The sequence below is a fragment of the Williamsia sp. genome, from assembly GCF_016462415.1.
Classification (GTDB): Bacteria; Actinomycetota; Actinomycetes; order Mycobacteriales; family Mycobacteriaceae; genus Williamsia_A.
Genome location: NZ_JAEMTF010000008.1, coordinates 1 through 89,484, shown reverse-complemented (window position 1 = coordinate 89,484; position 89,484 = coordinate 1). Strand labels below are relative to the sequence as shown.

Annotated in this window: 87 protein-coding genes and 1 tRNA gene; 42 read left to right on the top strand and 46 right to left on the bottom strand. The window is 65.3% G+C overall.

Annotated elements, in window-relative coordinates; all coding sequences use genetic code 11:
* Positions 1–233 precede the first annotated feature (233 nt).
* The 3 genes from JHC79_RS03725 to JHC79_RS03715 all read left to right on the top strand — a co-directional run bounded on the left by JHC79_RS03725 (position 234) and on the right by JHC79_RS03715 (position 2,862).
* On the top strand, positions 234–1,013 hold the full coding sequence (locus JHC79_RS03725) for a glycosyltransferase (RefSeq protein ID WP_296388520.1): 780 nt from the start codon (positions 234–236) through the stop codon (positions 1,011–1,013).
* A 47-nt stretch (positions 1,014–1,060) separates the two neighbouring features.
* Positions 1,061–1,879: a glycosyltransferase family 2 protein gene (locus JHC79_RS03720; protein ID WP_296388519.1), complete on the top strand. Its 819-nt coding sequence runs from the start codon at positions 1,061–1,063 to the stop codon at positions 1,877–1,879.
* Between the two features lie 245 nt (positions 1,880–2,124).
* Complete coding sequence (locus JHC79_RS03715) at positions 2,125–2,862, top strand: hypothetical protein (RefSeq protein ID WP_296388518.1); 738 nt, start codon at positions 2,125–2,127, stop codon at positions 2,860–2,862.
* A 338-nt stretch (positions 2,863–3,200) separates the two neighbouring features.
* Here the strand turns inward: JHC79_RS03715 and JHC79_RS03710 are convergent, their stop codons facing one another.
* A complete protein-coding gene (locus tag JHC79_RS03710; RefSeq protein WP_296388517.1) occupies positions 3,201–3,956 on the bottom strand; it encodes an HNH endonuclease signature motif containing protein in 756 nt (251 codons plus the stop codon).
* 131 nt (positions 3,957–4,087) lie between these two features.
* On the opposite strand from JHC79_RS03710, the gene JHC79_RS03705 reads away from it, so the two are divergent.
* Positions 4,088–5,029, top strand: a complete 942-nt coding sequence (locus JHC79_RS03705; protein WP_296388516.1) for a DNA cytosine methyltransferase — start codon at positions 4,088–4,090, stop codon at positions 5,027–5,029.
* Complete coding sequence (locus JHC79_RS03700) at positions 5,026–5,886, top strand: NgoMIV family type II restriction endonuclease (RefSeq protein ID WP_296388515.1); 861 nt, start codon at positions 5,026–5,028, stop codon at positions 5,884–5,886. Before JHC79_RS03705 ends, JHC79_RS03700 begins: the two co-directional genes overlap by 4 nt.
* A 117-nt stretch (positions 5,887–6,003) precedes the next feature.
* On the opposite strand, the gene JHC79_RS03695 is transcribed toward JHC79_RS03700, so the two are convergent.
* From JHC79_RS03695 to JHC79_RS03670, 6 genes are all read right to left on the bottom strand, one after another.
* A complete protein-coding gene (locus JHC79_RS03695; protein WP_296388514.1) occupies positions 6,004–6,261 on the bottom strand; it encodes a hypothetical protein in 258 nt (85 codons plus the stop codon).
* A gap of 437 nt (positions 6,262–6,698) precedes the next feature.
* Positions 6,699–7,532: a hypothetical protein gene (locus JHC79_RS03690; RefSeq protein WP_296388513.1), complete on the bottom strand. Its 834-nt coding sequence runs from the start codon at positions 7,530–7,532 to the stop codon at positions 6,699–6,701.
* A 358-nt stretch (positions 7,533–7,890) separates the two neighbouring features.
* Positions 7,891–8,484, bottom strand: a complete 594-nt coding sequence (locus tag JHC79_RS03685; RefSeq protein ID WP_296388512.1) for a hypothetical protein — start codon at positions 8,482–8,484, stop codon at positions 7,891–7,893.
* An 898-nt stretch (positions 8,485–9,382) separates the two neighbouring features.
* Positions 9,383–9,853 (bottom strand): hypothetical protein, encoded by a 471-nt coding sequence (locus JHC79_RS03680; protein ID WP_296388511.1) that lies wholly within the window; start codon positions 9,851–9,853, stop codon positions 9,383–9,385.
* Positions 9,853–10,998 (bottom strand): hypothetical protein, encoded by a 1,146-nt coding sequence (locus JHC79_RS03675; protein ID WP_296388510.1) that lies wholly within the window; start codon positions 10,996–10,998, stop codon positions 9,853–9,855. Before JHC79_RS03675 ends, JHC79_RS03680 begins: the two co-directional genes overlap by 1 nt.
* Before the next feature lie 2,129 nt (positions 10,999–13,127).
* A complete protein-coding gene (locus JHC79_RS03670; RefSeq protein ID WP_296388509.1) occupies positions 13,128–13,334 on the bottom strand; it encodes a hypothetical protein in 207 nt (68 codons plus the stop codon).
* Positions 13,335–13,736: 402 nt separating this feature from the next.
* Between JHC79_RS03670 and JHC79_RS03665 the strand changes: the two genes are divergently transcribed.
* Positions 13,737–14,033: a hypothetical protein gene (locus tag JHC79_RS03665; RefSeq protein ID WP_296388508.1), complete on the top strand. Its 297-nt coding sequence runs from the start codon at positions 13,737–13,739 to the stop codon at positions 14,031–14,033.
* On the opposite strand, the gene JHC79_RS23790 is transcribed toward JHC79_RS03665, so the two are convergent.
* Entirely contained in the window at positions 13,917–14,324 is a 408-nt protein-coding gene (locus JHC79_RS23790; RefSeq protein WP_366782217.1) for a recombinase family protein, read from the bottom strand. The two genes, JHC79_RS03665 and JHC79_RS23790, sit on opposite strands and share 117 nt — an antisense overlap.
* 28 nt (positions 14,325–14,352) lie before the next feature.
* Positions 14,353–15,030: a septum site-determining protein Ssd gene (gene ssd, locus JHC79_RS03660; protein WP_296388507.1), complete on the bottom strand. Its 678-nt coding sequence runs from the start codon at positions 15,028–15,030 to the stop codon at positions 14,353–14,355.
* Positions 15,031–15,543: 513 nt separating this feature from the next.
* Here ssd and JHC79_RS03655 point away from each other — a divergent pair.
* Positions 15,544–16,332, top strand: coding sequence for an HAD family phosphatase (locus JHC79_RS03655; protein ID WP_296388506.1), 789 nt, complete (start codon positions 15,544–15,546; stop codon positions 16,330–16,332).
* 454 nt (positions 16,333–16,786) lie between these two features.
* On the opposite strand, the gene JHC79_RS03650 is transcribed toward JHC79_RS03655, so the two are convergent.
* From JHC79_RS03650 to JHC79_RS03630, 5 genes are all read right to left on the bottom strand, one after another.
* A complete protein-coding gene (locus tag JHC79_RS03650) occupies positions 16,787–17,536 on the bottom strand; it encodes an oxidoreductase (protein ID WP_296388505.1) in 750 nt (249 codons plus the stop codon).
* Positions 17,537–17,581: 45 nt separating this feature from the next.
* Positions 17,582–19,261 (bottom strand): ABC transporter ATP-binding protein, encoded by a 1,680-nt coding sequence (locus JHC79_RS03645; RefSeq protein WP_296388504.1) that lies wholly within the window; start codon positions 19,259–19,261, stop codon positions 17,582–17,584.
* On the bottom strand, positions 19,258–20,229 hold the full coding sequence (locus tag JHC79_RS03640) for an ABC transporter permease (protein ID WP_296388503.1): 972 nt from the start codon (positions 20,227–20,229) through the stop codon (positions 19,258–19,260). The genes JHC79_RS03645 and JHC79_RS03640 overlap by 4 nt, the downstream gene beginning before the upstream one ends.
* Positions 20,222–21,148, bottom strand: coding sequence for an ABC transporter permease (locus tag JHC79_RS03635; RefSeq protein WP_296388502.1), 927 nt, complete (start codon positions 21,146–21,148; stop codon positions 20,222–20,224). The genes JHC79_RS03640 and JHC79_RS03635 overlap by 8 nt, the downstream gene beginning before the upstream one ends.
* An 85-nt stretch (positions 21,149–21,233) precedes the next feature.
* Positions 21,234–22,802, bottom strand: a complete 1,569-nt coding sequence (locus tag JHC79_RS03630; RefSeq protein WP_296388529.1) for an ABC transporter substrate-binding protein — start codon at positions 22,800–22,802, stop codon at positions 21,234–21,236.
* Between the two features lie 465 nt (positions 22,803–23,267).
* Here JHC79_RS03630 and acs point away from each other — a divergent pair, with 465 nt between their 5' ends.
* Positions 23,268–25,241: an acetate--CoA ligase gene (acs, locus tag JHC79_RS03625; protein ID WP_296388501.1), complete on the top strand. Its 1,974-nt coding sequence runs from the start codon at positions 23,268–23,270 to the stop codon at positions 25,239–25,241.
* Between the two features lie 322 nt (positions 25,242–25,563).
* Here acs and JHC79_RS03620 read toward each other — a convergent pair whose 3' ends face one another.
* Positions 25,564–26,331, bottom strand: a complete 768-nt coding sequence (locus JHC79_RS03620) for a glucose 1-dehydrogenase (protein ID WP_296388500.1) — start codon at positions 26,329–26,331, stop codon at positions 25,564–25,566.
* Between the two features lie 100 nt (positions 26,332–26,431).
* Between JHC79_RS03620 and JHC79_RS03615 the strand changes: the two genes are divergently transcribed.
* A complete protein-coding gene (locus tag JHC79_RS03615) occupies positions 26,432–27,325 on the top strand; it encodes a helix-turn-helix domain-containing protein (protein WP_296388499.1) in 894 nt (297 codons plus the stop codon).
* A 2-nt stretch (positions 27,326–27,327) separates the two neighbouring features.
* Here the strand turns inward: JHC79_RS03615 and JHC79_RS03610 are convergent, their stop codons facing one another.
* Positions 27,328–27,744, bottom strand: a complete 417-nt coding sequence (locus JHC79_RS03610) for a MerR family transcriptional regulator (RefSeq protein WP_296388498.1) — start codon at positions 27,742–27,744, stop codon at positions 27,328–27,330.
* Entirely contained in the window at positions 27,731–29,242 is a 1,512-nt protein-coding gene (locus JHC79_RS03605) for a SulP family inorganic anion transporter (protein WP_296388497.1), read from the bottom strand. Before JHC79_RS03605 ends, JHC79_RS03610 begins: the two co-directional genes overlap by 14 nt.
* A 153-nt stretch (positions 29,243–29,395) precedes the next feature.
* Between JHC79_RS03605 and nhaA the strand changes: the two genes are divergently transcribed.
* Positions 29,396–30,583 carry a Na+/H+ antiporter NhaA gene (nhaA, locus tag JHC79_RS03600; protein ID WP_296388528.1) on the top strand — a complete coding sequence of 396 codons (1,188 nt, stop codon included), beginning with the start codon at positions 29,396–29,398 and terminating at the stop codon, positions 30,581–30,583.
* 10 nt (positions 30,584–30,593) lie between these two features.
* On the opposite strand, the gene JHC79_RS03595 is transcribed toward nhaA, so the two are convergent.
* Positions 30,594–31,097: an SRPBCC family protein gene (locus JHC79_RS03595; protein ID WP_296388496.1), complete on the bottom strand. Its 504-nt coding sequence runs from the start codon at positions 31,095–31,097 to the stop codon at positions 30,594–30,596.
* Between the two features lie 44 nt (positions 31,098–31,141).
* Entirely contained in the window at positions 31,142–32,368 is a 1,227-nt protein-coding gene (locus tag JHC79_RS03590) for a benzoate/H(+) symporter BenE family transporter (RefSeq protein ID WP_296388527.1), read from the bottom strand.
* 105 nt (positions 32,369–32,473) lie between these two features.
* On the opposite strand from JHC79_RS03590, the gene JHC79_RS03585 reads away from it, so the two are divergent.
* From JHC79_RS03585 to JHC79_RS03575, 3 genes are read left to right on the top strand one after another with little or no spacing between them, the layout of a single operon-like run.
* A complete protein-coding gene (locus JHC79_RS03585; RefSeq protein WP_296388495.1) occupies positions 32,474–33,013 on the top strand; it encodes an XRE family transcriptional regulator in 540 nt (179 codons plus the stop codon).
* A 21-nt stretch (positions 33,014–33,034) separates the two neighbouring features.
* On the top strand, positions 33,035–33,535 hold the full coding sequence (locus tag JHC79_RS03580) for a phage holin family protein (protein ID WP_296388494.1): 501 nt from the start codon (positions 33,035–33,037) through the stop codon (positions 33,533–33,535).
* Positions 33,536–33,547: 12 nt separating this feature from the next.
* Positions 33,548–34,480, top strand: coding sequence for an alpha/beta hydrolase (locus tag JHC79_RS03575; RefSeq protein WP_296388493.1), 933 nt, complete (start codon positions 33,548–33,550; stop codon positions 34,478–34,480).
* A gap of 10 nt (positions 34,481–34,490) precedes the next feature.
* On the opposite strand, the gene JHC79_RS03570 is transcribed toward JHC79_RS03575, so the two are convergent.
* Together JHC79_RS03570 and JHC79_RS03565 are read right to left on the bottom strand one after the other, a co-directional pair.
* Positions 34,491–34,994 (bottom strand): cupin domain-containing protein, encoded by a 504-nt coding sequence (locus JHC79_RS03570; RefSeq protein WP_296388492.1) that lies wholly within the window; start codon positions 34,992–34,994, stop codon positions 34,491–34,493.
* Between the two features lie 67 nt (positions 34,995–35,061).
* Positions 35,062–35,955 carry an alpha/beta hydrolase gene (locus JHC79_RS03565; protein WP_296388491.1) on the bottom strand — a complete coding sequence of 298 codons (894 nt, stop codon included), beginning with the start codon at positions 35,953–35,955 and terminating at the stop codon, positions 35,062–35,064.
* Between the two features lie 89 nt (positions 35,956–36,044).
* Here JHC79_RS03565 and JHC79_RS03560 point away from each other — a divergent pair, with 89 nt between their 5' ends.
* A complete protein-coding gene (locus tag JHC79_RS03560; protein WP_296388490.1) occupies positions 36,045–36,524 on the top strand; it encodes a MarR family winged helix-turn-helix transcriptional regulator in 480 nt (159 codons plus the stop codon).
* An 18-nt stretch (positions 36,525–36,542) separates the two neighbouring features.
* Here JHC79_RS03560 and JHC79_RS03555 read toward each other — a convergent pair whose 3' ends face one another.
* Genes JHC79_RS03555 through nth form a run of 4 tightly spaced genes read right to left on the bottom strand, consistent with a single transcriptional unit; the run spans position 36,543 to position 39,881 of the window.
* Positions 36,543–37,739, bottom strand: a complete 1,197-nt coding sequence (locus tag JHC79_RS03555) for a MarP family serine protease (RefSeq protein ID WP_296388489.1) — start codon at positions 37,737–37,739, stop codon at positions 36,543–36,545.
* Complete coding sequence (locus JHC79_RS03550) at positions 37,736–38,506, bottom strand: CoA pyrophosphatase (protein WP_296388488.1); 771 nt, start codon at positions 38,504–38,506, stop codon at positions 37,736–37,738. Before JHC79_RS03550 ends, JHC79_RS03555 begins: the two co-directional genes overlap by 4 nt.
* Positions 38,503–39,198: a TlpA disulfide reductase family protein gene (locus JHC79_RS03545; RefSeq protein ID WP_296388487.1), complete on the bottom strand. Its 696-nt coding sequence runs from the start codon at positions 39,196–39,198 to the stop codon at positions 38,503–38,505. The genes JHC79_RS03550 and JHC79_RS03545 overlap by 4 nt, the downstream gene beginning before the upstream one ends.
* Entirely contained in the window at positions 39,195–39,881 is a 687-nt protein-coding gene (nth, locus tag JHC79_RS03540; RefSeq protein WP_296388526.1) for an endonuclease III, read from the bottom strand. The genes JHC79_RS03545 and nth overlap by 4 nt, the downstream gene beginning before the upstream one ends.
* A 258-nt stretch (positions 39,882–40,139) precedes the next feature.
* Here nth and JHC79_RS03535 point away from each other — a divergent pair, with 258 nt between their 5' ends.
* The 5 genes from JHC79_RS03535 (at position 40,140) to JHC79_RS03515 (ending at position 44,540) form a co-directional block, all read left to right on the top strand.
* The gene (locus JHC79_RS03535; protein WP_296388486.1) at positions 40,140–40,400 is read left to right on the top strand and encodes a hypothetical protein; all 261 of its coding nucleotides are present in this window, start codon (positions 40,140–40,142) and stop codon (positions 40,398–40,400) included.
* A gap of 172 nt (positions 40,401–40,572) precedes the next feature.
* Positions 40,573–41,247 (top strand): Crp/Fnr family transcriptional regulator, encoded by a 675-nt coding sequence (locus JHC79_RS03530; protein WP_188486371.1) that lies wholly within the window; start codon positions 40,573–40,575, stop codon positions 41,245–41,247.
* Between the two features lie 125 nt (positions 41,248–41,372).
* Complete coding sequence (locus tag JHC79_RS03525) at positions 41,373–42,860, top strand: amidase (protein WP_296388485.1); 1,488 nt, start codon at positions 41,373–41,375, stop codon at positions 42,858–42,860.
* A gap of 14 nt (positions 42,861–42,874) precedes the next feature.
* A complete protein-coding gene (gene hypB / locus JHC79_RS03520) occupies positions 42,875–43,636 on the top strand; it encodes a hydrogenase nickel incorporation protein HypB (RefSeq protein WP_296388484.1) in 762 nt (253 codons plus the stop codon).
* Between the two features lie 28 nt (positions 43,637–43,664).
* Positions 43,665–44,540, top strand: a complete 876-nt coding sequence (locus tag JHC79_RS03515; protein WP_296388483.1) for a Gfo/Idh/MocA family oxidoreductase — start codon at positions 43,665–43,667, stop codon at positions 44,538–44,540.
* Between the two features lie 74 nt (positions 44,541–44,614).
* Here JHC79_RS03515 and JHC79_RS03510 read toward each other — a convergent pair whose 3' ends face one another.
* Positions 44,615–44,914: a hypothetical protein gene (locus tag JHC79_RS03510; protein ID WP_296388482.1), complete on the bottom strand. Its 300-nt coding sequence runs from the start codon at positions 44,912–44,914 to the stop codon at positions 44,615–44,617.
* 152 nt (positions 44,915–45,066) lie between these two features.
* Between JHC79_RS03510 and JHC79_RS03505 the strand changes: the two genes are divergently transcribed.
* The gene (locus tag JHC79_RS03505; RefSeq protein ID WP_296388481.1) at positions 45,067–45,921 is read left to right on the top strand and encodes an MBL fold metallo-hydrolase; all 855 of its coding nucleotides are present in this window, start codon (positions 45,067–45,069) and stop codon (positions 45,919–45,921) included.
* Between the two features lie 24 nt (positions 45,922–45,945).
* Here JHC79_RS03505 and JHC79_RS03500 read toward each other — a convergent pair whose 3' ends face one another.
* Positions 45,946–46,428: a RidA family protein gene (locus tag JHC79_RS03500; RefSeq protein WP_296388480.1), complete on the bottom strand. Its 483-nt coding sequence runs from the start codon at positions 46,426–46,428 to the stop codon at positions 45,946–45,948.
* 5 nt (positions 46,429–46,433) lie between these two features.
* Positions 46,434–46,598 (bottom strand): hypothetical protein, encoded by a 165-nt coding sequence (locus tag JHC79_RS03495; RefSeq protein ID WP_188486393.1) that lies wholly within the window; start codon positions 46,596–46,598, stop codon positions 46,434–46,436.
* Between the two features lie 225 nt (positions 46,599–46,823).
* On the opposite strand from JHC79_RS03495, the gene JHC79_RS03490 reads away from it, so the two are divergent.
* Positions 46,824–47,777 (top strand): ArsA-related P-loop ATPase, encoded by a 954-nt coding sequence (locus JHC79_RS03490; RefSeq protein WP_296388525.1) that lies wholly within the window; start codon positions 46,824–46,826, stop codon positions 47,775–47,777.
* Entirely contained in the window at positions 47,777–48,874 is a 1,098-nt protein-coding gene (locus JHC79_RS03485; protein WP_296388479.1) for an ArsA family ATPase, read from the top strand. Before JHC79_RS03490 ends, JHC79_RS03485 begins: the two co-directional genes overlap by 1 nt.
* A gap of 10 nt (positions 48,875–48,884) precedes the next feature.
* Here JHC79_RS03485 and JHC79_RS03480 read toward each other — a convergent pair whose 3' ends face one another.
* Positions 48,885–49,211, bottom strand: coding sequence for a WhiB family transcriptional regulator (locus JHC79_RS03480; protein ID WP_296388478.1), 327 nt, complete (start codon positions 49,209–49,211; stop codon positions 48,885–48,887).
* A gap of 311 nt (positions 49,212–49,522) precedes the next feature.
* On the opposite strand from JHC79_RS03480, the gene JHC79_RS03475 reads away from it, so the two are divergent.
* Positions 49,523–51,958: a transglycosylase domain-containing protein gene (locus tag JHC79_RS03475; protein WP_296388524.1), complete on the top strand. Its 2,436-nt coding sequence runs from the start codon at positions 49,523–49,525 to the stop codon at positions 51,956–51,958.
* 9 nt (positions 51,959–51,967) lie between these two features.
* Here the strand turns inward: JHC79_RS03475 and JHC79_RS03470 are convergent, their stop codons facing one another.
* On the bottom strand, positions 51,968–52,444 hold the full coding sequence (locus JHC79_RS03470; RefSeq protein WP_296388477.1) for a GatB/YqeY domain-containing protein: 477 nt from the start codon (positions 52,442–52,444) through the stop codon (positions 51,968–51,970).
* 105 nt (positions 52,445–52,549) lie between these two features.
* Between JHC79_RS03470 and JHC79_RS03465 the strand changes: the two genes are divergently transcribed.
* Positions 52,550–53,569 carry a metallophosphoesterase gene (locus tag JHC79_RS03465; RefSeq protein WP_296388476.1) on the top strand — a complete coding sequence of 340 codons (1,020 nt, stop codon included), beginning with the start codon at positions 52,550–52,552 and terminating at the stop codon, positions 53,567–53,569.
* Between the two features lie 10 nt (positions 53,570–53,579).
* Here JHC79_RS03465 and JHC79_RS03460 read toward each other — a convergent pair whose 3' ends face one another.
* Positions 53,580–54,638 (bottom strand): ABC transporter permease, encoded by a 1,059-nt coding sequence (locus JHC79_RS03460; protein ID WP_296388475.1) that lies wholly within the window; start codon positions 54,636–54,638, stop codon positions 53,580–53,582.
* Positions 54,639–54,735: 97 nt separating this feature from the next.
* On the opposite strand from JHC79_RS03460, the gene JHC79_RS03455 reads away from it, so the two are divergent.
* From JHC79_RS03455 to JHC79_RS03430, 6 genes are all read left to right on the top strand, one after another.
* Positions 54,736–55,326: a TetR/AcrR family transcriptional regulator gene (locus tag JHC79_RS03455; protein ID WP_296388474.1), complete on the top strand. Its 591-nt coding sequence runs from the start codon at positions 54,736–54,738 to the stop codon at positions 55,324–55,326.
* A 69-nt stretch (positions 55,327–55,395) separates the two neighbouring features.
* Positions 55,396–55,469, top strand: a tRNA-Pro gene (locus JHC79_RS03450).
* A 1,606-nt stretch (positions 55,470–57,075) separates the two neighbouring features.
* The gene (locus tag JHC79_RS03445) at positions 57,076–57,240 is read left to right on the top strand and encodes a hypothetical protein (protein WP_296388473.1); all 165 of its coding nucleotides are present in this window, start codon (positions 57,076–57,078) and stop codon (positions 57,238–57,240) included.
* 377 nt (positions 57,241–57,617) lie between these two features.
* Positions 57,618–58,421 carry a GAF and ANTAR domain-containing protein gene (locus JHC79_RS03440; protein WP_296388472.1) on the top strand — a complete coding sequence of 268 codons (804 nt, stop codon included), beginning with the start codon at positions 57,618–57,620 and terminating at the stop codon, positions 58,419–58,421.
* A 178-nt stretch (positions 58,422–58,599) separates the two neighbouring features.
* Positions 58,600–59,199 (top strand): hypothetical protein, encoded by a 600-nt coding sequence (locus JHC79_RS03435; protein ID WP_296388471.1) that lies wholly within the window; start codon positions 58,600–58,602, stop codon positions 59,197–59,199.
* A gap of 242 nt (positions 59,200–59,441) precedes the next feature.
* On the top strand, positions 59,442–60,119 hold the full coding sequence (locus JHC79_RS03430) for a GAF and ANTAR domain-containing protein (RefSeq protein ID WP_296388470.1): 678 nt from the start codon (positions 59,442–59,444) through the stop codon (positions 60,117–60,119).
* 79 nt (positions 60,120–60,198) lie between these two features.
* Here JHC79_RS03430 and JHC79_RS03425 read toward each other — a convergent pair whose 3' ends face one another.
* The 4 genes from JHC79_RS03425 to JHC79_RS03410 all read right to left on the bottom strand — a co-directional run bounded on the left by JHC79_RS03425 (position 60,199) and on the right by JHC79_RS03410 (position 64,332).
* The gene (locus JHC79_RS03425; RefSeq protein ID WP_296388469.1) at positions 60,199–61,401 is read right to left on the bottom strand and encodes a N(5)-(carboxyethyl)ornithine synthase; all 1,203 of its coding nucleotides are present in this window, start codon (positions 61,399–61,401) and stop codon (positions 60,199–60,201) included.
* Positions 61,402–61,640: 239 nt separating this feature from the next.
* Positions 61,641–62,033, bottom strand: a complete 393-nt coding sequence (locus JHC79_RS03420; protein ID WP_296388523.1) for a DUF5313 domain-containing protein — start codon at positions 62,031–62,033, stop codon at positions 61,641–61,643.
* Positions 62,034–62,897: 864 nt separating this feature from the next.
* Complete coding sequence (locus JHC79_RS03415) at positions 62,898–63,356, bottom strand: DUF1003 domain-containing protein (RefSeq protein WP_296388468.1); 459 nt, start codon at positions 63,354–63,356, stop codon at positions 62,898–62,900.
* Positions 63,357–63,447: 91 nt separating this feature from the next.
* Positions 63,448–64,332, bottom strand: coding sequence for a universal stress protein (locus JHC79_RS03410; protein ID WP_296388467.1), 885 nt, complete (start codon positions 64,330–64,332; stop codon positions 63,448–63,450).
* A gap of 143 nt (positions 64,333–64,475) precedes the next feature.
* Here JHC79_RS03410 and JHC79_RS03405 point away from each other — a divergent pair, with 143 nt between their 5' ends.
* Complete coding sequence (locus JHC79_RS03405) at positions 64,476–65,141, top strand: response regulator transcription factor (protein WP_296388466.1); 666 nt, start codon at positions 64,476–64,478, stop codon at positions 65,139–65,141.
* 236 nt (positions 65,142–65,377) lie between these two features.
* Positions 65,378–67,048, top strand: coding sequence for a GAF domain-containing protein (locus JHC79_RS03400; RefSeq protein WP_296388465.1), 1,671 nt, complete (start codon positions 65,378–65,380; stop codon positions 67,046–67,048).
* 57 nt (positions 67,049–67,105) lie between these two features.
* Here JHC79_RS03400 and JHC79_RS03395 read toward each other — a convergent pair whose 3' ends face one another.
* On the bottom strand, positions 67,106–67,780 hold the full coding sequence (locus JHC79_RS03395; RefSeq protein WP_296388464.1) for a BON domain-containing protein: 675 nt from the start codon (positions 67,778–67,780) through the stop codon (positions 67,106–67,108).
* A 356-nt stretch (positions 67,781–68,136) separates the two neighbouring features.
* Between JHC79_RS03395 and JHC79_RS03390 the strand changes: the two genes are divergently transcribed.
* From JHC79_RS03390 to JHC79_RS03380, 3 genes are read left to right on the top strand one after another with little or no spacing between them, the layout of a single operon-like run.
* Positions 68,137–68,991 carry a hypothetical protein gene (locus tag JHC79_RS03390; RefSeq protein WP_296388463.1) on the top strand — a complete coding sequence of 285 codons (855 nt, stop codon included), beginning with the start codon at positions 68,137–68,139 and terminating at the stop codon, positions 68,989–68,991.
* Positions 68,988–70,001: an NAD(P)H nitroreductase gene (locus JHC79_RS03385; RefSeq protein WP_296388462.1), complete on the top strand. Its 1,014-nt coding sequence runs from the start codon at positions 68,988–68,990 to the stop codon at positions 69,999–70,001. Before JHC79_RS03390 ends, JHC79_RS03385 begins: the two co-directional genes overlap by 4 nt.
* The gene (locus tag JHC79_RS03380) at positions 69,998–70,483 is read left to right on the top strand and encodes a general stress protein (RefSeq protein WP_296388461.1); all 486 of its coding nucleotides are present in this window, start codon (positions 69,998–70,000) and stop codon (positions 70,481–70,483) included. The genes JHC79_RS03385 and JHC79_RS03380 overlap by 4 nt, the downstream gene beginning before the upstream one ends.
* Here the strand turns inward: JHC79_RS03380 and JHC79_RS03375 are convergent, their stop codons facing one another.
* Positions 70,484–71,272, bottom strand: coding sequence for a hypothetical protein (locus JHC79_RS03375; RefSeq protein WP_296388460.1), 789 nt, complete (start codon positions 71,270–71,272; stop codon positions 70,484–70,486). It abuts the gene before it with no gap.
* A 253-nt stretch (positions 71,273–71,525) separates the two neighbouring features.
* Here JHC79_RS03375 and JHC79_RS03370 point away from each other — a divergent pair, with 253 nt between their 5' ends.
* Positions 71,526–73,022, top strand: coding sequence for a bifunctional aminoglycoside phosphotransferase/ATP-binding protein (locus JHC79_RS03370; protein ID WP_296388459.1), 1,497 nt, complete (start codon positions 71,526–71,528; stop codon positions 73,020–73,022).
* 99 nt (positions 73,023–73,121) lie between these two features.
* On the opposite strand, the gene JHC79_RS03365 is transcribed toward JHC79_RS03370, so the two are convergent.
* Genes JHC79_RS03365 through adhP form a run of 5 tightly spaced genes read right to left on the bottom strand, consistent with a single transcriptional unit; the run spans position 73,122 to position 78,398 of the window.
* Positions 73,122–74,513, bottom strand: a complete 1,392-nt coding sequence (locus JHC79_RS03365) for an NAD-dependent succinate-semialdehyde dehydrogenase (RefSeq protein WP_296388458.1) — start codon at positions 74,511–74,513, stop codon at positions 73,122–73,124.
* Between the two features lie 36 nt (positions 74,514–74,549).
* Positions 74,550–75,959: an NAD(P)(+) transhydrogenase (Re/Si-specific) subunit beta gene (locus JHC79_RS03360; RefSeq protein ID WP_296388457.1), complete on the bottom strand. Its 1,410-nt coding sequence runs from the start codon at positions 75,957–75,959 to the stop codon at positions 74,550–74,552.
* A complete protein-coding gene (locus JHC79_RS03355; RefSeq protein WP_296388456.1) occupies positions 75,956–76,249 on the bottom strand; it encodes an NAD(P) transhydrogenase subunit alpha in 294 nt (97 codons plus the stop codon). Before JHC79_RS03355 ends, JHC79_RS03360 begins: the two co-directional genes overlap by 4 nt.
* Complete coding sequence (locus tag JHC79_RS03350; RefSeq protein WP_296388455.1) at positions 76,246–77,385, bottom strand: NAD(P) transhydrogenase subunit alpha; 1,140 nt, start codon at positions 77,383–77,385, stop codon at positions 76,246–76,248. The genes JHC79_RS03355 and JHC79_RS03350 overlap by 4 nt, the downstream gene beginning before the upstream one ends.
* A gap of 2 nt (positions 77,386–77,387) precedes the next feature.
* Positions 77,388–78,398 carry an alcohol dehydrogenase AdhP gene (gene adhP / locus JHC79_RS03345; RefSeq protein WP_296388454.1) on the bottom strand — a complete coding sequence of 337 codons (1,011 nt, stop codon included), beginning with the start codon at positions 78,396–78,398 and terminating at the stop codon, positions 77,388–77,390.
* A 213-nt stretch (positions 78,399–78,611) separates the two neighbouring features.
* Here adhP and JHC79_RS03340 point away from each other — a divergent pair, with 213 nt between their 5' ends.
* The 5 genes from JHC79_RS03340 to JHC79_RS03320 all read left to right on the top strand — a co-directional run bounded on the left by JHC79_RS03340 (position 78,612) and on the right by JHC79_RS03320 (position 86,079).
* Positions 78,612–80,030, top strand: coding sequence for an amino acid permease (locus tag JHC79_RS03340; protein ID WP_296388453.1), 1,419 nt, complete (start codon positions 78,612–78,614; stop codon positions 80,028–80,030).
* Positions 80,027–82,765: a cation-transporting P-type ATPase gene (locus tag JHC79_RS03335; RefSeq protein WP_296388452.1), complete on the top strand. Its 2,739-nt coding sequence runs from the start codon at positions 80,027–80,029 to the stop codon at positions 82,763–82,765. Before JHC79_RS03340 ends, JHC79_RS03335 begins: the two co-directional genes overlap by 4 nt.
* Before the next feature lie 108 nt (positions 82,766–82,873).
* Positions 82,874–84,130, top strand: coding sequence for an arginine deiminase (locus tag JHC79_RS03330; protein ID WP_296388451.1), 1,257 nt, complete (start codon positions 82,874–82,876; stop codon positions 84,128–84,130).
* Positions 84,120–85,133 (top strand): ornithine carbamoyltransferase, encoded by a 1,014-nt coding sequence (gene argF, locus JHC79_RS03325; protein WP_296388450.1) that lies wholly within the window; start codon positions 84,120–84,122, stop codon positions 85,131–85,133. The genes JHC79_RS03330 and argF overlap by 11 nt, the downstream gene beginning before the upstream one ends.
* Positions 85,117–86,079 carry a carbamate kinase gene (locus JHC79_RS03320; RefSeq protein WP_296388449.1) on the top strand — a complete coding sequence of 321 codons (963 nt, stop codon included), beginning with the start codon at positions 85,117–85,119 and terminating at the stop codon, positions 86,077–86,079. The genes argF and JHC79_RS03320 overlap by 17 nt, the downstream gene beginning before the upstream one ends.
* Before the next feature lie 174 nt (positions 86,080–86,253).
* Here the strand turns inward: JHC79_RS03320 and JHC79_RS03315 are convergent, their stop codons facing one another.
* The 3 genes from JHC79_RS03315 to JHC79_RS03305 all read right to left on the bottom strand — a co-directional run bounded on the left by JHC79_RS03315 (position 86,254) and on the right by JHC79_RS03305 (position 88,332).
* The gene (locus JHC79_RS03315; protein ID WP_296388522.1) at positions 86,254–87,258 is read right to left on the bottom strand and encodes a zinc-binding alcohol dehydrogenase family protein; all 1,005 of its coding nucleotides are present in this window, start codon (positions 87,256–87,258) and stop codon (positions 86,254–86,256) included.
* 114 nt (positions 87,259–87,372) lie between these two features.
* A complete protein-coding gene (locus tag JHC79_RS03310) occupies positions 87,373–88,047 on the bottom strand; it encodes a BON domain-containing protein (RefSeq protein WP_296388448.1) in 675 nt (224 codons plus the stop codon).
* A 153-nt stretch (positions 88,048–88,200) separates the two neighbouring features.
* Complete coding sequence (locus JHC79_RS03305) at positions 88,201–88,332, bottom strand: hypothetical protein (RefSeq protein ID WP_296388447.1); 132 nt, start codon at positions 88,330–88,332, stop codon at positions 88,201–88,203.
* Positions 88,333–88,364: 32 nt separating this feature from the next.
* Between JHC79_RS03305 and JHC79_RS03300 the strand changes: the two genes are divergently transcribed.
* Positions 88,365–88,730 carry a VIT1/CCC1 transporter family protein gene (locus JHC79_RS03300; RefSeq protein ID WP_296388521.1) on the top strand — a complete coding sequence of 122 codons (366 nt, stop codon included), beginning with the start codon at positions 88,365–88,367 and terminating at the stop codon, positions 88,728–88,730.
* Between the two features lie 10 nt (positions 88,731–88,740).
* On the opposite strand, the gene JHC79_RS03295 is transcribed toward JHC79_RS03300, so the two are convergent.
* Positions 88,741–89,118, bottom strand: a complete 378-nt coding sequence (locus tag JHC79_RS03295) for a hypothetical protein (protein WP_296388446.1) — start codon at positions 89,116–89,118, stop codon at positions 88,741–88,743.
* Positions 89,119–89,484 lie beyond the last annotated feature (366 nt).

Sequence of the window (89,484 nt, the reverse complement as noted above, 5' to 3'; positions counted from 1 at the left end):
AGACGATCGCCGCGATGGCAAAGGCCGCCTCGACCGACACCATGCCGCTCTCGTCACCCCACCGACGGGCGACCGTCGCCCCGCCTCGCGAGCCCTTCTGCGCGTCTACGAACACCGTGTTCCGACGCGCGCGGGGGACCGCTGGTTCCGCTCGGCCGAACGGTCGACACGGGTCGCCCATGGCCGCCAGACCGTGTTTACTCGTACGCATGGGTAGCGCCGAGAGACCCGCAGTGGCCGTGATCGTACCGATGTACAACGAGAAACACCTGGTCCTGGACACGTTGCGCGCTCTGGAGGCCCAGCGTTTCGACAAGCCGGTCCATCGCGACGTGCTCGGTGGATTCCGGGTGATCCTGGTCGACAACAACAGCACCGACGACACCGCAGCGATAGTGAGCGACTTCATATCGGCCGGTACGAAGGTCCCCTTCGAGATGATCACCGAACTCGAGAAGGGCACCGGGTCGGCCGCCGATGCCGGTGCACGTCGGGCCATCGAACTCGGCGCGACCTACATCGCCCGCACCGACGCCGACACGCTTCCGGCCCCGGACTGGCTCGCCTCGATCATCGCGCCGCTGCTCGGCGGCAAGCGACTGGTGGGTGGTCGGGTGCGGGCGCGCAGCGGCGACGGGATGCAGTCGACGGTGTTCAACGCCGTCGGGCGGCTCTGGCGCGTAGGACATCTCGTGGAGTGGATCCGCACCCGCGACCACGAACCGGACAAGCGACGCAGCTTCGCCGTCGTCGGCAACAATCTGGCGATCGACGCCGAGATGTACGAGAAGTCCGGCGGATTCCCCCGCACGTCCATCGAGGAGGCCGACGAGGACCAGGTGCTGCAGCAGAGTGTCCGCGCGATCACCGGACCCGAGGGAATCGCATTGGCGCCCAGGGCGATCGTCTACACATCGCTGCGACGTCTCGACGAGTACGGCACGCAGGGCTTCGTGTCCTGGTACGCATCATCCGACCGCACCGCCACGGAGCAGAACACCGACATTCGCTGACGCACGACGAAACGATCCCTCGGGGGGAACGCTAGGAGTGAGTAACGATGACAACGCAAGAACTCGACAAGATCGATGTCCACTCGGTGGCAGTGATCGTCGCTGCCTACAACGAGGAGAAGTTCATCCTCGACACGCTGCGCGCACTCGACCGGCAGCACTGGGACGACGTCATCCACCGCGACGTGCTGGGCAGTCCGCGAATCATCGTCGTGGACAACAACAGCACCGATCGCACCGCGCAGATCGTCGCAGAGCACATCGAGTCGAATCCGCGCTTCCCTGTCGAGTTGATCACCGAGACCCAGAAGGGCGTCGGGTACGCGATCGACACCGCCACGCGCCACGCCATCGACACGGGTGCGACCTTGGTCGCGCGGACCGACGCCGACACCATCCCGGACGCCGAGTGGCTCTCGCAGCTGATCCGACCGTTGCTCGACGGTAAGCGCCTCGTCGGCGGCCGACTGCGTGCGCGCACCGACGAGGGCTTCACCAACGTGGTGTTCAACGCGATCGGCGTGGCCTGGCGCCTCGGCCACGGCGTCGAGTGGTGGCGCACCCGCAAGGAGCCCGACGCCCGCCGGCGCAGCTTCGCCGTGTGCGGGCCGAACATGGCGTTCGACGCCGAGATCTACCGCGAGAGCGGCGGTTTCCCACGGGTGTCGATGGATGACGCCGACGAGGACATCATCCTGCAGCGCCGTGTCCGCGCCATCACCGGCTCGGCGGGTATCGCGCTGGCACAGAAGGCCGTCGTCTACATCTCACTGCGGCGTCTGCATGCGTTCGGCATCAAGGACTTCGTGACCTGGTACAGCACCAAGGACCGCGACACCACGGGCAAGCAGGTCGACGTCCGCTGACGAGGTTCGGACGCGACCGGTTCCGGGGCGCCTGATCCCCGAACCGGTCCGCCCGGCTCACCCCCACCGCGGTTACGAGTAGAGCAGCAGAGGTTGAAATGGTGGCGCCTCGCACGGAGTTAGAGCGCAAGGTCTAACCTCCGGTTTCGGCGGCGAGATGGTTGCGAACAGCTGGTGGACCTCGGCCATCGGCGCGATCGGTCGACCGCAAGCAAGACTTGAGCAGTGGTGGTCATAATCGCGGGGTGACAACCCCGATGCGTCTCGGCCCGCCCACACCTCCCACTCCCCCGCAGGCAACCACCCTTAGCCCACCTCAAACGGTCGAAATCCATCTTCCGAGGGATGTTGTCGACAAGTTAGCGCCGAAGCAATCCCCTGACATCTGGCTTGGGTTGACGCAGCCCTGGGCGACCATTCTTGCGGCCTGCATTGCTCTTATAGCGGCCTTGATCGCTTTTGGGGGTGTGTGGTGGCAAATACGGTCGAATGGGCGGAATCTACATAAGCAACTCGACGAACAAGATAGGTTACATTCGCTCACGCGAAGTGCCGAATGGTTGCGGATGCAACGTGGCGAGCGCATGACAGCCCTTCTTGACAGTGCCGAGAAGGCGGCCTCGATGGCCCCCCTGGCGGTCGAGTATCAGTGGCACGACGAGCTTTCCGATCCAGACTGGGACTCAGACTTGACGGACTATCCAGTCCTGGAACGTATCCGTAAACTATTCGACCCGATCTACATAGGGACGGTACCGCACGGGGTACGTCTTGAAATCCTTGGACTACCAGCGGCAGCGGCAGCCTTTAATGATTTTAGACGTGCAACTTACCAAGTGGTTCATCGGAAAAGTAATTCCTTTGCCAAGGTGAATGTCTCGGCATTACACGACATCATGCTCGAACAGTTTAGGATCGCGCTCGACACAGAGGTCACGGATGGTCAAAACGCAGAAACTGCGTTGGGTAGTGAAGGGAATTGAGCGGCTTGTGGGCGTTTAGACGCACGATGGGTTCACCGACACCAAGCCCCTTTGGGGCCGTGTAGCCACTGCTGGATTCAGTTCCGCCGCACGAGTCTCTTCGACCCGCGACGAGTGCTCGTGATGCTACAGGGCACCACCTACAGACGAAGGCCACCTCAATCCCGAGATCGATTGTCTCAGAGCGCGAGCTGCTCCTCATCCTTCGTCCCGGTCCTCGACGATCACGAGCCACAGCGCAGGCAGCAATAGGAGGAGAGTCGTAAGCGCGGTATCGGTCACCGCGCTTAGACGTAGCTTGTGGCCAGGCGGTTCCGGTGCGGGCTCGACCCGAGTAATCAGCCCCTACGCGTGGCCTCCCGCAGTCGTTGCACAACGGCCTCGCGTTCCGTCGTGGAGAGCCGCCGGATCCTGTCGTAGGCAACGTCCACCTTGTTACGTATTCGCCGGCCAGCGGTCAGCCAATCGAGCAGCGCGGTCTTGTCCTTCACGCCCAGCCGACTTACGACCGACATGACCTCATCGAGACGCTCGGGGTTCGGCGGCGTGTCCCCGGCGGGCTCATTGCATCGCGAACATTCGGTTTGGAGATTGTCGGGACTGGCGCTTGCAAGCCGCGCGCCCGCAACACGGTGACCGACTGTCATTCGCGCTTTCGAGTCGGGTTCCCGGTCGTACGGTTCCCCAGCACCGACGCCACAGACAACGCAGCGGTTGAGGTCGCGTTCGATGACCTCGCGCCTGACCGCCTGCGAGGGCTTGTCCAAACGGTTGCGTTCTCCCAGCCAGATTCGCTTTCCCTTAGCTTTGAGGACGTAGGCGTCGACGTCCTGTCCAGCGAGGTCTTTGTAGGAATCGAACCGCCAATCTTGGTCACGAAGCTGCCGAAGTCTGCGGTTCAGGTGTTCGTCATCGGCGGGTGCATCGTCACCAAGCGCACGGCGGAGTTCCTTCATCCGGAACGTATTGCCCACCTCGTAGTTGAAATACAGGTACGCGGCCAGCTTCGGCCGACCCCCGAACTTGACATTCTTGCCCGGCCACTTCTTCAGCTCCCACCACGGAACGCCCTCGTAAAACGCCTCATCGTCCACGCTCGTCAGCTAACCAGCAAGCCGGTGGCATGTCGCGGACCCAGGAGCAGTCCGCGCGGCGATACAGTCACTGTCAGTGAGGGGCTCTACGGTCTCCGTGATCCTCAACGAACACCAGGAACGGAACCACTGTGGCATTGACATCCGTCGAAATCTGCACCGGAGCGGGCGGCCAGGCTCTCGGTCTGGAACAGGCCGGTTTCAAGCATCGTGTCGTGATCGAGAACGACCACCATGCCTGCAACACCCTTCGTGCCAACCGCCCGCGCTGGAACGTAGTCGAGGAGGACCTCCGGGAATGGGACCCTACCGGCTATGAGGGCGTCGACCTTCTCGCGGGCGGCGTGCCTTGCCCGCCCTTCTCTAAGGCTGGACGTCAACTCGGGGCAGAAGACGACCGCGACCTGTTTCCACGCGCAATCGAACTTGTAGACGCTCTACGCCCGAAGGCCGTGATGCTGGAGAACGTGCGCGGCCTCATGGATATCGTCTTCCAGACCTACCGTTCGGAGGTCGAACAACAACTGGTCGAACTGGGTTACCGACCGGATTGGCGACTCCTGAACGCATCCGACTACGGAGTTCCGCAGTTGCGACCGAGGGTTGTGTTCGTAGCTATGCGTAACGACATGGGCGACTTCGAGTGGCCAACACCCGCGTCACGCAAGTCCACCCCGACAGTGGGAGAAGCACTCAAAGACCTGATGGCCGCCAACGGTTGGTCAGGAGCCGACGACTGGGCCGCACGCGCGAACACGATTGCCCCCACATTGGTTGGCGGATCGAAGAAGCACGGTGGACCGGACCTCGGGCCAACACGAGCGCGTCGCGCCTGGGAGATGCTCGGAGTCAACGGCAAAACTATTGCCGAGGAGGCGCCTGGCCCTGACCATGAGGAGATGCCCCGGCTGACCGTTCGGATGGCGGCACGCGTGCAGGGGTTCCCCGACAGTTGGGAGATCACCGGGCGTAAGACCAACGCGTACCGCCAGATCGGGAACGCGTTCCCTCCACCGGTCGCTAAGGCAGTGGGTCTTCAAATAAAAAGAGCCATTAACACCGCACAGTCGTGATCGGCGCAATCACGCGAGAGCGCGACATGTTCTACCGAGAGCTGATCTCCAACGGAACGCTTTCTATTACGGATGGCGTTGCGTCGAACGCGGACTCCAGCCAGGCCACTAGCAAGAAGATCGGGCTGTATGTGGCCAGGGCGTTGGGAGCCCAGGAAGCGCAGCGGAAGCTCATGGGACAGCGTGCGGGAACTCAATTCGAGTTGGCCGTGAAACACTTCCTGGATAGGACCTTCCCTCTCATGGCGCCAGTGCGGCCGGGCAGTTGGCAGGTGGAACACGTCGGCGGTTCCCGCAAGACCTATCAAATCGCGGTCTACGAGCCCTACACACATCTCGACGACCTCGCTCGCGCGATCGAAGCTGACCCAACGCTAGCGTCGGTGTTGGGCAACTCATATGAGGTCAGTCCTGATGTACTGATCACGCGTCGTCCCGAACCCGACCTCGTGTTCAACGACGACGAGGTCGTGGTCGATGACCACAGCGGCCTCTTCGCCGTCCTGCGAGAAGCGAACCAGGACCGCGCAATTGTCCATGCCGTTGTGTCCTGCAAGTGGACGCTGCGCTCAGACCGTGCGCAGAACGCCCGATCCGAGGCCCTCAATGTAATTCGCAACCGCAAGGGGCGCACCCCTCATATCGCGGTTGTTACGGGTGAGCCCACCCCGTCCCGGCTTGCCTCGTTGGCGCTTGGCACCGGCGACATCGACACCGTCTACCATTTCGCCCTGAACGAACTCATCGAGGCCGTTGACCTCACAAAAAACGACGAGGCGATCAGCATGTTAGGCATCCTGATCGAGGGGAAGCGTCTGCGAGATATCTCCGATCTACCCCTCGATCTCGCTGTATAACTAGCTATCTGAGGAACGGGTCGTACCGTCGGTCCACATCGCCGCCTGTTTTAGAGTCCTGCCCCTCGGCCCTCGACACTCAGCACACGTACCCACCGACCTGTCAGGTGACGGAAATCACAACGGCCAACCGCGCAAATGCGAAGCCTCACTCCGCCACATTTCCAGGGCATGAGCGACCACGGTGAAGGGGTCAGAACCGGCCGGATACGAAACCTCGATTCCCTCCTTCCGGTAGCCCGCGCCATCCTCGAATGGCTCTACGTGATCCGACAGTGCGATCTCGCCCCGGAACACGCCACCGCCCGCACGCCCCTCGAAAGCGCCAACCGTTACGCCGCCAACACTGATCTCGAAGAAGATGTCTGGGTTCATGGATCGATCACTACATCTACGTCGGCCTCGAACTACTAAAGCAATTCGCAGCGGAACCCAACAATCTCAATCACGCACACCCCGCCCCGTGCGCATCGTCACGCACCTGGATCACGTAGCAAAGCACCCCCACCATTTACCGGGTAGGGGTGCTTAGTCATATCCGAAATGTGATGGTGTCGAACTCATTCGGCGCTGTGTCGCGCGTACGCCACCCACTCCGCGGCAGTCTCGTGTCCGTTCTCATCGAAGCACACCCCCGACTCATCCATCACAGCCACACGAAACGCTCCCCCGTGGATATAGCGGCCTATCACCACCGTGCACCCGTTGTGCTGAACGGTGAACTGTTCGCAATGTCGATAGGCAGACTCTCGACCACGATGGCGCTCATGTGTCGCGGGGTGTCGTCGCTCGTGCGTGACAGCCGCCTACCGTCAGCGACGAGGCTGTGGGTCTAGTGTCCAATCGAGTTCAACGTGGTTCGACAGATCGTTGACCCCGGCGCGAACGTAATCGACACCGGAGGCGAGCTCCTCCCAAGTCGCCGTTATAGCGCCGCTCTCGCCTACGGCTGCGGCCACCACGTCGTCTAGGTCCAGCTGCCATAGCTGGCACAGCCCCACAGCGGCGGCGACGCCGGCGTCTATCGCACACTGCATGTTCCGTAGCGTCGCGCACCGTGTGTAGTTGGTCCCCTTCTGCTCCTGGATAACCGCGGTTGTGAGCCACACAGCGTTGCCGTGCGCCGGACGACTCAATTCGTCGTAGGCGAGAACGTGCGGGATGTACGTCTCGACCAGCTTGCTGTTGCTCTTGGCTGTCTGTCTCGGCACTCCGGAAAAAAGCTCACCGGTCCGGTTCCGCCACCGTTCCCAGCTGCCGATCATCTCCCGAGCCCCGGTTTCGTTCGAGGACTTGTATTCGGAGGAGGCCGCAGTGAACAACGCTTGAGCGCGAAGGACACGGACTTTCCATCCCGCGTAGGGGTCGGAGAGATACATCGCTTTGCTCGCATGCTCAGCTGTCGTTCGCGCCAGCGCCGCGGAGCCTACATGCATCGGGTATTCGCGCCCGACCAGCTCGCAGCAGGACTTGAGCGCGTCGCCAGCTGAGATGACGTAGAACTTCGCAAGCCGGTGCGCGGTTAGCAGCGGGTCGGGTACATCGTCTTCGCTACCGATCAGGGAGTCGATGTCGTCGATCGACTCCCCCGGTTCTACGTAATTCGAGGACACATACGCCGACGCCAGCGCGAAATGTGCCACCAACTCGCCGATGTTCGACGCCTCCCGGGCAAACTCGAGGACGCGTTCTGGGGATGCCCACGGGTTTTCCGGCGCACTCTGGTCCCGCGATGTTGCGTTGGCCCGCCGACGCTCTGATCGTCGCGGTCGTGATCTTCGAGTCATCCACTAATTGTCAGTTGCACTCCCGACAACTGAACTCAGCTAACGAGTTCGCTCTGCCGGTAGAACGTGTGAACCGGGGAATCCGAGTCCGGGTCGACAGCTACCACGATGCGCCCGTTCCGGACCTCGATCACCGTGGCCTCATGGTTCTGACTGCCGTAGGGCACCACGATGCGATCGCCGCGCTTTATGCGTCTAGCCATCTTGGGGACCTCCTTCACCACGGGGCAACGCCCGTGAGTTGCTTCAAGTGTGTCTTAGTTACCCGATCCATGCCAGATGCAATTGCCCCGGTGGTCCGTCGCGACTCCCGCGCCCGGCGGAGATTCAGGTCGCCCCGACTGCGACAGGCCAACAGCTTGATCTCGTCGGCGTGGGCAACCGCGTTACGCGTGTAGGTCAGCGAGTCGAGTTGAGCAAGCCACGTCTTGTGCCGTTCGGGGTAGTGGGTCTTGATCGTCTTCTTCAGGTCCAGTTCCACCCGTCCAAAGTCGGCGATCAGCACCTTCCAGGTCGGGTTCCCCTGATCCAACAGTCGACCTCGGAGATAGGCGGCACGGGTCAGGGCGAGGAGGCCGGGGTCCGTGATGCCCGAGCAGGACACAACGTGATCGACTGCTTCGTTGTGCAAGTCACGACAGAAGCCTTGGAACTCGGCTAAGACGCGAGAGATCACTGCCCCGTTGATGTGCTCCGTCTGTCGTCGACGACCGCTTCCCGGCCCCGTGAGTGCGCGGTGGATCGCTTCCATGCGGTCGAGATCGTCCGCCCGGCTGGTCCTCCACAACTCCAACGCTCCCGAATTGGACATGGGAGCAAGCTATACGAATCGCGCTTCCCGAACCGCGATCAAGCCGTTGCTAGTTCGAGTTCATCCTCGAGCCGGCGGCGGACCACGCCTGGTTGACTGTCTGGCTGCTCGGCTTCGCCTACTGAAGCAACGCGACCCGCGTACGCCTGTCGGCCGAGGTCCCCCTGTCGAGCCTGGGCCTCAACAGACGCAGACGCTCCCAAGTAATCGGAGATCCGATCTAGATCGGGCAACCCGCCTCGCCGAACCCATCCTGCGGAGGTCCGCTCGGCGAGAAGGAACGCAACAAGCCGTTGCATACACCGAGTGAACGTCGAAGGCGAGCACGATGCCAGCTTCGAGAGCCGGCGACGAGTGCGTCGGCTCTGTTCGGGCGAGCTACAGTCGGCACGCCGTCTTGCCCAGCCCTGCCCCGTTTCGGAACACCGGGTGTCCCTCAAACGAGCGCTAGGGGGCCAGCGGAACTGACACACTTAGCACTAGGGGACGGTAACAAGTGTGGAACTCTTGCTACCCCCTTGCGGGATACGCAGCTCGAAACCGTCTGCTGACCCGACCGGTATCGCCCGCTTTGATCCGACGTAGCCAAACTACGGAGACGAGACGGGCAGGCGCCTTGCACGTCGTCTTGTCCGGCAGCTGCGCCCGTAGCGCCACCGCTCTAACACCGAACGTCGGAACCGTGGTGCCCCGTTCCTCGGCGAGCGTCAACAACACCCGCATCACCCCGTGATCCGATCGAGCTGTCCGACCGGTCCAGCAGCGTGCGTAGACAGCCGCGGACACCGCGGCGACAATCTCGGGTCGGTATCCACCGACAGATGCCCGGTCCCACGTCCTGGCGATGAACGCCTCAGCGTCGCGGTTCTCGTCGTCCAACTCGAACCGGACCCGTTGGTCAATCTTCGAAGTTGTCGTCAGTCGGTATCTCTTTGCGAGCGAGTGCCGCCTTGAGCAAACGAGCCTTAACTGCCTTCAGACCTGCTTTACCCATGTGCCGGTAGTCGACATACGCGTGACCAGGCGCGCGTTGTTTGCCTGGCTCAAGAGCGGTCTCACTGTCATCGATTGCGCGGGTCCCCGCGTCAGCTACCTCTTGTATCGAGCATGCCCAGACGCCGCGCGACTTCGACTTCGCCCATTCGCTCTGCCAGTCGCGGCTCTCTTGAGCTGTTACGACGGAGCTGCGCGAGAACGACGGACGGCGCTGATCTACTTTCTGAGGGCCGAATGAATCAAGGTTCGGGAGACCGTATTGCGCATCCCAGCTGTGATCGCAGATCTGTCTCCAAAGCAGTTCGTCATCCTCAACTTCGTTGACAATGACCCTCTCCTTGGGGTCGAGCTCCCAAAACTCAGGTTCACTCATCACAGCTCCACCCCCGTGATGAACGACTCGGCCACAGAAAAGTTGACAGCGTCGAAATGGTGCGGAATGTCGTCGTTGCCGAGGTGAAACAGAGTGACGTCAGCTTCAGGCGAGATCTCGATGGAGTAGATCGAGTCGGGGGACGCCCACTCAAGACTGACTCCACCGTCACCCAAGGGAAAGATCCCGGGCTGAGGAATCTCAACGGATCTCGCGTGGCTCAACAAATGACGCGCTCCGTCTAGCGCGGCGAAAGATACTGGTTGACTTTCTGAATCGTCGTCGTCCCAACCCTCCTCTAAAGACGCAAGCTCAATGAACCGACGCGACCACGGTTGACCATCAACCTCCAAGACCTGCACCAAGCTCGCATTCCGCATGCGAAAGAAGTCATTTTCCGAATAGTACTGCAGCCGCCCAAATATTCTGACGACGGGAGCCTCCTTGCTCGTACCGAGGACCGCCCGCAGGTCATCCAAGATTTCGGGCACTGCGTAGAAACCATGTACGTCGCCGTATCTTTCGGAGGCAAGCTCGAACCTCGTATCTTTCGAGGAAACGGCAAAGAGCCGACCGACAAGCCACCCGTCGCGGCCTTTCAGGCGGGGACGTCCAGGTACCGCAGGCTCGCGCAACGACCGCTCATGCGCGGGTCGGACATACTCGCGATAACTCGAGCGTGTAATTCGAACAGGCTCGTCGTCCGAGTCGTACGACGGAACTTCGAGCGAATCGCCCACACTCAGTGACGAGCCTAATTCGCCAAACGAGTCGATCCTCGCAAGTAGTTCATCTGTTTCGTCTATACGGCCTTGCAACACCTGTCGCAATTCGCGTCCAACGCGTTCCCGGCTTTGGTCGAAGTAGTCATCTTCGTCCCCCGAGTGTGGGAGCAATCTTTCGAGGTGGCAATCAGCGCTGCCGTTGTGGACTGACGTCAGCACCAGATCGAAATCAGCGCCGAAATCTTGGGGTAGATCCTCGCCTGGGTGCGCATCGCGCCATGCTAGTTTTGCAGCCTCTCGGATCAGGTTGGTGTAGTTCTCAAGTTCGGATAGTGCCGAGACAGGCAGGCGCGCACCTGCGAACCGCTCACCGTTCAGCTTCAGTCGCGCGAAATCTTGCGACGGGACTGGCTCACTCATGTCGTGAAGCATACGGGTTGCCTATGTCACACCCCTGAAGCTAGGCGCGGAATCGCGACCGCACCCCGGGCTGTCCTGCGTCTGGACTGCTGACGACACGCGCGCTTGCGACGCACTGCTCGAGACGCACGACCCTGCAGACATCACCGACGGGATGGTCGAGGGCATGTAGCGCCCGGAGTTCTGACAGCCACGTCCAACGAGGCCCTCATCGACCAACTGGGTCTCTCGTGAGTTCGTCTGAGCCCCTTGTCAATTGAGTTCAGACGCTTTAGGAGGCTGTTGCAACGAGGGAATGTTGTGCTGTCGGTGTATTCGCGAAACTCATTGATCGCCGCCATAACTGACTTCGGGTTCTCGGTATGGGGCGACCGCTCCGCGCGGTGCAGCGATTTCCCCAATGCGACCTCGACAGAAAGATCGCTGTCCCCGCATTGAACACCGCAGACTCCAGTTTGGAGTCGACTCTCTTCGACAAGCTATGCAATTCGTCCGAACACTTGCCGAGGGTTTCGCTCGCGGGACCGACATAATTTCCGGATCGGATGGCGGCTTTAGCCCGCTCTAGTTCAGCGACAGCTTCCGATAAATGGCCCCTCAGCTGCCCCCTGAGTTCCTTCTGCACCGCGCGCGTATTCGCGCCCAAATCCCACTTAAGGCGCACCCCGTGAATGATGAGCGCGCCCACACCTGAAACGGCGCCAACCCACGCGACAACTTCGACACCCGCCATAGAAGTGCATTGTTCCAGATGAATCGGGCAGGTCAGGTACGTGACGCGCTGATGAGCCCCTGCAGTCGGATGCTCCCGCTCGATCTTCAGCCGTCAACTCCTCGCGCATCGCCGGGTAGTCTCGACCATGGCGCTACCAAGCTAAAGCAACAGGTCACCGCGTTGCAGAAGCCCGCTTCGATGCGTCCCGAGTCCCACGGGTACACGGCCGCCTCACACGGCCGGCAGTAATACGCAGGGCACGGAACCTCCGCAGTTTGTCCCACCCCACGAGGTAGGTGCGGGACCTATCCCAACTGTGGCCGTTTGGCAATTATCCGGCGGATCCTCCACAGCCTCACCAGGCTGACTCCCTCAACCCGCGACGAGTGGCGCGGACTTACGGATTGCTGCAGTAAAATATCCTCGATGAGATACTGCGGCCTAGAACTCTGGCAACGGCCGGGCGGGTAAAGAGCAGCACACTGCAGAACGGGTCAGCTATGGCGCGCAATAGTGAGGTCCAGAAACCGGGGACGCGGTCCCTCACAGGCCGAATTAGCCAGACGAAAGTTCTTCTCAGAGTGGCCGGGCTAGCAGCTCTGGCCGGGCTGACCGCAGTCGGCGTTGTCGCCGCCGTCCCCTGCACGCGACACTCTGTGTCTTGGGGCCAGATGCCAGGATGGGTAACTGCCGGTGCCTCGCTACTCGCTCTGGCTGGGGTCTTTGTGGCGATCATCCGGTGGCAAGAGGACGCCACCCGACAGCGCGACGACGAAGCGAATCAAGCCCGGCTTGTCGTGCCAAAGACGATCACCGTAGGTGGGCCTGACCCGGTTCTGCTTGATGTGCTCGTTCAAAACAGGAGTGCCGAATCGATATTTGATGTAACCGTCCGCTCCGTTCGTACAGCCCCTCTAAAGATTGTGAATGACTCACCAGAGGGGTTCGCGTACGACTATTCGCGCGCGGACAAAATGACCGAGTTAGTGACGAGCTTAGTCCGGCACCTATCTGCGCCAACCACAATTGAAGGTGGCGACGAGTCGCATCCGACCCGGTGGACCGGCAAAGGTTTCGAAGACGGTGCCGAAACCTTCACGGCTTTTGTCTCCCATGTTGAGTTCACTGACGCGCGTGGCAGAAGATGGAAGCGGATAGGGACCTACAGTCCAGAGCGTGTCACGTATTCGGCTGACAGTGAAGTCCCTGTCGCGCTCCAAAAAATACTGGATAGTGACCAATAGACCTTGCGAGCCGCGTAACGCTATTCAGAACTTCAAGTCGCAACCATTCCCGAAGCATACGCATCAATGCACTGATGGAGGACGACAAGCGAAAGAGGCGTGACGTCGTCGACGTTGAGCACAGCCTCCCCTAAGTGTTCAAACGATCCGATGTCGATTTCTTGTTGTGCTCAGAATCCTCCTATCGCTTTTAGTATCTTGCAAGCATCGGTCAGCAGATCAATGTCTGGGTTGCGACCAACGTCGACCACGAACTCGACCAAATCATGTGTGCGTTCGTGACGCAGGTCGTAGATTGCACTGAGACGTGACGCCTGACCCTCGGCTATTGCTTCTAATTCGACAAGCCAGCTCACCGAAGCGTCGACATTGCTCATGGTTTGCCTGTCGACGTCTTTCGATCTAGAACGCTCGTACGATGGGCCGCCTCGTCGTAGTTCATTCCATTCTCGTCCAACCCACGCTAAAAAAATCATGGACTTGTTCGAAAACAGTCCGCTCGATTATTTCGTGAGCGATCTGGTAAAGGCCCGCAAACGCGGGCGTAGATCGGATCACTCCCGGACGTAGCTTCGCCTTGAGCATCCGCTCCTATTCCGTACGGCTACGACCGTCGTACGGGTCGTCCATTGCCGCGCTCATAGCTGTCTCGCTCTCGCTCTGCCTCACCGATACTCCGTAAGCCAACGAGGCTATCCGCTCACGCGCAATGAGACCAACAGTTTATCGACTGCTTTCCCGCACAACGAATGCCCGTTTACGTCGCTAAAGTACCACTTGTGCTCAAAGACGAAGTTCCCGCCATTGCCGACGAACTACTGGGCATCATCAACCAACTCTGCAAGCAATGCGCGTCGTACACCCGCGATGACAAGCCGGACATGGTGCTCGTCAGCCACCACCGAGGCGACGCGGTCTCTATCGCCGTTCACGCCCTTGCGAATGAAACGACCCAGTGCTCAGGCGCCGCCCGATCCCTGCTTCTGAGGGAATACCCGCCCATATTCATCATGCCGCTGGTGCGGCAAGCGCTGGAGTGCGCATGCACCGCGCAATGGCTGGTGGAGGCGTCGTAATCTGCCCACCCTCCACCAGCGAGATGTAGGTTTCGAGTTCGGTCGGCGACCGATGCAATCAGTCCGGGCCCAAGCCACCACGCCCGTGATTGCCTTTGCCGCAATATCGTTCAACAGCTGCTGATACTGCGACCTCACCTTGCCGCTGTAGGCCGAAATATCTTCGCCGACATACACTTTCGCGACTTGCCAGCCCTGCCGTTCAGCGAGGTCTCTGTAGTCTTGCTCGTGCGACCGAAGCCTAACCCGGCTCCGTCGCGGCCTTGCGAAATTCTTACGACATGCCGACACGCTCAGTGGCTGTCACCGTTGAATCGTTTCATAGCCCGGATGTCGTCTTGCCGGCGTCGATGACCGACGTCACCGCCTCGACACCGACCGGCCGCACGTCCCCGCGACGCGGGCACAGCACGGCGAGATCCGTCCCCACCCTCGGTAGCGCAGCGTGCAGACTGTCGGCGAACACGTGTCCGCTCTCCAGTGTCAGATCGGGCCATCGCAGTCCGGACGTGTCCTCGATGCCGAGCAGGAGGTCGACGCCACCGCCCAGCTCGTCGACGTCGAGCAGCAGCGTCGTCCCCGAGAACTCACCGGCCGCACGCATCGCGATCGCCGCAGCGAGCACCGACGCGCCCGCACCGCCGTGGCCACCGAGGCATGCGACCACCGCTCCCGCGGGACTGCGAGGCGCGCGAAGGCGACTCAGAGCCCCGACCACGTCGTGTTCCTGCTCCGGAAGGAGATACCCGTCATGGGCGCCCAGCGTCAGCGCCGACCGCCACAGCTGCGGATCGACCTCTCCCGCACCGACCACCAGGACACCGGCGCGACGCGGCCAGCCCAGGCCTGCCAGCTCCGCGGCGGCCTGCACGTCGACGACGACCGCGAGACAGTCCGACCACGCCCGACGACAGGTGTCGGGTTGCGCGGTCAGGATCTGATAGCCGGCCGCGGCTGCGCAGCGGGCCACATCGTCGGCGAGATCGTCGCCCACCATGAACCAGTACGTGATCGCTCATGGGGTCGATGGTGGTCGGAGAGGGCGACCGTTCGCCCCGAAACCAGCTTCGATCACCGCATTCTGCGAGTCGGAGAACAACTGTGCACAAATATGCCGAAAGAGCGGAAAACGACCTGGTCGGCGAATGCGGTTAAACAGGCCGTGCGTTCGGAATGGGGACACACGAAAAGGTCCGGAAATGGGGACGACCCCGGCCAGGGGGGGAGGAGGCCAGGGTCGTCGCGTTTCAGCCCCGGGGGGTCGGGCTGAAAGCCCCGGATGAACCGGGTGACTATGACTATACACACCGTCCCCAGGATGATTGCAAGTTCAACCATCTTGTTACCCGTGGGTAGTTTATGGCGGCTGACCTGTCGGTTTGTCGTTCGAGATCGCACGCCTGTCCGAGTCCACACGTCCGCACAGCCCCCGACGTAGGCTGATGCCGTGACGACCCCGCCGCCGGGTTCACCCACGGGTGACCGGAGTGCTCAGAGAAGCGAAACTCCCGTGGCCGCATTCTTCGATCTCGATAAAACGATAATCGCCAAGTCGAGCACCTTGGCATTCTCACGACCCTTTTTCGACGAGGGGCTGATCAACCGACGTTCGGTACTCAAATCCAGTTACGCACAGTTTCTGTTCCTGCTGACCGCGGCCGACGCAGACCAGGTCGAGCGACTCCGTAAGCACGTGACCCAGATGTGCGCGGGATGGGACGTCGACCAGGTCCGCACGATCGTCGCCGAGACGCTGCACGACATCGTCGACCCGCTGGTCTTCGCCGAGGCGGCCGAGCTCATCGCCGGCCATCGCGCACGCGGACACGACGTCGTGATCGTGTCGGCATCGGGCAGTGAGATCGTCGAACCCATCGGCGAGATGCTCGGCGTCGACACCTCGGTGGCGAGCCGGATGCAGGTCGTCGACGGCAAGTACTCCGGCGAGGTCGACTTCTACTGCTACGGCGAGGGCAAGCGGACCGCCATCCGCGAGATCGCCGCGGAACGCGGATACGACCTCGATCTGTGCTTCGCGTACTCGGATTCGATCACCGATCTGCCGATGCTCGAGGTCGTCGGCCACCCGACCGCGGTCAACCCCGACCGTTCGCTGCGCAAGGCCGCGGCGGCCAACGGATGGCCCGTCCTGTCCTTCAACCGGCCCGTCTCGCTGCGTGAACGGATCCCGGGCGCACCGTCGCGCACCACGGTGACCGGCGCTGCGGCCGTCGGTGTGGGCGCCGCGGTGGCGGGCGGCATCACCTACGCGATCGTGCACCGCACTCGTGGACGATGATCGTGTCCTGCTCTGTTACACAACAGTTTTCGACTGACCACCGAATCGTTGCCGTTCACCTCTTGATGTGACCGACGTCACGGTGTAGAAAGAGAGCACGGAAGTACGAACGGCAAAGGCCACCTCGGAAGAGAAGAAGTGGCCCCCCGGGCGGGCACTTCCCAGCACGGACACCGAGCACCCACGCGGAGCACGCCGCGAGAGGCACAAGTGTTGCGGGCCTGCGACATTGCGGAAGTGACGAGAGCGTCGGACCTTGGGTGGGACGGCGCGTTCATCACAACGCGACCAATCGCCGAGGCCACCCACGCAACCCGATCAGCACGCTTGGTAACCAGTGATCCGTGCTCGGCGGGCGGCCGAATGATCTTCGCGATCATCGGTCGCCCGCATTTATGTGCCCACCATGGTCGGTCAGTTGGCTGATCGCACAGGTGTTTCGACGCCGGAATGGTCAGCGGCGGGCGTCGGCGATCGACCGGGCCTCGGTCGCCCCTGCGGTCAGTGCGGCACAGTGCAGGATCAACCATTCTCGAACGCCGTCGCCGGTTCCGGTGCCGAAGCCGATTGCGGCCGCGCGGTATTCGTCGATGCGGCGCAGCCAGGTCACCTCCGGCACCCCGAGACTGTGCGGATCGAGTCCGGTCGATGCCGCGACCAGTCGCGCGGCGGCGCGGGCGACCACGCCGTTGCCGGTCGTGAACGGGGCGAGGGTCAGCAACTCCCCGTGGACGACGCCGGCGAGCACCGGCGCCGCGACCGAGGTGCCGCCGGCGATCAGCTGCGCGAGCATGTCCAGTCGTTGCGAGACGTGCGGGTCGGTCCGTGGTCGGCCGAGGGTGTCGGGATCGGTGACGAGGTCGGCCGCGACCAGCAGGTGCAGCCGTGCCAGCGCCTGCAGCGGCGCCCGCGTCCACACCGAGACGAGCTGATCGAGGGAGTCACCGGTCAGGGCCAACGCGACACGCATGGCGCCGGCGAGCACCGGGTCGTCGACGTCCTCGTCGCGTCGCAGGGAGCCTGCTACGCCCTCGATACCCGCCGAGGAGTGCGCGGTTCGCCAGGACGCCTCGGTCGAGGTGTCCAACCACCCGCGCATGTTCACCGGATGCCGGTGCACCGAGCTCAGCGCGTCACGCGCCTCGTCCGCGGCAGCGGCGACGCCGGGCAGGTCCAACAGCGGTGCGAGCGGATCGGTGGTCACAACCGACCAGCCTAGGGCCGACGAGATCGGTGCCGACCACCGCCGCTAGGTGGTGACGATCGATGCCCCGGGAATCGCGTCGAGCAGCTTGCGGGTGTAGTCCTGCGACGGTTTGTCGAAGACCGTGTCGGTCGCGGCCTGCTCGACCACCTTGCCCTGCTCCATGACGACGACGTTGTCGGCGATCTGCTTCACGACGGCGAGGTCGTGGGTGATGAACAGGTACGTCAGGCCCAACTCCCCCTGGAGGTCGTTCAGCAACCCGAGGATCTGCGCCTGGACCAGCACGTCGAGCGCCGAGACCGCCTCGTCGCAGACGATCAGCTCGGGGTCGAGTGCCAGCGCCCGGGCGATCGCCACGCGCTGTCGCTGACCGCCGGACAGTTCGTTCGGGAACCGCTTCATCACCGACGACGGCAGCGCGACCTTGTCGAGCAGATCCCGGACGCGCGCCTCACGCTCCTTGGCCGATCCGATGCCGTGGATGCGCAGCGGTTCCTCCACCACCCGGTAGATCGAGAACAGCGGGTCGATGGACCCGTACGGGTTCTGGAAGATGGGCTGGACCCGTCGGCGGAACGCCAGCGCACTCTTGCCCTTGAAGCTCGTGACGTCGTCACCGTCGAAGGTCACCGACCCGCTGGTCGGCGCCAGCAGCGCCAGGACCATCTGCGCGACGGTCGACTTGCCCGAGCCCGACTCGCCGACGACGGCGGTGGTGGTGCCGCGGCGGATCGAGAACGAGACGTCGTCGACCGCGGTCAGGCTCTTCGACTTCCACGGCGCGCCGCCGCGAATGGGGAAGACCTTGGTGAGGTGGTCGACGACGAGGACGGTGTTGTCGGAGTCGGACGGCTTGATCTCGTCGGCGACCTCCACCGCCTGCTCGACGATCTCGGCGCGCGCGGCCTTGGCGGTCAGCCGCTTGGACGCCAGCGACGGCGCCGACGCGACGAGACGCTTGGTGTACTCGTGCTGCGGGTCGCGCAGGATGTCGCGGGCCGGACCCGACTCCACCACCTTGCCGCGGTACATGACCACGAGATGCGACGCTCGCTCGGCGGCCAGGCCGAGATCATGGGTGATCAGCAGGACCGACGTGCCCAGTTCCTTCGTCAGCCCCTCGAGGTGGTCGAGGATCTGCCGCTGGACCGTGACGTCGAGCGCAGACGTCGGCTCATCGGCCACCAGCAGTTTCGGTCGGCACGCCAGTCCGATGGCGATCAGCGCGCGCTGACGCATGCCGCCGGAGAACTCGTGCGGATACTGGTTCATCCGCGATTCGGCGTCGCGCATACCCGCCTCGGTCAGCAACTCGGCCGCTCGCTTCTTGGCAGCGGCCCCCTTGGCGACGTTGTTGGCCTCGATCGCCTCGCGGACCTGGAACCCGACCTTCCACAACGGGTTCAGGTTCGACATCGGGTCCTGGGGAACCAGGCCGATCGACGATCCGCGCAACGCGTCGACGTCCTTCTTCGACGCGGTCGTGAGTTCCTGACCGTCGAAGGTGATGCTGCCGCGGGTGACATGGCCGGCGCCGGGCAGCAGGTTGAGCACCGCGTTGGCGGTGGTCGTCTTGCCGGAGCCCGACTCGCCGACGATCGCGACCGTCTGGCCCGGATAGATGGTCAGGTTGATCCCCGAGACGGCCTCGGTGTCACCGAACGAGACCGCGAGGTCGGTGACCTGGAGCAGTGGTGTGGCGGCGGTGTTCGGTTCGGTCATCGGGTGCGCGCCTTCGGGTCGAGGGCGTCGCGCAGCGCGTCACCCATCATGATGAACGCGAGCACTGTGAGCGCGAGCGCACCTGCGGGATACAGCAGGATCGGGTTCCCCGAGCGCAGGAGACTCTGTCCGGCGGCGATGTCGATGCCCCACGAGACGCTGGTCGCGGGCAGGCCGATACCGAGGTAGGACAACGTCGCCTCGGTGACGATGAAGACACCCAGGCTGATGGTGCAGATCACGATGATCGGGCCGAGCGCGTTGGGGATGACGTGGGCCACGATGATGCGCATCCGCGAGGCGCCCAACGACTTTGCCGCGGTGATGAAATCCTCACCCCGGATGGAGATCGTCGCACCACGCGCGATGCGCGCCACCTGGGGCCAGCCGAACACCGCCAGGATCGTGACGACGGTCCACACGCTCCGCTGCGCGAACATCTGCATGATCACGATGGCCGCGAGAATCAGCGGGAGCGCGAAGAAGATGTCCGTGAGGCGGGAGATGATCACGTCGAGCCATCCGCCGAAGAACCCCGCCAGCACGCCGGCGACGGTCCCGATGACGAAGACGATCAACGTGGTCACCACACCGACCACCACCGATGCGCGCGCGCCGTAGATGGTGCGTGCGTAGATGTCGCAGCCCTGCAGATCGGTACCGAACCAATGCCCGCCCGAGGGCTTCTGGAGGCTGAGCGAGCCGAGGCAGAGTTGCGGGTCCTGGTGGGCGAAGAGCCCGGGGAACAGGCAGATCACCACCACCAGCACGATCATCACCCCGGAGATGATGAAGAGGGGCCGACGACGCAGACCGATCCACGCGCCCTTCCAGAAGCCGGCCGACGATCCTCGGTCGTCGATGGCATCGACCGCGAGAACCTCGGCCTCCGATGCGCCGGCGACGAAACGGTCCTGGTGCGGGTAGGTGCTGGGGAGTCCGGATTCCTCCGGAACACGGTCAGGCATAGCGGATCCTCGGATCGATGACGGCGTAGAGAAGGTCGACCACCAGGTTGGCGATGAGATAGATCAGCACGAGCACGGTGACGATCGAGACCACCGTCGGCGCCTCGCCGATCTGCACACTGCGGAAAACAGTCTGGCCGATCCCGTTGATGTTGAAGATGCCCTCGGTGACGACCGCACCGGCCATCAGCGCGCCGAGGTCGGCGCCCAGGAAGGTGACGACCGGGATGAGCGAGTTGCGCAGGATGTGCACGGTCACGACGCGGGGCCGTCCCAGGCCTTTGGCCGTGGCCGTGCGCACGTGGTCGGCGCCGGCGACCTCGGCCACCGAGTTCCGGGTCAGCCGCAGGATGTAGGCGATCGACACCAGCGCGAGCACGAACGCGGGCAGCAACAGGTTGCCGATGGAGGTGTTGCCCCCGACGGTCACCGGCGCGAGGCCCCACTTCACCCCGATCAGGAACTGCGCGAGGAAGCCCAGCACGAAGATCGGGATGGCGATGACGATCAGGCTGGCCACCAACACCGTGGAGTCGAAGAGCCCACCACGACGCAGACCGGCGATGACACCGATGATGATGCCGAGCACAGCCTCGATGATGAGCGCCATCACCGCCAGCTTGATCGTCGTCGGGAACGTCTGCTGCATCACGTCGAGGACGGGTCGGCCGGAGAACGACTGACCGAAATCGAACGTGAAGATGCCCTTCAGATAAATCCAGTACTGCTGGAAGAAGCTGTCGTTCAGGTGGTACTGCTCCCGGATCTGCTCGCGTACCGCCGGGGTGAGGGGGCGTCCGCCACCGAGGGCAGCGGTGGGATCGCCGGGCAACTTGTAGACCATGAAGTACAGCAGCAACGTGGCGCCGAAGAACACGGGGATCAGCTGCAGGATCCGCCGGACGGTGTACCAGACCATGAGTCGGTCACTTCCTTCTCGAGAACACCGCGACCTCCCGCGCCCCTGGCGATGCCCGGGCGCGGGAGGACGTGCGGTGGCGTTGTCAGCTCTTGGTGAAGTTCTCGAAATCGCCGAGACCGGACCAGGTCATCGGCGCGCTCACGCCGACTCCCTCGCCGCCGTTGGCGACGTAGTCCCACATCGGGATCGCGGGAAGGTCGTTGAGCAGGATGGACTGCGCCTCACCGGTCAGCTGGTACGAGGCCTCGTTGGTCTTCTGGGCCTCCGCCTCGCGCAGCTTCGCGTCGAACGCCGGGTTCGAGTAGTCGGTGTCGTTCGATCCGGCACCGGTCACGAAAATCGGCTCGAGGAACTCGAGCATCGACGGGTAGTCACCCTGCCATCCGGCACGGAACGCAGTCTTGATCGTGCGTGCGTTCACCTGCTGGCGCAGCTGCGAGAACGTCGCGATCGCCTCCGGCTGCGCGTCGATCTTCAGCACGTTCTTGATGCTGTTGGCCGCGGCCTCGATCCACTCCTTGTGCCCGCCATCGTAATTGGAGGCGAGGACGAAGTTCCCACTCCACGGCGAGATCGCGTTCGCCTGGTTCCACAACTGCACGGCCTTGGTCGGGTTGTAGTCCAGGTTCGACGAGTTCGGCAGGTTGTCGTTGAAGCCCGGCAGGGTCTTCGCGGTGAAGTCGCGAGCCGGGTTACGTGATCCCGCGAAGATGTTCTGCGTGATCTGCTTGCGGTCGATCGCCATCGAGATCGCCTGGCGACGAAGCACACCTTCGGCACCGGAGAAGTGCGGCATCGTGTACGGGATGTCGACGGTCTGGTTCTGCGCGGTCGCCTTCGTGATCGCGCGGTCCCCGAGGTCCTGCTTGTAGGTGCGCAGGGCGCTGACCGGGATGGTGTCGAGGAAGTCGAGGTTGCCCGACTGCAGATCGCTGTAGGCCGAATCGAAGTCGAGGTAGAACTTGAAGATCAGGCCCTTGTTCTTGGCCTTGTTCTCGCCCGGGTACGTGTCGTTGGGGACCAGCGTCGCCTGCACGTTGTGCTGCCAGCTCTGCAGCTTGTACGGGCCGTTGCCGACCGGGTTCTCGCCGAAGGCCTTGATGTCCTTGAAAGCGACGTCCGGCAGCGGCTTGAACGGGGTGAACCCGAGACCGAGCTTGAAGTCGATCGCGGGGTTCTTCAGCGCGACGGTGAAGGTGTAGTCGTCGACGACCTTCAGGCCCGACATCGTCTTCACGGTCGGGTTCTCGCTGGAGACATCGTCGTAACCCTGGATGGGTGCGAAGAAGCTCTGCTGCTTCTGGGCGTTGGGGGTGTAGGCACCGAAGTTCCAGGCGTCGACGAAGTTGCGCGCCTTCACCTCCGTACCGTCGGTGAACTTCCACCCCTTCTTGATGGTGATCGTGTAGTTCTGGTTGTCGGTCGTGTCGAGCTTGTCGACCATCGCCGGCTTCGGATTGCCGTCGGCGTCGTAGTAGTAGAGACCCGTGAACAGCCGGTCGACGATACGTCCACCGCCGTTCTCGTTGGTCGTCGTGGTGATCAGTCCGGTCTCCGGCTCAGAGCCGTTGACCGTGATCATGCTGCTGTCCGAACTCGATCCACCACATGCCGCCAGCACGCCCGCACTGATCACCAGTGCACCGGCCATCGCCGCGATTCTCTTCAATCTCACCGCTGTCATTCCTTCTCATCGACGTCGTTCGACACTCGGGATTACCGGCATCGAACGTTGTGTGACCTCACACCCACCCCGCGAACGGAGATCCGAAACACGTCGGCAACATTTCGTGAATGTCGCTAACCGGGGCTCGAACCTCCGAGGACATTACTCACCTCTCTGAGCCGCGTCTCGCTGAGTGAGATATTCGTTGGCCAGTACACGTAACGATTGGTAGGAATTGCGACCTTTCGGACAGAGATGTCGCTGCAACGGGAATCCAACGTGACTACGCTCACCATGGAGGCGGCCGCATCCGATCATGGTGGGCGCATCCACGCGTGTCGTCCGCGGTCCGCCGACAATGATGAGCGGTGCGCGACCCGTACCGAAGGAATCTCCGCCGTTCGCGCCTCACCCGCGACGAGCGGCCTCAGAAAGGGTGATTGATCCACCATGTCGAGTGCCACAGGGCAGTCCACGCAAGGCTCGCAGGGCGACGTTCCATCGGCCTATCCCCCGCCCCCGGAGTTCGCGAAGAATGCGGTCGCCACGGCCGATCTCTACGACGAGGCCGAGCGAGACCGGCTCGCGTACTGGGCCAAGGAGGCCCGCCGACTCCAGTGGGACACCGACTTCACCGACACCCTCGACTGGACCGACGCGCCGTTCGCGAAGTGGTTCGTCGGCGGCAGGCTCAACGTGGCCGCCAACTGCGTGGACCGTCACGTCGACGCCGGTAACGGCGACCGGGTCGCCATCCACTGGGTGGGCGAGCCCGGCGACAGCCGTGACATCACCTATTCCGACCTGCTCACCGAGGTCAGCCGCGCCGCGAACTACTTCACCTCACTCGGTCTCGTCGCCGGCGACCGCGTCGCGGTCTACATGCCGATGGTCCCCGAGGCCATCGTGACGATCCTGGCGTGCGCACGTCTCGGCCTGCCGCACTCGGTGGTCTTCGCCGGGTTCTCCGCGGGCGCTCTGCGCTCCCGCGTCGACGACGCCGAGGCCAAGCTCGTCGTCACCACCGACGGACAGTTCCGTCGCGGTCAGCCCGCGCCACTCAAGGAGGCCGTCGACTCGGCCCTGGGCACCGGGGACGACGCCGCGAAATCGGTCGAGAAGGTCCTGGTGGTCAAGCGCACCGGCCACGACCCCGACCTCAACTGGGTCGACGGCCGCGACGTGTGGTGGCACGAGACGGTCGCCAACGCGTCGGACTCGCACGCCTACACCGCATTCGACGCCGAGCACCCGCTGTTCCTGCTCTACACCTCGGGCACCACGGGCAAGCCGAAGGGCATCCTGCACACCTCGGGCGGCTACCTGACGCAGGTCAGCTCCACCTTCCACAACGTGTTCGATCACCGACCCGAGTCCGACGTGTTCTGGTGTGGTGCCGACATCGGCTGGGTCACCGGGCACAGCTACCTCGTCTACGGCCCGCTCTCCAACGGCGCCACCGAGATCATCTACGAGGGCACCCCGAACTCGCCCAACGAGCACCGGCACTTCGAGATCATCGAGTCCTACGGCGTGACAACGTATTACATCGCGCCAACGCTGATCCGCACGTTCATGAAGTGGGGTCGCGAGATCCCCGACGCACACGACCTGTCGTCGCTGCGCCTGCTCGGCAGTGTCGGCGAGCCGATCAACCCCGAGGCCTGGCGGTGGTACCGCGAGGTCCTCGGTGCGGACTCGGCGCCGATCGTCGACACGTGGTGGCAGACCGAGACCGGCGGGATGATGGTGTCGCCGCTGCCCGGCGTGACGGCCACCAAGCCCGGTTCGGCCATGAAGCCGCTGCCCGGCATCAGCGCCAAGATCGTCGACGACGACGCCAACGAGGTCGCCCAGGGCGAACAGGGCTACCTGGTCATCGACAAGCCGTGGCCCGCGATGCTGCGCGGTATCTGGCGCGACAACGAGCGCTACAAGGACACCTACTGGTCGCGGTTCGCGGCGCAGGGATGGTACTTCGCCGGTGACGGCGCACGGTACGACGAAGACGGCGCCCTCTGGGTGCTCGGCCGCATCGACGACGTCATGAACATCTCCGGTCACCGCATCTCCACCTCCGAGGTGGAGTCCGCATTGGTCAACCACCACGGGGTGGCCGAGGCAGCGGTGATCGGTGCCGCCGACGAGACCACCGGACAGGGCATCGTCGCGTTCGTCATCCTGCGCGGCAGCACCGTCGACACCGGCGACGCCCTCATCAAGGAGCTCAAAGACCAGGTGTCGAAGGACATCTCGCCGATCGCCAAGCCGCGTGAGATCTACGTGGTGCCGGAGCTGCCGAAGACCCGCAGCGGCAAGATCATGCGCCGACTCCTCAAGGACGTCGCCGAGGGACGCGAGCTCGGGGACACCTCGACCCTGGTCGACCCGACCGTCTTCGAGAACATCCGCAAGAAGAAGTAGTGGCGCCGAGCTCGGCTGCTGACGTGGGTCAGCAGTCGAGCTCGATGGTCACGGTGACCGCGCCGGTCGCCGCGGCCACGACACCGTCGGTGTCGGTGAACCGCCCGAGATGACCCCGTCAGCGCTGTCGCTCCGAAGCGGATGCGGATCGGGGTGGTGGATGCGTCTGCGTTCGTGCATGTTCGAGATTCGCCGGCGGCGGGCGTCAACGTGCTCGGGCTCGTCGGGTCGGGTAGCGCGACATCGGATCCAGATCCGGACGCGCACGCGCCGACCGCGAACACAGCGGCAAGAACGGCGGCAGATCCGCCGGCCCGCATGCCTACAACCCCACGGTCTGGCCGCCGTCGACCACCATCGCGTGCCCGATGGTGAAGGCAGCGAGCGGCGAACACAGCCAGAGCACCGCGGAGGCGATCTCTTCGGGCCTGCCCATGCGGCCGATGGGCTCCTGGGCGATCACCCGCGCCCGTCCCTCGGGGGTGCCGCCGGAGAACCGGTCCATCATGGGGGTGTCGATGATGCCCGGGCAGATCGCGTTGATCCGTACCCCCTGATCGGCGTAGTCGAGGGCGGCGGACTTCGTCATCCCCAGCATCCCGTGTTTGGCTGCGGCATAGGCGCTCTGACCACGGATCCCGATCACCCCGGCGCCCGAGGCGGTGTTGACGATCGCGCCGCCACCATTCGCGAGCATCAGAGGGATCTCGTGCTTCATGGACAAGAACGTGCCGCGGAGGTCCACGTCGATGACACGGTCGAAGTCGGCGTCGGTGATGTCGGCCAGGGCGGTCACCGGCTGCTCGACTCCGGCGTTGTTGAACGCGATGTCGAGGCGACCGAACTCGTCGACGGTCGCCCTGAGTGCGCTCGCGATCGACTCGGCATCGGTCACGTCGCAGTGCACCGACAGGGCCCGTCCGCCCGCACCACGAACGAGGTCGGCCGTCTCCTCCGTCGACCCGTCGTCGACGCCGGTGCACACCACCGATGCCCCCTGCTCGGCGAACGCGACGGCCGTTGCCCGACCGATACCGGTACCGGCGCCGGTGATGAACACGACGCGGTCTGCGAACTGATGATCTGTCATGTCCCCACCACAGCACCTGATGCGCGCGTGCGGGAGTCCTCCTCGATGGAGGCACGCACAGGGACCCCCACCACCGCGGATCCCCGACTACCGTCGCAGTATGGGCGTCGACAACAAGGCGGAGGTGCGGGATTTCCTGACCTCGCGCCGAGCCAAGATCTCGCCCGAGGTGGTCGGGCTCCCCGCCGGGACGAACCGTCGGGTCGACGGACTGCGTCGCAGTGAGGTGGCCGTGCTGGCCGGGGTCAGCGTGGAGTACTACACACGCCTGGAACGCGGCTCGATCAGCGGCGCATCCCCGGAGATCCTCGACGCACTGGCGCGTGCACTGCTCCTCGACGACGCCGAACGCGCCCACCTGTTCGACCTCGCCCACGCGGCCAGTCCGGTCGCCCGCCCGCCCCGCCGCCGCTCCACGACGTCATGGAGGGCGCACGAGACTCTGCAGTGGACGTTGGACGCGATCACCGCCGGACCGGCGTTCGTCCGCAACGGGCGCATGGACGTCCTCGCGGTCAATCCGCTCGCGCGAGCCTTCTACGACGAGGTGTTCGACATGCCGGGGCAGCCGCCGAACATCGCGCGCTACACCTTTCTCGACGAGCGGGCGGTCACCTTCTACCCGGACTGGGACCTGTTCGCCGAGGTCACGGTGTCGATCCTGCGCACCGAGGCAGCCCGCGACCCGCACAACAAGGAACTCCACGACCTCATCGGCGAATTGTCGACCCGCAGTGACGATTTCCGTCGGCAGTGGGGCAGGCACGATGTCCGCCACCACGGTACCGGCTCCAAGACCTTCCACCACCGGGTGGTCGGCGAGATGACCCTGGCCTACGAGGGCCTCGAGATGGCCGCCGAACCCGGACTCACACTGACCATCTATGCGGCCGCCCCGGGATCGTCGTCCGAGCAGGCGCTACGTCTCTTGTCCTCGTGGGCAGCAACCGAATTCACCGCCGGGACCGAACACCGGGCCGCGCACCGCGACTGATCTCAGCGTCCGTCCCGGTCAGGGGCGAACTCGGACAGCTGGGCTGTCAGCTCACGCGCGTAGTCGAGCTGGGTGCTCAACTTCGCGCACGCCTGGGTCGCCCGGGCGTGACACTCGGCGAGATACTCGGTGGCCGCGGCTTTCTCGGCGGCCGTAGCGTCCGGGTCGTCGAGGGCGGCGAGGGATTCGAGAAGCGATCGCATCTCGTCGAGTGTGAAGCCCAGCGGCTTCATGCGGCGGATCGCGAGGAGTCGGTCGATGTCGTCGGCGGTGTAGAGCCGGAAGCCGCCGGCCGAGCGCGCCGACGGTACGACGAGTCCGACCTCGTCGTAGTGTCGGATCGTCTTGATCGACAGCGCGGTTCGCTCGGCCACCTCGCCGATCTGCAGTTGCGCCCCGGTGTTGTCAGTGTCCGGCACCGAGTTGTCCGCTCAGGAGGTCGTGGCGCTCGGCGCTGTGGTCGTCGAGACCGATGATGCTGACCGTCTTGCCCTTCGCCGCATACTTCCCGGTGATGGCATCGAGGGTGGCGACGGTGGAGGCATCCCACACGTGCGCGTCGCTGAGGTCGATCACCACGTTCTCGGGATCGCCGACATAGTCGAACTGGTAGATCAGATCGTTGCTGGAGGCGAAGAAGAGCTCGCCCCGCACGGCGTAGACACGGATGTCCTCATCGGGATGCGCGATGTCGACGACTTCGGTCATGTGGGCGACACGACGGGCGAAAAGCACCATGGCGGTGAGTGTTCCGGCTCCGACCCCGTAGGCGAGGTTCCCGGTGGGAACGGTCACCGCGACGGTCGCGAGCATGACCAGCGTCTCGCTCTTGGGCATCCGCTTCAGCGTCGACGGCGTGATGCTGTGCCAGTCGAACGTGCCGACGGAGACCATGATCATCACCGCGACCAGCGCTGCCATCGGGATCAGCGCGACGATGTCGCCGAGCCCGACCACCAGGATCAACAGGAACAGCCCGGCGAGGAACGTCGAGATCCGGGTACGCGCGCCGGACACCTTCACGTTGATCATCGTCTGACCGATCATCGCGCATCCGCCGAGACCGCCGAAGAATCCGGTCACGATGTTCGCGATGCCCTGTCCGGTGCTCTCACGGGTCTTGTCGGAGTGCGTGTCGGTGATGTCGTCGACGAACTTGGCCGTCATCAGCGACTCGAGCAACCCGACGATCGCCATGGTGAGTGCGTACGGAGCGATGATCGACAGCGTGTGCCAGGTGTACGGCACATCCGGGATCAGGAACGACGGCAGGTTCGACGGGAGTTTGCCCTCGTCACCCACGTCGGGCACGTTGTTCCATCCGAAGACGATCGTCGCGCCGGTGAGCAGCACGATGGCGACCAACGGAGCCGGGACGACCGAACTCACCCTGGGGAGGAACACCATGATCGCGATACCGACGGCGACCAGCGGGTACACCAGCCACGGGACGCCGATGAGGTGGGTGAGCTGCGAGATGAAGATCAGGATCGCGAGTGCGTTGACGAACCCGACCATCACGCTGCGCGGGACGAAGCGCATCAGCTTGGCCACGCCGACCAGCGACAACACGATCTGCAGTATCCCGGCCAGGATCACCGTCGCGATCAGATAGTTGAGCCCGTGCTCTTTCACCAACGGCGCGACCACGAGGGCGACCGCCCCGGTGGCCGCGGAGATCATCGCCGGGCGTCCACCGACGATCGCGATGGTCACCGCCATGGTGAATGACGCGAACAGGCCGATCTTCGGATCGACGCCGGCGATGATCGAGAACGAGATCGCCTCCGGGATCAACGCGAGCGCGACGACGAGTCCGGCGAGCACCTCGGTGCGTAGGCGTTTCGGGGACCGGAGCGCTGCCAGAACCGATTGGTCCTGCGCGGGGCTCGACGGGGTCAGGGTGGATGACGACACTCGCCGAACCCTACCCTCCCCGGAGGGGAGAGTTGACCACTGCGCCTCGGCGTCAAGGAACCGTTAAGGTGGACTCCGGTGCGCCGGGAAGTCTGGTCGGCAACAGTTTCGTCGACCCACGACCCGAAGGATCCTCTCATCAACGCCCCGAAGATCTCGCCGCCGTCTCCCACCGAGTTCGTGCGCTATCTGCGCACGGAGACCTTCGGCGGGATCGTCCTCCTCGCGGCCGCCGCCGTCGCACTCATCTGGGCGAACTCTCCGTTGTCCGACGCCTACCTGTCCGTCCGCGACACCCACGTGGGCACCGACGTGCTGAACCTCGATCTGACCATCGGACACTGGGCGCAGGAAGGGCTGCTCGCGGTGTTCTTCTTCGTCGCGGGCCTCGAACTCAAACGCGAGATCGTGCTCGGTGAGCTCTCGACGGCCAAGCAGGCCGTTCTGCCGGTGGCAGCGGCGGTCGGCGGCGTGATCGTGCCGATCGTGATCTGCCTGGCGATCGGCTGGGGCACGCCAGGTATCGAGAAGGCGTGGGCAATCCCCGCGGCGACCGACATCGCCTTCGCCCTCGGTGTGCTCGCCCTCGTCGGATCACGGATCCCATCGAGTGCGCGGGTGTTCCTCCTCGCGTTGGCCGTCGTCGACGACCTCATCGCCATCGCCATCATCGCCGTCGTGTTCAGTGAGTCCCTGAATCTCGGCGCCCTGGCGATCGGCGCCGCGGCGATGGTCCTCTACTGGTACTGCCAACGCCGACGGATCACGTCGTACTTCGTCTACGTCCCTCTGGCGATCGTCACGTGGGTGGCGGTCTACAACGCCGGGATCCACGCGACCATCGCGGGCGTGGCATTGGGGTTGCTGACCCGCGTGCGAGCCGATCCGGGCGAGGAGTGCGCTCCCGGCTCGCGGCTCGAGCACCGGCTGCAACCGATCTCGGCCGCGATCTGCGTACCGCTGTTCGCGCTGTTCGCCGCCGGTGTCCCCATCAGCGGATCCGTGGTCGGCACGATGTTCACCGACCGCATCGCGATCGGCATCATGGTCGGACTGGTGGTCGGCAAGACCATCGGGATCTTCGGCACCAGTTGGATCATCATCCGGCTGCGCATCGCCCGGAAACCGGCGGGCTTCTTCACCAGAGACCTTCTCGCCGTGGCCATCCTGGGCGGTATCGGCTTCACCGTGAGCCTGCTCATCGCCGACCTCGCGCTCGACCCCGCCGAGGCCGAACTCGCCAAGGCCGCGGTTCTGCTCAGCTCGATGGTCGCGTCATTGCTCGGCGCGGCCGCGCTGATCCGACGCGGCCGCGTACACAGCCGACTGCTCGACGACTGAGCCGTCCCCCTCAGGACAGGTCGGAGAAGTGCTTGACGGTGTCGGTGCGCAGGGTCGACAGCAGGGGTGCGGCCGCCGCTGACGAGCCGGGCAGCTTGGCCGCCGGGCCCGACAGCTCGATGCCGAAGGCCCAGGTGAGTCGACTGCCGTGCTCGGCGGGGACGATCTCGGTCATCTCACCGAACCGTCGCAGGCTCGGGACGTTGGACTCGACGACGCGAAAAGCGTTGCGGTAGCGGCCGGCACCGGGATCCTCGGTCCAGTCGAAGAAGTACTCCGACAGGTGTAGGCCGCCGGGGGCCAGGACGGCCGAGCGGGTGGTCCCGACACCGTAGGGGGCATCGGAGGTGAAGGTGATCTTCTTGATCAGTCGGCACCAGTCGAGCGTGTTCTGCCTGCTGAACTCGGCCCACGCGCCCGACGGGGAGATGGGTAGGTCGACGCTGAACCGGTAGGCGATCGGGGCGGAGTCGAAGAAGTCCAGTTCGAACGGTTCCAGGGTGTGGGTGGCCATCGCGCACGCTCCTCGGTGATCAGACGGTCGGGTCGCTGCCGAGCCTAGTGGTCTGAGGTGGCGGCCCCGCGTGGTCGCAGGACCACATAGACGACGATGCCGACCACCAACGCCCAGAACGCCGACCCGATACCGGCGAACGCCGTACCCGACGCAGCCACGACGAACGTCGCGACGGCAGCCGTCCGGTGGTGCACCGACCCAACGTCGGACCCCACCGCGGCCGCGATCGCAGACCCCAGGGTCGCCAGGAGCGCCACCCCGGCCACGGCCTGCACCACCCCGTCCGGCGCGAGGACGACGAGCGTGGCCATGGCGGCGGAGGCGGCCCCGAGCACGAGGTAGCTGACGCCGGCCGCGACCGCAGCGACCCAGCGACGCTCCCGGTCGGGGTCGGCCTGGGGACCCGCGGCCAACGCGGCGCTGATCGCCGCGAGATTGATGACGTGCCCACCGAGTCCGGCGCCGAAGACCGTCCCGACCCCGGTCACCGACATCGACGCGCGCCAGGGCACGCGGTAGCCGAACGAGGTCATGATCGCGACGCCGGGGACGTTCTGCGCGGCCATGGTCACGATGTAGAGCGGGATGGCCAACCCGGTCACGGCCTGGAACGTCCAGTGCGGCGTGGTCCAGACCGGCTGCGGCACCAGTGACGCCGCGTCGACGTGCGAGCCCGCCCGGATCACCGCCACCACGATGACCACCGCGGCGACAGCGAACGCGCCGGGGACCGCCCAGCGTGGGGCGTATCGCAGCAGCACCAGCCAGCTCAGCAGGATCGGCGCGATCACCACCGGGTCGTGGGCCAGGGCGGTCACCGGTGCGAGACACAGCGGAAGCAGCACCCCGGCCAGCATCGCCTGGGCCACCGGCATCGGGATCCGGCCGATGAGGTCCGCCAATCCCGACCACAGTCCGGTGATCACGATGAGCACCCCGACGACCACGAACGCCCCGACCGCGGCGGGCCAACCGCCGGCGACCGCTCCCGTCGTCGCCAACAGGGCGGCGCCCGGGGTGGACCACGCGAGGACCACCGGGATCCGGTGTCGCAGCGACAGGACGATCATCCCGACGGCCTGCAGCAGACACACCGCGAGCAGCCCTGACGCGGCCTGCGCCGGTGACGCGCCCACGGCGCGCAGACCGGCCAGCACGACGGTGAACGAGCTGGTGAAGCCGACGATGGCCGAGACGATGCCGGCACCGATGGGCACGGACACACCGACCCTCTCGGCGGCGACGGCGACGGCGTCATCGGACGGGATGTCGGACACCGGCGCACCTTTCTTCCGGACGGGTTTCGCGCGGACGCGAGGTCGTTCCGCAAACAGAACGTTCTGGATACGGAACGTAGCACGTAAGCTCGAGCCATGGCAGCGGGTTCGGCGTCGGTGGAGATCGGGCGACGCGTCCGCGCGCTGCGGACCGAGCGCGGTCTGAGCCTGTCCGAGCTCGCCCGCCGGTCGTCGGTCGGCAAGGGATCGCTGTCGGAGATCGAGACCGGTCAGCGCAACCCGACCATCGAGACGCTCTACGCGTTGTGCGCCCCGCTCGGGGTCGCGATGTCCGCCCTGATCGGAACCCTGCAGGTCCGCACGAGCAGCGGCGGGATGGTGTCGACGACGATCGACGTGCGCGAGCTGCCGGACCGAACCGTCGAGGTGTTCTGGCTGCAGTACGTGGCCGGCGCAGAGCACACCTCGCCAGCCCACGTCGCCGGTGTCACCGAACACCTGACCGTCGTCGCCGGACGTCTGCGGGTCGGTCCGATCGACGACATGCGGACCGTCGAGGCGGGCGAGTCGACGAGCTGGGAGAGCGACCGGCCGCATCGATACTGCGCGGCCGACGGTCCCGCCGAGGCGGTCGTCGTCATAGTCACGCCCCGGCATGGCACGATGAGCCCGTAGACCGACAATGGAGGAGCAGCTGTGAGCCTGGACGACCGTGCCCGCGGAGATGTGGGCCGAAACGTTTCTGCCATCCCGCTGAGTGATCCCCACGCGCCCGCCGAGCAGTCCGTCGGCGGACTCGTCAAAGACGCCACGACCCACATGTCGACGCTGTTCCGGTCGGAGATCGAGCTCGCGAAGACCGAGATCGTCGGCGAGGCCAAGAAGGCCGGTATCAGCGCGGCCCTGTTCATCGTTGCCGGCGCCATCGCGCTGTACGCCAGCTTCTTTTTCTTCTTCTTCCTCGCCGAGCTGCTCGACGAGTGGCTGCCGCGCTGGGCCGCATTCGGGATCGTCTTCCTGATCCTGCTGGTCATCGCGATCGTCGCGGGCATCGTCGGGTTCGTCATCGTCAAGCGCATCCGAGGCCCGAAGAAGACCATCAGCTCGGTCAAGGCCGTCCCGTCGGTGCTGCCCGGATCCGGCAAGGGCGCCCCGGCGGACCTCCCCGGCGGCCTGGGTTCGGCGCCACGCGGTTGATCCGCCTTCGCTGTGCCGACGCCTGATCCGTCATCGGTACGGTTCGATGGACCCTGGACGCATCTCGACGTCCGTGCCAACGGCATCCGGTTCCACGCCGTCGAGTGCGGTGACGGCCGCACCGATCGACCCCTGGTGTTGCTGCTGCACGGGTTCGGCGAGTTCTGGTGGAGTTGGCGGCACCAGCTCGAGTCGCTGACCGCGCAGGGTTACCGCGCCGTCGCGCTCGATCTGCGCGGCTACGGCGACTCCGACAAACCACCCCGCGGTTACGACGGCTGGACCCTTGCCGGCGACACCAATGCGCTGATCCGTTCCCTCGGGCATTCCGACGCCGCGCTGGTCGGGCACGCCGACGGCGGCCTGGTCTGTTGGGCGACCGCCACCCTGCACCCGCGCGCGGTCCGTTCCATCGCCGTCATCGGATCACCCCACCCCCGAGCCCTGCGGTACGCGGTGGTCCGCGACGGCGCCCAACGATCCGCGTTCCTGAGCGGGTTCCTCGGCAACCAGCTGCCGAGGACGGCGGAGAAGACCCTGACCAGATCCGACGGCGCGTTCATCGCGGACATGTTCGCCCGCCGCACCGCATCGGCGTGGCAGGACACCGATGAGTACGCCGAGGTCATCCGCCGCAATCGCGCCGCGATCCAGATTCCCGGTGTCGCGTTCTGCAGTCTGGAGTACCGGCGCTGGGCGTTCCGCTCACAGCTTCGACGGGATGGTGCGAAGTTCCTGTCGCTGATGAACCAGCGCCTGCACATCCCGGTCCTGGCCGTGCGCGGTCGGCTCGACGACTACATCCTGGCCGAGACCATGTCGGCCAGCCGGTACTGGGCGTCGCGGATGACCTACGCCGAGGTGGACGGCAGCGGTCACTACGCGCACGAGGAGAACCCTGCGCACGTCGCCGAACTGCTCGACGAGCACCTGCAGCTCGTCTGAATCGGTCGGGTCAGAGCATCTCGGTGGCGTAGGCGGGCGCGAGCTCGGCCGCCAGTTCCCGACGCTCGGCGATCTGTTCGGGCGTCAACTCCGGCGGAGGACTCGTCCGGGTCGGGATGCGATCGCCCACCCGGTCGAAGAATTCTTCCTGGCCCGCGGGCGAACACAGGCACAGTACGTGCGCCGTCACGTCGGACCGATTGGCGAAGTTGTGGGGTGCGTTGGCGGGGATGTTGACGGTGTTCCCGGCGCCCACGGTTGTCGTGGTGCCGCGAAAGGTGAACGCGATCTCACCGCTGAGGATGGTGAACATCTCCTCGAAGTCATGACGGTGCGGCGGCGGGCCCCCACCCGGCGGGATCTCCATGTCGATCAGGCAGTACCGACCGCCTGTCTGCTCACCGGTCACCAGCACCGAGTAGGTGTCGCCGGCGAGGAAGATGTGGGCGACGCCGGGATCGTCCCGGCCGGAGACGGTCAGTTCGCGCGTCGGGTCGTCGTCGGGAATCGACATGTCGGGCTCCTTCGTTGGGTCGTGTTCGTGGGGTCGTGTTCGTGGCTCGCGTGATGACGGTCGGAGGTCAGGGTTTGCCGAAGTGGGCGCGCAGGAACTCGCCGGCCGCATCGAGCGCCGCGGCTCCCTCGGTGAGGATCGCGGCGAAGGCCTGGAAGACGTGGGGTACGCCGGGGGTGATCTGCAGGGTCACGGCCACGTCGGCCATCGCAGCGGCGGCAACGACACGCAGAGCGTCGTCGAGAAGGATCTCGTCCGATCCCGCCTGGACGAGAAGTGGCGGCAGTCCCGTGAGATCGGCGTGGACCGCACTCACCAACGGGTCGGTCGGGTCGGCCGAACCGACGTAATCGGCGGCGCGGGTGCGCAGACCGGCCGCGGTCAGGGCCGGGTCGACACCGGACTTGGTGTGGATCGTCCTGCCGGACAGGGTCAGATCCGCCCACGGCGAGAACACGACCGCCGACGCAGGCATCGGCACACCACGCGCGCGCAGCGCGACGAGCGTGGCCAGGACCAGCCCACCGCCCGCGGACTCACCCACGAGAGCGATCCGCCGGGGATCGGTCGACTCCAGGAGCGCCTCGTAGGAGGCGACCGCGTCGTCGAGCGCCGCGGGATAGGGCGACTCGGGCGCCAGCCGGTAGTCGACACTGACACCGCGGACCCCGGCGCGACGCATGAGATCGGCGACGAGGCCGACCGACGACGCGGCCGTCCCGAGCGCATAGGCCCCGCCGTGCAGGTACAACACGACGTCGTCGGCGCTGACCCCCGCGATGTCGACCGACACGACGTCGATGTCGCCGAGATGTCCCGACGTCGCGATCACATCGTCGGGCAGCGGGATCCCGGTGAGCATCTCGACGAGCACCCGACGTTGTTCGTGCAGCTCTCCCCCGAGATCGAGGGGCCCGGTGCGCAGCATCTCCGCGACCGCCCGTTTCTGGTCATCGGTCATGGTCGTGACCCCCTCGCCGATTGAGTAGCCGACTACGTAATAGTAGGCGTGGACGCTCGGAGCGCAATGGGGAAGGCAGAATGTCCGGCATGAACCGTCGCGTTCCCGACCCCGCCGACACGCTCGAGAGCAGGTTCCCCGTCAGCTACTCGATCTACGCGATGGCCCGCATGCAACGTGCCATCGCCGCGACCGGGCTGGCCGATCTAGGGCTGTTCCCCGCGCAGGAGATCCTGCTGACCGAACTCGTTCGCGACGACGGCCGGTCACAGAAGGCGCTCGCGGCCACAATGGGGATCAGCCACGTGACGGTCGCGAAGATGACGGCGCGACTCGAGCGCGCCGGGCTGGTGGTCCGGCGGACCTCGACCACCGACCGCCGGGTCAGTCTCGTGTATCTCACCCCGGCCGGACGCAGCGCGCAGGACGGCATCCGCGCCGTCTGGGCGGATCTCGAGGACATCGTCAACCGCGATCTCGACGCACAGGACCGGCAGCGCTACCTCGCGGCTGCGGCGAGGATCCGGCGATCTCTCGAGGCGTCGAACTCGGAGGACACCGCCGGGTAGCGCCGCGTCCGCGTCAGGTCAGGAGTGCACGCAGGACATGGTGTCGACGGCGGTGTTGCGGCCCTCGGACGCCTGCAGATTGTCCTGGACCTGCTTGGCGGTGAGCACGAAACCGGTCTGGCTGGAGGTGTCCTCGGCGGCTCCGAAGATCACCCCGAGGACCTGGCCGTCCGAATCGATGAGCGGCCCACCGGAGTTGCCCTGGCGGATCGAGCCGCGGACGGTGTAGACCTCTCGACGCACCTGTCCGTCGCGGTAGATGTCGGGGCCGGACAGGTTGACCACCTCGCGGATGCGTTCGGGGCTTGCGGTGAACGGACCCGCCTCCGGGTAGCCCAGCGCGATGGCGTCGTCACCGGTGTTCGCGGCCTGGTCGACGAAACTCAGTGCCGGCGCGGTGAGTCCGGGGACGTCGAGCACGGCGATGTCGTTGCGATAGTCGAACAGAACCACTTTCGCGTCCAGCGGGCCGTCATTCGACTGCACCTTCAGAGTCCGAGTACCCGCGACCACGTGCGCGTTGGTCATCACCCGCTCGGGCGAGACGACGAAGCCGCTGCCCTCGAGCGCCTGGTTGCAGCTGGGGGCGATGCCCTCGATCTTGACCACGCTGGGCCGGACCTGGCTGATCACCGGGAGGTTGAGCAGCGTGGTGTCGGGCGGGTTGACGTTGGTGATCGGCGTGCGCCCGAACGGGCCGATGACCTCGGGAAGACCCGAGTCGTCGAGGAGTGAGCTGAAATCGCTCGGCAGCTCACGCAACCATTGCGGCGCAACCTGATCGACCCCGCTGAGCACCTTCGACCCGCGTACGGCGTTGGCGATGGACGGCTCGGCGGCGCTGCTGACCGGGATGGCCAGCAACCACGCCGCGACCAGCACGGCCACGGCCTGGAGCAGCGACCCGATGCCGCTGTCGGCGCGCCGGAAGGCCGCCGAGCGGATGCCGCTGCGCGCGGCTCGACCCAGCACCATCCCCGACACCTCGCCGATGACCACCAGCAGCACCAGCAGTCCGACACCGACGACGAGTCGCCAGCGGCGGTCGCCGATGTGGTCGATGATGTGCGGCGCCAACATGATCCCGGCCACGGCGCCGAGGACGACACCGATGAACGCCAGCGCCGACGCGAGCGCGCCCTGCCGGTATCCCGAAGCCGCGGCCAGCAGGGCCACCACGACGACGGCGATGTCGACCCACGCCGACCCGCTCATCGCTGACCCGCCCGATCCAGCATGTCGCCGAGGTCACGGACGTCGTCGGTGTCCCACGGGACATCCCATCCCGCGGTCTCGAAGATCGCGGCCAGCAGTCCGCCGGTGAAGCCCCACACGAGCATGTCCTCCACCCAGAAGGCCGGGCCCCGATAGACCCGTCCTCCCATCACCGAGCGTTGCACCTGAAAACGATTGTCCGGAGAGAGTAAGTCGCGCAGCGGTACTCGCGCGACCCGGGCGGTCTCACCCTGATCGACCGCGCGGACCGCGCTCGGCGTGGGCCAGTGGGCGATCACGGGTACGACGTCGAATCCCGACGGCGGCACCGGGAACGACCGCAGCTGCGCGAGAGGCACGACGCTGTCCGGGTCGAGCCCGGTCTCCTCCTGCGCCTCGCGCAGGGCGGTGCCCACGGGGTAGTCGTCACCGGGGTCGAGGGCTCCGCCGGGGAACGCGACCTGTCCGGGATGGTTGCGCAGCGTGTTCGCCCGCTGGGTGAGCAGTACGTCGGCGTCGACGGGCGGCGTCCCGTCGGCGGTCGGATCGAACGATCCGCCGAAGAGCACGAGCACCGACGCCGGGCGCGCGCTGCGCTTGCGGGTGAGCGCGAGGAGTCGGGTGCGGTCGCCACCGCGGTTGTTGACGCTGTCGGTGACCCCGTCGACGTTGTCGGTGAGCGCTCGCAGCCACGACGGGATGGATTCGTTCGACGTCAGCGGCCCGGCGACGGTGTGGGCACCGTCGCCGCCTGTCCGGTCGGTCACAGGCTCGTGCCGAGGTATCGGTTCACCGAGTCGGTGACCGCCTGGGTGTCGGCGAAGACGTCGGGCAGCACCTTCGCGACGGTGCCGTCAGCACGCACGAGGATCGACACCGGGTAGGCGCGCGGGGCGCCGAGAGCGGCCGCGATCCTCGACTGGGTGTCGACCACCGAGGGCAGGTGCACGTCGATCTCGCTGAGCAGCCCGAGCGCGAGCACCGGATTCTCCGATCCCTCCCTGGCCTGTACCGCCAGCACCTGGACCCGGTCACCGGCGACACGCGCGAAGTCGGCGATGGACGGCAGTTCCTTGCGGCACGGCAGGCACCAGGGCGCCCAGAAGTTGATGAGTACGGGTGTGCCTGCGGTCGCGCTGCCGAGGTCGACCGTCCCGGGTCCGCCGAGGCACGGCGCCGTCACGCCCTTGAGCACGGACGCAGCCGGAGCGGGAGCGGTGCCGGTGGGGCACGGCGCGAGGGCCGCCCGGTCGCGGGCGGCGACGAGGTCGTCGTTGCTCACCGACGCGGTCGCACCCGGGATCGGTCCCGCCGAGGCCGCCGGGTTGCCGGACCCGAGTCCGTCGGCCGACGAGCCGGAGTCGCGCGGCCAGATGGCGGCGATCAAGGCGATGACCACGATCAGCGCGGCGATGGTCCACCGTGCCGACGCGGGTACGCGCGAAAGACGGTCGATCACGCCGACACCCCGGCCAGACCGAGCAGGTGGTCGGTCTCGGGACCCTTCACCAGCTTTGCCGCAGCGGTCTTGTCGGTCGGGCCCTCGCCGTAGGACGGGCAGTCGGCCGCGAGCACGCACACCCCGCAGGCCGGCTTCTTCGCATGGCAGACGCGTCGACCGTGGAAGATCACCCGATGGGAGAGGTCGGTCCAGTTCTTGCGTTCGATCAGCTCGCCGACCGCGTGCTCGACCTTCACCGGATCGGTCTCGGCGGTCCAGTTCCAGCGACGCACCAGCCGACCGAAATGCGTGTCCACGGTGATCCCGGGGATGCCGAAGGCGTTGCCGAGCACGACGTTCGCCGTCTTGCGGCCGAAGCCGGGCAGGGTGACCAGATCCTCCAGACGACCGGGGACCTCGCCGTCGTACCGTTCCAGCAGCGCCTGCCCGAGACCGATGATCGAGTTGGCCTTGTTCCGGTAGAACCCGGTGGTGCGCACCATCTCCTCGAGTTCCTCGCGCTGCGCGCCCGCGTACGCGGCGGCGTCGGGATATCTCCTGAACAGAGCCGGGGTCACCATGTTGACGCGCACGTCGGTGCACTGCGCCGAGAGGATCGTCGCGACCGACAACTCGAGCGGTGTCGTGAAGTCGAGTTCGCAATAGACGTGCGGGAACGCGATCTGCAGCTCTCGGTCCATCCGACGTGCGCGGCGCACGAGTCCGGTCCGCGTCTCGGTACCGCGTTGTGCGGCGGTCTTGCGTCGGGAACGCGGCGGCGCTGCAGCCGGGGCGTCGCCGGATGGATCCGTGGTCACCTCGTCAGGGTACTGAGCAGACCTGAAGGCGTTCATCACCGTCGGGTCACGACCCGGCGAACGGCGCCCGGCAGGTAACGCTTGGGTTCCACCTCGGGTTTCGTTGCCCTTCCGAGACCTGGGTTGTGTTTACTGACCCTCATGCACGGACTCGCTGTACTGCTGTTCCCGGCGGTGCTCATGTTGTTCGCGTTGGCCATGGAGAAGATGGAATCGCAGATCGACGACGTGAGCGTCAACCGCGACCAGGTCGAGGAGTTTCTCGAAAGCGCAGCTCCGGAGCAGATGGACACACTCGCCAAGGACGGCTTCCCGGCCGCACTCGACGAGTTCCGTAGCCGCCGCGACTCGGTCGAACCCGACGCGTTCGACTCCCCGACCGAGTCGAGCCGCGCCAGTTGATCACCGCGGTTCGATGACCCCGTAACCGAGCAGGTGAGCCGCTGTTGGACGTTCGTCGAACTCCGCTCGGGCTATAGCCGTAGACTTATCACAACGAGTGACGAATCCAACATTCGTACATCACAATCTATGCGCGGGGCAGCCCCCGCAGCACCCTCAGAAAGGGGCGTACGTGGAGGAAGTACTGGCCAGGGCCGGCATCTTTCAGGGAGTGGAGCCCAGTGCCGTCGCGGCGCTGACCAAGCAGCTCCAGCCTGTCGATTTCCCGCGCGGCCATGTCATCTTCAACGAGGGCGAGCCCGGCGATCGTCTGTACATCATCCTCGCGGGCAAGGTGAAGGTCGGCCGACGCTCGGTCGACGGACGCGAGAACCTGCTCACGATCATGGGCCCGTCGGACATGTTCGGCGAGCTGTCGATCTTCGACCCCGGCCCACGTACCTCCTCGGCGACCACCGTCACCGAGGTCCGTGCGGTCTCGATGGATCGTGACGCGCTCAAGGCGTGGATCGCCGATCGCCCCGAGATCGCCGAGCAGCTGCTGCGCGTGCTGGCCCGTCGCCTGCGCCGCACCAACAACAACCTGGCCGACCTCATCTTCACCGACGTCCCGGGTCGTGTCGCCAAGCAGCTGCTGCAGCTCGCCCAGCGATTCGGCACCCAGGAGGCCGGCGCACTGCGTGTGACGCACGACCTGACGCAGGAGGAGATCGCGCAGCTCGTCGGCGCATCGCGCGAGACCGTCAACAAGGCGCTGGCCGACTTCGCGCAGCGTGGTTGGCTGCGACTCGAGGGCAAGAGCGTCCTCATCGCCGACTCCGAGCGTCTGGCCCGGCGCGCGCGCTGACCCGGCGTTCCATCCGCTCCGCTTTCCACGATCCGCTCCGGCTGCAACCGGAGCGGATCGTTGCATCCGGAGCGGATCCGACCAGCAAGGCTCAGCCGACCGACGGCGCTCAGTAAGGTCAAGAGATGACCGAACGCAGCGGAAGGCGTAGTTCCCGTCCTGTCACCCAGGTCGACGACACATGGATCGCCGGGGCCTCGGCGTTCGAGCTGGCCGACGCGATCCGGACCGGGGCGACCACATCGCGTCGGGTGGTCGAGTTCCACATCGCGATCCTGCGCGAGCGCGAGGCCTTCGGGGCCGTCGCCCGCGACCGTTTCGACGATGCCCTCGCCGAGGCCGATGCCGCCGACGCCGCCTCCCCCGGCACCGCGACCGACCGCCCGCTGCACGGTGTGCCCTGCACCATCAAGGAATCCATCCCGGTCACCGGCATGCCGCACACGGCGGGCCTGTCGAGTCGCGCGGGCATCATCGCCGACACCGATGCGATCGCCGTCCAACGACTCCGACGCGCGGGCGCGATCGTCGTCGGTGTCACCAACACCGCCGAACTCTGCCTCGGGATCGAGAGCACCAACAGCGTCTACGGCCGTACCTCCAATCCCTATGACCTGCGCCGCGTCTCGGGTGGATCCTCCGGCGGCGAGGGGTCTGCCATCGGCGGCGGCGGTATCCCGTTCGGTGTCGGTGGCGACACCGGCGGGTCGATTCGTATCCCGTCCTTCTACTGCGGCGTCTTCGGCCACAAGCCCTCTCCCGGACTGGTCCCGGCCAACGAGTCCATCCCGTCGTTGTCCGGTGAGGAGGAGGTCGACCTGCTCGAGACCCTCGGGCCGATGGCGCGGCGCGCGTCCGACCTCATGCCGCTGCTGCGCATCCTCGCCGACGATGACGGGACCCGTATCGGCACGACCGAGTCGGTGAACCTCGAGGGATTGCGGGTCGTGATCCCCACCAAGTCGAGCTATCTGCGACCGATGGACCGGTCCGTCCGCGATGCGCGCGACGCCGCCGGTGCGGCCCTGGCCGATCGCGGCGCCGACGTGGTGTGGCAGCCCATGCCCGCGATGCGCCGGGTCATCGCCAGTTACCTGATGGAGTTGCGCAAGCATGCCGGTACATCGGTCATGTCGTTGTTCGACTCCTTCGGCGAGCCCGACTCACGTCACCTGACCCCGGCCGTGTTGCGCGCCAACAGTCTTCAGTTGCAGCTGGCGATGATCGGCGACCGCCTGCCGGAGTTGCTCCCCGGTCCGGCGCGCAATCTGCTCGACAAGTTCGCCGCCGATCTGGCCGACGAGGTGGACGGGGCGATCGGCGACGGCGTCATGCTGCACCCACCACTGCCGCAACCCGCACCGCTGCATCACGGAACCCTGGCGCGTCCGTGGTTGTTCGGCGGCGCTGCCATCTTCAACATGCTGGGTCTGGCGGTCACCGAGGTGCCGCTGGGCTTCAGCAGGCGCGGCCTGCCCGTCGGCGTGCAGGTGGCCGCGCGACCCGGCAACGACAACGTCACCATCGCGGTGGCGCTGGAACTCGAGAAGCAGTTCGGCGGATGGGTTGCGCCACAGGACGTGACCGCCGGATCGGTCGCCACGACCACCTGAGGAGAGCGCTGGACATGGGCAGATTCCACCGACACGACGACGGTGTCGAACACAGCCACGCCCACACCGACCACGGCGACATGTCCGGATACGCCACCGGGGACGAACGCGTCGACGTGCTCGACGCGATCTTCGGCGAGAACGACCAGCGCGCCGACTTCAACCGCGCTGCCTTCGACGCCGCAGGGGTGCGCGCGGTCAACCTGATGAGTTCGCCGGGGTCGGGCAAGACCACGGTGCTCGTCGCCACCCTGGAGGCGCTCGCCGACGAGATGCGGTTCGGGATCATCGAGGGCGACATCGCCACCGACCTCGACGCCGCGAAGCTCGCCGGACGCGGCGCCCAGGTGTCGCTGCTCAACACCGAGGACGGCTTCGGCGGGGAATGCCACCTCGACGCACCGATGGTCAACCGCGCCCTGCAGGGACTCGATCTCGACGCACTCGATCTCGTGATCATCGAGAACGTGGGAAACCTGGTGTGTCCCGCCGAGTTCGACGTCGGCGAGCACGCCAAGGCCATGGTCTGGTCGGTCACCGAAGGTGAGGACAAGCCGATGAAGTACCCGGTGATGTTCCGCAGTGTCGAGGTCGTGCTCATCAACAAGATCGACCTGATCCCCTACCTCGATGTCGATCTCGACGACTACATCGTCGCCGTGCGCACCGCGAACCCGACGGCCCGGATCATCCCCGTCAGCGCCACGACCGGCGAAGGAATGCCGCAGTGGTTCGACTGGCTGCGGGGCCAGGGGGCGGCAGGATCGCTCCGATAGCCATCGGCCGGACCACTAGGCTCGCCGCATGACCGTTCCTCCGCTCCGCGTGGCCGTCGTGGGTGCCGGCCCGTGGGCCCGCGAGACCCACATCCCTGCGCTCGCTGCACACCCCGGCGTCGACCTGGTCGGTGTGTGGACCCGCCGACCCGAGGCGGCCGACGACTTACCGGTGTCACGCTTCGACAGCGTCGAGGCCATGTTCGACGCGTGCGACGCGGTGTCGTTCGCGGTGCCGCCGGACGCCCAGGCCCCACTGGCGGTCGCAGCGGCGGAGGCCGGCAAGCACCTGATCCTGGACAAGCCGATCGCCGGCACGGTGGAGGGGGCCGAGGCCATCGTCGCCGCGGTACGAGCGGCCGACGTGCGGTCCATCGTCACGTTCACGCGCCGGTACGCACCGGAGACCCGCGCCTTCGTGGCCGCGGCGCAGGACGGTGCGTACGCCGGCGGGCTGGGTCGATGGATCTCGGGAGCCCTGCTCGGCGGCCGGTACTCGTCGTCGCAGTGGCGCCAGGACGGCGGCGCTCTGCTCGACGTCGGACCGCACGTCATCGATCTCCTCGATGCCGCGCTCGGTCCGATCACCGAGGTGATCGATGCGCGCGTCATCGCCGCCGACGATCTGTGGCACCTCACCTTCGGACACGCCGACGGCGCGACCTCGACCGCGCAACTGTCACTGCGCGTCCCGGCGCAGCCGACCGTCACCGAGTTCTCTGTGCACGGCCACGACGGAGTCGTGACCCTCACCGATCGCACGACGGGTTCGGTCGAGTGCTTCACCACCCTCGTCGACGAATTCCTCACGGCCATCACCACATCGACCGACCACCCGTTGGACGCGGTCCGCGGGCTGGACATCCAGCGGACCATCGCCGAGGTGCTGGCACGCACCGGGTAGACCGGCAATGCCGACCGCGCAGCGCCGGCCATGATCAGGGGAAACCATAGCCGGCGCTGCCGTGACCTCAGACGTCAGCGACGCGTGAGGACGACGTGCACAAAGGTGCGGTCGTAGGTGAATCCCCATGCACGGTGCGCGGCGTCGTACCGCGGGATCACCCGATGCCCGCGGTAGATGAACGGACGGTAGTCGCGCCGGAAGACGGTGACCTGACGCTGCTGCTGGGGCTGCTGCGCGCGCGACTGGGTCTGGACCGAATGGTTCTGCTGCGGCGCCGCGGACGCGGTCCCGGCGCTGACGCCCAGACCCAACAGTGCGGCTCCGACGAACCCTGCGGCCATGGTCGAGGTGGCGGCCTTCTTGATGTTCACGTCTACTCCTGTTTCTCCAGCCGGTACGAGAACCCCGGCAGCGGAACACGCTTCCGCTGAGGTGAGAAACTAGGAGGCCGTTCTGTCAGCAGCGTGGCCGCGGGCTGCCAGATCCCTGTCAGCCGGACAGGTCGCGGCGGTAGCGTGTGGGCATGACTGCACCCAAGCATCCCGCGTACGAGACGCCGCGCACGGTCACCCCGTTCGCATCCGTGGTCCTCTGCAACAACCCCGGGATGATGGAACTCGACGGCACCAACACCTGGATTCTGCGAGCACCTGAACACCCCGACTGCGTCGTCGTCGACCCGGGGCCCAAGGGACACAAGAAGCATCTGCGGACGGTGGCCAAACAGGGGCGGGTCGTGCTCACGCTCATCACGCATCGTCATGCCGACCACACCGACGGCATCAAGAAGTTCCACGCACTCACCGGATCACCGGTGCGGGCGCTGACCGAGAAGTACTGCCGCGACGCCCAACCGCTCACCGACCGCGAGGTGATCGAGGCGGCGGGCCTGCGCATCACCGTGTTGCGCACGCCGGGCCACACCGCCGATTCGGTCAGCTTCCTCGTCGAGCAACTGGCCAAGGGCGATCCGGCCAACACCGCCGCGGTCGAACCGGCGCGCGTCATCGGACGCGCTATGTGCACCGGCGACACCATCCTGGGAAGCGGCACAACGGTTCTCGACCCGTCCGACGGTGGGCTGCGGGACTACATGAACTCGCTCAACCGATTGATCGTCGAGGGCGAGGGATGCGCGTTGCTACCCGGCCACGGCCCCGACCACGCCGATCTGATCCCGGTCGCCCGCTTCTACAAGACGCACCGGGAGGAGCGGATCGACCAGATCCGCGCAGCACTGATCGACCTCAACCTGACTGCGGCACAGGCGAAGCCGATGAAGATCGTCAAGAGGGTGTACTCCGATGTCGACAAGAAGCTGTGGCCTGCCGCGCGGATGTCGGTGAAGGCGCAACTGACCTACCTGCAGGAGGTCTGAGCGCGAAGGTCGCGAAAGCCTCGCTCAGGCGACCTCGACGATCATCTCGACCTCGACCGGCGACCCCAGCGGCAACTCGGCGACCCCGACCGCCGACCGTGCGTGGTGACCGGCCTCACCGAAGATCTCGCCGATGAGGTCCGACGCGCCGTTGATCACCGCGGGCTGCCCGGTGAAACCCGGTGCAGACGCGACGAATCCGACGAGCTTGACCACGCGGACCAGCGAGTCGATACCGACCAGCCCGTTGATCGCGGCCACCGCGTTCAGCGCGCACAGACGCGCGGCCTCATGGGCCTGCTCGGGCTTGATGACACCTTCGGCGCCCTCGGAGACCTTGCCGTGGAACGTCAGCTCACCGTTGACCATCGGGAGCTGACCGGAGGTGTAGACCATGTTGCCGCTGCGCACCGCCGGGTAGTAGACCCCGAGCGGAGCGACCACCTTCGGCAGTTCGATTCCGAGATCGGCCAATCGCTGCGTCCACGACTGCTGCGTACCGGACATGGCGGTCAGCCCTTCGGACGCTTGAGGTAGGCGACGTGCTGCTCGCCGGTGGGACCGGGCAGAACGCTGACCAACTCCCATCCGTCGACGCCCCAGGTGTCGAGGATTTGCTTGGTGGCGTGGGTCAGCAGCGGCACGGTGGCGTATTCCCACGCAGTCAGTTCACTCATGGGCTCACCCTATCCGGGTGTGACGGTCACATCGAGGCCCCGGCGGAAGGTCACCGACGTCACTCATCGCACCCGACCGATCGCCGGAGTTCGCGGTAAAGCTCTGGATACAGTTGGCGGGTGTCATCACAACCGCTCTCCGATCGACCGGGCGCCGGGCTCTCGCCCTCGGGCCGGCCCGACTCCACACACACAGGCTGGCCCGACTCCGCGCGAACCGCCCGTCTGCATTTCGTCTCGGGGAAGGGCGGAACCGGCAAGACCTCGGTCGCCGCGGCGCTCGCACTGACGTTGGCCGGAGAGGGCAAGAAGGTCCTGCTCGTCGAGTGCGAGGGCCGCCAGGGCATCGCGCAGCTCTTCGACATCCCGCCGCTGCCGCCGACCGAGACCAAGGTCGCCACCGCGCAGGGCGGCGGCCAGGTCACGGCGCTGGCCATCGACATCGAGCACGCTCTGCTCGAATACCTCGACATGTTCTACAACCTCGGGTTCGCCGGTCGCGCGATGCGCCGGATCGGTGCCATCGACTTCGTCACCACGGTCGCTCCGGGCCTGCGTGACGTGCTGCTCACCGGCAAGATCAAGGAGTGCGTCGTGCGCACCGACAAGGCCGGGGCCCAGGTGTACGACGCGGTCGTCGTCGACGCGCCGCCGACCGGTCGCATCGGCAACTTCCTCGACGTCACCTCGGCGATGTCGGACCTGACCAAGACCGGGCCCATCCGCAACCAGAGCGACGGCGTCGTGACGCTGTTGCACTCGGAGCTCACCGTCGTCCACCTGGTGACACTGCTCGAGGCCATGCCCATCCAGGAGACCATCGAGGCGGTCACCGATCTGCGGGACAAGAAGATGCGGGTGGGTGCGTTGATCATCAACCGGGTGGCGCCGCCGCACCTGAGCGAGGCCGCCGTCGACGACGCGGCCGAGGGTGTCATCGACGCCGCCACGATCGCCGAACACCTCTCGACGGCCGGACTGACCGTGTCCGACGCCGACCTGCAGGGACTGCTGACCGAGACCATCGAGCACGCATCGCGGGTCCAGGCGCAGCAGGTGGCCAAGGCCGAACTCGACGAGGTGGACGTCTCCACCATCGAGATCCCGTCGTATGACGACGGGGTCGACCTCGGCGGGATCTACGAGATCTCCGCCCTCTTGGAACGGGCGGGTGCGTGATGGTTGCCGTACTGAAGATGGGCGAGGTCCTCGCCGACGATCAGACCAAGGTCGTGATCTGCTGTGGGGCGGGTGGCGTCGGCAAGACGACGACGGCCGCCGCGATGGCGGTGCGCGCCGCCGAGCAGGGCAGGCGTGTGGTGGTGCTGACCATCGACCCCGCCAAACGACTCGCGCAGTCCCTCGGGATGACCGAGCTGACCAACGCACCCCAGCCGGTGGCGATCGACGGGCCGGGTTCGCTCGACGCGATGATGCTCGACATGCGGCGGACCTTCGACGAGATGGTGACGCAGTACTCGACGCCCGAGCGTGCCGAGGCCATCATGAACAACTCCTTCTACCAAACCGTCGCGACGTCGTTCTCCGGGACGCAGGAGTACATGGCGATGGAGAAGTTGGGGCAGCTCCTCGCGCAGGACAAGTGGGACCTCGTCGTCGTCGACACCCCGCCGTCGCGCAACGCGCTCGACTTCCTCGACGCGCCGGCCCGCCTGGGCTCGTTCATGAGCGGTCGATTGATGAAGCTGCTGATGGGCGGCGGACGCGGGGTCGGCCGCGTCGTCACCGGTGTCGTGGGCCTTGCGATGCGCGGCGTCTCGACGATCGTCGGCGGCGACACGTTGCGGGACGTCTCGGCGTTCGTGCAGTCACTCGACGCGATGTTCGGCGGGTTCCAGGAACGTGCCACGACGACATACAACCTGCTCAAGCGACCCGGCACCCAGTTCGTGGTGGTCGCCTCGGCCGAACCGGACGCGTTGCGCGAGGCCGCGTTCTTCGTCGATCGGCTCTCCGAGGAACGGATGCCGCTCGCGGGACTGCTGCTGAACCGGACGCACCCGAACCTGACGTCGATCACCGCGGACGCCGCACGGACCGCCCTCGAATCGGTGGACGACGAGTTGACGCGGGCCGTGTTGACGATTCACGCCGAACGCACGACAACCGGTCGACGCGAACTCCATCTGCTGCAGAGGTTCACCGCGTCGCATCCGGCCGTCCCGATCATCGGGGTGCCGTCGCTACCGTTCGAGGTGGCCGACATGACCGCGCTGCGCGCGGTGGCCGAACAGATCGTCGGTCAGAAGAACTAGAGCGCAGAGCTCAGACGGCGTCGGCGTGCCGACGGCGCTGGTTCTCGAAGAACTCGCCCCACGAGGTGACCTCGGGGTGCTGGCGCAGCAGCGCGCGCCGCTGACGCTCGGTCATGCCGCCCCAGACGCCGAACTCGACCCGGTTGTCGAGGGCATCGGCTCCGCATTCGAGCTGTACCGGGCAGTGCCGACAGATGGTGGCCGCCTTGCGCTGGGCTGCGCCGCGGACGAACAACTCGTCCGGGTCACCCCCGCGGCATCGTGCCTGGGCCACCCAGGCCAATCGGGTGTCGGTCTCGCCGGTCGTCTCGCCGTGTGTCACTGCCGCGTTCGCCATGTGCCGAACCCCTGTCTGCCGCTGTGCATCGTTCGTGAGGCAAGCCTCGCCACTTTCGTGACCAAATGTTACGTGAGTCACATTCTGTACAACAATCTAGGTTTTGCGATGAGCGATCGTCAAGTCGAGGGGCCGGGGAAAGTGGGACCGCCGTCCTATCCGTTTCGTCGGGTTCGAGGTACGGGGTCCGCGGCGCCGTTCGTTCGTGAGTCGTCACCGATGGTTGACCCGGTCTCTAAGGTCGGACCCGTATCCTGAGTTCCGTGTCCGATCAAACCCACCGCACCCCGCGGTCCAGGGCCCTCTGGGTCCTGCTCGCCTGTTGCGCGCTCGCCGGCGTCCTCGTGGCCGCCCTGTTGTTCCCCGCGGCCGGAGGGTTCGGGCTCCTGACGAACAAGGCCGCGACCACCGTCGAGAACTCGTCGTCCGAGCTCCTCGACGGGACGGTCCCGGAGGTCACGACGATGACCGACTCGACGGGTAAGCCGATGGCCTACCTCTACGACCAGCGGCGCATCCAGGTGGACTACGACGACATCTCCCCGGACATGATCCGGGCGATCATCTCGATCGAGGACAAGCGCTTCCTCGAGCACGACGGCGTGGACTGGAAGGGCACCATCCGCGCGTTCCTGAAGAACTCGTCGTCGGGCGAGGTGCAGCAGGGCGCGTCGACGCTCGATCAGCAGTACATCAAGAATTATCAGCTGCTGGTGCTGGCACGGACCGAGGCCGACCGCGAGGCCGCCATCGCCACCACCCCGGCGCGCAAGCTGCGCGAGGTGCGCATGGCGTTGACGCTGGAGCAGACGCTCACCGATCAGATCATGCGCGACAAGAACATCGACAAGGCCGCAGCCAAGGCGGAGGCGAAGAAGGAGATCGTCACCCGTTACCTGAACATCGTCCCGTTCGGTAACGGCGCCTACGGCATCGAGGCCGCGGCCCGGACCTACTTCAACAAGGCGGCCAAGGATCTCGACGTCCCGCAGTCGGCGATGTTGGCCGGCATGGTGCAGTCGAGTTCGGCGCTCAACCCGTACACCAACGTCTCGGGCGTGACCGATCGTCGAAACCTCGTGCTGGACACGATGATCGAGAACTTTCCGAACCGTGCCGCGGAATTCCAGGCCGACAAGTCCAAGCCACTCGGCGTACTGCCGCAGCCGCAGTCGCTGCCGCAGGGCTGTATCTCGGCCGGCGACAACGGGTTCTTCTGCGACTACGCACTGCAGTTCCTCGCTGAGAACGGACTCAACCGCGACGCGGTGCTGCGCGGCGGATACACGATCCGCACCACCCTCGACCCGCAGGTGCAGGCGTCGACGAAGTCGGCCGTGCAGGCCGTGGCCAGCCCGCAGCTCACCGGAATCGCCAACGTGATGAACGTGATCAAGCCCGGCAGCACCAGCCATGACCTGCTCGCGATGACGTCGAGCCGCGACTACGGACTCGACCAGCGGCGCGATCAGACCGTGCAGCCGCAGCCATACTCGATGGTCGGCGACGGTGCCGGGTCGATCTTCAAGATCTTCACCGTGGCCGCGGCGATGCAGAAGGGCCTCGGTTCGTCGGCCACCCTCGACGTCCCGTCGACCTACCAGGCCAAGGGGATGGGTTCGAGCGGCGGCGTCAACGGCTGCCCGGAGAACACCTACTGCGTCAAGAACGACGGCCGGTACCCCCGGACCATGTCGATCACCAATGCCCTTGCGCAGTCCCCCAACACCGCGTTCGTCAAGCTCCTCAACGAGGTCGGTGTGCCGTCCGCGGTCGACATGGCCGTCAAACTCGGTATGCGGTCATACGCTCAGCCGGGCACGTCCGGCCAGGGCGACCTGAGCCTGGCCGACTACGTCAAGCAGGGCAACTTCGGCTCGTTCACGCTGGGCCCCAACGCGATCAATCCGTTGGAGCTGTCGAACGTCGCGGCCACCCTGGCGTCGCACGGCACCTGGTGCCCGCCGAACCCGATCAAGTCGATCACGCAGAAGAAGCGGGATCGCAACGGCAACACGGTGATCGGAGCCAACGGCGAGCCCGAGGTCACCGCGGTGGCGTTCACGCCGCCCGCCTGCGAGCAGGTGGTGGAGCCGGGACTGGCCGACACATTGGCCAACGCGATGTCCGCCGACGACCGTGGTGGCGGAACCTCGGCGGGTGCCGCGGCCTCGGCCGGATGGAACCTTCCATTGGCCGGTAAGACGGGTACCACCGAGGCGCACCGGTCCTCGGCGTTCCTCGGCTTCACCAACAACTTCGCCGGCGCCACCTACATCTACGGCGACACCACCAGCCCCGAGGACATCTGCTCCTCGCCGCTGCGCCAGTGCTACGGCGGCGACCTCTACGGCGGTTTCGAGCCGGCACGCACCTGGTACAACGCGATCCTGCCGGTGGCGAACAAGTTCGGTCCCACCTCGTTGCCGCCGACCGACCCGAAGTACGTCGAGGGCAGCCAGAACGGCCGGGTCCCCGACGTGACCGGCCTGTCGGCGAGCTCGGCGACCGCGCGTCTGCAGGAGAACGGCTTCAAGGTCGAGCAGGCCACCACCACCAGCCCGCAGTCGGCGGGGACCGTGGTGTCCACCAGCCCGTCCGGTACGGCGGTGCCCGGAACGACCGTCACGATCTACGTCAGTGACGGTCAGGGTCGGGTGGCGACGCCCGAGCGCGGCCCGCGTCTGCCCCCGACGACGATCACGATCCCGGGCATCGGACCGATCGTGATCCCCGGGTCACCCTGACCGGGACGACTACTGCAGCGCTGAGCGGACGGCCGTCGACAGACGTTTGCCGTCCGCTCCGCCTGCGGCACGCTCGGTCACGATCTTCATGACCTGACCCATCTGCTTCATCGCGGGCGGCTCCCCCAGGTCGGCGGCGACCTGCGCGATCGCGTCGGCGACCAGCGCGTCCACACCTGCGTCGTCGAGGGGTGCGGGCAGGTAGCGGGAGATGATGGCCGCCTCGGCCCGCTCCTTGTCGGCGAGCTCGCTGCGGTTGTTCTCGTCGAAGATCGACGCCGACTCGGCCCGCTTCTTGTTCTCGCGCATCAGCAGCGAGGTGACCTGCTCGTCGGTCAGTGTGTGGGCGGCCGAACCCGACACCTCCTCGGCTCCGATCGCGGCGATCACCATGCGCAGGGTCGCGACGGTCTCGGTGTCGCGGGCCTTCATCGCTGCGGTCAGGTCGGTGCGGATGCGGGCTTTGAGGGCTGAGTCGTCGGTCATGAGGCCACGGTAGTGCCCGCCCGCGGATGTGCTCGCACGATTTTCTCCTCCGAGTCCGCAGGTACTTCGGGTACCCACCGGGTCGACCATCGGTATCCTGACCAGATGGCTGACGTCGACATCAAGCGAATCCGTGACGCACTGGCCGGATCTCACCGCCCTGCGGGCACCCCGCAGGCGACCGTGGCGCGGGTGGCCGCGGCGTCTGCTGGTGCCGCCGTGGCGGGGGTCGCCTACGCGACCCTCATCGAGCGCAACGCCTTCACGCTGCGTCACAAGACGATGTCGGTGCTCGAGCCCGGCGCAGCCACGCTGCGGGTCCTGCACATCAGCGACCTGCACATGTTGCCCGGTCAGCGCCTCAAGCAGGCCTGGGTCTCCGAACTGGAATCGCTGGAGCCCGACCTCGTCGTCAACACCGGTGACAACCTGGCCCACCCCAACGCGGTGCCTGCGGTGATCCAGTCGCTGGGTGGGTTGTTGTCGCGGCCGGGTCTGTTCATCTTCGGCTCCAACGACTACTTCGGTCCGACCCCGAAGAACCCGCTGAAGTACTTCAACAAGAATCACAAGCGCGTCCACGGCGAGCCGTTGCCGTGGCAGGACCTGCGCGCGGCGTTCACCGAGCGCGGCTGGCTCGACGCGACGCACACCGTGCGTGAGCTCGAGGTCGCAGGCGTGCGGGTGGCCGCGGCCGGCGTCGACGACCCGCATCTGGGTCGCGACCGTTACGAGACCGTCGAGGGTCGACCCAATCCCCTGGCCCATCTGCGGCTGGGACTGACGCATTCACCGGAGCCCCGGGTGCTCGACAAGTTCGCCGCCGACGGTTACGACCTCGTCATGGCCGGGCACACGCACGGCGGTCAGCTGTGCGTCCCGGGCTTCGGTGCGCTGGTGACCAACTGCGAGATCGACCGCTCGCGGGTCAAGGGCGCGTCGAACTGGGGCTCGACGATGAAGCTGCATGTCAGCGCCGGACTCGGCACCTCGCCGTACGCGCCGTACCGCTTCTGCTGCCGTCCGGAGGCGACGCTGCTCACGCTCACGCCGGTGTCGCATGGCGATGCCGAGTACGACGAGGAGCAGTCGTTGCCGCCGCTGACCGCGGGCCAGCGCCACTGACGCTCGGCGATCAGCGTGCGTGCTGCGGCACGTGGCCGTCGCGTGCGTGCGCCGGCACGTGCGTCTCGGTGATCCCCCACTCCTCGTCGAGGAACTCCTCGGCGGTGTCCGGTGTAGTGCGTCCGCGGCGGATCGCGATCACGTAGAACGCGGCGCCGATGAGCAGCCACCCGAGCAACACCATCGTCGCGTGGGCCGTGGCGTGGCCGTCGAAGAAGACGACATTGCGCAGCAACGTCCCGGTCGCGCCGGGTGGTAGGTACTGACCGATCGCACCCCACGGTTGCGGGAGCAGGCTCGGTGAACTGGTCAGTCCCGACAACGGATTCCCGAGCACGATCAGCGCGAGTCCGGCGATGCCGAGGCCGGCCGCGCCGAGCAGGGTGCGGAGTCCGATGACGCCGAAAGCCGTTGCCGCGATGCCCAGCATCGCCGCCCCCGCTGCCGGCCAGAACTGATCGTCGAACGTTCCCAGGACAAACCGCAGGATGGTGGTCAGCGCCAGTCCGCCGACGATCGCGAACGCCAGGGTCGACGCGATCAACGTCCGCGGATCCCGCAGCACCATCATCATCACCAATGCCCCGATCCACCCGCCGAGCGCGAGTGGCAGGGCACCGGCGGCGAGCCCGGCGCCGCGGGGGTCACCGCTGCCGAACCCGCGGACGTCGACGGTGGTGCTCGTCGTGTTCTCCGACGCCGCGATCTGTGTTCCGACGCCCTCGATGAGGGTCGCGACCGACGTGCTCCCCGCGGTCGTCACCATCGTCGTGATGCCCGTCCGGTCGACGATCAGGGCGCCGTCGAGGTCGCGGGACTCGATCTGCGATCTCGCGGCGTCGGCGGAGGACGGATGCGAGACGTAGAACGCGCCGGGCTGTCGGGTGTGGAGTGATCGGGCAAGCTGCTGCGACGTGGCGGGGGTGGCGACCACACCGAGCCGCAGGTCATGCGGCTTCGAATGCACGCCGGGCAGCGCAAAGGCCAGAAGCAGCAGCGAGAGCGCCGCGGTCAGGCCGAGTACGACCGCCACCTCACGGAGCGGCCGGTGGGTGGATGAGTCGGCCATGACGCCTCCTTTTAGATACGGATAGTTTCTTATCGCCGAATGTTAGATTGCCTCTGCGAGATACGCAACGTTTCTTATTCACCTGCGGGGACACGGCATGACACCGACACGACGACGCGGCACCGAACTCGACGACGCCATCCATCGGGCCGTGTTCGGCGAGCTGGTCGACCACGGATACGTCGGACTCACCTTCGAGGGCGTCGCCCGTCGTGCGCAGACCAGCAAGCCCGTGCTCTACCGGCGGTGGCCCAACCGGCTCGACATGGTGGTGGCTGCGCTGACCAGCGCGAGCGACGACGTGATCCACGCGGCTGACACCGGTTCTCTCGCAAGCGATGTGGAGGCCACCCTGCAGCTCGTCCTCGACCGACTCGAGTCCATGGGGCGGTCCATCGCACTGGGGGTCCTCGCCGACGCCGCCGCATCCCCGGGTACCGGAACCCTTCGCATCCTGCAGACCAAGGGCATCGCGCTCAGCGACACGATCCTCGAGCGTGCGCGCGCTCGGGGCGAGATCGGGCCGGCGCCGCTACCGGAACGCGTCCGCTCCCTGCCGTTCGACATGGCGCGCTATGAGTTCCTGGTCAACGGCGATCTCACCGCTGACGCCATCCACGACATCGTCACCACGGTGTTCTGCCCCCTGGTCACGCTTCTCTCGAGCGGCTCTGACCAGCCGATTTAATACCGATTGCGGTGTGGATGTAGGCTGATCGAGGCTGTCCGCGAGAGAGTGCGATGCGGATGGAAGCCACGGGGTGTGGCGCAGCTTGGTAGCGTGCTTCGTTCGGGACGAAGAGGTCGTGGGTTCGAATCCCGCCACCCCGACGTGTTGGTTGAGACACAGAAGAGGCCCTGACCAGGGGAGACCCGGTCAGGGCTTCCTCGTTTTCGGGGGCGTCTCAAGTCGCCGCGAGTCCGCACAGTCCGCAGGAGAAAAAACCCGGCCGGGTTTCGGGGCGATTTTGACGCTCGTTAGGCGGTTGGTCGTCATGGCCGAGTGTTGAACACCGTTGACGGCGTGAGCTTCCGCGCCGGTGACTGCAGTGCATTCTTCGCGTCCACCTAAGAGGTCACCATGGCGCGCCGCAGTGGGCAGAAGTACTTGACAACGAGTGCGCCGCGCTGGCAACACTGGCCACCCGCATCGTCGATCCGGGACGCGCGACGTCGCCGGCGACCGCGGTCGATCTCTACGAGGTGAGCACACGCGGTGGGGTGGCGGCCCGCGCCGACGGCCACATCGTCTGGTGCAACGGCGGGTACCGCCGCCGTCGTGCGTCTGCATTCGTCGTGAAGACAATCCGACGTCGGTTGCCGCACTGCTTTCCGGTCGGCGGCCACGCGATGCACCGCTCGGGTCGCCGACCGTGACGACGAGATTCGGCTTCATCCCGCCCACTCAGTCGACTCCTCACAACCGCAGCGTCAAAGACCTTTACGCGCGGTGCGATCTGCACATCGCCGGAAGCCGCCGAGCAGTAGGCGGTGACAAGCCGTCTGCAGTTGCGAGGCGGTGTCGGAGGGCGATTCGCGCGAGGGCCCCTCGAACCCATCTCACGACCTGCCCACACATCTCAGACTCGTGGCAACTCGTCATCGTGATGGTACCTGCGAGCGCGCCGCACGCATCTGGTCCAGCTTGATGAAACCGGGCAAGTGCAGTTACACGCGAGCGCACCACTCATACGCGCGCAGCTATCGGACGGGAGACTGCAGACGCCACGACGGGGTCGCGGGACGCTTCCACGCTGGCCGCGCGGCCTGACGCGTCGACACGACCACCCCGTTTCGGGCGTGGGAACTGCGTCGAACAAAGTTTGGGTGGCATTCGACCTGTTGGGTGTGAACCCGAATGCCTAATCAAATCCAGCGCCGCGGCATCGGTTCCGATCTAGACCTGACGGTACACGCTTAGCGTTGAAAATGTCGAATCCGCCTCTTGGGCAATTTAATTGGCAATCCGCCGTCCCACTGGAGACCATGACTCAGCAACAATTGCAGCGCTTCGGTGGCAACTACTCCTTAGGCCGCCGTGGTGACGCGCAAGCACCGCTCCATACCGAGGCGTTCAGGAGTTCACAGCCTGCGATCACGATGTGCCTCTCACCTCCCAGGGCCGCCACTTCCCGGCATCCGGTCAACCGTTGTGCCGGCGTGAGATCGGTGGTGCGAGTGAATTGATCGCACAACCGATGACGTCTCATCGGCGACACCCGAGCGATTGCTGTCCACGCCGGCACCATGGCCATGGGCCGGTTGCCCGGTGCGCAGCGCGACGTGCGAAGCCTGCTCGAGCAGACGGGCGGCCAGCAGCCCTGCGGCCGAAACGACGCGGAGCGTCAATCCCATCTGACCGCTCGCGGCGGACCGAAACGTTCGATCCGGCGGAGTGATCACGGACATCGGGCCCGCTGATTGCCGGGGTGGGACCATGGGCAACCTGGCGGGATCGGTTTCCCTGCGACTCAACTGGATCTCGAAGTGGTTGATTCCGATGACGACCTTGAGTAAACGCGGTGGCGACATCGCCGACCTCCTTGGCGCGATCGCCTGCCTGCGAGCTCATACACCGTCGCCCACAGCGATCTGCGAGTAGAGATTCCGATGTGGTCGTGCACTGAGTTCGGTCGCAAGTAACGTGCCATCACATCTCGCCGACGGCGAGGAAGAATACAGCGCGGAATGGTTCGGGCGGCGGACGTTCCTACGCGTCACGACCATCTCAAACAGCGGTGACAGCGGTCCCGAGCCGGCTGACGTGCCCAGCACCGACACCGTACCCTGACCGTGCGGTTCCCGTTCACGATGGGATGGATGGGCGAGTCTGACCGGTTGTCACCGACAAAACCACAGGTGGCGGTACCGTTGGCGGCACAGTCCACTCCGTTGTGACCGCCGCATGCATTGTTGGCGACTCCGTCACAGACGCCACGGAGTCGGAGCGGTTCGAGTCGAGCAGCAGGGTGACGTGGGATGACCGACTTGACCGACGGCAGTGACAACGAGCATCCGGAGGAACCGCCTTCACAGCAGCCCGACATGGCCGTGTCGGATCTGAACGCAGCGATCAGCGACCTTGCGGGCCTTGTCGCCGACAGCCACGACCTGCCCGGCCTTCTTGCGGAAGTCGCCGCCTTCGCCGTTCAAGCGATACCCGGCGCCGATGGTGCCGGCGTCACTCTGCTCCGAGTCAATCGATCCGACAACATGGTCGAGACCCTTGCAGCGAGTTCACCATTCGTCGAAGAAATCGATCACATCCAGTACGTCACGTTGCAGGAAGGCCCCTGCATCACTGCGGCACTGGAACGACGAACCGTCCGATCCGGCTCACTTGGCGGGGAAAAGATGTGGCCCCGGTTCGGCCCGCGGGTGGGTCGGCTCGGAGTTCACAGCGCCCTGTCCCTACCCCTACTGCTGCCGGGCAAGGTGGTCGGTGCCATCAATGTCTACGCCCGTCAGAAGGACGCTTTCGACGAGCAGGCCGCGCAGCTCGGGGAGTTGTTCGCGAAGCCGGCTGCCGTCGCCGTGCACAACGCTCAGATCCTGGCTCAGGCAATGGCATTGACGGAGCAGCTGCAGACGGCGTTGGCGTCGCGGCCGACCATCGACCAGGCCATCGGGCTACTGCGTGGACGAACCGGCCTCAGCGCCGAGGAAGCTTTCGACCACCTACGGACCATCAGTCGGACCGAACATCGCAAATTGGCCGACGTTGCGCAACGCATCGTTGATGAAGCGGTCAGACGCGCGATCGCCCGTCAGACCCCGCACTGAGCCAATGTCCAGGCGACGGTAATCCGCGCGGTCTTCCGCGTACGGTCGACGGGGAAGCACACATCGGGAGACGGCACCTGACCTGATCCCCAGACCTCCACCGTGCACGGCGACTCGCCCTGGGCGGCCCATCGCAGGCTCGATCGGCGCTCAGGAGCGGCAACGGAGCACGCATTTCATGACCATCAACGAAACGCTGGCGACCGCATTGGCCGCACTCACCCAGGCGCTCGATCAGCCCGGCGCCGACATCGCGGCCGGCCTGGACCAGTTGACGGCAGACGCCGTGGCCGCGATACCGAGCTACAGGGGCCTCAGTATCGTTGTGTCCCAGCCTGACACACCGTTCACCATCACTGTTTTGACCACCAGTTCACGACCCGATGACATCCGCTCATCACTGCACTTCACGTTCCGCGCCGACGGCGGCGTTGACAGACATTCACCGGTGGACATCATCCTATACGGCGGTTCGCCGGGCACATTTGTCGATCTGGCAGCCGACATCGCCTGGCTCACGGGGCAGCCCTTGAGTGCACTGACGCTCGACCAGCACCTGACCGTCGCGGCCGCGGCCGATGTGGCCACACAACTCGGCGCCGCATCCGAGATCAACCAGGCAATCGGCGTCCTCATCGGACGTGGGCTGACTTCTCGCGAGGCGCACCTACATCTCGACGAGATCGTCTCTGCCAACGCCACCGACCGACAGGGCGCCGCTCGGATCGTCCTCACAGCCTTGGCGATCCCACCCGATCCGCCAGACATCGTTCGCTGAACAAGCCGTATGGCGGCCGTTCGCGACAACAGCGCAGACCTTTTCCACAGCGCCCGCAACGGCGCGCCGGCGGTGTACCGTCTGCACGGTAGAGGCTCGGACCATGAACCGGTCGAGGGCCTCGGTCGCCGAGGCATGTCGTGTTCGTTGGTCGTCGCGCTCAACCGATTGGTCAACTGGCCTACGACGACTCGCGGGCGGGAAATACATTGGCTCCCTTGGCCAGGTCGACCCACTCGGGTGTGGCGGCGTTGGCCCGCCGACTCGCCGATCAGCGGATCACATCCGAGGCCGAGCTCTTACAAAGGGCGGCCGCCGGAGCACTGGAACAGATCATCGGCGCCGAATCGAGCGGGATCGTCCTCGTGGGCGGAACGGGACCTCGCACCGCGGCCGCGACGTCCGAGATCCCGAAATTGCTCGACAGCCTGCAGATTGCTGCGGACGAGGGCCCGATCCTGCAGGCGGTCGCAGAGTGGTATTCGCATCCCATCAGGGTTGAGGATTACGCGACCGAGAAGCGTTGGCCCGCCTATATCGTTCAGGCGGTCACGCACACGTCTGTGCGCTCCAGCCTGAGCTTCAGGCTCTACCGCACCGGTGTGGCGATGGGTGCGCTCACCGTGTACAGCGGCAGGCCCCACGCATTCACCCCGGAGGCAGAAGACATCGGAGTCGCCATCGCCACCCACACTGCCGTCGCGCTGCACTTCGCACGACGCGACATCCAGTTCACCAGCGCTCTCGCCAGCCGCGACGTCATCGGCCAGGCCAAAGGAATGATCATGGAGCGATTCCGGGTCGACGCCCTGCAGGCGTGGAATTTGCTCCGGGTGCTCTCCCAGAACGAGAACACACCGGTTCACGTCCTGGCTCGCCAACTCATCGACGCCGAGAATCTGACGTCAACTTCAGGGTGAATGTAAATATCAGACAGGTCTTCTCGGTCCCGGTCACGATTGCCAGACCTTCTCAGCGCTCACCGGTCAGTCCCTGGGCTCACGCCGGTAGCGCTCGCGCCACCGCCCGGTGAGGGTAGTCCGACTCGCGGTGCTGAAAGGCGAGGATCGCGGGGTTGATGATCGTGCCGTTCCGAATCTCGATCGCTCGCCCCATGGTGGGCGAGGCGTCCCACGCCGACGGGCCGTCCATGGCTGTGCGCAGGTAGGGCAGCAGAGCTTCGCTGATCTCCCACGTCGCCGAGTCCCATAGGTACGACGGGCTGTGATCGACGGCGTAGTACTGGACGTTGTCGCCGACGAGGAACCTCGGCGCATCGAACGACGTCGGCCGGGCCCACTCGAAACCCATTCCCACGTCGCAGGAGACGTCCACGATGAGTGTTCCGGGCGCGACGGCCTGCAGGTCATGGTTGGAGAGGAAGGTGAGAGGTGATGCAGTGTCCTGGAGAACGCAGTTGACGATGATGTCGTGGTCGGCGAGGAACCCGGGAAGAGGAACTCGGCCGGCGTCGGTCAGGGCCCGGTTCTCGTGCGGATCGTCCTCGTCCACATCGAAGTTGACGATTCGCGCCGAGTGAATGGGCGAGCTGACAGCAGATGTGCCACGCTGGGTCAGAACGTCAACGTCGTGGACGCCGTGGGCGTTGAGCACCGTCACCGCGCCACGGGCGGTGCTGCCGAATCCGATGACGGCTGCGCGGAGCCGTCGACCGTAGTCACCAGTCACCCCGGCCAGTTGAAGGGCGTGCAGTACGGAGCAATATCCGGCAATTTCGTTGTTCTTGTGGAAGACATGCAGTTTGAACGAACCACTGCTGGACCAGTGATTCATGGCCTCGAACGCGATCAGGGTGAGCCGGCGGTCGATGGCTGTCTGCGTGAGCTTCTCATCCTGAACGCAATGCGGCCATCCCCACAGAGTCTGCCCGATGCGCATACTCGCGAGGTCGGACACCTGCGGTTTGGGGAGGAGGAGCACGTCGCATTCGGAGATCAGGTCGGCCCTCGACCGCAGGCCGGCGACCGAGGTCGACAGATCATCGTCCGTCACACCGTACGGAGCTCCGTACCCCTTCTCGAGATAGATGCGCGACCGCAGATCTGGGGCGATACGACCGAGGTGTCGGGGGTGGATCGGGAGGCGGCGTTCACTCGGCTTACTGGAGAGTGACGCAACGCCGAGGGTGAGCGGTTGCACGAGTGCCCTTACGGTCGGACTCAACTGATTGTGGGCCAACATTTGTGGATGTCACCGGATATGCCGGTCTTCACAGCGGACGGCGTCCTCTGTACCGCAGCCATGGCACCCGTCGACGTGCGCGGGAGGACCCTGCGCGGTGATGAGTACATCGGACAAGCCTCACCGTACGCCGCCGCTCGACTCCCACGACCAGCTGCGACAGCCACGGACGCAGCGTTGACCTCGATGCCACGGACGCAGGGCTGCGAACATCTCATTCCCCGCGCTCATCAAGTCGCTCACGGACGCGGGCCGTACCTCTCGACGTACGCGCGTCGCTCACCGGCGTCGCGTTCTCGGGTGCGCTCGTCGATCACTCCCGAGTCGATCCCGTGCATTCCCAACCGATGTCGCCGCCACACCTTGTTCAGCGCAATGGAGAAGTAGACGAACGGGATGAGAATCGGCAGCGTCATGCTTGCGTGCGCGTAAGGCGTTGTTGGTATGAGTAGGAACGGCGCAACCAGCAAGATCGCCGGAACACTGAAGCGTACGACCGTCCGGCGCGCCGCACCCTTGCCCGTAAGATCGGCGCTGACCCATGCCCTCATGGCGGCCGGTAACGTGTAACCGTAGCAATAGGCCATGTACTGCAATGGGTTTGGCCGCGATCCGCCGTAAGGTCCGTTCATCGCTGACGTGGATGTCCCGATACTCGAATCGTCGATGCAGCGCGCGCGGATTCGAGTACCCGGCCCGGATTCGGACGCAGAACGGGCGAGACCCCTACGGGCCCGTTTCGTGTCATCCCTGTCAGTCGCCCAGCGGGGGTCATCCGTCAGACGACCACCGTCGTTTGCCCAGCGATCACGTTCCCCCTCGGTTGGGTTGTCGAGTACGACCACGGGGGGTGCCACGGGCACGTCTGTTGTCGTCGCCGCCGGACCAGAACGGTCCAGGTGGACAAGTCGTCTGAGGTGAGTGCCGCCCCCGAACATCGCCAGCCCGACAGCGCCGAGGGGCACGTAGATCCAGGTGAACTGACCGACAACAACGGCATCGATTGCGATCAAGGCCAACAGGACCAGTCCGGCACCGGCGGCCACTCGACCCGCATTCCGCGTCGTGCGATAGAGCGCCGAGGATGCCGACACCATCGGTATGCCGAGAACCGCGATCAGGGCACCGCCCACCACTGCGGGACCGGCGCCGCTCAGTGTGTCCCCCGCCGCTTGTCTGAGATTTGCGGCACCGAATATCAGCGCGACACCGCCGGCGATCGCCAACACAGCACCAGAACTCGCAAGCACGTAGAGCAAGACCGTCCACTTCTCGATCGCCGACCGTCCGTTGTTCCCGCGAGGGCCTCGATCCGCATACGACTGATCGCCGCCGGGCAGAGTGTGAAATGCCAAATCTTTGAGCTGAAGCCCAATCTGTGTCGCCACGTCAGATCCTCTCGTCGCGGTGCGTCGCTGTGTGATCCTGCCTGCGATTCCAGCTGTGCGACAGGGCGTAACGTCCCATCGACGTGGGACATGCGGCACGACTTCCGGTCAGCGCGAGCGGGGGTCGCCAGCAGGTCCCGGAAGCGATTCACCATGCGCGTGCATCGTGTCCTCGTCCGCGCAGACGTGGTCATGTATCTCCGACGCAAGCATCGCGACGGTCTCCGTGAGTGCAGTGTTGGCCTCGATCAGCCGGCGGAGTTGATCGGTGTTCGTCAGCGTGTGCACCGCGACCTCGCTGTTGACCGAGTCCTCGCGTTTCGCCGAGATCAGCAGGATGGCCCCCTGCAGACCGGCGATCATCGACAGGAAAAGATTCAGGAGTATGAACGGGTAGGGGTCGAATCCGTCCGAACCGTTGACAGCAGCCCAGCCGGCCATCAGCAGCAGGAAGGCTGCCACGAATGGCCAGGAGCCCATCCCGTTGCGCATCAGGTCTGCCGACCGCTCACCGAACGTCAGCCGATCACCGGTCCGCACACCAGGATGCAGGTGCCACTTGTTCATGACTGCTCGCGGAACGCGTGTTCCCGTTTGCCGAGCCACCGAGGGCGGCTGGGCGATGAGATCTCAGCTCCCGGCGGATGTCCGCCCACGCCTAGTGCACGATCGTCAGCGGACAGGTCACGGAGTGCATCAACGCCCGACTGGTCGACCCCAACAACATCCCCGTGAAACCGCCGCGGCCGCGACTGCCGACAACCACCAGGTCCGCCTCGTCGGCCGAGTTGGCCAACACAGGAACTGGATTCGCAGCAACCACACGTTCTGTCACGGGCAGGTCCGGGTAGCGATCACGCCAGGTCATCAGTCGTTCCGACAGCGCGACCTCCTGCGTCTCCTTGATCGCGTCGTACGTCACGCCCATCCCCGCGCCAATCATCGGTGTCAGGTCGTAGTACCCATGTGCAACCTCCAGATTCGCGCCGCGGAGTGCTGCCTCTTCGAACGCGAGGTCGAGCGCGGCGTCGCTCTGCTCGGACCCATCGACACCCACGACCACTCGTCCGAACCGTGCTGGCTTGTAGTCCTCGGGCTCCTGGTGCACCACTGTGACCGGGCACCGGGCGTGGGCGGCGACGGCTGAAGTGACCGAACCGAGGGATCGAAACGCCGCAACGTCGTATCCCCTGGTCCCCAGCACGAGCATCTGCATCGACGCCGACAACTCGATGAGCGCCGGTCGCGCCGGCCCGGTCAGCAAATCGGTATGAACATCCAGTTCTGCACCGGACTCCACAGCGATGGCAGACGCAATCCTTGCGGCTTCGGTCAACGTCGCGTCTCCCGTCACCTTCATCTCGTCGAAGTAGCTCTGCGGAACCGCGTAATAGCCGAGCGACGGGGTGATCTCCTCGAGCGACATCACGATGCGGAGCGGGGTCGATCTGATGATTGCCTCACGTGCAGCCCACCGCACTGCCGCCAGCGACGTTTTCGACCCGTCGACTCCCACCAACACCGGCCGTTGTTTGTAATCCATGATTCATCCTCGAATGAGGCGTACATGTTTCTCTAGGGCCAGAGGTCACCAATCGAGACGCAACTCCAGCGAGCGACCACGGCGAACCTCTACGCTGCGGCTCGCGGGCGCGTAGGCTCTGGGCCTATTGATCGGAGCGCACAGTGACGACCATCTTCTTGGTGGACGACCACGAAATCGTCCGCCGCGGCCTGATCGAACTCATCGAGTCCGACCCTGAGCTGACGGTGGTGGGCGAGGCCGGCACCGTGGCGCAGGCCTTGGCACGTATACCCGCTTTACTCCCGGACATCGCGGTTCTCGACGTCCGATTACCCGATGGAAATGGCATCGAGCTGTGTCGGGATCTACTCGCTCGGCTGCCGACGCTCCGATGCATGATGTTGACATCATTCACCGAGGATCAAGCAATGCTCGACGCCATCCTCGCGGGGGCCAGTGGTTATGTGGTCAAGGATATTACCGGAATGGCTCTCACACAGGCGATTCGGGATGTCGCGGCGGGCCGCTCCCTGTTGGACAATCGCGCTGCGGCCGTGCTCATGGAGCGACTGCGTACGGAGGCGAGTGCCGCGACTGGTCCGTTGGACTCACTCACACCGCAGGAGCAGACCTTGCTCGCGTTGCTGGGCGAGGGGTTGACCAACCGGCAGATTGCCGCCCGCATGTTCCTCGCCGAGAAGACGATCAAGAACTATGTGTCCCGACTCCTCACCAAACTGGGGATGCAAAGACGCACCCAGGCAGCGGTATTCGCCTCCAAACTCGAGACAAGCGTTGCACCTGAGGTGGACCAGAGCCGTTACTGAGCCGATTTCGAATGGGTTTGACAGAACCGATATTTGGGTGTCAGGTGGGGATGCTGAGCATACAGCCGGTCTGGGATCGTCGGCTCCGCCCATTGCCGGGTCGGGCCGACGCGGAGAACCGTCCGCCGCCCCGATGAAAGTCGCGCCGCGGGTCACGCCTGCGGAGCGCCGGCCCTGCCCTCGACGGACGACATCTCAGAGCATCGTCCGCCGACCTTCTCGAGTGGAACACGACCATGCCACCAGTTGAGTATCCCAAGTCAATCGCACGAGAACCCATCCGGCCACCTCATGAAACCCGAACGCAGATCGAGGGTCTTCTCGAAGCCATCACGGTGGTTGCCGCCGGGCTCAACGTCAACGACACGCTCGGATCCATCGTTTCGTCAGCGATGTCGCTGGTCGACGCCCAGTACGGTGCGCTCGGTGTAGACGGGGAATCCCATAACTTTGTGCGCTTCATTCATCGTGGCATGGATGTCGCGACTGTTGGCGAGATCGGCTATCCCCCCACGGGCCTTGGGGTCCTCGGACTTTTCCACAACGAGGCGCACAGCGGACCCCTGCGGCTCGACGACATTTCCAAAGATCCCTCCTCCATTGGATTTCCAGCCGGACACCCACCGATGACGACCTTCCTCGGGGCGCCGATATCTGTTCGTGGAACCACCTACGGCACCATTTATCTGACCGAGAAGCGCGGCGGGTACCCGTTCACCGAAGAAGACGAGACGATCATCCATGCGCTCGCTGCGGCTGCGGGCATCGCGATCGAGAACGCAAAACTGTTCGAGCAGGCGCAGTCGCGGCTCGCCTGGATCGAGGCGAACCGCGATGTGGCCACGGAACTGTTGTCCGGCACCGACACCGCCGATGCCCTCGCGATGGTCGCTCGCAGGGCCCGTTCGCTCACCGGGTCCGACATGACTTTCGTCGCCCTGCCGGATGGCGATGCACTCACCGAAGCATCGAACCTTGTGGTTCGCGTGGCATCCGGCCACAGAGCCCACGAGGCCGACGGCCAGGTCATCCCCATCGATGGTTCGACCACGGGCGCAGCTTTCCGCTCGCGGACCTCGAGTCGCGAACGGGCTCTCGCCTTTGACGCAACCGCCAACCTGGCGACGAGGTTCGGACCTGCGGTCGTCGCGCCGATGTGCGTCGGAGACGACGTTCGCGGTGTGTTGGTGGGCCTGCGCAAGGAGGGCGGATCGGCGTACACCGAGGAGACGGTCGGCTTGCTGTCCAGCTTCGCGGACCAGGCCGCGCTCGCCATGTCGATGGCCGACGCCGCCACGCGATTGCGCGACCTGGACATCCTCGCCGAGAGGGACCGCATCGCCCGTGATCTGCACGACCACGTCATCCAACGCATCTTCGCTGCGGGCCTGTCGCTACAGAGCACCGCCCAACGAACGCAAACCCCTGATGTGAAGCGGCGACTCACCTCGACGATTGACGACTTGCAGGACGTCATCCAGGACATTCGGTCAGCGATCTTCGATCTACACGGATCTCAGGCGGCGACGAATCGCCTACGCGAGAGCCTGCACTCCGTGATCGACGAACTCAGTGACGGTCAGCCCATCCACTTCTCGGTCCGGCTGTCAGGTCCGCTCGCCGTCGTCGATGCGACGGTCGCCGAGCACGTCATCGCGGTTGTGCGTGAAGCCGTCAGTAACGCGGTTCGTCATTCTGGGGGCACCAGGGGCGTGGTCGCCGTCACCGTCGCCAACGAACTCACGGTGACGGTGTCCGACAACGGATCTGGAATTCCTGACGGGGTTTCCCACAGTGGCCTCGGCAACCTGGGCTCTCGCGCACGCGAATGCGGCGGCGAACTCGTGGTGAGGTCGCCGCTGCCCGGGGGCGGCACCGAGATCGTGTGGACCGTCCCCATAGCCTGAGGAGGGTCGTTTCCGGAGCCAGGAGCACACGGATCAAGACTGTCAGTCGTTGCGCTGTCAGGTATCCGCCTGCACAGAGAGGTCCACCACGACCTTGCCCACGTGTGGCGATGTGCGAGCGACACGCTCGGCCTCGCCCCGCTGTGCCGGCGTCCGTACGGTTCCCGTGAGGGTGACCGTGTCGTCTGACACGGCCACGATGATTCCGTCGGCATCGGTCTTTGCGCTGCGCGCGAACGCCTCGTGGATACGTCGGGTGGTCTCGGACGCCGACGCGTGCGGCGCGAGAACGATTCGGTTGTCCACGAAGTTGACGCCCGCCAGGTGCTGGACGGCCTGTTCCGCAGCACGGCGCTCGGGGTACGACTCCACGAAACCGGTCAGGGTGACGTCGTGTCTGCTGATCTCAGCCTTGACGGAGTCGGGCACCAGTGCAGTTCGCGCCAGCGCACTCCGGACAACCCGGGCGATGTCGGGCTCGGTCACGATCGAGCTCCAGGCCGGGTGGACCACCACGTCGTCCACCATCGCGCCGACCTGGTGGATGCCGACGACAGCTTCCCGCGCGGCCAGCTTGGTCTTGTAGTCGGCGACTTCGCCACTCAGTGTGACGATTCCACCCTTGACCGAAACTCCGATCGCCGCAGCGTCCACCTCGGGTGTCCACGCGATCGCGTCCCGCACCGCCGTCTGGATGTCGCTGTCACTCCACACCTTTTCCGGTTCTGTCATCGTGCTGCCCTCCATCTGCCACCTGCGCTCGCTGGTCTGATAAATGTTCGATCACGACACCCGCCATTGCCTAGTGCCATAGGTCCCCGAGCGCAGGTGTCCGTCGCGACAGGGACCGAATGCCCTCCTATTGGTGGCGCAGTACTCGCGAACGAACCGCCCACTACACCTACCGTCGTAAGTGCCGGCCCGACGAGAGTAGAGACGCGATGCACACACGCGAGTCCATCGATCGAGGGACGATCCTGCGTTGTATCGAAACGGCCTGTCGCGCACCTTCGATCCACAACTCCCAGCCATGGAGGTGGCAGTACGACAACGGGGAGATCAGTCTCCTCCCGGACGCGACCCGCCTCATGGAGTCCGATCCGCAGGGGCGCCAGCTCGTGATGAGCTGCGGGGCCGCATTGAACCACCTGGACGTCGCTCTGCGGGGCGCCGGGATACTCGGACGAATCGAGCGGTTTCCGATGGACGGCACTCCCGCGCCACTGGCCATCGTCACCGTCCAGCGTGGGCACCGGGTGGACTCCGATGACGAAGCCTTGTTGGCGGCGATCGCGGAGCGACGGAGCGACCGCCGTCCTTTCAAGCCGGCAGATCTCGAAGCGTTCGTTCCGTTGATTCTCCTCGGGATCGATGCACTCGGCATCGCAGGGACCGTGTTGACCGACGGGTCCCGGGATGCGGTGGCGTCTGCGTCTCTGATGACGGCCGCGGTACACAGATATGACTCGGTGAACCATCACGAAATCCACTGGTGGGCGGGGCACGATCGTGCTTCAGACGGTATCCCGAGAACGCTGCTCGGTGATGCCGCCACCGCATCTGCCGTTGTCGGCCGGAACTTTCCCATCGGGTCATTGAAGCCGTCGGGCCCCCTCGCCGACGCGGCCGACTGGCTCCTGCTGTACGCCGCCGAGGACTCGCCCCGATCGTGGCTGCATGCCGGGGAAGCACTGTCCTCGGTTCTGCTCCGGGCGACGGCATCGGGGTTTGCCACGTGCACGGTGAGCCACGTCTTTCAGGACGCCGAGAGCCGAGAGCTGCTCCGCCAATCGTTGCCGCCCACCGCACGTGTCGACGCGGTTCCGCAGGTACTCGTTCGAATCGGTGCGGCTGAGTCCAGTCCGCTGACAACGAGTTCACCACGCCGAACGCTCCAGGACGTCATGGACACCACCAGCGTTCCCCAGGGTGATCGACGATGATGCCCTACCGCAGGCCTGATCAGGATCAGATCAAAGACGCAGTGCAGCTGGCTTGTAGAGCTCCCTCGATATACAACAGCCAGCCCTGGAGGTGGGAGATCGCCGATTCGACCTTGCACCTCTACTCCCGGCGGAATCCGCTGCGATCAACGGATCCCACCGGCCGCGAGATGCTCCTGAGTGTCGGAGTCGTCCTGGGGCACCTACGGGTGGTCATGGAGGGGCTCGGCTGGTACTGCGACACAACACTCCTGCCGGATCCCAACCACAGCGGCCACGTGGCCGAGATCATGTTTCGCCCCTCGCCGGCGACCACCGCAGCACAGGTTCGACGACTGAAGGCGATCGCAGAGCGGCGGACGGACCGCCTACCGATGACACCGCCCACCAACTGGGTCAACTTCTGCCGTGCTCTCACCGCGGACCTGGCCGATTCGGAGGCCGTTCTCGATGTCCTCGATGAGACAAGCAGGAGCTTGCTCGAACAGGCATCGGTGTTCGTCGAGTCGGAGCGCGCCTACGACTCGCCGTATCAGGCAGAGCTCACCTGGTGGTCGCACCGCGGCGAGTCAGCGACCGACGGGATCCCCGACAGTGCTCTGATCACCGCAGCGGAATACGAGAGAGTCGGTCTCGCGCGCCAATTCCCACCCGTCCGTCGCTCGCAGCGGCACGCAACCGTCGCACACGATGCGGCAGAAGTGGTGGTGCTGTCGACGATCAGCCACAACTTGAGAGACCTCTTGACCTGTGGTCAGGCGCTGGCGACAGTACTCATCGAAGCCACCGGTGCAGGCTATGCCACGTGCACGGTCTCTCACGTGACCGAGATCCCGGAGAGTCGCGCGATGATCGGCGTTCTCACCGCTACCAGCGCAATACCTCAGGTACTTGTCCGTATCGGAACGTCGTCGGACCGTGCCACACACCAGCAGACACCGCGAAGGGCCGTCGACGATGTCGTCACAGTCGTCTCGAGGACCACTTCCGACCAAAGGATCACGCAATGACGAACATTCTCCATGGTTCACACCGACCGACCCCAATGTCGACACCGTTGCCACCGACCGGCACCCAGATCGGCTCGTACCTCACCTATGCCGACGCACAAGCTGCCGTCGAACTACTCACCGCCGATGACTTCCCAGTTGCCAATGTCAGCATCGTCGGAGTCGACCTGGTGCAAGTCGAACGCGTCACCGGACGGCTCACGTGGACCAAGGTGATCACCGGCGGAGTCGTGGTCGGTGGATGGCTGGGCATCTTCATCGGCATGATGCTGGGATTCTTCACCGGCGAGCTGCTGTGGCCACTCGTCGTGGGAGTCGTTATGGGAGTCGCCTTCGGCGTGACGATGTTCGCGCTACCGTACGCCGCCATCCATGGGATGCGTGACTTCACCTCGACCATGCAGCTCGTCGCGGGACACTATGACCTCGTGTGTACACCGGCCACCGCGGACAACGCTCGCAGTCTCCTGACTCGCGATTAGTCACCCGGCAGCCACAGTCAAGGCGGCCGGGTCGAACACGGTCGTCAAGTCCACCCCGCGCCGCGGCGTCGCAGGGAGTGGGTCCGCATTCGCTTCCGGCCAACCGACCTTCACCATCACTTGCGACACGGGCCGCGGTACGAGAAGACGCAGGCGGGGCAGATCACGGGCAGCTGGCGCATGGGGCGACTCGGTGAGACGACAACTCGCCAACCCCAACACCGTCGCCTCCAGGAGGACAACGCCGGTGGCCTCTCCCGCCCGTAGCGCAGACGCATCGCCGTCCTGCACCTCGACGACAAGTCTCGCACCGTCGGCGTCCGGACTCGATGCGATCCGCAGCACGGCACCCCCGTCCGCACAACGGAGTTCGATCAGATCCAGGTAGTCCTGAGGTACGGCCCACGTCGCGAACCTGCGCCGGTCCGTCCTCCGTCGTGGAATGGCCGACGCCAATGCCACATCCCGCGCCGTTCCCGGTCGCGGTTCGACCTCGATATGCGCAAGGTGACAGGGGTTCACCGGATCCGGAAGCCGCGTGACCACCGACCTCCAATCAAACGCCGACAGCGCGACCCGCATGTGGTGCAGAGCGATCCCGCAGCTGATGACGGCATCTCGGTGATCACCGCTGGACCTCAAGGGTTGGCCGATGTCGTCCAGAAAGAGGTCGATTGACTGCGCGCCGACCCTCCAGGCCCAGGGTTGCGAATTGCGTGCCGAGGGAGCGCGCGACGCCAGTGATACCGCTTGCCTCACGACCGCGCTGTCCGGAAAGTGGTGATTCATGCTGAGTTCCTCGCCTGCTCGGGTACGGCTTGACGACTCACAGTGGCAGAGAGGACATATGGACACGAGAGCCTTTCGGGCCGAGGTCGCAGGACCTCGGTAGGCGATGAACACATCTTGTGCTGAAAGTCCCTTGCTCACGGGACCAGCGCACATGACGGGCAATGCCTCGAAACCGATAGCGTCATGAAGAATCGACCCTCGGTTCATTGAGGGTGTGGTGACCATGATCCGTTCGACAACAGATGCGTCCGTGGGTGTTGCAGGCCAGTCGGCGACGTATCCCGTGATCTACGACGCGCGCGAGACGCACAGCGCCTTCGTCGTGTTCGTCGGCACACGTGTGTACAAGATCAAAAAGCCGATCCGGACCGGATTCCTCGACTTCCGGACCGTCGAATCTCGCCGTCAGGCTTGCGAGCGCGAATTCGCGCTCAACTCGCGGTTCGCGGCCGATGTGTATCACGGGGTCAGCGAGCTGGCCGACCCACGGGGCGGCGTCTCCGAGCCGGTCCTGGTGATGGATCGGCTTCCCGACACGCGACGACTTGCGAGCCTGGCCCACGCGGGTGACGACCTGCGTGGTGCCGTCGTCGACGTGGCTCGCATCGTCGCCCGGGTGCATTCACGGTCTGCGCACAACGAACGGATCGACCACGAGGGATCCCGGGAGGCGTTACGTGGTCGCTGGTCGGGAAACATCGACGAGACCGTGTCGTTGGCGGACAACCCGATCGATAAAGAGTCCATCGACAAGATACGAACTCTGGTCGACACCTTCCTTGCCGGCCGCGCGCCCCTGTTCCAGGGCAGGGTCACCGGAGGACGAATCGTCGACGGCCACGGCGACCTGTTGGCCGACGACATCTTCGCGATGCCGGACGGTGTACGGATACTCGACTGCCTCGACTTCGACGACCGACTACGATTTGTCGACTCCTTGGATGACGCCTGTTGTTTGGCAATGGATCTGGAGTTCTGCGGTGGGGAGGATCTGGCCGGCCTGTTCATCGAGACGTTCACGGGGCTGAGCAAGGACAACCCGCCCCCTTCGCTCGTGCACCACTTCATCGCCTACCGGGCCTTCGTCCGGGCCGAGGTCGCAGCGATTCGTCACGCACAGGGAGACGTCTCTGCCTCGATCGAGGCGCGCACGCACGCCGAGCTCGCCCTGGCGCACCTCCGGTCTGCCGAGGTGACCCTGACCATCATCGGCGGGCTGCCGGGTAGCGGGAAGACGACCATCACATCCGGGATAGCGCGCATCCTGCCCGCAGTGGTGCTGTCCAGCGACGTAGTACGGAAACAGCTTGCCGGACTGGATCCGATGACAAACTGCCCATCCGGCTTCTGCGAGGGACTGTATTCCCCGACCACCACCGAGAGGACGTACGACGTGATCGTGCAACGCGCGAGGGATGCACTCGAGCAGGGGCATTCCGTGATCATCGACGCATCGTGGAACGCGGCCGCGCTGCGTGAGCGCGCAGAGCGCGTGGCCGACCAGACGCATTCGCGTTTGATCGAGCTCGAATGTCACGCACCTCCGTCTGTGTCGACCAGTCGGATCGCAGGACGCGGACTCAACGCCTCGGACGCGACTGTCGACGTCTACCACTCCATGTCGCAGTGCCGCGACGCATGGCCGACCGCCGTCGTGATCGACACCGGTTACCTCCCGGAAACTGCCGTGTCGGAGGCCGTGAGCGCAATTCGACACCCGGGTACGCCACACGTGGTGAGCGCCTGACGCAACCGGAGACAGAGAGGACCGGGACGATACTCAGACCTCGAGCATCGTCCCGGCCGTTGTTGGTCTCCGCTTGGCGGTCAGTACCCGAACTCTTCCTCAGGCCGGGGCGTCGATCGGGACGACGTTGATCAGCTTCTTGTTGACGAACTCGGTGATCCCGAAGTGTGACAACTCGTGCCCGTACCCGGATTTCTTGATGCCGCCGAAAGGAAGGTCCGCGCGCGTCCATGTCGGGTGGTTGACGAAAACCATTCCCGTGTCGATCTGCGATGCCAGCCGCTTGCCGTGCTCGACGTCCGCGGTGAAGATCGAGCCGCCGAGACCGTAACTGGAGTCGTTGGCGATCCGAATGGCGTCTTCTTCATCGCGGGCTCGGAAGATCAACGCGACCGGTCCGAAGAATTCCTCGTCGTAGGCGGGGTTCTCGCGGTCGATCTCGGTGATGATCGTCGGCTGCATGAATGCACCCGTCGATGGCACCGACTCACCGACCTCGGTGACGACCGCCCCACAGTCGGCGGCGATCTTGACCTGCGAACGCAGGCCGTCCACTGCGCTCTGTGACGACATCGGTGGCAGTGTCGTGCTGGCCAGGAACGGATCGCCGGCGGCGAGTCGGGTCATCGCAGCCGTGAACTTCTCGATGAACTCGAAAGCAACGCTGTCGACGACGATGATCCGCTTCGACGCCACACAGCACTGACCACCGTTGTTCATCCGCCCCCACAACGCCCAGGTGACGGTCTTGTCGATGTCCGCATCGGCGAGGACGATGAGTGCGTCGGTGCCACCCAGCTCCATGGTCGACTTCTTGAGGTTCTTCCCGGCCCGGGCTGCGAGAATCGATCCGGCCTGCTCGCTGCCGGTCAGCGCCACCCCGCGAATCCGATGGTCGTCGACCAGTGCAGAAACCTGCTCCTTTGTTGCGTACACATTGGTGTAGAGGCCATCCGGAGCGCCGGCATCGCGGAACAGCCGCTCGAACGCGGCGGCAGCCTGCGGCACGATGGACGCATGCTTGACGATGACGACGTTGCCGGCCATGAGGTTCGGCCCCGCAACGCGAGCCAGCTGATAATAGGGGAAGTTCCAGGGCTGAACACCGAGAAGAATACCCAGCGGCTCGCTCACCACCGTCGCATCACCGTGTTCACCCGACGCAATGCCCAGATGTTCTGGGGCCAGGAACTTCTCGGCGTTGTCGGCGTAGTACTCGAGGATGGACGCGGAGAGTTCCACCTCGCCCAGGCTCTCCGCGAACAGCTTTCCCATCTCGAGGGTGAGGAGACCGGCGTATTCGTCCGCGTTCTCACGCAACAGGGCCGCCGCCCGACGGATGAAGTGCGACCGCTCCGCGAATGGGGTCAGCCGCCATGACTCGAAGGTGGTCTGCGCACGATCGACAATGACGCGTAGGGCCTCGTCCGTCATATCGGGGAAGGTGGCCACGACCTCATTGGTGAACGGATTCGTCGACATGTATGTCATCAGTTGTTCCTATCGTTGAAAATCTGGTGGTGGACGTCAGGCGACGAGCACCTTGATGGCCGAGAGCAGCTGTTGCAATGACTCTTTGGCGTCACCGAACAGCATGCTGGTCCGCGGCTCGGCGTAAAGCTCGTTGTCGATACCGGCGTATCCGCGGCCCATGGATCTCTTGAGCACGATGACGCTGGTGGCCTTGTCCACATCGAGGATCGGCATACCCGACACAGGGTTGCCGGCGCGTCGAGCCGCGGGGTTGGTCACGTCATTGGCGCCTACGACGAGCGCCACGTCGGTCTGGGCGAATATCGGGTTGCTCTCATCCATGTCTTTCAGCTCGGAGTAGGGAACGTTGGCCTCGGCCAGGAGAACATTCATCTGGCCCGGCATGCGGCCGGCGACAGGGTGGATTGCGTAGCTGACGTCGACACCACGAGAGGTCAGCAGCGCTCCGAGGTCTGCAAGCTCGTGCTGTGCGCGTGCTGCGGCCAACCCGTAACCGGGTACGACCACCACCCTGTGGGCATAGGCGAGCTGGATGGCCACGTCGTCAGCCGTCGTCTGGCGAACCGCGGCGCTCGAAGTCCCCTTTCCCGCAGGCTGATCGGTGGCGCCCCCGAATCCTCCGACGACGATTGCGATGATCGACCGATTCATCGCCTTACCCATCAACACGCTGAGAATTGCCCCTGCTGCACCGACGAGCGCGCCGGCGATGATCATGATCGGATTACCCAACGCCAGGCCCGTCATCGCCACGGCAGTTCCGGTACATGCGTTGAGCAGTGAGATCACGACCGGCATGTCGGCTCCGCCGATGGGCAGAACGATCAGCACGCCGGCGGCGAGCGACGCGGCCACGACGATCACCAGTGGGATGACGTCACCGGTATGCAGCGCCAGCCATATCGCGCCCACGATCGCGAACCCGATGGCGGACAACTCCAGCGCTCGGTGACCGGGAAGTCGGACAGGATTGCCGGACAGAAAGCCCTGCAACTTTCCCGCCGCCACGAAGGAGCCTGCGACGGTCAACGATCCGATGAGGATTCCGAGGCCGGTGGTGGCGCCGACGCTGATCGCGGTCGTGCCGTTTGCGCGCAGGGCCTCGTCGACACCGATCAGCGCCGCCGCACCGCCGCCCACCATGTTGAAGCTGCTCACCAACTGTGGCATGGCAGTCATCGCGACACGTCGACCCGCAATCAGACCGATCGCCGACCCGACCGCCACAGCGATCACCAAGACCAGCGGTGCAGCCGTGAGGGTGAAGCCGTCGAGGGTCACCGCGACGAAAGCGATGACAACTGCGGCGGACATCCCGGTCGCCGAGATGGCGTTGCCGCGACGGGCCGTCCGTGGTGAGTTCATCAGGTGCAGACCGACCACGAAGGTGACCGCGCAGGCCAGGTAGAGCAGTGACTGAAGGTTCGACCACAGCGGGGTCATCGAGCGTCCGCATCGTGGTGGAACATGCCGAGCATCCGGTCGGTGACCAGATATCCGCCCACCACATTGATCGATGCCAGTGCGGCCGCGAATCCCATCACCACGATCCCCCACGGCGAGTTGACCTCCCCGGCGACGATGATCACCCCGATGAGGACAACACCGTGAACTGCGTTGGCCCCGGACATCAGCGGCGTGTGCAGCGTCGCGGGAACCTTGCCGATCACCTCGGCGCCGACGAGAAGCGCCAGCACGAAGACCGTGATCCCGGTGATGAAATCGATACTCATGTACCCACCTTCAGCAATTCTTCGTTTGTGGACGCCGTGGCACCGACGATGATGGCCGCCGCGATCTGATCATCGGGATCGACCGTGACCTCGCCGTCGCGCACCATGTGGGCGATGAGGTCTGCGATGTTCCTTGCGAACGCGGCCGACGACGCGGCGGGTATCGTCGAGGCGAGTTGTCCCGCTCCGATGACGGACACCCCCGTCGGCATCACCACTGTCTTGTTCTCGACAGATCCGACGACGTTGCCGCCGAGATCACTGGCTCCCATGTCGATGACGACCGAGCCCGAGTGCATCGCTTCGAGCGCTTGCGCGGTGACCAGGACCGGTGGCCGGCGGCCGGGAACCCGCGCCGTGGTGATCACCACATCGAACGCCGACACCGCGGATTGCAGCTCTGCCTGCTGGGTCGTGCGCTGCTCCGGCGTCAGCGCCCCGGCATATCCGTCCGCGCCACCTGTCGGCACCATGGTGGGTAGCTCGAGAAACCGCGCGCCGAGCGACTCGATCTCTCCCCGGGTCTCGGGGCGAACGTCGTAACCGGTGACGTCTGCGCCGAGGCGACGAGATGTACCGATGGCCTGGAGGCCTGCCACACCCGCTCCCAGCACCAGAAGTCGCGCGGGGCGGAACGTCCCAGCAGCGGTGATCATCATCGGGAAGTACTGGCCGAAGATGTGTGCCGCGAGCACGGCGGCCTTGTAGCCGGCCGCACTGTCCTGTGAGGTCATCGCGTCCATGGACTGGGCGCTGCTCAGCGTTCTGGGGAGCAGCGACAAATCCAGTCCCACCACCGAATTCGCGGTGATCGTACGGACCAATTCATCGTTCGTACGTGTGTCGAGCATACCGGCCAGGTATTGGCCGGCGTGCATCTGTGCGACGACATCGAGAGAAGGGTGCACGCACGTGATGATGTCGGCTGTGCCGATCACGTCGTCGAGTGTCGAGATCCGCGCGCCTGCGGCGATGTATTCGGCATCACCCACCCACGCTCCTGCTCCGGCGCCCGTCTCGACCATCACGCTGACACCACTGCGCTGCAGCCGATTCACCGACGACGGCGTGACGCTGACCCGCTTCTCCCCGGGCACCCGCTCGCGAACGGCGCCCACCCACAAGGTGCTGACCACGGTCAGAATTCGAATACCAGTCGGGCGGTTACCCGCCCGGCGAGTACATCACTGAAGCAGTCATTGACCTCGTCGAGCTTCCGACCGACTGCGGACACCGTGGTCCGGCCGGCCTTGTGTAGCGCGAACACCTCACGAAGGTCTTTGCGGGTACCGACGATCGAACCCAGGACAGAGATGCCGCCGACGACGGTTTGAAAGATGGGAACAGGGAACACACCGTGGGCCGGCATCGACACGCAGACCAGCCGACCACCCCGCCGAAGCGATCGAAACGCCTGATCGAAGACGCTCGGGATCACGGCGAGCACTATGGCGACGTCGGCTCCGCCGAGCGCCTGGATGGCCTCCACCGGATCGGTCGTGGTCGAGTTGACAGTGTGGTCGGCGCCCAGTTCGCGGGCCAGGTCCAGCTTCTCGTCCTCGATGTCGACTGCCGTGACGAACCCGCCGGCGATCCGGGCGTACTGAACGGCCATGTGTCCCAGGCCGCCGACACCGAAGATCGCCACTCGTTGCGCGGGAGCAACGCCGCCGACCTTCACCGCCTTGTACGTGGTCACTCCCGCGCAGGTCAGTGGCGCTGCGTCGAATGAGGTGACTCCCTCGGGAACCGTCACCACGTATCGAGCGTGGGCGACGGCGTACTCGGCGTACGCGCCGTCGACCGAGTAGCCGCTGTTCTCCTGCTTCTCGCACAGGGTCTCCCATCCGGAGACGCAGTGGTCACACTCACCACACGCCGAACCCAGCCAGGCGATCGCGACCCGCTCGCCGATACGTCGCGCATCCACCCCGGGGCCGACCTGTTCGATGACACCTATGCCCTCGTGGCCGGGAACGAACGGCAGCGTCGGTTTGGCGGGCCAGTCCCCGTTGGCTGCGTGGATGTCTGTGTGACACACACCGCACGTCTCCATGCGCACGAGTACGTGATCCGGTCCGGGAACCGGAATCGGGATGTCCTGCACCGTCAGTGGCGCGCCGAACTCGGTCACTACTGCTGCTCTCATCGCGGTGATCCTCCAGCCATTCGTCTAATGCCCGTCTCGAGGAATCGAGCGATGCATACGTAAGAGAATGCGCTGCGACACCACTGCTTCGTAGGGCACGAAGTCACCATCGCGTCATCGGAACGAGGCCTCCGCGTTCATGACCGGCGGCCCTCGACCACGGGACTTTCGGCCGCTCCGACCCGACCCACCCCGGATCTACCGTGGCCGACCATGAGCGAAAACACGCCGGCGGACGCACGCCGTTTCGGCCTTCCCACTGCCACCGCACTCGTCGTGGGTTCGGTGATCGGTACGGGCGTCTTCGCCCTCCCCTCGGCACTGGCGGCCTACGGGCCGATCAGTCTGGTCGCGTTCATCTTCGTCACGATCGGTGCCGTGGCCCTTGCGCTGACGTTCGGGGCGTTGTCGAAACGCATTCCCGGCTCAGGTGGGCCATATCTCTATGCGCGTGACGCATTCGGCGAGTTCGCCGGCTTCCTCAACGCCTGGACGTACTGGATCACCGCGTGGGCGGGGAATGCGGCGATCGTTGTCGCTCTCGTCGGTTACGTCGAGGTGTTCTGGAACACCGAACACAAGACCCTGTGGTCCATCCTCATCGCTATCGCGGGTCTGTGGATCCCGGCCCTGATCAACCTCTCCGGCATTCGCAACATGGCGATCACCCAGATCGTCACCACAGTGTTGAAGTTCATTCCCCTGCTGTTCATGGCGACCGTCGGATTGCTGTTCATCAAGGCCGACAACTTCGGAGCCTTCAACGCGAGCGGGACGTCAACGGCTGGTGCCATCTCAGCGGCATCTGCCATCGCTCTGTTCAGCTACCTGGGTATCGAGACCGCATCGGTCGCCGCCGGTCGGGTCCGCAACCCCGCCAAGAATGTCGCTCGCGCAACGATCTTCGGCACACTCGGCTGTGCGGTGGTCTACATCCTCGGGACACTGACGGTGTTCGGGACCGTCTCCAACGCTGCCCTGCAGAAATCGACCGCACCGTTCACCGACTCGGCGAATGCGATCTTCGGCGGTCAATGGGCAGGCGACGCCGTTGCCATCGCCGCCATCATCTCAGGGCTGGGGTGCCTGATCGGATGGACTCTGATCATCGGCGAGATGCCCATGGCGGCGGCGAAAGACCGCCTGTTCCCCGAGCCCTTCGGCCGAACCCATCGCGGTATACCGGTGTTCGGCATCATCAGCTCCACTGTCCTGGCGTCGGTCCTGACCGTCATCAGCTATACCCAGTTCGACAAGGTCTTCACGACCCTCGTCCTGCTGTCGGTGTTCACGGCCGTCGTGCCCTACCTCTTCAGCACGGCCGCGCAGCTGTACTGGTTGCTCACGTGCGGTCGCGTCGAGGCCTGGCCGCGCCTGGTCAGAGATTGCGGAGTCTCCGCACTCGCTCTCGTGTTCTCGTTCTGGTCGCTGGCCGGGAGTGGCTACCAGGCCGTGTACTACGGGGTGTTCTGCCTGATGCTGGGAATCCCCATCTACATGTGGCTCAAGATAGGACGCGACGAGTACGGCGAGACACTGACCATACCTGTCGGTTTCACTCAGGAGGCGACCCAGGACAGGCCTGTTTCACCTGTACAAGCCGGGCCACCGGCCGTCGACGTCACGCTGTGACCGTCGGCCACCTCGCGTCCCACACCGACACCGAGTCTGACGTCGATCCGCAGCGTTCGATCGCCGTGCTGTTCCGAGACCTGCACACGGGACCCGACGGACTCGACGAGAACGAGGCGGCCCGTCGCCTCGCTGTTCACGGCCCGAATGAATTGACGCGGAGCAGGTCCCGCACGTGGCCGCACGAACTGCGCACGCAGTTCACCCAGCCCCTCGCGATTCTCCTGTTTCTCGCAGCGGTTCTCGCGTGGGTTGGTGGTACACCGGCGCTCTCCTACGCTGTGCTCGCCGTGATCCTGCTCAACGCAGCGTTCGCTTTCGCCCAGGAGATGCAGGCCGAAAAGGCCGTCGACGCACTCGCTGCGATTCTTCCCGCGACCACGCGCGTCGTGCGGGCAGGCGCACGTCGCGACATCCCGGCACGCGAAGTCGTCCCCGGCGACGTTCTCGCCATATCCGAGGGCGACAAGATCAGCGCTGACGCGCACATCATCAGCGGTGAGGCGACCATCGACCTCTCGTCGCTGACGGGTGAGTCGATGCCGGTGGATCGCACCGGTGCGAAGGGAGAATCGACCGCAGCTCTCCTGGACGATCGCAACCTGGTGTTCAGCGGAAGCACCTGCACGCGTGGCGAACTGACCGCGACCGTCACGCGCACCGGCATGAGCACCGAACTCGGGCGGATCGCATCGTTGTCGCAGCCCGTGAGGACCGAGCCGAGTCCCCTGGAGCGACAGGTCAAGCGTGCGACGCTGATCATCGCGGCGGTCGCACTCGCCGTGGGAGCAGCGTTCCTGCCCGCCGGACTCGCAGCTGGTCTCGGTTGGAGCGCCGCGATCAGCTTCTCCATCGGACTCATCGTCGCCAACGTCCCCGAGGGGCTGCTACCCACCATCACGTTGGCTCTGGCGGCCGGCGTGCGCGAGTTGGCCCGACGCGGAGCGGTCGTCAAACGACTCTCCGCCGTGGAAACGCTGGGTTCGGTCACGGTCATCTGCACAGACAAAACCGGAACCCTCACCGAGAACAGGATGCGGGTGACCCACCTCTGGGCCGGCGGTTCCGAGCTCGGGTTCCAGGGTCCCCGAACCGGTGGCGTCGCCGCACGTCTCGTCTCGACCGCCGCGGCATGCACCACGGCCGAGTCACCGACAGACGCACAACCGACCGGCCTCGGCGATCCCACCGAGTTGGCTCTGCTGCAGCTCGCATCAGACCTCGAGATCGGTGTGACCACCAACGCTCGGGCAGGCACACGACGGCACACCTTCCACTTCGACGGACATCTCAAACGGATGTCGACCATCGACGCCCACGGGGACGCGAACGTCGTGCACACCAAGGGGGCTCTGGAAACCGTGCTCCCCTGTTGCACCCACGTCGTCGCCGCCGACGGCACCGTCGTACCCATGGACAATGTCCATCGCCACGAGCTCACCGCCACACTCGAGGCATACGCACGCACAGGTCTACGGGTCCTTGCCGTCGCCGAGCGGACAACCGGTTCGCACGAAGGCGTTGTGACTGACCGCGCGGTCGCCGAGTCGGGTCTCACCATGATCGGACTGGTCACGATGGTGGACCCACCGCGCGCCGGCGTCGCAGAGGCCGTGGCCGATGCCCACCGAGCGGGCATACGCATTCACGTCGTCACCGGGGACAACGGGCTGACCGCAACGGAGATAGCCCGGCAGGTGGGCATCGGCGTCTCGGGTAGCACGATCGTCGACGGTGACGAGCTCGACAAAATGACCGACGCGGAGCTCGAGGCGGTGATGTCTCGCGAACAGGAGATCATCTTCGCCCGCGTCTCACCTGAGGCCAAACTAAGGATCGCCAGGGGATTTCAGGCCCGTGGACACGTCGTGGCGATGACCGGCGACGGGGTCAACGACGCTCCGGCGCTCCGCCACGCCGACATCGGCATCGCCATGGGTAAATCGGGCACAGATGTGGCTCGCGAGGCGGCCACCGTCGTGCTCACCGACGACGACTTCGCGACCATCGTCTCCGCTGTCAGCGCCGGACGGCAGGTGTACGACAACGTCCGAAAGTTCGTCCTCTACATCTTCGCGCACGCAGTCCCCGAAGTCGTCCCGTTCCTCATCTTCGCGCTGAGTGGGGGCGCGGTGCCCCTGCCTCTGACCGTTCTGCAGATCCTCGCGATCGATCTCGGCACCGAGACGATCCCTGCACTCGCGCTGGGGAGGGAACAACCAGAGCCCGGATTGATGGACCGCCCGCCGCGATCACGCAGCGCGGGAATCATCCACCGAGCATTGCTGATCCGCGCCTGGCTACTGCTGGGCCTGGTCTCGGCTGTCCTGGTGATGACGGGCTTCTTCGTCACGCTGTGGTGCGCCGGCTGGAGTTGGGGCGACCCGACAGGATCAGGGACGGCCCTGCATCACGCATACCTGCAGGCGACGACCATCACCTTTGTCGGCATCGTGGCATGCCAGATCGGTACTGCCTTCGCGGCGCGTACCGACCATGCCTCACTGTGGCACATCGGCTTGTGGAGCAATCGTCCTCTGCTCTGGGGGATAGCGTTCGAACTCGTCTTCACTGCAGCAGTCGTCTACGCGTCGCCTCTGCAGGCCGTGTTCGGGACCGCCGCTCTGCAGCCGGCCCAGTTGGCCGTCGTGCTCCCGTTCCCCTTCATCGTTTGGGGCGCCGATGAACTCGTTCGTTTCATTAAGAGACAGAAACAAGCCCGGACGGCTTTGTGAGGGGCCGTCGAATCGTCTGAGCACATCCCTGCGATTCGGGGACGTTGTGCCCTGTCCGGCACGAGCGCCGACCAGCAGGATCGAGTCAACGACACCACCACGCAGGAGATGACAGTGAACAACTCGTTCGGAGTCCATTCAGAAGTAGGGCAACTACGCCAGGCGATCATCCATCGCCCGGGCCTGGAACTGTCGCGGCTGACCCCCGACAACTGCGACGAGCTGCTGTTCGACGACGTGCTCTGGGCCGAGAGTGCACACGCCGAGCACGATGCATTCGCCGACAAACTCCGCTCCCACGGCGTCGAAGTGCACTACTTCACCACGCTGTTCAGCGAGATCCTGGCCAACGACGAGGCGCGTGCGTTCGTTCTCGACCGCACCTGCACTCCCGAACAGGTCGGGCCCACACTGGCCGGCCCCTTGCGTGAACTGGCAGACGCGAGTGACCCGGCCGACCTGGCAAGTCTGCTGGTCGGTGGCATCACCCGCTCCGACCTGTCCCCTCTGCATGTCGGCAGCCTGCGCTGGGACACGCTCGAACTCGACGACTTCGTCCTCCCGCCCCTACCGAACACCCTGTTCCCGCGAGACAACTCGGCGTGGATCTACGGCGGGGTGACGGTGAATCCGATGGCCAAGGCGCCGCGACGGCGAGAAGCGCTGCACAGCCGCGCAATCTACCGATTCCACCCCTTGTTCACGCGCGAGACGTTCGCCACCTATTACGGCGACGACGACGTCTCCCACCAGCCGGCCACTCTCGAGGGTGGCGACATCCACGTCCTCGGCCGAGGGGTCGTGCTGATCGGGATGGGGGAACGGACCACGCCCATGGGGGTCGAAATCGTTGCGCGCGAACTGTTCCGAAGCAGACAGGCCACGACCGTGATCGCCGTGCAGCTGCCGAAGTCGCATGCTTTCATGCACCTCGACACCGTGCTCACCATGCTCGACCGCGACACGTTCATCCGTTACCCGTATCTCGATCCTGCATCCCTGCGGCCGTGGGTCATCACCGCGGCCGATCCCGAAGAGATGGTCGAGCACGACACCGGAGGCCTCCACGTCGAGGAACGGTCCGACCTGTTCGAGGTCATCACCGACGCTCTCGGACTCGACAAGATCAAGGTTCTCTCCGCGGATGAGGACGTTCGTTCCGCGCAACGCGAGCAGTGGGACGACGCCAACAACTTCCTGGCAGTATCTCCTGGAATCGTGATCGGCTACGAACGCAACACCATCACGAACAACATGCTGCGCGAGAACGGTATCGATGTCGTCGGCATCGTCGGCAACGAACTCGGACGCGGTCGCGGCGGGGCGCGATGCATGACCTGTCCGATCCAGCGCGATGGGATCTGAGATGTCCGGGACACGGGTTCGCGGGTCATTGCTCAAGGAATCCGATCTCTCCAAGGCCGAGTTTCTTTCGCTCGTCGAGCATGCCCGGGCGCTCAAGAACGATCGTCGCGCCGGCACCCGATGCCGACGGCTCATCGGCAAGAACGTCGCTCTGATCTTCGAGAAGAGTTCTACACGCACACGGTGCGCCTTCGAAGTTGCCGCGCACGACGAGGGGGCACACGTGACCTACCTCGACCCGGCAGGCTCACACCTCGGGAAGGATGAATCGGTTCCGGACACGGCACGCGTCCTCGGAAGGATGTTCGACGGCATCGAGTTTCGCGGCTTCGACCAGCACACCGTGGACCAGCTGGCCGAGTTCTCCGGCGTTCCCGTCTGGAACGGACTGACAGACCAATGGCACCCCACCCAGATGCTCGCCGACGTGATGACCATGGTGGAGAATCACCGGGGCCCCATCGAGTCCATCGCTGTGTGCTTCACCGGCGACGGGCGGAACAACGTCGCGAGGTCGCTGCTGGTCACCGGAGCGCTTCTCGGTCTGGACGTCCGCATCGCCGCTCCGAGGCAGCTGTGGCCCCCAGACGACGTGGTCCAGATCGCGAACGATCTCGCAGCGACGAGCGGTGCACGACTTCTCGTCACGGACGACCTCTCCACCGCGGTCGATGGGGTCGACTTCGTGTACACCGACGTGTGGGTGAGCATGGGTGAGACCGACGAGCACTGGGCACAGCGTGTTCCGCTCCTGCTGCCCTACCGGGTCACCGCGGCGGTGCTGAAGTCGTCACACAACCCCGACGTCAAGTTCTTGCACTGCCTCCCTTCGGTACACGATCGCAGTACGGCGTTGGGGCGGCGTCTGTTCGATCAGTTCGATCTGGACGGCGCCGAGGTCACCGACGAGGTCTTCACCTCGCCCGCGTCGGTGGTCTTCGATCAGGCCGAGAATCGGATGCACACCATCCGTGCCGTGCTCGTGAATGCGTTGGCTGACTGACGTGCGCCTTGTCGTGGCCATCGGCGGAAATGCTCTGCTGGAACGTGGCGAGAAGCCAGACGCATCCGTTCAGCTCGGTCACATCCGCTCCGCAGCTGCGGCTCTTGCACCGCTCGCACGTGACCACGAGGTGGTCCTGTGTCACGGAAACGGGCCGCAGGTGGGACTTCTCGCCCTGGAGAGCGATGCCGACGAAACATTGTCGCACCCCTATCCGCTGGACGTTCTCGGCGCGCAAACACAGGGGATGATCGGGTACTGGTTGTCGCAGTCTCTTCACAATGCCGGGGTGACGAAACAGATTGCCAACATCACGACACAAACCGTCGTGGACGCCGCCGACGCCTCGTTCGCCGACCCCAGCAAGCCGATCGGACCGGTTTACACCGAGGCCCGGGCACGAGCCCTGTCACGCGAGCACGGATGGACGGTTGCCGCAGACACCGCCTCATGGCGACGGGTGGTCCCCTCGCCGCGTCCGATCCGACTGATCGAACAAACCACGATCGACGTGCTGATCGAGTCCGGCTGCGTGGTGATATGCGGCGGCGGAGGCGGAGCACCTGTCGTCGAGGAGGCCTCCGGCCGGTTGCGCGGCGTGGAAGCCGTTGTTGACAAGGACCTCACGGCAACGGTGCTCGCGGAGGCGATCCGCGCCGACCACCTACTCGTGCTGACCGACGTCCCCGCTGTGGTCGACAGGTTCGGAACCGCCCATTCGTCGCCGCTCGACCGGGTGTACACCGACGAACTCCATCTCAAGAACTTCGCCGTCGGGTCCATGGGACCCAAGGTCCGAGCATGCATCGACTTCGTGCGCGCCACCGGCAGATCCGCATCGATAGGAGCGTTGACAGACGCAGAGGGGGTACTCGCCGGCCGATCGGGGACGACCATCCTCGACCGGCCCTCAGAGGATCTCGAGATGGGTCGGCGGCGTGCGTGACCGATGACCCGACTGAGCGTCTCACACAACGACCCCGCCGTCGGTCTTCACATCGCAGGGCGCGATCGTCGCAGGGTGTGGTGCCGCCCGTACCGGCGGAGGCGACGTCTCGATGATGGTCGTCTCCGGAACTCGTTGCCCACGCTCAAGCGGCACGTGCGAACGCGCCGTTCGCTAGTCGCAGTTCGTCAACACCGCGGCGCCATCGAATCGGCCGGCCTTGAGGTCTTGAAGAACCGTTTGCGCCTGCTCCAACCGGTACCGACGCATTGTGACCTGGAGATGGTGGTCCGCAGCGAAACGTAAGAATGCCTCCCCGTCCGCTCGGGTGTTCGCCGTGACACTGCGGATCTCTTTCTCGTAGAACATCTCGTGCTCGTAGTTCAACCGGGGGACATCGCTGAGATGAATTCCCGCAATGGCGAGGACCCCGCCGCGGTCGAGTGCCCGCAGCGCGACGGGTACCAGCTCACCGACCGGCGCGAAAAGGATGGCGCTGTCCAACGCCTCCGGCGGCGCGTCATATGCTCCCGTCGCCGACGACGTGCCGAGGTCGAGTGCAAACTGTTGCGCCCGAGCTCCACGGGTCATCACGTGAACGGTGGCGCCCTGACAGATCGCGACCTGCGCGGTGAGGTGTGCGCTGCCACCGAAACCGTATATTCCGAGCCGCCCACCCGCGGGAAGGGCGGCGCGTGACAGTGCTCGGTAACCGATGATGCCCGCGCACAGGAGCGGCGCCAGCTCGGTGTCGCTGTACCCCGCCGGCAACCGATAGGCGAACCGCGCCGGCACGGTGGTGTACTCGGCGTATCCGCCATCGCTGTCCCATCCGGTGAACTTCGAACGAGGACACAGGTTCTCGTCACCCCGCATGCAGTATCGACAGACACCACAGGTCTCACGCAGCCAGGCCACCCCGACCTTGTCGCCGACCGAGTGACCCGTCACCCGCGAACCGAGTCCCACCACGGTTCCGACGATCTCGTGCCCGGGGGTGACGCGGGACCGGTGTGGTGCCAGATCCCCTTCACTGACGTGCAGATCGGTACGACACACTCCGCAAGCGTGCACTCGCACCAGAAGATCGTGCGGTTCCGGGTGCGGCACCGGCTTGCGTTCGAAGATCAACGGGGACGATTCGATCGGGCCGGGACCACGAACAGCCCACGCGTCCATCATGTTCGTCGCGGTTGACGACATCGTGCACCTCCAGACGGATTCCGGATCATCGACAACTCGCGATCCCCTGCGGGGTGCGCCAGAGCGCGCACCCAGCAGGCGGATCGGTGATCAGTTGAGCGGGCGCACCGTCATGCGGTCGTGCACCTCGGACACATGTGGCGATGCCCAGGCTGCCCGCTCTGCTTCGCGACGCTCCGCCCAGGACCGCACGGTTCCGGTGAGGGTGACCGCGTTGCCCGAGACCGCAACCGTGATCGCGTTGGCGTCGATCTGCGCATTACGGGTGATCGCGTGCCGGATCCGCTTCTCTGTATCCGGTACCGACACCCGCGGGGTCAAGGTGATCAGGTTGGCGACATAGTCGACACCTTTGAGGTGCTCGACGACTCGTCCGGCAGCGGCGCGCTGGAAGTTCCAACTCACCGCACCGGTCAGGGTGACGTCGTGACCACGGATCTCGGCCTGCACCGAATCGGGGACGCTTCCGGCCCACATCAGCGCATGTTCGACCTCCTTGGCGACGTCGTGCTCGGTGACCGAGTCACCCCAACCGGGGTGAACGGTCATGTCGTCGACGATGGCCGTCACACCGCGGACTCGCAGCGCAGCACGCCTGGCGTTCGCTCGGGTCACGTACCCGCCGACCTCACCGGACAGGGACACAACCCCGTCGTCGACCGCCACCCCGATACCAGGGGCATCGACCTCGGGCGTCCAGGTGAGTTCGTCCTGAACCGCGGACTGGATGTGGGTGTCGGTGAATATGGGAGTTGCAATGGTCATGATGTTTGTCCTCTCATGAGCGTGCACCATAGGCCCGCTCTGATCCGATGGTCGTCGTTCAATTGGCGGCCGCCTAGTGTCTTTGGACTCGCACTCAGGGGACTCGACCGCCGTGCCGAGACGCGTTGAGCACCAGGAGTCTTATATCTGTCCTCAGATCGTGAGTGCCGCGAGCCCGATCACTGCGACCAGCACGGCTCCTAACAGCAGTACGGTGCAGGGGATCGCAAAGGCCAGGCCGGTCAATGTGCCGAGTGCGACGGTGGCGATGGACGCAGTCGCCACTGCGGTGAGCAGTAACCCACGGGGCAGAGTGGATCTCGCCGAAAGGACCAGAGAGGTCGACGGCGCGTGCGTCATCGCAGGTCGTGGCAGGAGCATTGGCGCTGATCGGTTGCCTCAGCGCCCGGATAGGGGATGCGGACCGCGTCAGGGCCGTACTGCGGGTAACTGTCGGCGGCGTGATCGCGATGGCCGCAACATATCTCATCGGCCCCTCGTGGGTAGCGCAGTCACGTAACCTGATTGGACCCGGACGCCAAGCAACATTCACTGCGAAGCAAGCCCGGCTACGAGATCGCCGCCACCGGCCTCCGCGAATCCATCACCGGAGAACGCTCGGGAGCTGCGTCGTGAGGCATGGGCCAGTTGCATTGCTGAGCCGGCCGAGTTTTACCAGGTGACGTGGCGGCGTTAGACGGCGTGCTTGTGATGGTCTTTCCGAGAGTTCAGAAGGACCAGGGTGAGGATGACTTCGCAGGTACCGAGGCCGAAGTAGACCACTTGGAGCCAGGAGAACTCTCCGAGGATCGCAAGCTCGGCGAAGATCCAGATCATCATCCCGAAGCCGGCGATGGCAGTGAGAACTGCGTTGTTCGAGTGGCGGTTGTGCGCGGTGATCGCAGCCGCCAGTTGAGTGCCGCCGACCACGAACCCCAAGATCAGCCCCGGTCCCACGTAGCTGTCGAACGGGGTGCCCTTCAAATACTCCAGGGGTAGGCCCGCACCGTTGAACACTACGCCGAGGATTCCGCCGATCACCGCTGATGCCGCACCGAACCACAGCAGCACCAGCAGACAGTCACGCGCGCGCGACCGGTTCACGGCTACGGCCCAGGTGCTTCGGTCGAGTCCTGAGCCGGCGGTACAGCAGGCGCTGCGTCGGTGAGCATGCGGATGAGTTGAATGTCGTCCAACGCGCTCCAGGGTCCGCGGGAGGGCCAAGCATCTGAGTTGTCCTCCATTCCACGAGTGCGTGATTTGCCGCCCAGGCCAACCGCTTCGGTGGCCGAGGCCGCGATCTTTGCACGTACCGCGTGGTGCAGCCACCAGCACCCCCACCCCAGCAACGCCAGCACGAACAACGCGGCGATCATGTGACGGCCGGCTTCGTGACGCCGTTGAGCATCTTGGCCGATCCGTTCAGCTCGGCGGCAC

Coding starts and splice junctions, on each gene's coding strand:
- JHC79_RS03680 (WP_296388511.1), bottom strand. CDS start 9,853: ATGAGTGAACCTGAGTTTTGGGAGCTCGACCCCAAGGAGAGGGTCATT.
- JHC79_RS03420 (WP_296388523.1), bottom strand. CDS start 62,033: ATGAACGGACCTTACGGCGGATCGCGGCCAAACCCATTGCAGTACATG.
- JHC79_RS03495 (WP_188486393.1), bottom strand. CDS start 46,598: ATGAGTGAACTGACTGCGTGGGAATACGCCACCGTGCCGCTGCTGACC.
- JHC79_RS03630 (WP_296388529.1), bottom strand. CDS start 22,802: ATGGCCGGTGCACTGGTGATCAGTGCGGGCGTGCTGGCGGCATGTGGT.
- JHC79_RS03635 (WP_296388502.1), bottom strand. CDS start 21,148: ATGGTCTGGTACACCGTCCGGCGGATCCTGCAGCTGATCCCCGTGTTC.
- JHC79_RS03315 (WP_296388522.1), bottom strand. CDS start 87,258: ATGGACGCGTGGGCTGTTCGTGGTCCCGGCCCGATCGAATCGTCCCCG.
- JHC79_RS03685 (WP_296388512.1), bottom strand. CDS start 8,484: ATGTCCAATTCGGGAGCGTTGGAGTTGTGGAGGACCAGCCGGGCGGAC.
- JHC79_RS03355 (WP_296388456.1), bottom strand. CDS start 76,249: ATGAGTATCGATTTCATCACCGGGATCACGGTCTTCGTGCTGGCGCTT.
- acs (WP_296388501.1), top strand. CDS start 23,268: ATGTCGAGTGCCACAGGGCAGTCCACGCAAGGCTCGCAGGGCGACGTT.
- JHC79_RS03695 (WP_296388514.1), bottom strand. CDS start 6,261: ATGAACCCAGACATCTTCTTCGAGATCAGTGTTGGCGGCGTAACGGTT.
- JHC79_RS03485 (WP_296388479.1), top strand. CDS start 47,777: ATGGTTGCCGTACTGAAGATGGGCGAGGTCCTCGCCGACGATCAGACC.
- JHC79_RS03480 (WP_296388478.1), bottom strand. CDS start 49,211: ATGGCGAACGCGGCAGTGACACACGGCGAGACGACCGGCGAGACCGAC.
- JHC79_RS03620 (WP_296388500.1), bottom strand. CDS start 26,331: ATGACAGATCATCAGTTCGCAGACCGCGTCGTGTTCATCACCGGCGCC.
- JHC79_RS03535 (WP_296388486.1), top strand. CDS start 40,140: ATGCACGGACTCGCTGTACTGCTGTTCCCGGCGGTGCTCATGTTGTTC.
- JHC79_RS03445 (WP_296388473.1), top strand. CDS start 57,076: ATGGGCAACCTGGCGGGATCGGTTTCCCTGCGACTCAACTGGATCTCG.
- JHC79_RS03670 (WP_296388509.1), bottom strand. CDS start 13,334: ATGAGCAATGTCGACGCTTCGGTGAGCTGGCTTGTCGAATTAGAAGCA.
- JHC79_RS03615 (WP_296388499.1), top strand. CDS start 26,432: ATGGGCGTCGACAACAAGGCGGAGGTGCGGGATTTCCTGACCTCGCGC.
- adhP (WP_296388454.1), bottom strand. CDS start 78,398: ATGAGAGCAGCAGTAGTGACCGAGTTCGGCGCGCCACTGACGGTGCAG.
- JHC79_RS03375 (WP_296388460.1), bottom strand. CDS start 71,272: ATGAATCACCACTTTCCGGACAGCGCGGTCGTGAGGCAAGCGGTATCA.
- argF (WP_296388450.1), top strand. CDS start 84,120: ATGGGATCTGAGATGTCCGGGACACGGGTTCGCGGGTCATTGCTCAAG.
- JHC79_RS03390 (WP_296388463.1), top strand. CDS start 68,137: ATGGAGTCCGATCCGCAGGGGCGCCAGCTCGTGATGAGCTGCGGGGCC.
- JHC79_RS03470 (WP_296388477.1), bottom strand. CDS start 52,444: ATGACCGACGACTCAGCCCTCAAAGCCCGCATCCGCACCGACCTGACC.
- JHC79_RS03565 (WP_296388491.1), bottom strand. CDS start 35,955: ATGACCGATGACCAGAAACGGGCGGTCGCGGAGATGCTGCGCACCGGG.
- JHC79_RS03560 (WP_296388490.1), top strand. CDS start 36,045: ATGAACCGTCGCGTTCCCGACCCCGCCGACACGCTCGAGAGCAGGTTC.
- JHC79_RS03440 (WP_296388472.1), top strand. CDS start 57,618: ATGACCGACTTGACCGACGGCAGTGACAACGAGCATCCGGAGGAACCG.
- JHC79_RS03435 (WP_296388471.1), top strand. CDS start 58,600: ATGACCATCAACGAAACGCTGGCGACCGCATTGGCCGCACTCACCCAG.
- JHC79_RS03320 (WP_296388449.1), top strand. CDS start 85,117: ATGCGTTGGCTGACTGACGTGCGCCTTGTCGTGGCCATCGGCGGAAAT.
- nth (WP_296388526.1), bottom strand. CDS start 39,881: ATGGACCGAGAGCTGCAGATCGCGTTCCCGCACGTCTATTGCGAACTC.
- JHC79_RS03645 (WP_296388504.1), bottom strand. CDS start 19,261: ATGACCGAACCGAACACCGCCGCCACACCACTGCTCCAGGTCACCGAC.
- JHC79_RS03455 (WP_296388474.1), top strand. CDS start 54,736: ATGACACCGACACGACGACGCGGCACCGAACTCGACGACGCCATCCAT.
- JHC79_RS03675 (WP_296388510.1), bottom strand. CDS start 10,998: ATGAGTGAGCCAGTCCCGTCGCAAGATTTCGCGCGACTGAAGCTGAAC.
- JHC79_RS03400 (WP_296388465.1), top strand. CDS start 65,378: ATGCCACCAGTTGAGTATCCCAAGTCAATCGCACGAGAACCCATCCGG.
- JHC79_RS03585 (WP_296388495.1), top strand. CDS start 32,474: ATGGCAGCGGGTTCGGCGTCGGTGGAGATCGGGCGACGCGTCCGCGCG.
- JHC79_RS03570 (WP_296388492.1), bottom strand. CDS start 34,994: ATGTCGATTCCCGACGACGACCCGACGCGCGAACTGACCGTCTCCGGC.
- JHC79_RS03515 (WP_296388483.1), top strand. CDS start 43,665: ATGACCGTTCCTCCGCTCCGCGTGGCCGTCGTGGGTGCCGGCCCGTGG.
- JHC79_RS03365 (WP_296388458.1), bottom strand. CDS start 74,513: ATGACATACATGTCGACGAATCCGTTCACCAATGAGGTCGTGGCCACC.
- JHC79_RS03340 (WP_296388453.1), top strand. CDS start 78,612: ATGAGCGAAAACACGCCGGCGGACGCACGCCGTTTCGGCCTTCCCACT.
- JHC79_RS03720 (WP_296388519.1), top strand. CDS start 1,061: ATGACAACGCAAGAACTCGACAAGATCGATGTCCACTCGGTGGCAGTG.
- JHC79_RS03460 (WP_296388475.1), bottom strand. CDS start 54,638: ATGGCCGACTCATCCACCCACCGGCCGCTCCGTGAGGTGGCGGTCGTA.
- JHC79_RS03415 (WP_296388468.1), bottom strand. CDS start 63,356: ATGAACAAGTGGCACCTGCATCCTGGTGTGCGGACCGGTGATCGGCTG.
- JHC79_RS03380 (WP_296388461.1), top strand. CDS start 69,998: ATGACGAACATTCTCCATGGTTCACACCGACCGACCCCAATGTCGACA.
- JHC79_RS03500 (WP_296388480.1), bottom strand. CDS start 46,428: ATGTCCGGTACGCAGCAGTCGTGGACGCAGCGATTGGCCGATCTCGGA.
- JHC79_RS03525 (WP_296388485.1), top strand. CDS start 41,373: ATGACCGAACGCAGCGGAAGGCGTAGTTCCCGTCCTGTCACCCAGGTC.
- JHC79_RS03640 (WP_296388503.1), bottom strand. CDS start 20,229: ATGCCTGACCGTGTTCCGGAGGAATCCGGACTCCCCAGCACCTACCCG.
- JHC79_RS03385 (WP_296388462.1), top strand. CDS start 68,988: ATGATGCCCTACCGCAGGCCTGATCAGGATCAGATCAAAGACGCAGTG.
- JHC79_RS03395 (WP_296388464.1), bottom strand. CDS start 67,780: ATGACAGAACCGGAAAAGGTGTGGAGTGACAGCGACATCCAGACGGCG.
- JHC79_RS03465 (WP_296388476.1), top strand. CDS start 52,550: ATGGCTGACGTCGACATCAAGCGAATCCGTGACGCACTGGCCGGATCT.
- hypB (WP_296388484.1), top strand. CDS start 42,875: ATGGGCAGATTCCACCGACACGACGACGGTGTCGAACACAGCCACGCC.
- JHC79_RS03360 (WP_296388457.1), bottom strand. CDS start 75,959: ATGACCCCGCTGTGGTCGAACCTTCAGTCACTGCTCTACCTGGCCTGC.
- JHC79_RS03330 (WP_296388451.1), top strand. CDS start 82,874: ATGACAGTGAACAACTCGTTCGGAGTCCATTCAGAAGTAGGGCAACTA.
- JHC79_RS03425 (WP_296388469.1), bottom strand. CDS start 61,401: ATGTTGGCCCACAATCAGTTGAGTCCGACCGTAAGGGCACTCGTGCAA.
- ssd (WP_296388507.1), bottom strand. CDS start 15,030: ATGGTGGGCGACGATCTCGCCGACGATGTGGCCCGCTGCGCAGCCGCG.
- JHC79_RS03505 (WP_296388481.1), top strand. CDS start 45,067: ATGACTGCACCCAAGCATCCCGCGTACGAGACGCCGCGCACGGTCACC.
- JHC79_RS03410 (WP_296388467.1), bottom strand. CDS start 64,332: ATGGATTACAAACAACGGCCGGTGTTGGTGGGAGTCGACGGGTCGAAA.
- JHC79_RS03595 (WP_296388496.1), bottom strand. CDS start 31,097: ATGGCCACCCACACCCTGGAACCGTTCGAACTGGACTTCTTCGACTCC.
- JHC79_RS03310 (WP_296388448.1), bottom strand. CDS start 88,047: ATGACCATTGCAACTCCCATATTCACCGACACCCACATCCAGTCCGCG.
- JHC79_RS03555 (WP_296388489.1), bottom strand. CDS start 37,739: ATGAGCGGGTCGGCGTGGGTCGACATCGCCGTCGTCGTGGTGGCCCTG.